This is a genomic window from Microbacterium sp. LWO13-1.2 (genome assembly GCF_038397725.1).
GTDB lineage: Bacteria > Actinomycetota > Actinomycetes > Actinomycetales > Microbacteriaceae > Microbacterium.
In genome coordinates this window covers 1,925,850-2,038,145 of the sequence record NZ_CP151634.1, presented here as the reverse complement: position 1 = coordinate 2,038,145, position 112,296 = coordinate 1,925,850, and the positions used below count along the sequence as shown (strand labels likewise).

Sequence of the window (112,296 nt, the reverse complement as noted above, 5' to 3'; positions counted from 1 at the left end):
CGCGGCACGCGGTGCAGGAGTGCGTCCCGCGCGCGGATCTGCTCGGCCGCCGCGACGGACGCATTCCACAGTTCGGTACCGATCTGCCCTGTCAGGTCTGCGCCGCAATGGGTGCAGTACCCGCCCGAGAGCGGCCCCTGCACGCACACCGGACACGCGTGGTCATCGAGCAGCCGCCGGGCGACGCTCTCCCCCCAGCCGGTCGCCGCCGGTACCGACATCGTCGTCGTCATCATCTCTCCTCGTCCGCGTCATCACCGGGAACCCAGCGCAGGATGTCCCCCGGCTGGCATTCGAGCACCCGGCAGATGGCCTCGAGCGTCGTGAAGCGCACCGCTTTCGCACGCCCGTTCTTGAGCACGGCGACGTTGGCCGGTGTGATGCCGATGGCATCCGCGAACTCCTGCACGCTCATCTTCTTGCGCGCGAGTTGCACGTCCAGGTCGATCACGATCGGCATCAGACGACCTCGGCCAGGTCCTGCTCGAGCTCGAGCGCCTTGCGCAACAGACCCCGCAGCACGACGACGAGCAGCGCGAGCGCGGCACTGACGACGACACCGAGGACGGCGAGAAGGGTGAGCTGAAGGGAGACGGCACGGTTCGCGAGGATCACGACATACGAGGCGCTGATGAGCACACCCGCCGCGATGAGCGCCCCGAGGATCACGTCGACGTAGCGGAACGCGTCGGGGCTGAAGATCCGCTCCGCCCGGACAAGCGAGAGCAGCCGCCAGACGCAGATGAGGGTGACCTGGATGAGCAGCAGGAACACGACCGACCCAACGATGCCGGGGAGCTCGAGGTGAGCGACGTCGGGGTTGCGGATCGCGGTGATGCGCGCCACCTCGGGGATCACGACGACCTGGCTCGTCAGCAGCAGAAGCAGCATGACGGCGATGAGAGCCTTGAGCAGGAAGGTGACGCGCGGTTGCATGATGCCCCTATCGAAGATCGACGTATATCTATCGAAAAACGATAGTGACTGGCATCCGGACACACCTAGCCGAAACCGTCACCTCACAGCCGATACACGGCTTACGGACTTCTTCGGCGAGTGGCGCTATGAGACGTCGGGGTCGAACGGCGAATCGAGCGACTCGGTGAGTTCGGCGAGCAGAGCTTCGATCTGGGGCTCGACGTGCTGCGAGATCGCGGCCTGGATATAGAGCCGATGCCGCAGCAGGATGCCGCAGATCTCGCGCCCCACCATGTTCGCGTACTCGTCGGCGAGGGCGACCTCCTGCCGGAGCGCGGCCTTGGCCTCGTCGGTCAACGGCGGCAGCGGCGGCAACTCGTCCGCAGCGTCGTCGGCCATCCCGGCAATCGTGAACAGGAATGGCGCTCCGGGCACCGGATCCGGATCCAGCGGAAGGCCGTCGAATTCGGGCGCAAGGTCTTCGGCCGGACGGTAGCTACGCGCCCGGTTGCGCTCCGCCTGCTGGTCGAGCTCGTGCTGCAGCATCGGGAGGTTGCGAGCCGTGTAGTCGGCGACCGCGTGGTCGACGATGGTCTTGATGCGCGTCGACAGTCCATGCTGCACACCGTGCGGAACGTTCCCGCCGATGCCGGCCGCAGAGAGGATGGGCGAGCCGAGACAGCGGCGACAGGGCGCGACGCGCCCTCGGTGGGTCGCCGGCTCCCAGCGCGGCACCCAGCGCAACCAGGCCTCGACGGCCTGATCCACCTGCGTCTCCAATGAGCGCTCCACGTCTCCAGGGTACGGCGCGTGGGGCTCCCCCATCCTGATTTCCCGCATCGCGCCGCGGCGCGGGTCTCAGGGCGCCAGTCACTCGTCCTCGTCGCGCTCCCACGGCCAACGCGGATGCTCGGCGCGCGTACGCCGCAGAGCGATACCGCCCCAGGCCGCGATCGCGGCCGCGAGAAGCAGCACCAGGCTCGGGCCGCCCTGCACCAGGCCGCCGGCGACGACGGTGGCGATCACGAGGTCGCCGCTCGAGACCAGCGTGGCGAACCACACCGCCATCAGGTGCACGAGCGCCGTCGTCAACGCCGTCACCGGTGCGGCGAGGAAGGTCGGATGCTGGCGCCGCAGCGCAGTGCGCAGAGTCATGGCGAACACGACGAGTGCGGCCAGCATCCCCACGATTCCCGGCGACTGGCCGAGTCCCGGTACCGCGATGATGTCGGTGTCGGTCGCAACGCTCATGGCTCCGAGGCCGAACACGGTCAGCGCGAAGAAGCTCACCGTCGAAAGCGTCAGCGCCAGGACAGCCGAAACCCCCGCGGAATCGGATCCGCGGGGGTTCGGCGTCGTGGTGTTCGTGACTACCTCGAAAGGGTGGGACCGGCTTCGAGGGTTCGCTCGTACTCGCGCTGCGCCTCGGCGTTGAGTTCGGTCTTGCGAGCGCCGCTGCGTGCAGCCCAGGCGCCGAACCAGATGGTGAGCTCCCGCGCGAACACGAAGGCAGCGATCGCGAGCGGGGCGAGCAACTGCTCCCCCACGAGCGCGTTGCCCTGTGCTGCCGTGAGGGTCCAGAAAGGGGCTTCGAACAGCTGACCGAGGATGTGCCCGGCGTATGCGAAGAGTCCGACGAGGATTCCCAGGACCACCCACAGGCCCCAGCGTCCGCGGTTGATGATCGCGCCGAGCAACCAGAAGCCGATGAAGAAGACGACGACGGGCACCCAGAAGCCCCATGTGGTCAGTGGAGCGAGCGCTGCTTCGCCGATGTTCGCACCGGTGACGTCACCCGCGATCGCGCCCAAGCCGAGCGCGGCACCGAGATACAGGACCGCGAAGCTGAGAGTCGCCAGCAGGCCGATTCCGGCCGCGGTGCCGCGGTTGCCGCGTTCGCGAGGCGCTTCCGGCGCCTGGACGAAGATCGGCTGCTGCAGAACCGGCGAGAGCACGGGTTCCGAGGGAACCACGCGCGTCTCGGCGTCGTTCGCCACAGGTGCCGTGTAGGCGGCACCGGCCATCGCCGATTCCTCGTGGACGTGCGGAGCGGCGTACACCTCGGTCTCGGTGACTCTGACGTCGTCGACGACCGATGTCTCTGCGTCGACCCGAGCCGCTTCGGCTGCCTGAGCAGCCGCGAACGTGCCGGGATAGTCGCGCTCGGCCTCTTCGAAGGCGGCGAGGTCGGGGTCGACGTGCGCGTCGGGAGTAGCGTCCGCGGTGGTGTAGGGGAGGTCGGCGCGAGCCGCCTCGGCCTCGGCGAGACCGGCGTTCGCGCTGTCGACGACGTCGTTCACGTCGTTCGGCTTATCGTCCTTGGGAACGTCGGGGTCACTCATGGGGTGCGCCTCTCGTGGGAAGTGTGCAGTGTGAGGGTACCGCCGCAGACAGACACGGGCCAGGAGGCGTGCCGACGTGTCGGCAATCGGCGTGATTCCGCGGCATCCGGCCCGCGCGCCTCGCTCAAGGAAAGGCGTCTCGGAGAAGTCCGCCGGCGAGCTCCACGAGCGAGGGCACGATCGGAACAGCGAACCAGAGCAGGCCGCCGATCACGCCGGCGCACAGGATGCCGGCCACCCAGCTCACTGCGAGATTTCGACCCCCCACCCGTGACATGCCCTCAGGCTACGGCGGTGCCGGCCGACCTCGGACTCAGCGCGCCGATGCCGGACGAACCGGTCTTCCCTGGGCGGCCACGCGTGCCACCTGCAGGACGTTGTCACACCTGTCGGACGATTTCACGGTTTTCGTCCGACAGGTGTGCATTCGTCCTGCAAGTGCAACAGGGCACGGCCGGTTCAGCGCGCGGCGCGGCCGCGGAGACGCCACAGCAGCCAGAGACCGGATGCTGGGAGAAGCAGAAACGCGAAGAGGAAGCCGCTGTGCCACAGGTCAAGTCCTGACGGCACCAACGGATTGTTAGCCACGGGCGTCTCGAAGGTGCCTGTGGAGTCGCTGCGGCTTCCGGACCCGAACCCCGACAGCAGGGAGATGATCAGCGCCGAGAGCCCGACGACCACGAATGGGGCGACGAACGCGATGATCTTCTCCCCTCGCCTCCACAGCGGACTCAGGCCCACGAGCACGGCGCCGATGACCCAACCCACGACAGGAATGAGGAATCCGCCGAAACCCAAACTGAGCGCGGCGATGATCGCGAACCCGCGGGTCTGCGTCATCGGCTCCCTTGACTCCGCCGCTACGACCACGGGCGCGGGGGCCGCAGCATCCGCACCGCCCATCCGAGCCTCCCTGGCGATCAGCACCGGATCGCCGAGGCGAGCGATGCGCTCCGCCGTCGCGTTCGCATCCAACCCTTCGAGCTCTTCCAGGATCCCCCGGCGAATGTCCGTGGCGACACCGTGCGGCACGTCGCGCATCGCGGCGTCGAGTCGGGCGAGGAATTCCTCGCGCTGCCGGGTGGCTTCATTCTCAGACATGTCTATCCCTCTCCGACGAGGCCGGTGACGACCCGGGCGAACGGCGTCCATTGCGCGCGGAAATGCGCGAGCTCAGCGGTGCCGGCATCCGTCAACCGGTGGTACTTGCGCACTGGACCACTTTCCGACGGGAGGTCGAACGTGCTGACCCATCCGTTGTCACGCAGCCGACCGAGCAGCGGATAGAGCGTGCCGATGCTGGCGATCAGGCGGGCCGCGGTGAGCGCTTCGGCGAGCTGCCAGCCGTACATCGGCTCGCGCGCGAGGAGTCCGAGCACGCAGTACTCGACCACCCCCTTGCGCATCTGCGCACCGACGTCCGCTGTCATGCATGACAAGGTAGCATGCAACGCAAGGTAGCCGGTCCGAGAGAAGGCGGTGCCTGAAGACACCGCCTTCTCGGACTCGCGTCAGCCGCCGACCATGACGGGCGACGTCGCATCTGGAGCGATCAGCTTCGGCTCACCGCTGCCGTCGGCCGGCACCGACCAGACGTCACCGTCGATCATGTATGCGACTGTGTCGTCATCGAGCCAGGCCGCCTGATCGTCGACGTTCCGATCCTCGGCCAGTGGCTTCTCCTGCATCGTCGCCAGATCGAGGACGTACAACCGCCAGGGATCCTCGACGCCCTCGTTGACGCGCTTCTTGAAGACCAGCCTGGTTTCGTCGGGTGAGAGAGAGGGGCACTCCACGTTCTCCCGCACGGTCGTCGCCGTCCAGTTCTCGTAGTCGCCCTTGACGAGATAGGTCTTCCCGTCGGTGGCCACGGTCGCGTAGAAGGTGTTGTCGTCCGCGGCGAAGGTGATACCCCAGTAGTTCACATCCGGCCGGCGCACGCGCTTGCCGTCGATGTACAACTGAATCTCCTCGATGGAGTCCACGAGATAGTTCGAGTCGACGTCGTACAGTCCCGTCCTCGTCGAGAAGTTCGTCCCGGCATAGCTGTCACCGGTGACGAACAGCGTCCACGCGATCATCTTCCCGGACGGCGACACCCGCGCGCGACTCGGCACCCCTTCGAACTTGAAGGTCTCCTTGACCGCGAGTTCGGTGTCCAGGATCTCCACCGTCGTCATCGGCTTCAGCCCGCCCTGCGGACGGACGCACACGGCGCTCTCCCCCGCCGCGTAGAAGCGGAGGCAATCCACACCGGTGCCAGTGCGCGGCGGCGTCTTCGAACCGTCGTCGACGCTGACCTTTCCACCACCGTCCTGGAGCACGACATAGCCGCCTTGATCGTGGAGGTAGAGGCCAGGATCGCTCACCGGCGCAGCATCCCCCGACGCGTACGCGCTGTCCGAAGGACGAGCACCGGCCCACACGGTGTACCCGATGCCGATGGCCGCGAGCGCGAGAGCTGCGACCCCGACGAGCAGCAGCCGTTTCTTCAGCGAGTGCCCGTCGGGCTCGGTCTCCGGTGCCGGCTCCGTGACGTCGGGCGCGAGAGCATCCGCCTCCGTGGTCATTCGGCGACCTCCTGCACACGCGGCTCCGGCCGGATCAGCACGGCTGCGGCGATCAGGACCAGCAGCAGGACGACTGCGGCGGCCGCGAGCGCCGTCGCCACACCCCAGAAGGTCCAGGCAGCACCGAACATGACCGCGGCGAAGAGCCGACCGGTGGCCTGCCCTGTCTGCAGCAGCGCGAGACCGCCGGCACGGCGCTCCCGCGGGATGTCGGGGCCGGCGAGGGCCATCAGCACGCCGTCGGTCGCTGCGTAGAAGATACCGAGCAGCGCGAGCAGCAGCACGAGCAGGATCGGGCCCTCGATCGGCAGCAGCAGCGTCGAGTACGCGCCGACCAGGGCGAGGTTGCCCAGCAGGAACGGGAGTCGACGACCGATGCGATCGGCGAGCTTGCCCATCGGCACCGCGAGCAGAAGGTAGACCAGGGCGCTGCCGAGAGGCAGCAGCGGGAAGAACGCGACGTCGAGCTGCAGACGCTCCTGCAGACCGAGGTACAGGAAACCGTCGCCGATGGTCGCGAGGCCGAGGATCGTCGCAGCGATCAGGAGCCGACGGAACTTCGGCTCCGCCAGAAGGCCGAGCGTCTCTCGCAGCGTCGGACGCGGCGCTCCGACCGGCATCGACTTGCGCCCCGGCACGAACGCGATGAGCACGATCACGCCGAGAGTGGCGACGCAGAAGCTCACCATGAAGACCGCGTCGAAGGCATCCGCCACGAACCACAGCAGGGCGAACGCGACGAGCGGACCCATCAGCGCACCGGCCGTGTCCATGGCGCGGTGAACGCCGAAGGCACGGCCCTGGTGCGCGTCGTCGACCGACAGCGAGATCAGTGCGTCGCGCGGGGCGGTGCGGATGCCCTTGCCGATCCGGTCGATCGCCAGCGTCGCGGAGAGCGCCGTCGTCGAGGATCCAGAGAGCAGGAGGAACGGCTTGCAGACGGCGGAAAGCCCGTAGCCGATGCCGGCGACGAGCTTGTGCTGCGACCAGCGGTCAGCGAGGTGCCCGCCGAGAAGCCGCACGAAGGCGGTGACGCCGTTGTAGAGGCCGTCGAGGAAGCCGAAGGCGAGCGGGGACATGCCCAGCCCGATGACGAGGTACAGCGGGAGGACCGCCGTGACCATTTCTGAGGAGAGATCGGTGAGCAGGCTCACCGCTCCGAGTGCGATCGCGGTGCTGCCGACTCCAGCCGCACGGCGGCCCACCTGAGGGTGGACCGCCGTGCTGCCTTCGTCTTGCCGCGCTTTGCTGCCGGCGAGATACATGTTCGTCAGTGGCAGGTGATCGTGGTGCTGTCGAGCACGTTGCCGCCGATGTCGACGAACTTCTGCGTCACGGTGGTGTCGGTGAAGTCGAGCTGCGACACCCCGTACGCGGTGTTGATGCGCTTCACGCTGTTCGGCTTGGTGTTGCCGAAGTCGCGCATCTCGTGACCGCCGAGGCCGCTGACGATCTGGACCGTCCCGGAGGAGGACGCAGCACCAGAGGCGTTCATCGGAGCGAAGCGCTCGTAGTCGTGATCGTGTCCGCTGAGCACGAGCTCAACGTTCGCGTTCGCGAGCATCTTCCAGAAGGGCTGGGCCACCGGCTCGTTGCCGTGGCTGCCCGAGCTGTATCCCGGGTGATGCATGTACGCGGCCACGCACTGCTTGGTGTTCGACGCGAGATCCGCTGCCAGCCAGTCGCGCTGCGCCTGGTCATCGACGTTGTTGGAGTCCAGCGCGATGAAGTGCCAGTTGCCGTAGTTGTAGCTGTAGTACATCTTGCCCTGAGGCGTGGCACGGCTTCCGAAGTAGTCGCGGTACGCCTTCGGGTCCAGGTTCTCGTAGTCGTCGTACGTCTCGTGGTTGCCCGGGACAGGCCAGGTGTTGTTCTTGACCGTGCCCCAGGTCTTGTTGTACGCGCCCATGAAGTCCTCCATGTGACCGTCGTCGTACTGCATGTCGCCGAGGGTGATGTAGAACGCCGGGTTGATCGCCTTCGCACGATCGAACGTCTCGAAGTGCTTGCAGTCGGACTGCATGTCTCCGTTGTCGGTCGGCACTCCACGCGTCGTGCAGTTCGGACCGGCGATGTCACCAGCGGCGACCACCGTGAACGACGTACCCGGGTTGGGGTTGCCCCCACCGGTGCCGGCCGTGCCATACGCCTCGAGCTCGAACAGCGAGTACCCGTAGGTCGTGCCGCGTGCGGTGCCCTTGATGCGCAGGTAGCGTCCCGTGCCGTTCAAGTTCACGTGCTCATCGGTGCCACCGTTACCGGCGGACTCGGTCTTCAGCGTGGTCCAGGTGGTGCCGTCGTTGGAGATGTCGATGGTGTAGTTCTTGCCATAGGCCGCCTCCCACTTCAGTACGACCTTGTTGACCTTCGCTCCGGTACCGAGGTCGACGCTGATCCACTGGGGGTCAACGCCTTCGATGCTCGCCCAACGGGTGGTGGCATCGCCGTCAACGGCTTTGGCACCCTCGTGACCTGCCGCCTCCACGGTTGACGTGGTGGTGGTCTTGTTCTTGGAGATCAGCACGTCGGCCGTCGGAGTCGGCGTCGGAGTCGGCGTCGGCGTCGAGGTCGGAGTCGGCGTCGGGGTCGGCGTCGGGGTCGGCGTCGTACCACCGGCTGTGCCGTAGGCCTCGACCTCGAACAGCGAGTAGCCGTAGGCCGTGCCACGTGCGGTGCCGAAGATGCGCAGGTACCGTCCGGTGCCGTTCAAGGCAGTGTGCTCGTCGGTGCCGCCGTTGCCGGCGGACTCGGTCTTGAGCACAGTCCAGGTGGTGCCGTCGTTGGAGGTTTCGATGCGGTACTTCGAGGCGTAGGCCGCCTCCCACTTCAGGACGACTTTGTCGACCTTCGCGCCGGCGCCGAGATCGACGCGTACCCACTGGTTCTCCACACCTTCGGTGCTTGCCCAGCGCGTGGTCACGTCGCCGTCAACGGCCTTCGCGGCCTCATGGCCGGCTGCCTCGACCGTGGATGCCGTCGCCGGCCGGTTCTTCGAGATCAGCGTGCCGGTGCCCGGGTTCGACGTGGGCGTCGGAGTCGGGGTCGGCGTACCGGGGTCCGTGTAGGGGATGTCGGCCGGCCAGTGCGGCGTCACGGTCGCGGGGAGCGAGAAGGACTCGCCGTACACGGCCCAGGTCAGGGGCGTGTTGAGGTTGAAGTTGCCGTTGTTGAGGAAGACACGCTGCGCGGTGTCGATGCGGCTGGTGTCTTCCCATGCCCCATCCACGTCTTCCGGCGCGTTCTTCATCGTCGTGCGGCGCTCGTCGAGGAAGGCCTTCAGATAAGCCGCCTCGGTACCACCAGAGGCCGGAGTCTTCGCCTTCGCACGCGTCCTGGTGCGCATCGCGTCGAACCCGGTGTTGCCGCCGTCGCCGTGCATGACGTAGGCGTCGAAGTAGATGAACTGGCCGAGCGGGCCCAGTCCGTCGGCGATGGCCTGGTCGACGGACACATCGAAGTACATCCGGTTGACCATGTCGCGCTGCGCCTGCTGCCAGCGAGGCTGCTGAGCCTCTGCCTCCCAGTCCGCTACGTATGCAGAGCCGAGTGGGCCGATGTTATCGGTGCCGTTCACATCCTCGAGCTCGTCGATCCACTTGGCCAGGTTGTTGTTCGGAACCTTGCTGGTGTAGTACTTCACCAGCTCGAGCATGTCGCCCGTGCCCGATGTGAAGCCGACGATTCCAGCGGTGTAGCCGCGGTGGTCGTTGATCGGCTCGATGTAGCCGTACTTGGTCCACCACGCGATGTCCGAGTTCTCGGCGGAGATCATGACCGCCATGGCGACCTCGCGCTTGATCGGGTCGCGAAGGGTGACGGGCGCCGCCTGCGCGGACGTCGCCACTACCCCGGCAAGGGGTATGACGAGGGCCGCAGCCAGTAAGGCGAGCAATGGTCGACGATGACGCATGAGTTCCTCCGAGGGGGGTCGGGTTGAACGTTAAGAAACGTCCTTTCCGAAGTTATACACCGAGCATCCGCCGTGCGCAATGGCGAACTCGATACTTCTCAGTGCGTTCACCGGGGCGTAGCTTCGGTAGCATTCGATTTCACCCGACCCAGAATCCTCGAGGACACCGTGCTCAATCCACCTACCGGCGCCAGCCCTCCCATCGGCACCGGCGTGGTCCGGGCCATCAACGCTCGTGCTGCACTCCGTCTGCTGCTTGATCATGGTCCGCTGACCCGACCGGAGATCGCCGCCAGCCTCGGCGTCTCCAAACCGACGGCTTCCCACCTCCTCTCCCAGCTGCGGGAGATGTCACTCGTGAAGAGCGACGGCAACCGCGACGGCGCGATCGGGCGCGCAGCCGAGTTGTTCAGCGCCGATGCGCGCATCGCCCACATGGCCGCGCTGGACGTGACCCCCGAGCGGATCGCGGCCACTGTGGTCGACTTCGCCGGCACGATCGTCGGCGAGTTCGAGCTGCCGACACTGTCGGACAAGACCCCCGATCCGGCGGCGGACGTGCATGCCGCCCTCGCCGGCGCCTGCGCAGCCGCCGGGATCGACCTCACCGATCTACGCCGGGTCGTCATCGGCATCCAGGGGGCGATCGATCCGACCACGGATCGCCTGCGATTCGCCGCACACATCCCCGGGTGGCAACGGGCAGGACTCTCCAGCACGATCGAGGCGCGTGTCGGCGTTCCGATCGATATCGAGAATGACGTCAACCTGGCCGCGATCGCAGAACGGGTGAGCGGTGCCGCCGAGGGCCTCGACAGCTTCGCGCTGCTCTGGGTCTCCGACGGGATCGGAATGGGGCTGATGCTGGGTGGCCGGCTCCATCGCGGGCTCACCGGTGGCGCGGGCGAGATCTCTGACATGCCCATTCCCGGTGCCCCCACCGTGCAGGAATCGCCGGAGTACGGCAGCAACGGGATGCAGGCTCTGGCCGGCGCACCGGCACTCGAAGAGGTTCTCCGTCAGCACGGCTTCACGGGCGACACGGTCACCGAGGCGCTGGCCGCGGCCGTCGACTCGGATGCCGAGGGCGCTGCAGCCGCGCTCGATGAGATCGCACGCCGCCTCGCCCTCGGCCTATCCGCCGTCGTCGCGATCATCGACCCGGAACTCCTTGTACTCGCCGGCTCCCTCTCCGCTGCCGGATCCGACCGCCTCCGCAGCCTGGTGCAGCACCATCTGTACGCGATCGTCACCGCGCGGCCGCCGGTGCTGCTGACGACAGTCGAAGGCAACCCGGTTCTCACGGGTGCGCTGTGGCTCGCCGTGACGGTCACTCAGGACGAGGTCCTGGCCTCGGTCAGCGGCGGCCAGAAGCAGCAGGTCGCGGCCGAAGACTGACCAGCGTTCCCCTCAGCGAACCGAGAAGGTCACGCCGGGAAGGTCACGCCGGGAAGGCTCCAGGCCGCGAACATCGGCCCCTCGGCGACGATGTCGACGGAGCCGTCGGATGCCACGGCGAGCGTCGCTTCGCCGAACAGTGCTTCGGCGGCCGCAGCGCCGAGGAGCGCACCCGCCGGAAGCCCGGCATCCACACCGCCCCTCGTCGCCAGCACCAGAACCGACTCGTCGGCCGACTCCCGAACGAAAACCACGGCCGCATCGTCGACGTGCAGCCACCGCAGCCCGCCCGTTCCCAGCACCGGATGCCCACGGCGGAGCGCGACCAGATCGCGGTACAGCGACAGCCGCTCGGCCACGTCGGGAGCGGTCTCGGTGCCCCACGGGATCGGCGTACGACTCGCCTCGCCGTCGACCCCCGTGAGACCGAACTCGTCGCCGGCGAACACGACAGGGACCCCCGGCATCGTCATCGACAGCCCGACCGCCACCGGCACCGTTCCCGGCGCGGCGTTGGTCGCGAATCGGCCGGTGTCGTGCGTGTCCAGGGGCTGCATGTTCCCCTGGCGCACCCGCCACGGGATGCCGGCAGTGAACCGCGTGACCGCGTCGACGAAGTCGCGCGCCGTGTACCGCGGGATGCCGCCGATCGGCATCCCGAAGAACCAGGGCACGGTTTCCTCGCCGCCCTGAGCATTCAGATACGGCTCGAGGTTCGGCTCGCTCAGCCATCCCCAGAGGGGACGGGTGAAGGACGGGTAGGTCATCGCCCCGTGCCATCCGTCGCCCTGCAGATCGCTCGCCGCGTCGTTCGTCGACTCCCCCAGCAGGATCGCATCCGGGTTGATGCCCAGGATCGTCTCGCGCAGCAGCCGGCGCACTTCGGCGTTGAGATCGATGTCGCCGAGGCGTCCGGTCATGTTGGCCACATCGACGCGCCAGCCGTCGGCGTTGTACGGCGGCTTCAACCACTTCGCGACGATCGAGTCGTCACCGGTGATGAAACGTTCGCGGAGTTCTTCGGACGCCCAGTTGAACTTCGGCAGGCTTCTGGCGCCCAGCCAGCACTCGTACTCGGTGTTGCCCTCGTCGGTGAAGTAGTAGAAGTCCTCTTCCGGAGCTCCCGGGTGACCGAAAGCCGCACGGAACCACTCGTGGCGGTCTCCGGAGTGGTTGCTGGTGAGGTCGCCGATGACGCGGATGCCGCGCGCATGCGCTGCCTCGACGAGGCGGATGTAAGCCTCGTCGCCGCCCAGCATCGGATCGACGGCGTCGAAGCGGGACGCGTCGTAGCGGTGATTCGAGGCGGCGGGGAACACCGGGGTGAGATAGAGCAGGTTGACCCCGAGACCGACGAGATGATCGAGCTTCTCGGTCAGGCCGTCGAGGTCGCCGCCGTAGAACTGGGTCGCCCGCGCCGGCATCACAGGGTCGACGGGGTCGTTCCAGGCAGCCGGCAGCGCCCAGTCCGGGGTCGGCCGATCGTCTGCCCTCGCTGACCGCGCGAAGCGGTCGGGGAACACCTGATACATCACGGACTCATGCAGCCAGGCGGGCGGCGCCGAGTTCGCGACGAGCGCGAAGTCCTCGGCATCCAGGGTCTCCAGGCGGTGGACGCCCGTCTGATTCAGCCATTCGAGCGTGCCGTCTACGTGCTCCATCGCGAAGCGATAACCGTGGCGCGGGTTGCGCACCGTGATCGGCGCCTCCCACCACTCCCAGCCGTCGGCGATTCCGATGCTGGTTGCGGCCGTCCACTCCGGCTCATGGTCGGGGTTGGATCGGGTGCGGATGTCGGCGATCGGCCCGTACCCCGCCGGAACCCGCAGGCGGACGGTGACGACGTCGCCGAGCCGCGGTGCGTCGTTCGAGACGTGGAGCGGCGACCCATCGTGATGGGGCAGCAGAACAGTCATGAGAAGCTCCTACTTCACGGACCCCGCTGTCAGCCCGCCGACGATGTACCGCTGCAGGAAGAGGAACAGGATCATCACCGGGATTGCGGCCATGACCGCGCCGGCCGAGAACGCCGACCAGTCGGCGTAACGCGGATTCGCGACGAGCTTAGTAAGACCGACGACCAGCGTCTGCTGTTCGACATCGCCGAGGATGACGCTGGCGATCACGTATTCGTTGACCGTGCCGATGAAAGACAGCAGTGCGACCACCGCGAGGATCGGCGCCACCAGCGGCAGGATCATGGTGAAGAAGATCCGCGCGTGCCCGGCGCCGTCGATGCGCGCCGCCTCGTCGAGCTCCATCGGCAGCGTGTTGAAGAAGCCGTACATGAGATAGGTGTTCACGCCGAGCGCGCCACCGAGGTAGACCAGGATGAGGCCGGTGTGCGTGTTCAGGCCGATCGCCGGAAACCAGTCCCCGAGGGTCGACATGAGCAGGAAGATCGCGACGACGGCGAGCAGCTGCGGGAACATCTGCACGACGACGATCGTGACGAGGCCGATACGACGGCCGGCGAAGCGCATGCGCGAGAAGGCATATGCGGCCAGCGCGCCGATGAAGACGGTCGCGCCGCCGGTGATGACGGCGATGATCAGCGTGTTCAGGAACCACAGCCCGTAGGGGTTCTGCGGATCACTGAGGATGCGCACGTAGCTGTCGATGCCGATGGCGGAGAACAGCCGGTTGGATCCGGTCAGCGTGCCCTTCGGGTTGAGCGAAGCCGACAGCACGTACAGCAGCGGGAAGAGCGCGAACGCGCTCACCACGATGGCGACCAGGTGGCGCCATCCGGTGTCGGCGAACCAGGCGCCGAAGCTGCGGCGACGCGGGGCGAGGCGTTGCTCGACGGTGGCGGGGCTGGAAGTGCTCATATCAGTTCAGCTCCTCGAGGGCCTTGGTCTTGCGGAAACTGATGACCGAGATCGTCGCCACCACGATGAAGATCAGGATGGTGAAGGCGGAGGCCAGACCGTAGTCGCGATTCTGGCCGGTGAAGGCCACCTTGTAGACCATCGAGATCAGGATGTCGGTGTGCCCGACGGGGATGCTCACGTCTTCGAAGCGCGGCCCGCCCTTGGTGAGCATGTAGATCAGGTTGAAGTTGTTGAAGTTGAACGCGAACGACGAGATCAGCAGCGGGGCGACCGTCACCAGCAGCAGCGGCAGCTTGATGCGACGGAAGACCTGCCACGGGTTGGCGCCGTCCATGACGGCCGCCTCGTTCACATCCTCGGGGATGCCCTGCAGCGCGCCCATGCAGACGAGGAACATGTAGGGGAAGCCGAGCCACAGGTTCACGAGCAGCACAGACACCTTGGCCAGGGCCGGGTCGGTGAGCCACGGGATCTGCGCTCCCCCGAAGATGACCTGATTGATGAAGCCGAAGCTCTCGTTCATCATGCCGGCCCAGACGAGGGCGGAGAGGAACGCCGGGAACGCATAGGGAAGGATCATGATGATCCGGTATCCGTTGCGGAATCGCATCCGCGTGTTGTTGAACACCAGCGCGAGCAGGAGGCCGAGGAAGAACGTGGTCGCCACGGAGAGCAGGGCGAAGACAAAGGTCCAGACCGTCACCGAGATGAGCGGTCCACGAATCGATTCGTCTGTCACGGCGCGGACGAAGTTGTCGAAACCGACGGTGGTCTGCCAGCCGGGAAGCATCTCGGTGCCGTCTTCGGCGGTGAATGCACCGGACCCGACGTCGGAGTACACGACGTCGTCACTGGTGTCGGTGATGGTGTCCGCATCCGCGTCGTACTCGAGCGTCGAGACGTAGAGGTTGCCCTTCTGCCCGTCTGCCGCTCGGAGGCTGCCGTCGTTGGGGTCGTCGCTGAACGGCACCGCGAGGTTCTCCAGCTCCTCGGAGAGGGTGAAGACGGTCGCGAGCGGCAGTGTGGTCCAGCCGTCGACGGAGACGGCCTGCCCGCCTTCGAATTCGGCGTCGACCTCCTGGAGGGGCTGCTCGTTGGTACCGAGCAGAGCGTCACCCGTTTCCGGGTCGGTGGCGAGAAGACCGTAGGTGCCGAACTGCTCGACGACCTTGACCGGGTAGGTCGGCGAGTCCTCGACGCGCTCCTGAGACTTGGCGAGGAGCGCGGAGATCGCCTGATCCTTGGTGCCGTTGTGCCCGGTGCCGTAGTTCGTGAAGCCGATGTAGCCCGTGTAGACGAGCGTGAACACCTGGAAGATCAGCAGGAAGATGATGCCGGGCGTGAGGTACTTCGCCGGCACGCGCTTGCGCGAGAAGTAGATGTAGTTGACCAGGACGGTGACGGCGACGACGAGGCCGAGGAGCACCCATTCCTGATGGCCGAAGAGGACGAAGACCGCGTAGAGAGCGATCGCGTCGACGACCGCCAGCAGCAGGATCTTCAGCAGCATCCAGCCGATCGGACCGGATGCGGCCTCGGCGATCTGTGCGGCCTGGCGCTGCCTCTTGGTGGGAGGCGCCGTGGTCTCAGTGGTGTCTGTCATCTCGTCCCCGTCGTGGTTCTGCCGGGGCGGGCGATGATCGCCCGCCCCGGCAGGGGTGGTGGAACCGTTACTTGATGGCGGCCGTCACGTCGTCGACGAGCTTCTGCCACGTCGTCGCCGGGTCGGAGCCGTTGATGATCGCTGCCTCTGCGACGCCCCAGAACTGCCAGACCGAACCCATCGCGGGGATGGCCGGCATCGGGACGGCGTCGGCGCCGACGGACTGGAAGCCGGCGATGATCGGGTCGGATGCCGCGGAGTCGGCCGCAGCCGTCAGCGCGGGCAGGACGTTGCCGGCCTTGAACAGCTCGAGCTGGACGTCCTCGGTGCCGATGTAGTTGACGAGGAAGTCGTTCGCGGCGACCTTGTTCTTGGACTCGGCGCTGACGAAGAAGCCCTTCACGCCGGCGAACGGCGAGGCCGCCTCGCTGGTCGGGCTCGGCACGGGGTCGATCGCCACGTTGATGCCGGCGTCGACTGCTGCGCCGACGTTCCACGGGCCGGTCAGCCAGAAAGCCGCCGTGCCGTCGAGGAACTGCTGCTTGGCGATCTCACCGTCGACATCGGTGTTCAGCGTGCCTGCCGCACCCTGAGCTGCGAGCCAGCTGGCGAAGGCCGTGCCACCCTCGCTGCCGAGCTGCAGGTCAGCGGAGTCGTAGCTGCCGGACTCGTCCGTGCCGAAGACCGGAGCACCGAAAGCCGTCTGGAAGGGGTAGAGGTGGTACGGGTTGCCCTCGGCGCCCTGCTCGACGACGAACTTGCCCTTCGAGATCATGTCATCGAAGCTGGTCGCTGCCGCGGGGACGAGGTCCGCGTTGCGGAGCACCGCGATGTTCTCGACGGCGTAGGGGAGCATGTAGACGGTTCCGTCGTACGTGGCTGCCTGCACAGCGACAGGCAGGTAGTCGGATGCGGAGTCGCCGAGCTCGAGCGGAGCGACAACGCCGTTCGTGGACAGTTCGCCCAGCCAGTCGTGCGCTCCCATGACCACGTCGGGGCCCTTGCCGGTCGGAACCTGCTGGATGAAGTCGTCCTTCATGTCATCGACGCTCTTGCCGACGAGTTCGACCTTGACACCGGTCTTCTCCTCGTACGCGTCCGCGGCGCCCTGCAGCGCGTCCACGCGCTCGGCGTCGACCCAGACGGTCAGCGCGCTGGCCTTGTCTCCGTCGGATGCGCCGTCGTCGCTGGATCCGGTCGAGCAACCGGCGAGCGTCAGAGTCGAAATCATGGCAATGGCGCCGAAGGCGACGATGCCCCTCTTGTTCACCTTCATTGGTGTATGCCTCTCTCAATGCTGGAAGCCTGCGTTTACTGCAAGCGCTTACAGTATGCAATGAAAGTCGACAGAGAAGCAACGCCCGATGGGCGTCGATATCGATCCGTGACCCAGCTGCTGGGCGCCCGGGCTGTGCAAGCGCTTCCAAAATTCCGTTGCGCCCGCTGATCGGTAGAATGGGGGCATGGCTGACAGCTCCTTTGACATCGTCTCGAAAGTGGACCACCAAGAGGCAGAGAACGCCCTGAATCAGGCCCGCAAGGAGATCGAGCAGCGCTACGACTTCAAGGGAACCGGCGCGTCCATCGCGTGGAGCGGCGAATCGATCCTGATCATCGCGAACACCGAGGAGCGCGCCAAGGCCGTCCTCGACGTGTTCCAGACGAAGCTCATCAAGCGCGGGATCTCGCTGAAGAGCCTCGAGTCCGGTGACCCCTTCGCCAGCGGCAAGGAGTTCCGCATCGTCTCGACGATGAAAGACGGCATCTCCTCCGAGAACGCGAAGAAGATCGGCAAGCTGATCCGCGACGAAGGCCCCAAGGGCGTGAAGAGCCAGATCCAGGGCGACGAGCTGCGCGTGCAGTCCAAGAGCCGCGACGATCTGCAGGCCGTGATCTCGCTGCTCAAGGGCGCGGATCTCGACGTCGACCTCCAGTTCATCAACTACCGCTGACCCCGAGTCAGCCGGTGACGACGCGCTAGGGCTTCGCCTTGCGCATCCGGCTGACGGCGAAGACGAGCGCCGCCACCACGATGATCACGACGAGGATCGCGACGCAGTAGATCGCGACGGTCCCATAGCCGGTGGCCGGGTCGAGGAACGGGTAGGGCACCCAGCCGTCGGTCGCTCCACGGATGAGGACCACGGCGATCCAGACCGCCGGGTAGATCAGCGCGACCCAGAGCTGCTTCCACGGCAGAGCTGCGCGATCGCCGAAGAAGACCCAGTCGACCGCGGCGTAGATCGGGAACGCGACGTGGAGCACCCAGTTCGCCCATTCCAGCGAGACACCGCCTTCCAGGCCGGTGAGCAGAGTGTTGTAGACGATGCCCACGACCACGATGTAGGTCGTCGCGCACGCGCGCGCGAGCACGAGCCCCGGCTTCTGCGTGCGTCCGGTGAGGGTTGCCACGGCCGCGAGCAGCAGCACGACAGCGGTGATGATGTTGCTCTGCATGGTGAAGAACCCGAAGAAGTTGAACGGGTTGATCGTGGCCCGGGTCGCCGTGTCGAAGAAGGTCGCGACGATCGCGGTCACCACGAGGGCGACGACGGCGAGTCTCAGAATCGCGAAAACGGTCGCGCGGGTTCTGATCGGTCGCGTCGAGGTGTCGGTCATCGTCATCGCATGCTCCTGCCGTCCGGTTCCGCCGAGGAACTCATGCGCATCGTATCGGGTCTCCTCAGCCGCGCAGGCTAGCGACGAGCGGCGACCCACCCCTTCGCCCAACGATCGAGCCGGACGTAGGCGTCTTGCCTCGCATCACGCCGGGAGAGGAACACGTCGTGCAGCGCGCCATCGATACGCTCCACCGTGACCGAAGACCCGAGCTTGAGCGCGGCTCGCGCGATGTCGTCGACGACGAGCACGGTGTCGGCCGAGGTGAGATCTTCTGACCACCGCGTCGGCGTCGCGCTGCGCGCCGAGAGCAGCGTGCAGACCGGAGCGTCGATCGCGAGACCGGCGTCGACCGCCTTGTGCCCGCTGAGGATCGCATGCAGCCATCCGGCGTGCACGGCCATCGTCTGCGCAGGGCGCCACAGCGGATTCACGTCCATCGGGTCATCCGGGTCGGCGACCTCCTGCTGCGCACGGGTGTAGAAGCCGAGATCGACCTGGGGTGCGACGTCGAGTGGACGCAGCCGCGCCTGCAGCTCGACCATCGGCGCGATGGCCGCCCTCGCCGGTGCGATCTGGAACTCCAGCCACGGACTGTTCAGGATCACGGCGTCGGCGACTCCGCGATGGCGAGATGCCCACAGGCTCAGGATCAACCCCCCGGTCGAGTGCCCGAACAGCACCAGTCGACGACCGGATGCCCCGGCATCCGTCCCGCGTCCCATGGCTTCCAGCGCCGCCGCGATGTCCTCGTCGTAGGTGGCGAGGTCGGCGATGTATCCCGGCGTCTGACCGTCGCGCAGGCTGCGGCCGTACTTGCGCAGGTCGAGGGCGAAGAAGCGGGCACCGCGTGATGTCCAGAACCGAGCGAGTGTCTTCTGGAAGAAGTAGTCGGACCAGCCGTGCACGTACAGCACGTCGACACCGTCGAGCAGACGTCGCTGCCCCTGCAGGCGCTGCCACCAGGTCGCCTCGACCGGCAGCGCACGCACGAGCGTCGCGACGACCGGCCCTTCGGTGTCGTCGTCGAGTTCGAGCGTCAACTGCTCGAACTCGTCCCCGAGCACATCCGGAATCCAATCGGCCATGCCGCCAGGCTAGCCGTCCTTCGTCCGGCTGACGCTCAGGCCGCGGCGCGCTACTCGCCGCGAGAGATGCGCACCATCTCGTCGCGCGGTACGACCTTGACGCGCGCCCGCTCCTCGGGTGCCCCCAGGGCGACCTCGTGCTCGTCGAGGCGATGCCAGCCCTGAAGGTCGGTCCACTGCACGCCACGCTCCGCCAGCAGTGCCGGGATCGCCGCCTCCGACGGCTCCTCCGGGTGCCACCAGGAGCCCTGGTCGTTGATGATGTGACGGACGGTCTCCATCGCGTCGGACTTGGTGTGGCCGATCAGTCCGACCGGTCCGCGCTTGATCCAGCCGGTCGCGTAGATGCCGGGCACACGCTGGTTGGAGTCCTTGGCGAGCACCTGTCCCTCGCGGTTCGGGATGACGCCGTGCTTCTTGTCGAAGGGCACACCGGGAAGCGGGGATCCGAAGTAGCCGATGGCCCGGTACAGGGCTTGGATCGGAACCTCACGCATCTCGCCGGTTCCGACGGCAGCGCCCTCATCATCGGGCTGCGTGCGCTCGTAGACGAGTGCGGCGACCCGGCCGTCTTCATCCGTGCGGATCTCGACTGGACGCGCCCAGAAGTGCAGGTGCAGGCGACGGGATGCCGTGCCACCGGCGTTGTTCACCGAATCGCGCTTGCGCCACGACTGCAGGACGCGGTCGATGACCATGACCTGCTTGTTGCTGGCGACAGCATCCTTCGAAGCCTCGTCGTAGTCGAAGTCCTCGTCGTAGACGACCATGTCGACGTCGCGCAGCTCGCCGAGCTCGCGCAGCTCCAGCGGGGTGAACTTCACCTGTGCGGGGCCACGACGTCCGAAGACGTGCACGTCGGTGACCCGACTCGCCTTGAGTCCCTCGTAGACGTTGGCCGGAACCTCGGTGACGAGCAGGTCTTCGGCGTGCTTGGCCAGCATCCGGGCGACGTCGAGGGCGACGTTGCCGTTGCCGATCACGGCGACCGACTCGGCATCCAGCGGCCACTCGCGCGGCACATCGGGGTGGCCGTCGAACCAGCTGACGTAGTCCGCGGCGCCGTAGGAGGCGACCGCGTCTACTCCGGGGATGTCCATCGACGTGTCCCGGATCGCGCCGGTCGCGAAGATGACGGCGTTGTAGTGCTTCTTGAGGTCTTCCAGGTCGATGTCCGTACCGAAGCGGACGTTGCCGAAGATCCGGATGTCGCCACGGTCGAGCACGTCGCGAAGGGCGTTGATGATGCCCTTGATCCGGGGGTGATCGGGGGCGACGCCGTAGCGCACCAGGCCGTACGGCGCCGGAAGCTGCTCGAAGAGATCGATGGAGACGTCGAACTTGCGCTCGGCCTTGAGCAGGATGTCGGCGGCATAGATGCCTGCCGGTCCCGCCCCGACGATGGCCAGCCTGAGCTTGGTCATGGGGATCCTTTCGTCAGCAGCCGCGTTCAGCTCGAGCGCTCTGCGAGAGTTTCGGCGAATCGGGTGAGCGCATCGCGCACCGGGCCCTGAGGCAGCGGTTCGAGGGCCGCGACCGCATCCCTGGTCCAGGTGTGGGCGAGCTCGAGCGTCTTCTGCGTCACCGCATGATCGCGCAGTTCCGCCAGCGGGCCGTCGAGAATCGCGGCATCCGCGCCGTCGGCGATCAGGGCGACGCCCTCGTCGATGCGCGTGGCGAGAGCACCGGCAGCGGCATCCGACTCGGCCTTCAACAGCAGATACGGCATGGTCGGCACACCTGCGCGCAGGTCGGTGCCTGGGACCTTGCCGGTGTCCTCGGGCTTCGCGGACAGGTCGATCACATCGTCGAGAAGCTGGAAGGCGACGCCGATCTTCTCGCCGTAGACGCGCATCGGCTCTTCGAACTCGGACGGCGCGTTCGAGAAGATCACGCCGGCCTGCGTCGCGGCGGCGATCAGCGAACCGGTCTTGTCCGCGAGCACCTGGATGTAGAAGGCGATCGGATCGTCATCGGGCTGCGCGCCGATGGTCTCGTGCATCTGACCGAGCACCAGACGTTCGAAGGTGTCGGCCTGCAGCCGGATCGCGCGATCGCCGTGCCTGGCCATGAGCTGGCTGGCGCGGGAGAAGAGGATGTCACCCGTGAGGATGGCGACGCTGTTGCCCCATACGGCGTGCGCCGCCGGTACGCCGCGACGACGATCCGCGCCGTCCATGACGTCGTCGTGATAGAGCGAGCCGAGGTGCGTCATCTCCAGCGCCTTGGCGATGTCGATCACGGCGTCGGTGTTGCCGTCGCCGAGCTGCGCGGCCAGCAGCGTGAGCACGGGGCGGATGCGCTTGCCACCCGCCTCGTAGAGATAGCGGCTGGCGGCATCCGCCAGGGAGTCCGCGACGCGGAGGTCTTCAGCGAGACCCGTCTCGACCAGTTCGAGGCCGGTCTCGATCGTGTGGGCCACGCGGCGGGCGGCACGACCGATGAACACGCGGTCGCTGAAGCCGAGTCGGCTCGCCAGGCGCGAACCCGGGGCGGCGGGGCTCGAAGTCACGTCTCTCAGCCTACCTTCGTCGCGTGCACCGTTTGCGCGCGGTTCCTACGCGGGCTTCGTGGCACGGTGCAGAGCCACGATTCCCATGGCGAGGTTGCGGTACGCGACGTTCGTCCAGCCCGCCTCGCGGATCCACCCGGAGAACTTCTTCTGGTCCGGCCACTCGCGGATCGACTCGTTGAGGTAGTCGTAGGCCTCGCCGTTGGTGCCGGCGACGCGGGCGACCCGCGGCAGCACCTGGTCGTTGTAGACGCGGTAGGCGAAGCGGAACAGCTTGCCGGGAGGCGTGGAGAACTCGTTGATGACCAGTCGGCCACCGGGCTTCGTCACCCGCAACAGCTCGGCGAGAGCCTTCTTCGGGTCGTTCACGTTCCGCAGTGCATACGACATCGTCACGGCGTCGAACTCGGCGTCACCGAACGGGAGGTTCGTCGCGTCGGCCTCGACGAAGGAGAGATTGCGCATGCTGCCGTGGCGGCGCTTCGCCTCGGCGAGCATCCCCGGCGAGAAATCAGCGGCGACGACATCGGCTCCGCTGCGAGCGAGAGACGCGGACGACGATGCGGTTCCGGCGCCGAGGTCGAGGATGCGCTCCCCCGGCTTCGGCGCGACAGCGCGGGTCGTCGCGGCACGCCAGAGCGCGTCATTGCCGAACGTCATCGCGATATTGGTGCGGTCGTAGCCCGCCGCGACCTGGTCGAACATCGCACTGACGCGGGCGGGGTCCTTGCCGAGGTCCGGGCGATTGGGCTCGTTCGGGGTCATAGGTCGAGTTTAGGCGTCGGTGCCAGTGCGAGAGCTTCGAGACGGTCGAGCCAGACGTCGGGGACCGCATCGCCGAAGGGCGGATGCTGCGCACGGACGCGCTCCTCGAGGTCGAGCGCGAGCGCCTCGAGGTGCGTCATGACCTCGGCCGGGTATCCGTAGCGGATGCTGTGCTCCGCCCATTCGTCACGGTCATCGACCCAGGTGCCCCGCTCTCCTTCGACGCGCACGACGTCGAGATCCATGTCGATCCCCGTGACGAGCAGCGGATCATCCGACCAGCGGATGTCCCAGCCGAGGTCGATGTAGATTCGCATCCGCTTGGGGTGATCGCGATTGACGGTGAGGGCGAAGTCTCCGGCTGCGGGCACCAGGGTGACATTCGGGGTGGCCGCGATGAAGGATGCCCCGGGGCGGGCACTGCGCCAGCCGGTCGGCTGCCCGAGCCAGTCCCCCCACTCGTCGGAGCCGAGGTACACGCACTCGTGCCGCCAGTGCGCCGAGCCGTCCCATTTGCGCCACTGCATGATCATCTCGGAACCGGGCTCGGGACGACGTGCACTCATGGTTTCACTCTAGGCATCTCGGCAAGTCGACTCACCGCGGCGGAATAGGCTGGACGCGTGAACACCACTCACCTGGTCGTGGAGACACGGGAGATCGATCCGGTCGAGGACCTCCTCGCCTTCGCGGACCCTGCCCGTCCGCTCGCCTGGCTTCGCCGCGGCGACGGGATCGTCGCCGCGGGCTCCGCATCCCCGCTCGTGATCCGCGTTCCGGCGGACTCCGGCGCTCCCCGTTCGCAACTGATCGCCGAAGCCTGGCGGGATGCCGCGGCATCCGCTCAGATCGACGACCCCGTCGGCCTGCCCGGGTCCGGACTCGTGGCCTTCGGCGCGTTCGCGTTCGACGAGGACTCCACCGCCGACAGCGTGCTGGTCGTGCCCTCGTTGCTCTTCGGCCGGCACCGCGGGCGCTTCTGGCGCACGCGGGTCCGCTCGTCCGCCGGCGAGTTCGTGGCGGACCAGGGCCTTCGCACCTACGGCCCGCACTGGGCGGGCACGGTCGGCCCCGGTCTGCAGACTCCGCAGGACTACCAGGAGTCGGTGCGTCAGGCTCTCGCACGCATCACGGCCGGCGAGCTGAGCAAGGTCGTGCTCGCGCGGGACCTCACCGGCTCGATCCCGAGGGGCTCGGACCTCCGCCGACTGGTGCGGGCGCTCGCGACCGAGTATCCCGACACCTGGACGTTCGCCGTCGACGGCCTCATCGGCGCAAGCCCCGAGACCCTCGTCACCGTGAAGAACGGCACGATCACCGCCCGGGTGCTCGCCGGCACGATCGGCCGCGGTGCCGACGCGGATGCCGACACGGCTGTCTCGGCATCCCTCGCCTCCAGCGACAAAGACCTCGACGAGCACCAGTACGCCGTGCAGAGTGTGCTCGCCTCACTCCGCCCGCACACCCGCGCTCTGGCCGCGAGCGAGCAGCCCTTCCTGCTGAAGCTGCCGAACCTGTTCCACCTCGCGACCGACGTGGAGGGCGAGCTGTCGGACGGCGAGTCGGCCCTCGACCTGGTCGGCGCACTGCATCCCACCGCTGCCGTCGCCGGCACGCCGACCGCAGCGGCGATCCAGGCGATCCGGGAGCTCGAGCCCTTCGACCGCGGGCGCTACGCCGGACCGGTCGGGTGGGTGGATGCCGCGGGCAACGGCGAATGGGCGATCGCGCTGCGCTGCGCCCAGTTCGACACCGGCGACGATGGCGACGCGATCGGCGTCACGGCGTACGCCGGGGCGGGAATCGTCGCGGGCTCGGACCCGGAGACGGAGCTGCTGGAGACCCGGGTGAAGTTCCGACCGCTCGTCGACGCCCTGGCCTGACCGGCAACTCTCGGTCGTTGAGCGAGGAGCGCAGCGACGAGACGAAACGCGCTTATCCAACGTCAGACGCCGGTTGGGCACGTTTCGACTCGCTCCGCTCGCTCAACGACCGGGGAGAGAGTGGAATCATGGACCGGCGCGGTCAGCTGGCGGCGAGGCGCTTCTTCTCTGCCTTGACGTCGTAGTCGGCGACGGGCCACTGCGGGTCGATGTCCTGCAACGCGCTGAGCAGCAGCTCCTGCACCGCGAGGCGTGCGTACCACTTGTGGTTCGCCGGCACGACGAACCACGGCGCAGCATCCGTCGCCGTCCGTTCGAAGACGGTCTGGTATGCCGCCATGTAGTCCGACCACCGCATCCGTTCGTCGACGTCGCCCGGGTTGTACTTCCAGTGCTTGTCCGGACGGTCGAGTCTCTCCATCAACCGTTCCTTCTGCTCATCCGGTGAGATGTGCAGCATGACTTTGATGATGCGCGTTCCGGATGCCGCCACGCGCGCCTCGAAGTCGTTGATGGCGTCGTACCGGCGTTCGATCTCCTCGTCGGGAGCAAGGGCGCGGACGCGGCCGATCAGCACATCCTCATAGTGCGAGCGGTCGAAGACGCCGATGAATCCGTGCGCCGGCAGGCGCTTCTCGATCCGCCAGAGGAAGTCGTGCGCCCGCTCTTCGTCGCTCGGCGCCTTGAACGCCGTGAGCAGCACACCCTGCGGGTCGACTCCCCCGACGACGTGCCGGACGATGCCGCCTTTGCCCGCGGAGTCCATCGCCTGCAGCACCAGCAGCACGGCATCCGTCGTCGCGCCGACGCGGCTCTCGGCGAACAACCGCTCCTGCAGAGCATCGAGCTCCGTGACCCGCGCCGCGAGTTCTTTCTTGCCTCGGACCTTGTCGCCGTCGAATCCCGGGGTGCTGTCCGGATCCACGTCGGCGAGCTGGAAGCCCTCACCCACGCGGAGGATGTCGGCGGGCTCTGTCGTCCAGCTGTGCACAGTCATGACCTCATCCTGCCGAATACCGCCACGATCCGGCAGTCCCGCAGGGGAATTGCTCAGCGGGCCAGGGGGACCTCGATGAGCTGGCGGCCCCCGTACGGGGTCGTCAGCACCTGATCCAGCGCCGTCCGAGTCGTCACGCGCTGGTACTCCCAGCCGTAGGCGAGCGCGAGATTCTCCAGGCGCACCGTATGCGGAGTGTAGAACGCACGGTCGAGGTCGGCGCGGGGCGCGGATGACGCCACCTCGAGTCCATCGAAGATCGTGCCGCCGCCGTCGTTCCCGACGATCACCTGCAGACGCGGCTCGGCCTCGTCCGGTGGCAGCAGCAGCGCGCCGACGTCATGCAGGAAAGCGAGATCGCCGAGCAGCACCCGCGTGACGCCGGGTGCTCCGTCGGCCTGACTGGCGAGGGCGATGCCCGTCGCCGTCGCGATCGTGCCATCGATGCCGGCGAGCCCGCGGTTGGCGTGCACCGGCACCTTCTTGCCGCCGAGCACGGCATCGGCGACGCGCACAAGTCGCGAGGATCCGAACACGAGCCGGTCGTGCGGCCAGGTCGCCCGCCACACCGCGTCGACGAGCAGTTCCCGGTCGAGCGGGCGGCGCACGGCATCCAGTTCGGCCTTCACCGCATCGCGGCGGGTGGCGAAGTCGGCCGACGCGAGGCCGTCCGGGTCGGGTGCCCGCTCGCTGAGGTCGACGGCTGCCGCGGCCGACGCTTCCAGCCACGCACCGAGCCAGGCGCGATCCGGCGCCCCGTCCTCGATCGAGACGGACGCGACCGCGCGCGTGCGGTGGTTGAGGTTCAGCGCCTCGCCGCCGCGACGGATGGCGATGACGTCGACATCGGATCGGGAGAGCAGCCGCGCGACCTCGCGGCTGAGCGTGGGATGCCCGAAGACGACGGCCCGCTCGATTCGTCCGCCCAGGTCGTCGTCGCTCAGCAGCGCTCGATAGCCGTGCACGACTTGACGGCCGTACCGCGCTCCGCTGACGACCTCTGCGATCAGCGGCCAGGACCCGGTGTGCGCGATCTCCTCGGCATCTGGCCCCGCGTCGGCACCGGCGATGACGACGGTACGCGGACCGCGATCGAGCAACAGCGGCTCTTCCGCTGGCGGTCGGGGAGCCTGCCCCGGCGAGACCTCGATCTCGGGCAGGACGCCGGACAGCGGCTCCCGCGAGGGGAGATTGAGGTGCACGGGGCCGGCGACACCGGGGAGCCCGTTCTCGACCGACGCCCCCATCGCGGCGGCGACCGCCAGCCCGGCCAATCCGGTCCACTCCCCGTCGCCGGGAACCGCGGCATCGATCGCCGTCCGCACCCACGGGTCGAAGATGCCGGGCTGAATCGTGGCCTGGTTCGCCCCGACCCGGCGCAGCTCGGGTGGCCGATCGGCGGTGAGCAGGAGCAGCGGAACGCCGGCGTGGAACGCCTCCATCACGGCCGGCAGCAGGTTCGCCACCGCCGTCCCCGATGTACAGAGCACGGCGACCGGAACTCCGGTCTCGCGCGCGATGCCCAGCGCGGTGAACCCGGCGACTCGTTCGTCGATGCGGACGTGCACCCGCAGGGTGCCCTCGCGGGCGAAGTGCATGGCGGCGAGGGCCAGCGACTGCGAGCGCGAGCCGGGTGAGAGCACGAGATCGCGGACGCCGTGCCCGATGAGGTCCGCGATCAAGGATGCCGCAGCATCCGTCGCGGGCGACGAAGTCACGGGCGCGGTTCCGGCGTCGGGCCCTCGTCGGTCTCGTCGTTCAGGCGCGCGAGGTCTTCCTCGAGCTGCTGGATGCGGGCATCCTGCTCGGTCTTGTTGATGCTGCGCAGGAACGCGGGGTCGTCATCCGGCGGGATGTAGACGACCGCGCCGTTGTCGTTCGCGCGGCGACGGCCGATCACGAACCAGAGGATGCCGCCGATGACCGGGATGAGGACGACGATCGCCAGCCATGCGGCCTTGGACACGCCACGGTGCCGCGTCGCCGGCTGCACTGCGCAGTCGACGACACTGAACACCCAGAACACGGCGGCGAGGACGCCGCCGATGATCAACAGTCTCACCACCCCTCCAGTCTAGGCGTGCCTGCGTCGCCGGGATCGGGCGTTGACAATGCAGCGGGGTGCGGATCGGCGGCAGCGCCCGCGACCTACGCTGGGAGGATGACCGTCGAACGGAGCACGATCGGCCCGGTCCGGCTCGCCTGGACCGACGTCGCCACGCGCTCCGGAGAGGCGGTCGCACAGTTCGGCGAGTCCCAGCAGCGTCGGCACAGGGCCATGGACCCGGTTCGCGCCACCCGATTCGCCACCGGCCGTGCGCTGCTGGCGGACGTTCTCTCCGCCCTCACCCCGCTGGACGGCATCCGCATCTCCAGCGTCTGCGAGCGCTGCGGAGGAGATCACGGTCGTCCCCGCGTGCTCGGCGATCGGTTCGGTGTGAGCGTCAGTTACGCCGGCGACATGGTCGTCGCGGCCGCCGCCCGGCTGGACGGGATATCGGCGATCGGCGTCGACATCGAACGGGTGATCTCATCCGAGCACACCGCCCTCGCCGACCTCACGCCCCTGTTCGCCCCGCACCCGCCCCCGACGCTGCGCGGGTGGACGCTGATCGAGGCGGCGCTGAAGGCAGACGGCCGGGGCCTGCAGGTGCCGCCATCCGACGTGCGCTTCGAAGACGTCGTCCCCGAGGTGCTCCCCGGCGGACTCGCGGTGCGGATGCCGGGGCGAGATGCTCCGGTCGAAGCAGCACCGGCGCCGGGACCTGCCGGCTTCGTCGTCAGCGTTGCGGTGATATCGGCTGCTGCGGCACCATCCCCGTGACCGGAGCAGGCTCCACCGACAGCGCCGTCGCCGGCAGCGCAGGGAGCGCTTCCGCCTCGAGCCATGCGTGGAGCAGCGCGGCGAGCGGTCGGCCCGTCACTTCTTCAGCCAGTACCCGGAAATCCGTCGTCGTCACTGTCTTCCCGTGGAACCGTGTCGTCCATCGGTGCAGGATCTCGAAGAAGAGCACGTCTCCGACCGTGAGCCGCAGCGCATGGAGCGTCAGCGCGCCGCGCTTGTAGATGCGATCGTCGAACATCAGATCCGGTCCCGGATCGCCGAGCACGAGATCCTGCGGAAGCGTCGCGAGCCGGGAGTGGTGGGCGAGCGCCTTGGCGTGCGCGCTCGGTCCGCCGGATCGCTCGGACCAGATCCACTCGGCGTAGCAGGCGAAACCCTCGTTGAGCCAGATGTCGCGCCACCGGGTCAACCCGACGCCGTTGCCGAACCACTGATGTGCGAGCTCATGCGCGATGAGACGTTCGGATCCGCCGGCACCGTCGACATGGTTGGCGCCGAAGATGCCCATCCCCTGCGCCTCGAGCGGAATCTCCAAGTCATCCGGAGTGACGACGACGGTGTAGTCCGGGAGCGGGTAGGCACCGAACGACTCCTCGAACACCGCCATCATCCGCGGCAGGTCGGCGAGGTCCGCGTGGACCCTGCTCGCGAGCGGGCGCGGGTAGTGCACCTCGCCCTTCGTCTTCCCCAGGTCGAGCACCTCGGTCGTGTATCTGCCGATCTGGAGGGTGACGAGGTACGTCGGTGTCGGAGCAGCCCGCTCGAACGTCCAGGTCGTCTTGCCGCCGCGCACCGCTCGCGAAGCGCTCCCCCCGGATGCGACCGTGTACGCCGAGTCAGTGGTGACCTTCAGCACGTAGGTCGCCCGGTCGGACGGCACGTCGTTGCAGGGGAACCAGGTCGGAGCTCCGGTGGGCTGGGAAGCGACGAGCACGCCGTCTTCGAGTTCTTCCCAACCGATCGTTCCCCAGCGCGATCGCCGGGGTCGAGGCGCACCGGCATACGTGACGCTTGCAGTGAACTCCGCACCCGCCGCCAGCGGACCAGCCAGCGAGATGCGCAGCTTGCGATCGCTCTGATGGACGGATGCGGGTCGTCGACCATCGACGAGCACCTTGCTCGCCCGGATGCCGACGAGGTCGAAGGACAGCGACGAGGTGGATGCGATGACCCGCCCGCGGATCACCGCGACGCCGGCCAGGCGGTTCGTGCTCACCTTGTAATCGAGCGTCAGGTCGTAGTGCTCGACGTCGAGGTTCGCATCACCGGACTGGGGTGTGTACGGGTCGCCGGTCATGAGTGGTCCGCCTGGTACGCGCGCACCTTCACCGCACGCCAGGGGCCGATGGGATTGCCGCTCCATCGGCTGCCGATCGGCACCGATTCCCCGCGCATGACGAGTGAGGCCGGGCCGACCGTGGCGTTGCCGCCGATGGTCGCCGCAGGCAGGATCACACTGTGCGGCCCGAGCGTGGCGCCAGCTTCGAGTGTCACGGTGTCGGTGCTCATCACTCGATCATGGAACAGATGCGTCTGAACCACACATCCGCGGTTCACCGTCGACCCGTCGCCGAGAGTCACCAGATCGGGTTCGGGCAGCCAGTAGCTGTCGGTCCAGACGCCGCGACCGATCTTCGCGCCGAGCGAGCGCAGCCACAGCGCTAGCGCCGGCGTACCGGCGGCCGCGTTGGCGAACCACGGCGCGGCGACCATCTCGGTGAACGTGTCGGCGACCTCGGTGCGCCACACGAAACTCGACCAGAGCGGATGCTCGCCGGGGCGGATCCGCCCGACGAACGCCCATTTCGCGATCGTCGAGACGGCAGCAGCGACAGCACCGGCGAGCAGCATCACGAAGCCGGAGAGCACTCCGGCGGCCACGAGCCCCCAGCTGTCGATGAGTGCCGCGAGTACGAAGAAGACGGCCAGGCCCAGCCCGCACGTGACGAACACCGCGATGAGGCGGCACGCCTCCCAGAGCGCCCGCGCCACGCGCAGAGACGTGCGGGGCTTGTAGGTGCGGCTCAGATCGGAGTCGTTCACGACCCGGCGCAGGCGCACAGCGGGAGATCCGAGCCAGGACGAACCCGGCTTCGACTTCTCCGGAGCCACCGACAGCACGGCGACGAGACCGTCTTTCGGAACCCGATGCCCGGGGCCGGCCATGCCGGAGTTGCCGAGGAATGCCCGCTTGCCGATCCTGGCGTGCGCGAGCCGCATCCACCCGCCCTTGAGTTCGTACGTGGCGACCATCGTGTCGTCGGCGAGGAACGCGCCGTCGTCGATCGTGGTCATCGACGGCAGGAGGAGGACGGTGGATGCCTCGACCTCGCGGCCCACGCGTGCCCCCAGCATCCGGAGCCAGATCGGGGTGAACAGGCTGGCGTAGATCGGGAACAGCAGCGTGCGCGCCGAATCCAGCAGGCGTTCCACCGTCCATGCCTGCCAGGCGACCCGCCCGCGAACGGGATGCACTCCCTCGGTCAGTCCGATCGAGAGCAGCCGGGTGAAGAGCAGCACCGCGCCGGCGAAGGTGACGCCGGTTGCGAGGACAGCCGGAATCAGCCAGAACAATGCGCCGGGAATCGCGGACGCCAGCGACGTCGCACCCCGGATTCCCTGCGCGATGACGAGCGCCCCAACGCCGAAGGCGCCGAAGTGCAGGAGGCCCAGCGCAGCGGAGGAGAGCCCGTACGCCCACAGCCAGCGGCGGCGCGCGGGCGGGCGCGCCGGGGCGAGCGGCTTCGAGGTGCCGCCGACGCGTGCCGCCGGCGACCCTGCCCAGCGCTGTCCGGCGCGCACCCGGCCGAAGACGGCGGAGCCAGGCGCGATCTCGGCACCGCGGCCGATCCTGGTACCCGGCGCGAGGGTGCTGCGCGAGCCGATGGTGGCGTTCGCGCCGACGCGGATGCCGCCGACGCGCACCGTGTCGCCATCGATCCAGTACCCGGTGAGGTCGACCTCGGGCTCGATGGCCGCCCCCTCGGCGACATCGAGCATGCCGGTCACCGGAGGAAGCGTGTGCAGATCGACGTTCGGGCCGATCTTGGCGCCCAGCGCCCTGGCGTAGTACGAAACCCACGGCGCCCCGGCCAGACCCACCGGATCGATCTGGTGGGCGACCTGCTCGGCCAGCCAGAGACGCAGATGCACGCCGCCGCCACGCGGATAGTCGCCCGGCTCCAGCCCGAAGAGGAGCAGGCGGGCGAGCCCGGCGGAGACCGCCATCCGGCCCCATGGTGTGACGAAGAGCAGGAGGCCCACTGCGATGATCCACGCCGGCGCCGTGGGCAGGAAGTCGAAGCCGGGAACGAGGCGCAGGAGCCAGCTCGCGGTGAGCAGCCAGGTGACCCAGCGAAGCCCCGCGAGGATGAAGAGGGGCACGCCGGCGATGGTCTGCACCCACTGCATGACCCGCGGAGTCGGGCGTGCCCTGCTGAACGAATCGGAAGGGTCCTCGTCGGACGACGCCGCGTCGACCGCATCCGCCATCTGCTTGAGGCGCGGCAGATCGTAGACGTCTGCCATCGTGAATTCCGGGGCGCGAGCACGGATGCGCGAGACCAGCTGCGCGGCGGCCAGCGACCCACCGCCCAGCTGGAAGAAGTCGGCCTTCTCGTCGGTGGGACGGATGCCGAGCACGGTGACCCATTGCTCGGCGAGCCACGCCTGCGTGCCGGAGAGAGTGGAGTCCGCGGCGTCCGTGTCGACGAGCGGCCACGGGAGCGCTGTCTTGTCGACCTTGCCGGAGGTGCGCACCGGGAGATCGTCCATCACGGCGAGGAGCGGGATCAGGGGTGCGGGGAGCGTCTCGGCGAGTTCGGCCCGAGCGACCTGCCGATCGAAGCCATCGGTCGGGACGACATAGCCGACGAGCAGCGACACTCCGCCCTCGGATCGCTGGACCACGACGGTCGCCGCGGAGACGGCCGTCAGCGCCTGCAGCGCGGACTCGACCTCACCGAGTTCGATGCGCCGCCCGCCGACCTTCACCTGGTCATCCGCCCGCCCCTGGAAGAGGAGCCCGGCCGCGTCGGCGCGCACGAGGTCACCGGAGCGGTACGCCCGGTCCCAGCCGAGAGAGGGCATCGGCGCGTACTTCTCGGCGTCCTTGGCCGGGTCGAGATAGCGGGCGAGACCCACTCCCCCGATGATGAGCTCGCCGACTTCGCCATCGGCGACCGGTCGATCATCGGCGTCGACCACGGCGAGAGACCAGCCGTCGAGCGGAAGACCGATGCGCACCGGGCCCGTGCCGTCGAGGAGAGCCGCACAGGCGACGACGGTGGCTTCGGTCGGGCCGTAGGTGTTCCAGACCTCGCGCCCCTCGGCGACGAGCCGGGAGACGAGCTCAGGCGGGCATGCCTCGCCGCCGAAGATCAGCAGTCTGACGTTCTCGATCGCGTCCTGCGGCCACAGCGCGGCAAGAGTCGGCACGGTCGAGACGACCGTGATCCCGTGCCCGAGCAGCCACGGACCGAGGTCTTCGCCCGAGCGCACCAGCGCACGCGGAGCGGGCACCAGGCACGCGCCGTGCCGCCAGGCGAGCCACATCTCCTCGCAGGAGGCATCGAAGGCCACCGACAGGCCGGCGAGAACGCGGTCGCCAGGACCGAGCGGTGAGTCCTGCAGGAAGAGGTGCGCCTCGGCGTCGACGAAGGCCGCGGCCGAACGGTGACTGACGGCGACGCCCTTCGGCACGCCTGTCGAACCCGAGGTGAAGATGATCCAGGCGTCATCCTCGAGGGTCGGCTGCGGCACCGTGGCGGTCATGCTCGAGTTCGGATGCGGGTCGGCGCCGTCGAACAGGCCGCCGGATGCTGCGGGCTCGGCTCGCGATTCGTCGTTGCGTGCTCGGTACTCGCCCTTTCCGGTGATGACGCCGCGAACACCGGCCTCACCGAAGACGAGATCCGCGCGCTCCTGCGGATCGTCGGCGTCGACCGGAACGTAGGCGGCGCCGACCGCCATGATCCCGAGGATCGCGAGGTAGAGCTCGCGATCCCCCGACGGCATTCGCACACCGACGCGGTCGCCACGACGCACACCCTGCACGCTCAGCCGGGTGGCGGTGCGCCACACGCTGGCGAGCAGCTCGGAGTAGCTGAGCGCACCGGCAGCATCCTCCAGCGCTGAGGCCTCGGGAAACCGCCGTGCGGTCTCCCGCAACACATCGATCAGCGTCCGTGGTGCCGGCGCCGCATCCGTCCGGTCGAGGTACTCCTGCGCTGTCATCGATCAGGCGGACAGCAGAGCGAGCAACTGCGCCTTGGTGAGCTTCGAGTAGCCGGTTCGCCCTGCGGCGCGAGCCCGTGCGCGCAGTTCGGCGACGGTGAGGTCGGCGAGATCTGTGGAGGCCTTGCGGGTTGCGGGCGCGGCGGCGGGCATTGCTGCCGGCTTGGCGGTCGGCTTAGCCGTGGGCTTCGCAGCAGGCTTGGCGGCCGGTGCCGTCTTGGTTGCTGACGCAGGCTTCGTTGCTGCCGCCGGCTTCGTCGCAGCAGCCGGCTTCGCCGCCGGCTTGGTCACGGCAGCCGACTTCGTCGCGGCAGCCGGCTTCGTCGCTGCTGCTGGCTTCGCCGCCGGCTTGGTCGCGACCACGGGCTTCGTCGCCTTCTCCGCCGTGAGTTCCGACGTCACCGGAGCCGGCGCTGACGCGGTCGACGGCTTCGCTGCCTTGGTTTCCTTGTCCGTCTTGACACTCTTCTCGGCGGACTTCGCCGCCTTGCCCGCTTTCGCGGCGGCCTTCTTCGCTGCATCCTTCTTCGCCGCTGCGGCGGCGGCAGCGAGCTTGCTCTCGATCTTGTCCGACGCCTTCTCGATGCGGCCGATGGCGGCGACAGCCTTCTTCTCGACCTTGCGGGGCTTGCGCTCCACCTTCTTCTTCGGCGCCTTGGCGACGTCCTTCGCCTCGTCGGCGAGGGTGCGCAGTTTCTTCGCATCCTTCTTGGGAAGGGTCTTGCTCAGGCGCTTGGCGTCCTTTGCGGCATCCGCAGCCGCTGCCAGGGCTGCGTTCGCCGATTTCACGGCCTTCGTCGTCTTCGCCATCGCGATACCTCTTCACTCATCGGGGGCGCCGCTGAACGGGTCGCGGCAGCGTGATACGGGCGATAAGGCTACAGGCCGAAAAAGAACGGCAGGGAAACGGCCTCGAGCAGACGTCACAGCGAGTCATGAGTGGTCGCCGCTGCGCTCTATCGGCAGGAGCCCACCGGGTGCACAATGTCGATATGAGCGAACGCTCACTCCCGGAGCAGCCGCCGACAGCCGGCGACCCCGGCCCGGAGACGGAGCCACAAGCCGCACCCGGGTCGAACGAGACGGATGCGGCCCTCGCTCGGCGCGCGCAGATACTCGCGACAGAGCACTGGGGCCTGCTCGCAGCGCGCAGCACCGCACAGAGCGAGGTGCTCACTCGCATCACGATCTTCCTCACGCTCGTCTCCGCCGGTCTTGTCACGATCGGACTCCTGGGCCAGGCATCGGAATTCCGTGGCTGGTTCGGGGGCGCGTCGATCGCGATTCTGGGGTTTCTCACGCTCATCGGTTTCATGACTCAGACCCGCGTCATGAACGTGTCCGAAGAGGACATGATGTACGTCGTCGCGATGAACAGACTCCGCGGTGCGTACGTCGACCTCGACCCGTCCGTCCGCGACGTCTTCCTCGCTTCGACGTACGACGACTTCGACGGCATGAAGGTGACGTATTCATTTCTGCGGCGCCGCGGCGCCAGTATCCTCATCGGCAGCTCGGCGATGCTGCTCATCGTCGTCAACGCCTGCGTCATCGGCCTCTTCGCCGGGTCGATGATAATCGCCGGCGGCGGTGCGTTCGAGTGGGCGGTGGCCGTCGGGATCGGTGTCGGGCTGCTCGACGGAGTGGGCTTCGCCACCTACGGGGGGATCGGCTTCCGCTCGGCGTGGAACCACTACACGCCGCGCCGAACGACGCCCGGCACGGAAGCGGCATCGCTACGCTGAACGCATGAGCGAGCCTCGCACCCGCACACCCAACAGCATCCTCCTCTTCCTGAAGCGAATTCCGGCCACGCTGACCATGGTCGCGCTGATTCTCGTCGTCGGGATCGTGTGGCAGGGTCTGTGGATTCCGTTCGAGCGCAACGACCTGTTCGGCGCGGTGGCCTACGGGCTTCCGAATCTCACCGACGGCCGGTGGTGGACTCCCCTCACTGGCACCTTCTTCGTGAACCAGCCGTGGGTCTATCTCTTCACGATCGCGGGCTTCTGGGGCATGGCCTACCTCGAGTTCCGGCGCGGCTCCCGCGTGGCCCTGGCGTACTACTGGATCGGGCAGCTCTTCGCGATCCTCGCCACGGCTCTGCTCCTGCTCCTCTTCTCACAGCTGCAGTGGGAGTGGGCGCAGGCGCAGGCGACCGCGCTCGATGTCGGTGCTTCCGGCGGCACGATGGCGTGCATCGCCGCCGCGATCGGGCTGTTCCGCCCGCCGTGGCGGGTGCGCGGCTGGCTCATCCTGCTGGGTTTCGTGTTCGTCGCGATGCTGTTCTGGGGAGCGATCGCCGACCTCGAGCACCTGCTCGCCGTGCTGCTCATCCTCGTCGTCGACAGGACGCTCCGCATCCGGCGGACCACCGTGCGCGAGCAGCGCCTCATCGCCGTGATGGCGGTGCTTGTTCTCGGCGTGACGCAGATCATCACGATCCTCGTCCCCACCGATGGCCCCTTCGGTCCGACCGAGCCGGCATCCGGCGGATTCATCGACGTGGCTATCGACACCGTCGTGATCCTCATGGTCGTAAACGGCCTGCGCCGCGGTCGTCGCTGGTCGTGGGTGCTGGCGATCATCCTCAGCGTCTTCAACGTACTCGTGGCGGCACTCATCCTGGCCGCGATCATCATCACGAGCGAGGCGCGGATCGAGGCCCAGATCGACGGCGAGACCGAACTCGCACTCGGGAGCGGGTTCCTGTGGCTGCTGGTGCTCGTCTACCTGATCTGGGTGCGTCGCGCGTTCCGCGCGCGCCGGTCCTCCACCCTCGGATTGCAGCCCTCTCCCGACATCGATGAGGTGAAGGCGGCGTTGCACGCGCACGGCGGCGGGACGCTGTCCTGGATGTCGACATGGGAGGGCAACAGCTACGCCCGCACCGAGCACGGCATCGTGACATACCAACGGCGTGGCGGAGTGGCGCTGGCGCTCGCCGACCCCATCGGCCCCGCCGAAACACGTGGTCAGGCGGTCGAGGAGTTCATCCGCATGGCGGAGCACGCCGGCCTTGTGCCGTGCTTCTTCAGCGCCGATGCCGACACCCGCGCTGCGGTGCCGCCGTCGTGGCGCAGCATCGTCGTCGCCGACGACACCATCGTCGACCTGCCCGGTCTCGCCTTCACCGGCAAGCAGTGGAACTCGGTGCGCTCATCCCTCAACCGCGCGGGGCGGGAGGAGATGACCTTCCGGATGACGCACCTCAAGGACGAGACGTGGGGCGTGCGGCAGCAACTGCGTGCGATCTCGGAGGCATGGGTCGGCGACAAGGACCTTCCGGAGATGCGATTCACTCTGGGCACCCTCGATGAGGCTGAAGACCCGGAGGTGCGGCTGGCACTGGCTGTCGCCCCGAACGGCGATGTCGACGGATTCCTGTCGTGGCTTCCGGTCTACGGGAGCGACGGATCGGTGCACGGCTGGACGCTCGACCTCATGCGACGCCGAGACGGCGGATTCGGCCCGGTGATGGAGTTCCTCATCGGCTCTTCGGCGAAGCTGTTCTCCGAGGAGGGCGCGCAGATCATGTCGCTCTCCGGGGCTCCGCTCGCCCACGACTACCCACCGGATGCCGGCATGATCGCGGCGCTCAGCGACAAACTCGCCGAGTCTCTCGAGCCGGTGTACGGGTTCGGGTCGTTGCACAAGTTCAAGCAGAAGTTCAATCCGCGGTACGAGACGATGTACCTGCTGTTCCGCGACGAGAGCGATCTGACGCGCATCGGCGGAGCGCTCACCCGGGCATTCCTCCCGGATGCCACGCTGCGTCAGTTCGCCGGCGCCGGGCTGGAACTCGTGCGGGGCGGGAAGGACTGAATCACGTATCGCGCGGCCTCCGGCGCAACTGCTTGACGTCGGTCCGCTGCTGCTTCGCCTTCAGCCGTCGCTCCTTCGAGCCTCGACTCGGCTTGGTCGGTCGGCGCGGCGGTGCCGGCGGGCGCAGCGCCTCGGCCACGATCGTGGCGAGCCGATCCCGTGCGGCATCACGGTTTCGCACCTGCGCCCGGTGCTCGGAAGCGACGATCGTCAACACGCCGCCGACGAGACGACCGCTGAGCCGCTCGAACAGCCGCTCGCGCTGAATCGGCGAGAGGGCCGTCGAACCGGCCGCATCCCAGACGAGTTCCACCCGCGAGTCCGCGGTGTTCACACTCTGTCCGCCGGGACCCGACGAGCGCGAGAATCGCCACGACAACTCGGATTCGGGGATCGTGAGCCCCGCCGAGATCCGCAGACCGGGGCGATGAGAAGCAGGCATGGAACCATCATCCCCTGCATGATCTGCGAAGTGGACGCGACGGCGGGAGTCGAACCCGCCACGCCATCAGGTATGAACTGAGGCCCGGGACCGCCCGGATCGCCGCGATGGGAATGACGTTACCTGGCCGTGACCTGCCTGGCCAGGATCGTTGCCTGGGATAACCCTATGAGTCGGTCGATGACATCGACGATCAGCCGCGGACGCTGGGTGTCGGAGCGTCGATCGCGCGCAGCATCCGTTCCAGTGCCTCGCGGAGTTCGGCGCGCTCCGGTTCGGGGAAATCGGTGACGTACTCCACTCCCGCCGGGATCCACAGCAGTGCGTACATCGCTTCGCGCCAGTCCGAGCCGCCGACCGGCCACCGGGTCCGCGTCTCCCCCTCGGCACTCGCACCCTGGGACCAGACGCCGAACCATTCCTGCATCTTCGCGAGCGGCAGGTCCATCACGGCATCCACTTCGACTTTCTGCGGCGACCACGACGAAGCGACGAGGATGCGTTCCTCGATCTCCTTCTCGCTGATGTCGCGCGGTACGAACAAGGCTCGCGTGTGCTCGACCGACTCGATCCGGTCGATACGGAAGGTGCGCCAGTCGTCGCGATCGAGATCCCAGCAGAGCAGATACCACTTGCGACCGGCGGGCGCGAGCACCTGCGGTTCCACCCTTCGGATGCTCTCGACGCCGGCTGCGTCGACATAGCGCAGCCGCAGCCTCTCGTTGTCACGGGCGGCAAGCGCGATCTCGCCGATGACCTCCGGGGAGACGACCGGGCTGTCGCCGATGCGCGTCGGCTGCACGGACGCGGCGAGCGCGTTCACCCGGCGCCGGAGTGCAGCCGGCAGCACCTGCTCGAGTTTCGCCAGCGCGGTGAGCGTGACCTCGGCACCGCCGACGAGCTGCTGCGTCGCCGCGACGCGGAGGCCGATCGCCATCGTCACCGCCTCGTCGTCAGTGAGCAGCAGCGGCGGCACGGCGCTGCCCGCCTCCAGGCGATATCCGCCGGCAGCGCCGGGTGTGGATTCGACGCGGTAACCGAGTTCGCGGAGCCGGTCGACGTCGCGGCGCACCGTGCGTTCGGTGACACCGAGGCGTCCGGCCAGCTCGGTCCCCGGCCAATGCCGGTGCGTCTGCAGCAGGTTGAGCAGTGCGAGTGCGCGAGAGGTGGTGTCGGACATGTTCACAGATTGCCAGACATTGCGGACAGGATCTGTCCTGGTTGCTTTCTACTCTCGAGGCATGACGAATCAACCGATCATCGAAACAGAGGGCCTGACGAAGGTCTTCACCGCCAAGAAGACCTCGGTGCAGGCTGTCACCGACCTCTCCTTCACCGCGGCGCGCGGCGAGCTCGTCGCGTTCCTCGGGCCCAACGGCGCCGGCAAATCCACAAGCCTGCGGATGCTCACCACCCTCGTCCCGCCCACCTCGGGGACGGCGCGGGTCGTCGGACGCGACATCCGCACGGATGCCGCGGGCGTACGAGCTCGGATCGGGTACGTCGGTCAGCTCACCAGCGGCAGCTTCGCCCAGCGCGTCCGTGACGAACTGCTCAGCCAGGGTGCGTTCTACGGGATGTCACGGCGCGACAGCATCCGCCGAGCCGACGAACTGATCGAATCGCTCGATCTCGGCAGCTTCGCGACACGTACCGTGCAGCAGCTCAGCGGTGGACAGAAGCGCCGGCTCGACATCGCCCTCGGTCTCATGCACGCGCCGCCGCTCATCTTCCTCGATGAGCCCTCCACGGGTCTCGACCCGCAGAGCAGGGCGAACCTCTGGGACCACATCCTCGACCTGCGCACCCAGCACGGCACCACGGTGTTCCTCACCACGCATTACCTGGAGGAGGCAGACCGCTACGCGGAGCGGGTGATGGTCATGGACAAGGGACGCATCATCGCCGACGACGACGCCACCGCGCTCAAGGCGACGCTCGCCGGCGACGTGCTCACCTTCGGATTCGCGGATGCCGCAGACGCGACCCGCGCACGGGCGATCGTCGCACGGCTCAGCAACGCCGACATCACCCTCGACGAGGCCTCCCTCTCGCTCGCGGTGCCCGACGGTGATCAGCTCCTCCCGATCGTGATCCGCGAGCTCCACGCCGCCGGCATCACCGTGCGGAGCGCGACCGGCGTTCCCCCGACCCTGGACGACGTGTTCCTCGCCCTCACTGGACGCACACTCCGCGAAGCCGGGGAAGGCGCAGCCGAATCATCCACCGCGGACGACCTCACGGCCGCATCATCCACGGGAGCATCCGCTCCCGAAACAGAGAAGACCGGAGTCCTGTCATGACCATGAACGAAACCCTCGTCCGGCCGAACCTCGTACGCGACACCCGCAACGTGCTCGCCCGCGAGCTCAAGCCGGTCGTCCGTGATCCCTTCACGCTGATCTTCAGCCTGCTGCAGCCGCTGGTGTTCCTCGGCCTCTTCGGGCCGCTGCTCGTCGGAAGCTCCGGGCAGCCCGCCGGCGAGACGCTGGCCTGGTTCGTGCCTGGCGTGCTCGTGATGATCGTGCTGTTCGGCACCGGCGCGACCGGGTCGAACCTGCAGTACGAGATGATGACCGGCTCGCACGAGCGCACGTTGGTCGCTCCCCTCGCGCGGTCCTCTCTCCTGATCGGGCGCGCCCTGAAGGAAATCGCTCCGATCGTCATCCAGGCGCTCGTGATCGTGCTCATCGCCTGGCCGTTCGGGTTCGCCATCCATGTCGGCGGACTCCTCATCGGGCTCGCACTTCTCGCGGTGTTCGGCGTCGGTCTCGGCTCGTTGTCGTACTCGCTGGCGCTGGCCACGAAAGATCGCGAATGGCTCTTCTGGGGTGTGCAGCAGTCGCTGATCTTCCCGCTGCTGATCCTCTCTGGCATGCTCATGCCGCTCGATGACGGCCCGGCATGGATGCGCGCGGTCGCATCGGTGAATCCGGTGAACTGGATCGTGCAGGCCGAAAGGGCGCTGTTCGCGGGTGATCTCGGCAGCAGCACCGTGCTGTGGGGCGCGGTGTCAGCGATCGCGGTGGCCGTGGTGGGGCTGATCGTCGGCGTGCGGTCCATCCGTCGCAGCAGCTGAGCGCCGGCATGCTTCCTCGTCGCAATGTGCAATCCGAATGCGGATCAGCGACGATGGGAGCATGCTCTGGCCCTTCGGATCGACCTGGCGTCCGATGCGGCAGAAGCTGCGCGGCACCGTCGATCTGCGGTGGCTGACCGCGCGCTCCTGGACGACGAAGTGGTATCCCCAGGGCATCGATCTCGGCATCTGGGAAGGGCGGCGCACGCTGTCCGTCAGCTGGTTCCGGCAGGATCGGATGCGCCAGCACCTCGCATCCCGAATCGCGTTCGTGGATCTGGAGCGCCCGCGTCACCTCGACGTCGCGCTCGCCATCGAAGACGACGATGGCGAGCTGCTTCCCGCGCAGATCCATGCCGGGGGACTCGCCTGGTTCGACGATCGACTGTTCGTCGCCGCCACCGGGCAGGGCATCTGGGAGTTCGATCTCTCCGACCTCCGCCGCGTGCGCGGTCCGCTCGCACGGCGACTGGCCGGCGCGCGGGGACGGGGCCGACGGGCGGGAGCACTCGTCGCGGTGCGTTCCCGCGTGCACCCAGTGGCACTGCGATGCTCCTACCTCGGGCGGGTGTTCGATGACGCGGGCGAGCCCCTGCGCCGCGTTCTCATCGGCGAGTACCGCGGCGATGGAAACGGGCGGATCGGCGAGTTCTCGATCCCGGAAGATCCGGACGGGCGGTTCGAGCGCCTGGATCAGTTCTCCCCCGGCATTCCGAGCATGCAGGGCGCCGTGCGCTGGGGCGACCGCTACCTCGTCTCGCAGTCCGACGGGATGCGAGCGGGCGTCCTGTGGAGCGGAGGGCGCGATTCGCTGAAACGCGACAGCGTTGCGCTGCCGGTCGGCTGCGAAGATCTCGCACTCGACCTGGATGCCCGGCTGCTCTGGTCGCTCGGCGAGCATCCGTGGCGTCGCGTGGTGCGCGGCATTCCCTTCGCACGGCTCGGATTCGACGCATAGAAACGCGAACGTACACTGGTCAGGTGAAGTTGCCACCCCTCCTCGTCTACACCGTGCTGCGGTTGCTCGCGTTCCTCGTGCCGCTCGCGATCCTGTGGTTCTTCTTCCCGATCTTCCGCGAATTCTGGTGGCTTGCAGCGATCTTCGCCGCCCTCATCGGCACCAGCATCTCGCTGCTCTTCCTTCGCGCACCCCTGTCCGGCGCCTCGGCGGAACTGCACGAGCGTCGAAGCGCACGCGCGGCCGACCGTCAGCGCGACGAGGATGCCGAAGACGAAGCGGCCGACCGCGCCTGATCAGGCTGCAGCATTGACGCACCTCCCCTGGGGAGGTGGCGCACATCGTCGCGTGGACCACTGGGAAGCGGCCATCTGCGACCTCTCCGCAGCGGCACCTCCGCCCGAGGGGACGTACATTGTCGCGTGGAAGGGGATGAGGCGACCATCTGCGTCCCCTGTCCTGGTCGACGCGCGAAGGGCGCCGAACGGATCAGCCCACGAACGCCCAGAAGAGCGCGCCCGCATAGAGGAGCGCCGCCAGCGACGTCAGTCCGAGAGCGATGACCAGCTCCTGCGCCTTGCGGTAGGACCAGACGATGGCGATCGCCGGAAGCGCGGCGAGGAGAGCCAGCAGAGCCAGCCAGGCGATCGGGAACAGCAGCGCGAGGAAGCTGGAGAGCCCGAACGGCACCAGCACGAACACCGTGTACAGCACCTGGGTCGCCCGGCGGCCGATGAGCACGCTCAGCGTGCGCTTGCCGACCGCGCGGTCCTGGTCGATGTCGCGGAGGTTGTTGGCGAGCAGCACGGCGCACGCGAAGAGGCCGGCGGCGATCGCTCCCACCCACGCCTGCTGCGGCAGGTCGAAGATCTGCACCCAGGTCGTGCCGAGGGTTGCGACAAGACCGAAGAACACGAAGACGAAGACCTCACCGAGGCCGTAGTAACCGTAGGGGCGCTTGCCACCGGTGTAGAACCACGCCGCGGCGATGCACACGGCGCCGACAGCCAGCATCCACCACTGCCCGGTGCGGATCACGATCGCGAGCCCCGCGATTGCGGCGAGGGCGAAGAAGACGAGGCCGACGGCGAGCACGCGCTTCGCCGGCACGCGTCCTGATGCGGTGAGCCGGGCAGGACCCACGCGCTGCGCGTCGGTGCCACGGATGCCGTCGCTGTAGTCGTTCGCGAAGTTGACGCCGATCTGCAGCAGCACCGCGACCGCGAGGCAGGCGAGCGCGATGACCCAGTGGAACTCCGGCCCGGTGCTGCGGGCAGCCCCCGTTCCGATCAGGACCGGGGCCACGGCGAGCGGCAGGGTGCGCAGACGGGCAGCCCCTATCCAGTCGCGGACGGTGACCGGTCCGGCCTCCACGACAGGGCGCCGCGCCGGGTTGCCGCTGGTGCGGTTCGGCGTGCGCTTCGGGCTCGTGCTCTTCTTACGCTGGGAGGATGCTGCCACGCAGGGAATCCTACTGGCAGCATCCTTTCCGGTCGTTGAGCGACCCCGGGCTGACGAAACGCGTCGACCCGGCGTGCGCCGCGGTCAGCGCCGGGTGAAGGTCACATGCGTGACGCCGCTCTCGGCGACCTCGCTGCTGATGTCGTAGTCGTTCTCGAGACCGCGCAGATCGTCCCAGATGCGCTGTCCACGCCCGAGCACGATCGGCACCACCGCGAGATGGATACGGTCGACGAGACGTGCCGCGATGAACGAGCGCGCGACCTCGACGCCGCCGCCGATCCGCACGTCCTTGCCACCCGCGGCCTCGGTCGCGCGGGCGAGCGCCTCCTCAGGAGTCGCGTCGAGGAAATGGAAAGTCGTACCGCCGAGCATTTCGATCGCGGGGCGGGGCGTGTGCGTGAGCACGAAGACCGGCGCATGGAACGGCGGCTCGTCGCCCCACCATCCGCGCCAATCCGGATCATCGGGGTTCGCCTGCAGCCCGAACATCCCTGCTCCCATGATCTCGGCGCCGACGCCCTCGAAGTATCCGCTCGCGTACTTCTCGTCGACGCCCGTCGTGCCGGCGCCCGACGCATCGCCGAGGACGCGCTCGCGCATCGTCCTGGTCGAGACATAGGCGGCGACCAGGCGCCCCCAGTCGTCGCCGAAAGGGTTCTCCGGCGTCTGGTCGGTCGTCGACGCGAATCCGTCGAGTGAGATGTTCAGGTCGATGCGTACTGCCATGTTTCGCGCTCCTCCGGTGTGCGGGATCAGGGGTTCGGGTTGCTGTCTTTGCCGTCGAGCCAGAGCGTGTCGGACTTGTCGCCGTGCGGGCCGCTTCTTCCGACGTGCTTGTCGCCGATATGCGGCCCCTTCGTGATCACGTGCACGAGTGCCATGGCGTGGCCCTGGCCGAGCTCGTACTCCTCTTTCAGCCACGCGATGATGGGCGTGGCCTTGGTGCTCGCGTCGAACCCCTTCTCGGTGGCGAGTTCGATGAACTGCCGCGGGGTGAGGCCGGTCTTGGTCTCGATGTTGTCGAGGTATGCCTGGAACGACATCTGGTTCTCCTGTTTCTCAGTCCTCGTCGAGGAACGTCTGGATGATGGTGGCTGATGCGTGGATGCCGATGATGCGCAGCAGCCCATCTCCGACATTGGTGAAGCAGTGGGGCACGTACGCCGGACCCGTTGCCGTGTCGCCGGCCTTGGCGTCGAATGTCTCCTCGCCGATGGTGACCCGGGCGGTGCCCTCAAGGACGACCCAGGTCTCAGAATAGGGATGCCAGTGCAGACCCGGCCCCTCGCCCGGCTGATTCTCCACGTAGAAGTACGAGACGTCGGCGCCGTGCTCATCGCCGACGAACTTGCGACTGCGTCCCGTGCCGATGCCGATGGCGGCTCCGGCGACGACCCCGTGAGGAAGTGGTGTGCTGTTCATGTGCCCAGTCTCGACAGCGTGAGAATGGCGGCCTAGAGTTTCGATGTGGATCGAAACAAGGGCCCGATCGAAGGGGTCGAGCATCCAGACCACCGCGTCGAGTTCCAGCTGAGCCCCGGCGACATCCAGGCCGTCCGATTCGGCATCTCCCCCGGGCACGAGCTGGCGCATGCCGTGCGCATCCTGTTGCGACCCGAGCAGCACCCCTTGCAATGGGGCTGGTTGCGGGCGGTACGCGAGCGCCTCCCCCGGGACAGCTTCGGTCTGCTCGTGGCCGTCATCGGCGACGACGGCTACCTGCCCGACTTCCTGACTGCGACTCCTCGCTGGGACATGACACCCGACGCCGAGCTCGCCGCGCTCCGCGAGACAGCGCTCGAGCCGATGAGGGTCGACCTCGGCAAGATGGTGCAACGTTCCTCGGGCTCCAGACAGCAGGCGCTGCGTGGCATGCAAGAGCATCCCGCGCGAGCGAGGAGCATGATCGCCGACGCCTGGTCGGAAGTCTGGGATGCCGCGCTGGCACCGGTGTGGCCGCAGCTCGAACGACTGCTGCGCGCAGACATCGACGTGCGGGCGCGCACCATCGCCACGAACGGCCTTTCGGGGATGGCGAACGACCTGCACCCCAAGGTCAGCTGGGGCGACGGTGCCGTACGCGTCTCGCTGCGCAGACACAGCGAGCAGGTCGACTGCCAGGGCAGCGGGCTCGTTCTCGTGCCGTCGGTGATGTCATCGTGGGGATGCATGGTGCTGACCGAGCCGCCGGCGCAACCGACGCTGTTCTATCCGGCACGCGGTGTCACCGCCGGGTGGGCGCGTGATCAGGTCGAGGTCGCGGCATCGCTCAGCGCCTTGCTCGGCCCCGCTCGCGCCGGCATCCTGATGAGCGCCGGAACCGTACGCACGACCTCTCAGGTCGCCGAGGACACGAGCATCGCGGTATCCACGGCATCCCATCACCTCACCGTGCTCCGCGAGGCCGGGCTCATCGGAAGCGAACGCGACGGCGCCAGGATGCTGCACCTGCGCACCCCTCTCGGGGAGGCCATGGTCGGCGCCGTGCTGTGACCCCTACGGCGTTTCGGCCGTGACGAGGGGCCGGTGCTCGTAATAGGTCTGCAGCACGACCGTCGTGCGAGTGCTGACGTTCGCGGAGAGGCGGATGTCGCGGACGAGTTCCTCCAGCGCCCGCGGCGAGGCGACCCGCACGAAGAGCATGTAGCTGGCGTCGCCGGCGATCGAATGGCACGCTTCGATCGCGGTGAGGTGCTCGAGAAGCTCCGGGGCATTGTCCGGCTGAGCGGGATCGAGGGGCGTGATCTCGATGAACGCCGACAGCGGTGTTCCGACCGCTTCCGGATCGAGGATCGCCCGGTAACCGGCGATGACACCGCGGGTCTCGAGGCGGCGCAGGCGCGACTGCACGGCCGACACCGAGAGCCCGACGGCATCCGACAGTTGCGACAGCGTGGCACGCCCGTCGAGGGAGATGGCAGCGAGGATGGCGTGGTCGACAGGATCATCCATGCATGGAATAATAACTGTAGTTACCGGCAATCGCCGGAATATTTCCTGCATTCAGCGATCGGAGGTCCCGATGTCCCTCACCACCACCCACAGCAACGCTTTCGTCGGCGAACCCGAGGTCGTCGAGGACGCTTCCCTCGTCGAAGCATCCGCCGCCTGGATCCAGCTCAAGGACGCGGCGATCGCGATCCGCGAGCTGCAGACCAAGGACGGCTCGATTCCGGATGCCACGCACCACGCCGCAGCACGCGAGCTCGTCGCCGCGATCACGGCCGGCATCCGCGCACTCGCGCCCGTTTTCCCGCACGACGCCGACTACCTGACCGCATCCATCGTCGACTTCGACCGCTGGGCTGCCGACGGCTTCGGCGTACCGGACTTCTACGACTCGCTCGTGGCCTTCCAGCCGCAGCTGCACCGCGTCGACGGGATCCGCCACCTGGTCGTGTTCCCGATGTACACGCAGAACGGCTCCAGCGACCGCCTCGTCGAGGCGCTCATCGTGGAGGCGATCTGGCCGGACTTCATCGCGGAGCTCGAAGCCGGCGACTACGGCAACAAGCTGTTCCTCTCGCTGCGCCTGGTCGACTTCACGCCCGGCTACGACACGAACTCGGCAGTGCTGTTCCCGGAGACCGTCGCGATGCGCGAGATCCCGACCTTCACGTGGGGCGCGATCTTCCAGGACCGCGAGGCCGCCCGGTACCGCCGCGTGACCCGCGCAGCGGCGGAGATCACGAAGCTGGAGATGCCGGCCGCCGCCGCAGCGATGCTCGACGATCAGGCGCTCACTGAGCGGGCCTTCGTGATGTGGGACATCATCCACGACCGCACGCACATGCGCGGAGATCTGCCGTTCGACCCTTTCATGATCAAGCAGCGCATGCCGTTCTTCCTCTACTCGCTCGAGGAGCTGCGGTGCGACCTGACCGCGTTCCGCGAGTCGGTGAAGATCCAGCGCTCGCTGTCGGCGCGCGTTTCGAACGGCGAGGAGCTCACGGCAGCCGAGCAGGAGATGCTCGAGCACGCTCCCCTCGCGCAGTACGCCGTCATCTTCGACCGGATCTTCCGGTTCTCGATCACCGGTTCGCGGGTGCGCAACTACGACGGCCTCGGCGGCCAGCTCCTGTTCGCCTGGCTGCACCAGCGCGGCGTGCTGCACTGGACCGACACGCAGCTCGCGTTCGACTGGGACGGCGTGCCGGATGCCGTCGTCGCCCTCGGTGACGCGATCGACGAACTCTACTGGCGCTCGATCGACCGCCCGAAGACGTCGCACTGGCTCGCCGCGTACGACCTGGTGCGCAGCGTGCTCACCCCCCACCCGGCATCCGCGTGGGCTCGTGGCCTGTCGGACGAGGTCCTGATGGGCGCACCGAAGGGCTTCACCGACGCCGTACTGGACGACGAGTTCCCGCTGTCGATGTTCTTCGAGGCCCTCGACAAGAAGATGAAGCCGGTCATCGAATCGACCGTCGGCATCCGCGGCACCGACGACTGAGAAGACTTCACGTCGACGCACCAGCCTGAACGACTTCGGCGGCCACATCCTCAGGGATCGGCCGCCGAAGTCGCATCGATCCACGAAAGTGAACTCATGAACGCATCGGATGCTGCAGGCGTCTCCGGACGCACCATCGTGCTGGCTGGCGCGACAAGCGACTCGGGTCTCGCCGTCGCCCGCGCCCTGATCGCTGCCGGGGCGCACGTGGTGGCCACCGGCCGTTCGGCCGCACGCCTGGAGCCGCTGCATGCGGCAGGCGCGCAGGTCGAGATCGCTGATGCGACTTCGCTGTCCGACATGACGGCGCTGGCAGAGCGCCTCGGCCCCGTCGATGCCCTCGTGCCGTTGGTCGGCGGCTGGCGCGGCGGCGGCGGACTCGCCGGACAGTCCGACGAAGACTTCCTGGCGCTGCTGCCCGCACTGGAGGCGGTTCGTGCGACCAGCCGCGCTTTCGACGCAGCGCTTCGCGCAGCGGAGGCCGGTCGCTTCGCGATCGTCTCGTCGACCGCCGTCGCTCGCCCGCTGGCCGGCGGCGCGAACTACGCCGCGGTGAAGGCCGCGAGCGAAGCGTGGACGCGCGCCGTCGCGCAGGGCTTCGCGAAGACGGCGCGGGATGCCGGAGAGCCGCAGCGCGCGGCATCCGTCGTGTTCCGCGCCAAGGCTCTCGATTCAGAGTCTCTGGCGCGCGCGATCGCAGGGCTGTGGGACGACGACGCCACCGAACTCAACGACCGGATCATCGACCTCGACGCCTGAACGACCTCCGCTTCAAGGACCCCGGTAGTCCGGCGCCTGACCGCGGACGGGCGGGGGCGCATCGAGCACGCCCTCGCGATCCGCCCGCTCTGCATCTGCATCTGCACTTGCGGTATCCGTCGCCTCGGCGGCGTCTGACTCGCCGGCGTCGATCTCCTGCTCGGGCGCGTGCGCGTACAGATCGGTCAGCTTGCGATACGAACGGGTGAAGAACGCGAGCGTCGCGGCAACGACCATGATGAGCCCGGCGAAAAGGCAGATGAGCGCGATCCCGCGGGCCTCGCCCTCGCCGAGCAGCCAGGCCCACTGCCGCTGACCGGCCGGTGTCTTCATGTAGGGGATGATCAGGAACTCGGCGATCGGAGCGATCAGGAAAGCCGTGATCGGGGCCGCCCCCGCCTCCATCGCGGCGGCAACTCCGAACACCCGACCCTGGCGCTGGAACGGCACGACCTTCTGGATCACCGTCTGTTCCGCGGCCTCGACGGGCGGGATCAGTGCCATGTAGACGAGCATTCCGAGCGCGAACAGCCACCACCACTCGCGGATCATGAACACCGCGCCGAGGAGCCCCATCGCGATGACGACGAGCAGCATCGTGCGCATCGGCCGCTTGCCGAGACCGAACTTCGCCACCATCGCGCCGCCGATGATGAAGCCCGTCGACGAGACGCCCAGGACGATGCCCCAGATCTGCGGGGAGAACAGCGTGAGTCCATACGGGTCCATCAGGGCCATGTAGACGCCACCGATGAGGTTGTTGAACGTGGAGAAGATGATGAGCGCGAACAGGCCGGGCGCGAGCCGGATCGCCTGGACGCTGCCGCGGAAGTCGAGTGCGCTCGATGCGTTCGGATCAGGTTCAGGAGCCCCCTCGGGGATGCGCACGAACAACAGGTGCGCGAAGGTCAGCGCCATCGCGCCGATCGCGATCGCGAGGGTCCACCCCATGCCGAGGAAGCCGATGGAGAGCCCGGAGAACACGCTCGTCACCATGAAGGCGATGCCCTGAACGGTGCCGACCAGGCCGTTGGCGTTCGCCCGCTTCTCTTCGGGGATCAGCAGGGTCACGGTCGTGGACAGCGCGATGTTGCGCAGCTGCTCGATCACGCCGCCGAAGAGGATGACCCCCGAGAACAACCAGAACCAGGGACCGGTGAGGTCGAGCAGAGCCGACTCGGGCTGCCAGAGGTAGAGCACGCCGGCGATGAGGAAGGCACCGGCGGAGATGACACTGGAGATCACCATGACGGTGTGCTTGCGGTGCCGATCGACGATCGTGCCGAACAGCATCGCGAAGAAGGCGACGAACAGCATGTACGCGCCGCCGATGATGCCGGTGGCCAGTACCGACTGGGTCTCGATGTACACCCAGAAGGTGAGGGCGAACCACAGGAAGCTCGTCGTCACATTGGCGATGAGGGTGTTCACGAGGACATTGGCGAACGCACGCGTGCGCGGGTCACCCGGTGCTGAGGGGCCTGCGGCTTCGCGGGTCGTGCCCGCGGAATCTGCGGTATCGGTCACAGGATCGAGCGTAGATCGGGGCTCCGACATCCGGTAGTGCCCTTCGTCTCTGTCATGGTCGCCCCCTCTCGCAGAACGTCACTGACTTCGCAGGAAATCGCAGCATCCCTGCGAAGCAGCTGCGGTTCTGCGAAGTTCGTGCTCTCCCTCGAGCTCTCTCGCCGTGAGCCGGGCGGTCCCGCCCGGGCAATAGGCTTGTGCAGTGAGCATCCAGCATGACCCCGCGATCCGGGGCTTCGCCAGTGACAACTACTCCGGCATCCACCCCGAGGTCCTCGCGGCCATCGCGGCGGCGAACGGCGGCCACCAGGTCGCCTACGGAGAGGATTTCTACACGGCCCGCCTGCAGGAGGTGTTCCAGCAGCACTTCGGCGAAGGCGTGGAGGCCTTCCCGGTGTTCAACGGCACCGGCGCGAACGTCACCGGGCTGCAGTCGATGCTCCCGCGCTGGGGCGCCGTGATCGCGGCATCCACCGCGCACATCAACGTCGACGAAGGCGGAGCGCCCGAGCGCATCGGCGGATTCAAGCTGCTCACCGTCCCCGCCGACGACGGCAAGCTCACCCCCGAGCTCATCGACCGCGAGGCTTGGGGCTGGGGCGATGAGCACCGTGCGCAGCCGCTCGTGGTCTCGATCACGCAGTCGACCGAACTGGGCACCCTGTACACCGCCGACGAGATCCGCGCCATCGCCGATCATGCGCACGAGCGCGGCATGAAGCTGCACCTCGACGGCGCCCGGCTCTCCAACGCCGCCGCCGCTCTCGACCTGCCGCTTCGTGCCTTCACGAGCGACGTCGGTGTCGATGTGCTCAGCTTCGGCGGCACCAAGAACGGCGCCATGCTCGGCGAGGCGATCGTGGTGCTGAACCCCGAAGCATCCGACGGTCTCATCTATTCGCGCAAGTTCAACATGCAGCTGTCCTCGAAGATGCGCTTCGTGTCGGCCCAGCTGATCGCCCTGCTCGAGGGCGACCTGTGGCTGCGCAACGCCCGCCACGCCAACGCGATGGCCCAGCGTCTGCGCGGCGCGATCGAGGCGGGGATCGCGGACGGGGCGATCAACGGCGTCGCCTTCACCCAGCCGACGCAGTCGAACGGCGTCTTCGCGACGCTGCCCGACGGCATCGCCGATGCGCTGCGCGAATCGATCCGGTTCTACGACTGGGATGCCGCGCGCAACGAAGTGCGCTGGATGTGCGGCTTCGACACGGAGGAGTCAGATGTCGACGCCTTCGTCGCCGAGCTCGCGCGCCTCACCCGCTGATGACCGACTGGGAGGGCGCGTTCAACCTGCGCGATCTCGGTGGCCTTCCGCTGGCGGACGGCGGCATCACTGCTGCGCGTCGCGTCTACCGCTCGGGGCGCCCGGAGACGCTGACCGACGCCGGCTGGACCGCGCTCCGCGGTGCCGGTGTCTCGACAGTGATCGATCTGCGCAACGAGCCGGAACGGAAACGGCGGGAGACGGATCCGCAGGTCTCAGACGACCATTCCGCCGGCGTCGACATCGTGCACGCGCCGACCGAGGACCCGGACGACGCGGAGTTCATGCGGGTCTGCGGCCCGTGGCTCGATCACCCTCGTTCGTACGCCGACAACCTGCAGATGTATCCGGAGAAGGCTGCCGCCGTCTTCACCGCGATCGCCGATGCACAGGGCGCTGTGCTCGTGCACTGCGCGGGCGGACGCGACCGCACCGGCATGATCTCGGCGATGCTGCTCGCGCTGACCGGCGCCGCACCGGACGCGATCACCGATGACTACGCCGCCGCCTTCCGCGAGGCGAGCCGGCGCCATGCGCGGGACCTTCCAGCGACGCCGATCCCCGGGCAGGGCGGATACGTCGAGCCGATGTTCAGCGACGACGAGATCGAGGAGCGGATCGCCGATCGTGTCGCGGTGCTTCGCGACTGGATCGCGGAACTGGATGTCCGGGCATACCTTCGCGCTGCCGGTGTCGACAGCGTCCGGCTCGATGCGCTGGCGGCGCGCCTGCGCGACTGAACACGCGGACGGCGCTCGCTAGCGGAGCAGCCCCAGGTTCGCGAGCGCCAGGCGGATCAGAGTGCCTCGGCCGCCCTCCATCTCGGCCGAAACCGCGTCGGACGCAGCGGCCTCCGGCGGGAACCAGGTGACCTCGAGCGCGTCCTGACGCGGCTCGCAGGTGCCGGTGACCGGCACGACGAACGCCAGAGACACCGCATGCTGCCGGTCGTCGTGGTACGCGCTGACTCCAGGGATCGGGAAGTACTCGGCCACCGTGAACGGCAGCGGCTGCGGCGGCAGCAACGGGAACGCCATCGGCCCGAGGTCATTCTCGACGTGCCGGAACAGCGCATCGCGGATGGTCTCGCCGAAGCGGACCCGGCCGGACACGATCGTCCTGGTCATCTCCCCCATCGGAGTGGACCGCAGCAGGATACCGATCTCGGTCACCTGCCCTGACCCGTCGGTGCGCACCGGGATGGCCTCGACGTAGAGCATGGGAAGCCGGCGACGCGCCTCCTCGAGCTCGACGTCGGTCAGCCAGCCCGGGTTCCCGCCGGTTGAGCCGTCGCCGAAACCGCCGAGACCGTCATTCGGTTCGGGGTCGGGGTCAGGGGTGCGCACGGACATGACTCATTTCTATCAGCCGCATCGGCATCCGCATACGGCAGCGCCCATCCGATGGGCCGTCCGACATCGCTGGCAGGATGGATGCATGAGTTCTTCCCTCGTCATCGACGCCGCGGCGACCCTGTGGGCGCCCGAGAAGCGGGAAGGGATGCCGCTGATCGTGCTCCTGCACGGCTACGGTGCCGATGAGAACGATCTCTTCGGTCTGGTTCCCTATCTCCCTGACGGGATCGCCGTGGCATCCGTCGCCGCTCCCCTGGCCCCGCCCTGGCCGATGCCCGGGCGATCCTGGTATCCGATCGAGGGTCTCAACGGGCGCGACTACACAGCCGTGTCGGCGGCGGCCGAATCGCTTCTCGCCTGGCTCGACGCCCATGCCCCGACATCCGATATCGCGCTCCTCGGGTTCTCTCAGGGCGCCGCCGTGTCTCTGCAGGCACTCCGCCTCGCGCCAGAGCGCTTCGGCGCGGTGGTCGCACTCAGCGGCTACGTCGCGCCAGGCGATCTCCCCCATGACGAAGCGCTGCGCGAGCGGCGTCCGCCGGTCTTCTGGGGGCGCGGCTCGCACGACGACGTCATCCCGGCGTTCCTCGTCGACCACACCGCCCAGTGGCTGCCCGAACACTCCGAACTTTCCGGACGTGTGTATCCCGGCCTCACCCACAGCATCTCGGAGCAGGAGCTCACGGATGTGGGCGTTTTCGTCACCAAGTGGCGGGATGCCGTCGCCGAGGCAGCCGGCAAGAGCTGAGTCGCTCCGCGCGTCAGCGCCCGGACTTCGCACCGGGAACGTCGGCATCCACCCACACGAGTCGGTGGTCGCTCGACGGGAACGGGTAGGTGCCCGTGAGACGGGAGAGCGGATCGGCCGCGGTCGGCCAGAACACGCCGGAATCGACGATCTTGATCTGTCGGCTCGGCAGCACGTAGTCGACGCGCAAGTTGCCCGGGGGCTCGGAGAAGTCGGCGGTGTCCTCCGCGGAACGACCGAGGTGTTCGAGATTGACCCCGCCCTGCAGCTCCGCCGCCTCCGCGCCGCCCTCGCTGGTCGGCACCGATCCGGTGTTCACCCTGGGGTGCGTCAGCAACTGATCGATCGCGCCCGCGGTCGAGTCGCCATCGTTCGGGTCGGCGTTCTGGTCGCCGGCGATGACGAACAGAGAGCCGCCCTTCAGAGCACCGGCACGGCCCGCATCGTCGACGATGTACCCACCGGTCTTGCCGCCCGAGATGTAATCGGCCCAGAACCGGATCTCGTCGTGGTTGCGCGTGCCGTTGCGGTCCTCGTCGCCATCGAAGGTGGGCGGCGTGGGGTGCGAGACGAGGAAGTGGACGGTCTTGTTCTTCGACACCTGGATCGGCACATCCCAGTGCGACTTGCTCGAGAGCGGGAACTCGGCGAGCTCCTCCGGCGAGTACCAGTCAGCCGGTTCCGGGGTGCTCGGATCGTCAGGCAGGAGCGCGCCGGGCATGTCGGCCCAGCGGAAGTTCTGGAAGGTGCGGATCGCGTCCTCATCGATCGGGAACTTCGAGTAGACGGCCATCCCGTACTGTCCGGGGAACAAGCCGAACCCCCAGGCGTCGTCGCCGCCGGACACGCTTCCGTTGTTGTTGAGATCGAACCCGCTCGGCACACCGGTGTTCACCGGCGCGGTGTAGCGATAGGGGTAGGACGCCGCCGGCGCGTCGCCATGCGGAACCGCAAGGTAGTTGTCGTGGAAGAGACGCAACGCCGCACCCTCGGCGTCGTAGTCGAACTCATTGATCAGCAGCACGTCGGGAGCGGCGCGCTGGATGATCTCCGCGACAGCATCCGCCTGCGCGTTCCCCGGTGCCGACAGATCGCGCACCAGCGCACCCTCGGTGCCGCGGTTGAGCGAGGCGTTGAACGTGGCGAATCGCATATCCGCCACGGTAGCGGCCGCGGGGCGGGAGTCCGCGGGGCGGTAGTCCGCGGACGCGGGGGCGGCGGTCACCGCAACGGACGACACCAGCAGGGCTGCGGCAAGGGCTGCGGCGCGCGCTCGACGATACGTGATCTTCATCGGGCCACCCTAACGCCGGTCGGTGACGTCCTGAAGGCCGGCCGGTGAACGTCGCAGAAAGGCATGATCTTCGCAGGGATCCGGCGAATCCCTGCGAGATTCCTGCGGTTCTGCGACGTTCGCGCTGCGGCGGTGGCCCGCGACACGCCCGGGAGTTGCGAGGCGCGACACCCCCGGAGTACAGTCGACGGGTCCTGTCCGCCGTGTCTGGAAGTCCTTTGATCTGATCCGTCGCCTCCGCGCTCTTCTTTCCGCGCGCTGACCCGACGATCGCCGACTCACACGGCCGCATCCGCCTTCCGGCGTCGATTCTTCGACGTCCCCGGATGCCCGGCGTCAGCGCACCCCGAACACCTCCGGGAGACGCTCAATGTCAACACCAACCCTGCACGCATCGGTCACCCTCGACCGCCTCACCCTCACCTGGCCGGACGGCTCGACCGCGCTCGACCAGGTCTCCGGCTCGTTCGGCACCGGCCGTACCGGGCTGGTCGGCCGCAACGGCTCCGGTAAGTCCACGCTGCTGCGGCTGATGGCCGGCGACCTGGAATCCACGTCCGGCGTGGTCCAGGTCACCGGCGAAGTCGCGTACCTGCCGCAGCAACTGTCCCTCGATGTCGATCGGCGCGTGGCCGATCTTCTCGGTGTCGCCGGCCCGCTCGATGCGGTCCGCGCGATCGCCGCGGGAGATGTCGATCCGGCGCATTTCGACGCGGTCGGCGATGACTGGGATATCGAGGCTCGTGCCGAGGCATCCCTCGCCGAAGCCGGACTCGATCCGTCGTTCCTCGACCGCCGGGTCGGTGAACTCTCCGGCGGCGAGGCCGTGCTCGTCGCGATCGCCGGCATCCGCCTTCGGCGAGCGCCGATCACGCTCCTGGACGAGCCGACCAACAACCTCGATCGAGACGCGCGGGCGAAGCTCGCCGCCATGATCACCTCATGGAAGGGAGCACTCATCGTCGTCAGTCACGACGTCGCACTGCTCGAACTGATGGATGACACCGCCGAACTGTACGCGCACACGCTGAGCGTGTTCGGCGGACCATACTCCGAATGGCGAGCATGGCTGGATGCCGAGCAGAATGCCGCGAAGCAGGCCGAGGTGGCCGCCGCCCAAGTGCTCCGCAAGGAGAAGCGCCAGCGGATCGAGGCCGAGACCAAGCTCGCGCACCGCGCCAGGACCGCTCGCAAGGCGGAACTCGAGAAACGGGTGCCGAAGATCGTCGCGCACGGCCGCAAGATGGCCGCCGAGGTTTCGGCGGGAAGGCTGCGCGTCGAGGTCGGCGAGAAGGAGGAGGCCGCGCGCGCAGCCCTCGATCAGACCGGTCATCGCCTCCGTGGTGACGCCTCGATGAAGATCGAGCTGCCGGATCCGCTGGTGTCACGCAGTCGCCGCATCGCGACGATCAGCGATGAGCAACGCGCGTGGGTCATCCGGGGTCCAGAGCGCACGGCGCTGATCGGACGGAACGGGGCGGGCAAGACCACTCTGCTGCAGCGGCTCGTCGAGAGTGCGGCGGATGCTGTCCACAACTCCGGAGAATCCGAGCACATCGGACCCGAACGAACCGATTCGGGCGAATCTGGGACAGATCTCCGGAGTTATGAACCGCGCGCCAGCGCGACGGCCCATACCGGCAGGGTCGGCTACCTGCCGCAGCGCATCGACGGCCTCGATGAGAACAGCTCGGTGATCGAGAACATCGCGGAAGCGGCACCGCAGATCCCGGAGAAGGAACTGCGCAACCGGCTGGCGCGCTTCCTGATCCGCGGCGGCACCGTGGACCGGCCGGTGGCGAGTCTGTCCGGCGGCGAGCGCTTCCGCGTCGCGCTGGCACGAGTACTGCTCGCCGACCCGGCACCGCATCTCGTCGTGCTGGACGAACCAACGAACAACCTCGACATCGACACGGTCGATCAGCTCGTCGAGGCGCTCCGTGCCTACCGCGGCGCCGTGCTCGTCGTCAGCCACGACGATGCGTTCCTGGCGCGACTCGATCTCGACCTCACACTCGAGATCGACGCGGAAGGGGTGCTTGCCGAGATGAACTAGATGAACAGCCGCTGCCACCAGGGCAGCGTGCCGACCTCGACCGTTCGGAGAGTTCCGTCCGGTTGCAGGACCACCATGGTGTTCGGCCGCCAGGCGTCGGGGGCGGCGGCGATCACGGCCGTCGTCCCTCCCGGGCCGGTCAGCGCGCGCAGGGCGTCGACCTTCATCTCGACCGTGTCGACGATCCGGCCGGTCTCGGCGTCGATGCTGCTCAGCGCCATCAGTTCGGCGTTGACCGATTCCTTGTGCTGCACGAGCAGGAACCCCTGCCCGAGACCCGCGGGCGGCGGCGGCACGTTCCCGTCGGGCCCCGTGCCCATCACCTTCTCGATGAGCGCCTGCATGTCATCCTCGTCGATGTCACCGAAGTCTCCGTCGAGGAACTGTCCGGTATCGAGCATCACACCACGTCGGGGGCTGATATCCGTGGCCGGAAGAATCGACATGTCGACGAGTTCGGTCCGGAAGACGGCTCGGCCTTCGGCGGAGGTCGCAATGAGGGCATCGCGCTCGACGGCTTCGGAGACGGACTCCACCTCGTAGGTGGTGCCTTCTCCGGACACGGCGAGTTCGACCTGGTCGACGAGGACGGTGTCGTCGTAGAAGGGCCCGGCGTTCAGCACGTCCTTCCAGCGCCCGGCGAGCGTCGCATCGGCGGACGTCGCCTGCTCCTGTCCGACGGGCAACTGCATGACCTGCCCGGTTCCAGCGAGGGCGACCACCGCGTTCGCCTCCGCGTCATACCCGTAAGCACTGGCGGCGAGCACCGCGTCGGCGCCGAGACCGGCGATCTCAAGCCCCTGGGAGCGCACGGCGCCGGTGGCGGCATCCAGGATGACGAGGCCGTCGTCGCTGCCGATGTACACGAGATCCGCATCGCCGGCGAGCACGACGGCATCGCCCATCAGATCGTCGTTGAGCTGCTGATCCCACAGCTGTTCGCCGTCGGAGGTGCGGATCGCCGAGATCCGTGTCTGGAAGCCCGATACGAAGAGCCCCGGTCGCGAGGAGTCCTGGTAGACGAGGACCGCGACGTCTTCGCCGTCGATGTCAACGATGCCCGAGGTCGACGCGATCTCGATGTCCCTGGCGGAGGGCGCGAGCACGCTCGCGGACAGCGCGATCGCGGCGCCGATGACGGCGATCAGCACCACCGCCACGATGATGACCCCACGGGCCTTGGCAGGCTCCTTGCGCGGTTTCTCAGGCGGCAGCCAACCGGGCGTTTGCACGGATGAGCCGTTCAGGATGTAGCCGGATTGCGTGGCCGGGGTCGTGAGCTTCATGTCGTGCCTCCTGGCCTCAGTATCACCCAACCTCGCCGCGAACGCTGTGTCCGGACGACACCCGAGAGAGGATGGAGGCATGAACTCACTCGTACGCCCTCGCGGCGACCGCGTCATCGCCGGCGTCTGCGCCGGCATCGCTCGGCGATTCGATATGAAGCCCTCGACCGTGAGAATCCTCTCCGTCATCCTCGTCCTGTTCGCCGGACTCTCGCTCTGGGCGTACATCCTCCTGTGGATCCTGATGCCGAACGAGTAGTCGCTCCTCACCGACCGCCAGGCACATCGGGTCCGATGTCGGACGCAGGCCGCATGATGGAGTGATGAGCGACGTGCTCGACCGCTTCACCCCGGCCACGCAGGACTGGTTCCGGGGTGCCTTTGCTGCCCCCACACCGGCCCAGGCGGGCGCGTGGGAAGCGATCTCGGCAGGAAAGCACGCATTGGTCGTCGCACCCACCGGTTCCGGAAAGACCCTGTCCGCTTTCCTGTGGGCGATCGACAGCGTGTTCCGAGAGCGGATGGCGGATGCCGCGCCGCCCGCCAAGGGCGAGCCGCGTACCCGCATCCTCTACATCTCGCCGCTGAAGGCGCTCGGCGTCGACGTCGAACGCAACCTTCGCTCGCCGCTCGTCGGCATCGGGCAATCCGCGCGGCGCCTCGGCATCCCGGCTCCGGCCGTCACCGTCGGCGTCCGCTCCGGCGACACCACCTCCAGCGACCGGCGGAAACTCGTCTCCGACCCGCCCGACATCCTGATCACGACGCCGGAGTCTCTCTATCTGATGCTCACGAGCCGCGCCGGCGAGACGCTGCGCGGCGTGCACACCGTGATCATCGACGAGGTGCACGCGGTCGCGGCGACGAAGCGCGGAGCGCACCTCGCCGTGAGCCTGGAGCGTCTGGATGCGCTGCGGCAGTCGTACGATCCCGATGCCGCGCCCGCGCAGCGCATCGGCCTGTCGGCCACCGTCCGGCCGATCGACGAGGTCGCACGGTTCCTCGGCGGCTCGTCCCCCGTCGAGATCGTCGCTCCACCGGCTTCCAAGACCTTCGAGATCGGCGTCGTCGTCCCGATGGACGACATGACCAATCCCCCGCCACCGCCCGGCGTCCCCGGCGAAGCCGCCGATGCCGAGTACACGGAGGTCACCGGCTCGGTGTGGCCGCACGTCGAGGAGGCGATCGTCGACCGCATCCTGCAGAATAACTCCACGATCGTGTTCTCCAACTCCCGGCGACTCGCCGAGCGTCTCACCGGTCGCCTGAACGAGATCTACTCCGAGCGGATGGGCATCGCTCTTCCCGAGGCCACCGTGCCCGCCGCGATGATGGCGCAGGCCGGCGCCACCGCCGGAGCAGATCCGGTGCTCGCCAAAGCGCACCACGGGTCGGTGTCGAAGGAGCAGCGCGCCCTCGTCGAGGAGGAGCTGAAGTCCGGTGTGCTCCGCTGCGTCGTCGCGACGAGCAGCCTCGAGCTCGGCATCGACATGGGTGCCGTCGACCTCGTCATCCAGGTCGAGGCGCCTCCGTCCGCGGCATCCGGTCTGCAGCGAGTCGGACGAGCGGGCCACCAGGTGGGTGAGATCAGTCGGGCAGCGATGTTCCCCAAGCACCGCGGCGACGTGCTGCACACCGCGATCGTCACGGAGCGGATGCTGGCAGGCAAGATCGAGGCGATCCAGGTCCCGCGCAACCCGCTCGACATCCTCGCCCAGCAGACCGTCGCCGCCAGTGCCCTCGGAGCGATCGGCGTCGAGGAGTGGTTCGAGACGGTGCGGCGCAGCGCGCCCTTCCAGTCGCTCCCCCGTTCGGCGTACGAGGCGACACTCGATCTGCTCGCCGGCCGCTATCCCTCGGACGAGTTCGCCGAGCTCCGCCCGCGCCTGGTCTGGGATCGGGACGCCGGCACGCTCACCGGACGACCGGGAGCCCAGCGGATCGCCGTGACGAGCGGTGGCACCATCCCCGATCGGGGCCTCTTCGGGGTCTTCGTCGCCGGCGAGACGACCGGCGCCCGCGTCGGTGAGCTCGACGAGGAGATGGTCTACGAGTCGCGCGTCGGCGACGTCTTCACCCTCGGCACGACGAGCTGGCGGATCGCCGAGATCACGCACGACCGGGTGAATGTCATCCCCGCATACGGCCAGCCGGGCAAAGTGCCGTTCTGGCACGGCGACGGCATCGGCCGGCCGTACGAGCTCGGCGAGGCGCTCGGGAAGTTCTCCCGCGAGGTGTCGGCGGCCACCCCTGAGAAGGCCGCGCAGCGGCTCATCGATGCCGGTCTCGACGAGCAGGCCCGCGCCAATCTGCTGGCGCACCTCAGCGAGCAGCGCGAGGCCACCGGCACGCTCCCCACCGACCGCACGCTCACGGTGGAGCGCGGGCGCGACGAGGTCGGCGACTGGCGCGTCATCCTCCATTCCCCGTACGGCATGAAAGTGCACGCCCCGTGGGCGCTGGCCATCAACGCGCGCGTTCGGGAACGTCTCGGGGTCGAAGGATCAGCTGTCGCCAGCGACGACGGCATCATCGTGCGCATTCCGGATGCCGAAGCAGAGCCGCCGGGAGCGGAGCTGTTCGTCTTCGACCCGGCCGAGCTGGAACAACTCGTGACGGAAGAGGTCGGCGGCTCCGCTCTCTTCGCCTCGCGCTTCCGGGAGTGCGCAGCGCGGTCGCTGCTGATGCCTCGGACGAATCCGAATCGGCGGTCGCCGCTGTGGCAGCAGCGCCAGCGCTCCGCACAGCTGCTCGAGGTCGCGCGACGGCATCCGACCTTCCCGGTGATCCTGGAGACCCTGCGCGAGGTGCTGCAGGACGTGTACGACCTGCCATCGTTGCGAAAGCTCGCCACCGCGATCGCCGACCGCCGTGTCCGGCTCGTCGAGACGCAGCCGGCGCAACCCTCGCCGTATGCGCGCGATCTGCTGTTCGGCTACGTCGGCGCATTCATGTACGAGGGCGACTCGCCGCTGGCCGAACGTCGCGCCGCCGCGCTCTCGGTCGACCCGGCGCTCCTCGGTGAGCTGCTCGGCACCGTCGAGTTGCGGGAACTCCTCGATCCCGCCGTCATCACACAGTTCGAACAGGAGGCGCAGCGCCTCGATCCCGATCGTCACGCACGGGGGCTCGAGGGCACGGCCGACCTGCTGCGCCTGCTCGGCCCGCTGGATGCCCTCGAGGTCGCCGCGCGGCTGGAGGAGCCGAACGCGGCATCCGCCCACCTCGACGCCCTCGTCGCCGCACGCCGCGCCATCCCGGTCATCATCGCCGGGGCCACCCGGGTCGCCGCGATCGAAGACGCCGGACGCCTGCGCGATGCACTCGGGGTGGCACTGCCCACCGGCATCCCCGTCGCCTTCCTCGACCCGGTCGCCGACCCGCTCGGCGACCTCGTCGCCCGGCACGCCCGCACCCACGGCCCCTTCCCGACCGAGGCCGTGGCCACTCGATTCGGCATCGGCACCGCCGTCGCGCGCCACACGCTGCAACGACTCGAGAACGCCGGACGCATCACCAGCGGCTACTTCCTGCCCGAGGCCGCCGGCAGCGCCTCCGACATCGAATGGTGCGACACCGAGGTGCTGCGCCGACTGCGGATGCGGTCGCTGGCCGCGATCCGCGGGAGCGTGGAGCCGGTGCCACCCGCCGCGTACGCGCGCTTCCTCCCCGAATGGCAGCACCTCACTCGACCGCAGGAGGGCCTCGACGGCGTGCTCGCCGTGATCGAGCAGCTGGCCGGAGTGCCGATCCCGGCGAGCGCGTGGGAATCGCTGATCCTGCCCTCACGCGTCAGCGACTACACGCCGGCCCTGCTCGACGAGCTCACCGCCAGCGGCGAAGTGATCTGGTCGGGACACGGCACGTTGCCAGGGCGCGACGGCTGGGTCTCGTTGCATCCCGCCGATCTCGCGCCGTTCACACTTCCCGAGCCGGACGACGACCTCGCGACCGACTCGCTGGACGCGCGTCTGATCGAATCTCTCAGCGCCGGTGGCGCCTACTTCGCCGCGCAGCTCAAAGAGATGACCGGCGCCGAGAACGAGCAGTCCGTGCTCGAAGCGCTGTGGAACCTGACCTGGGCCGGACGGGTGACGAACGACACCTTCGCGCCGATCCGCGGACTCCTCGGCGGCGGATCGCAGGCGCACCGGGTGACCCGCCGTGCTCCACGGGCCCGAACCTACCGGGGCATGTCCCTGGCACGCTCGACAGCGCGACCGACGACGGCCGGCGGACGGTGGTCGCTGCTCCCCACGGCCGAGAGAGATGCGGCACGCCGGGCGACCGTCACCGCCGGCCTTCTCCTCGATCGCTACGGCGTCGTCACCCGCGGCGCGGTGCAGGCCGAAGGCGTGCCCGGCGGTTTCGCCCAGGCGTATCGCGTGCTCGCCGGCTTCGAAGAGGCTGGGCACTGCCGCCGCGGATACGTGATCGAGAAGCTCGGAGCGGCGCAGTTCGCGGCATCGGCCACGGTCGACCGGCTGCGCACGTTCGCCGGACTCAGCGATCCCCCGCCTCGGAAGGCCATCACCCTCGCCGCCACCGATCCCGCGAATCCCTATGGTGCCGCACTCGGCTGGCCGCGCCGCGAGGGCGTTTCGCACCGTCCTGGGCGGAAGGCGGGTGGCCTGGTCGTGCTCGTCGACGGCGAGCTCGTGCTGTATCTCGAGCGCGGCGGCCGCACCGTGCTGTCGTTCAGCGATGACCCGGATGCGCTGCAGGCCGCGGCATCCGACCTGGCGACCACCGCCAGGGCCAGGCGGCTCGATACGCTGACCGTCGAGAAGGTGAACGGCGAAGGCGTCTACGGCACGGTTCTGGCGATCGCGCTTCAGGAGGCCGGCTTCGTCGTGACCCCCCGCGGGTACACCCTGCGCAAAGCCATCTGAGCGGCTGTGCACAACTTCGGACCGACCTCGAGACACGCCACGCAGGCGAACGATTCTGCGGGGTGTCGCCTGCGCATCCGAAGTTGTGCGCAGCTCTGCCGCCACCACGAGCGCCGCATAGGCTGAATCCATGATTCGCGAGTTCGGTGCCGGAGTCCGCCTGCTGCTGCGGGGATTCGGGATGTGGCGCACTCGGCCGGGGCTGATGGCGCTCGGCCTCATCCCGGCCGTGGTCGCTTTCCTGCTCCTGGCCGCCGCGCTGGTCCCGCTGCTGCTGTCACTCGGCGTCATCGCCGAGTGGATCACCCCGTTCGCCGCCGGCTGGACCGAGCCCTGGCGCGGCGTCGTGCGCGGAGCCGTCGGAATCGTCGTGTTCATCGCCGCGCTGGCGCTGGCCGCCTCCGTGTTCAGCGCCCTCGCGCTCACGATCGGCGATCCCTTCTACGAGCGGATCTGGCGGGCCGTCGAATCCGACCTCGGCGGCGAACAGCCCGTCGACGGAGGCGGCTTCTGGAACGCGCTCGGCGAAGGGGTGCGACTGGTGCTGCTCGGCCTGCTCATCGCGATTCTCGTCCTCGTGGTCGGTCTCATCCCGATCGTCGGCGGAGTCCTCGGCGCGGTGGGCGGCGTGATCTTCACCGGACGCCTGCTGGCGCGCGAGCTCACCGGGCGAGCCTTCGACGCCAGGAATCTGACGCCGCTGGACCGCGCTGCGCTCTTCGCCGGAAGCAGGGCCCGTGTTCTCGGGTTCGGCGTCGCGACGCAGCTGTGCTTCCTGATTCCGCTCGGTGCGGTCGTGGCCATGCCCGCCGCGGTCGCCGGCTCCACGATGCTCGCCAGGACCATGCTCGACCGTTCCGGACGGACTCAGAATCCGCCACCGCCCCCTGTGGGCGCCACCCCGACACCGCTGCTGCCACCTCCGCCGGGCGCCGGGGCGCCACCGGCCGGACCCGTCTGATGCCCGAGGGCGACACCGTTCACCGCACCGCCCGCCGCCTCGACGAGGCGCTGGCCGGAGCCGATGTCACCCGCTTCGATCTCCGTGTTCCTCGCGCGGCGACCATCGATCTGCGCGGCCAGCGCGTGCATGGAGCTGAAGCGCGCGGCAAGCACCTGCTGCTGCGCATCGGCGACAGCACGGTTCATTCGCACCTGCGCATGGACGGCGCATGGTTCGTCTACCGACCGGGCGAGAAGTGGCGGCATCCGGCGTACAAGGTGCGGGCCATCGTCGGCACTGAGCAGCGTGAGGCGGTGGGCGTCGATCTGGCTGAGATCGAGGTCGTGCCGACGCGCGAAGAAGACAGCCTGGTCGGCCATCTCGGACCGGATCCGCTCGCCGAGGACTGGGATGCGCAGGAGGCGGCGAGGCGACTCGGCGCGGATGCGCGCAGCATCCACGTCGCCATCCTCGATCAGCGCAACGTCGCGGGCTTCGGGAACGAATACGCCGCGGAGCTGCTGTTTCTGCGCGGTGTGCTGCCGACGACGCCGACACCCGACGTCGATGTCGCCGCCCTTCTCGACCTCGGCGTGCGGACGATTCGAGCCAATCGCGACCGGCCCGACCGCACCTTCACCGGTGTCAACCGTCCTGGGCAGACGACGTGGGTCTACGGCCGCGCCGGACGCCCGTGCCGACGCTGCGGAACCCTCATTCAGAGGGGAGAACTCGGGGCCGATCCGACCCGCGAGAGGAGCACGTTCTGGTGTCCGTTCTGCCAGAGGTGAACAGCATCCCTCGGCGGGAATGAATCCGTACCACCCGTGGTTGTTGATATATCCGGAGAACTCCGGGCACGGGAGGAATCGTGGGAAAGAACTACGTCGACATCGAGAACGACCAGGGAGCGACGCTGCGTTACCGCAAGCACGCGAATGGCCGGGGTCTCGTGGCGCACGGCGCGAAGGTGCATCCGAGGGCCATGGTGGAAGCGGGCGCGTATATCGAACCGGGCGCGCGGGTCGCTGCCGGGGCGAAGGTCGCTCGCGGCGCATGGGTGGAACCGGATGCCGTGATCGGCGAAGGAGCCTTCATCGATGCGCACGCGCACATCGGCCAGGGTGCCGCTGTCGGTGATGGCGCGCACATCGGCGTCCGCACCGAGGTCGGCGCCGGGGCGCGCATCGCACGCGGTGCCAAGATCGGCGATGACGAGACGGTGGCGGCAGGTATGAGGATCGCGACCAACCCGAAGGGTCTCTGGCTCGCCGCCTGAGGCGAGCGCGGCGCTACAGCAGCCGTCGCTCCGAAGCCCACGCGGTCAGTTCATGCCGCGAGGAGAGCTGCAGCTTGCGAAGCACAGCGGAGACGTGCGTCTCGACCGTCTTGATCGAGATGAACAGCTCGGCGGCGACCTCTTTGTACGCGTAGCCGCGGGCGATCAGCCGCATGACCTCCTGCTCACGAGCCGAGAGTCGGTCCAGTTCGGAGTCGGCGGTCGCCGTCTCTCCGGCGACCGCCCCGAAGGCGTCGAGCACGAACCCGGCCAGGCGCGGCGAGAACACCGCATCGCCGCCCGCGACGGCATGAACTGCGCTGCTCACCTCGACGCCGGATGACCCCTTGGTGATGTAGCCCCTGGCGCCGGCCCTGATCACGCGCACGACGTCTGCGGCAGCATCGGAGACGCTCAACGCGAGGAAACGGGATGCCGTCGGAGCGCTGCCTCTGATCACCGCTTCACCGCCGGTCGCATCCGCACCCTCACCGCCGGGAAGGTGCACGTCGAGCAGGACCACGTCCGGGGCGGTGGCCCGGATGACCGCGATCGCCGACGGCACATCCGCCGCCTCGCCGACGATCTCGACGCTCGCATCGAGGTCGGCCCGGAGCCCGGAGCGGAAGATCGAATGGTCGTCCACGATGACGACGCGGATGCCGTCAGCCACGGTCGTCCCCTGCCGTGTCGATGTGCAGATGCACTTCTGTTCCGTTCTCGTCGCTGCGCACGGTGCCCGTGCCGCCGGCGCGACGCATCCGTCCGATGATGGATTCCCGGACCCCGAGGCGGTCGCTCGGGACGGCGGCGAGGGCGAACCCTCGGCCGCGATCACGGATGAAGACGTCGACCCCGGTGTCGTTGCCCTCGATGTACACCGAGATCTCACCGCCGGTATGCCGCGCCGCATTGAGCATCGCCTCGCGCGCGGCTGCCGCCAGCTCGCCACTCGCGCGTTCCGCGGACAGACCGGCCGAGACGACGTCGATGCGCACGGGATAGTCGAGTTCCAGGCCGCCCGCATAGTCGCGCAGGTCGGTCGGCAGATCGCTGTCGGCCGGGGCATCGCCGTCGTACAGCCACGCCCGCAGTTCCCGCTCTTGGGCGCGAGCGAGACGAGCAGCCTCGCTCGAGGCACCGGCCCGGTTCTGGATCAGTGCGAGCGTCTGCAGCACCGAGTCGTGCAGGTGCGCAGCCATCTCACTGCGCTGCTCCTCACGGATGCGCCGGACGCGTTCGCCGGCGAGTTCCCGCCAGCGGTGGATGAATGTCGACGAGGCCACCGCCATGAGCCCGGCGAGAGGAAGCATCAGAGCGAAGGCCGTTCCACCGACCGGCCGCCCGAGAACGATCAGGAACACCAGCACGAGAAGCGCCACCGCCGCGATCCGGATCACCGCCGTGTGCCGCGGCCCTCTCGCCGTGTCGGTGCGATCGATGAGCGTCGCCCACAGACTCGCAGCCGTCGCGAACACCACAGCGCCTGCGAGCGCGAGACTCGACGAGCTGACAGGGGCGTCATTACCCCATGAGTCCCCGGCGGCCCACCGGATGCTCACGAGCAGGGTGCCGATGCTCGCCGGCACCAGGAGCAGCCATGCGACCGGCGCCCTCCGCGTCGGCGCTGATTCCCCCGGCTGCCAGGGCATGAATACCCAGCACCACGCATAGAGCAGGATTCCTGCCCCGCCGCAGAGGGTGAGAGCGACGAACAGCGCGCGCACGGCCCAGAGCGGCGCTCCGAGGTGCCGTGACAGTCCGGTGCTGACCCCGGCGACCAGGCATTCGCGATCGCGAGCGAGCGGCGGACGCGGCGGCGGAGCGACCGGCGCGGGTCGCACCGGCACGATCGGAGCCGAAGAAGACATGTCGCCATCCAATCACCCGGAAGGCGACCAGGGCAGACCAGCAGCCGAAGATCAGGGTCGACTCAGGGGAACACCCCATGGTCGGGGCCCACTGCCGGGCGCAAGGATCGAATCATGACGATTCCGACCGCGCCGCCACCTGCTGCCGATACGACCTCGCCCGCTGCGCCGGTGCCTCCCGCCGACAAGTTCTTCCTCTGGGTTGCCGACCTCGGTGTCATCCGCTCGGACGGGTGGCTCGGCGGCGTGTGCGCGGGAATCGCCGCACGACTGCGCATCGACCCGCTGATCGTACGCGGCGTGTTCGTCGTCGCGGCACTGTTCGGCCTGCCGGCGATCTTCCTCTACGCCGTCGCGTGGGCGCTGCTCCCCGACGCCGATGGCCGGGTGCACACCCGTGATCTGCTGGCACAGGACTTCCAGCCGACGCAGCTGGGCATCCTCGCCATGGCGGTGATCGGACTGATTCCGACGGCGCCCATCACCGGATCACTGTTCGGTTTCTGGTACGCGGACTGGACGGCCCTGTCGGTGATCGCCTGGATCGTCGGTCTTGTGCTCGTCGGCACGCTGATCGTCCTCATCGTGCGCGCTGCGCGCCACACCCCGGGTGCTTCTGCGCCTCGTCCGTCGATGGCTTCCACGAACGATGCGGCCCCGGATGCGTCTCCTGTGCTCGACGGCTCGGGTGCCGTCGAGCACGCGGACGCGCTGGAGTCGGATGCCGGGGCGCTCGCCGATTCGGCGGCTCCGGCATCCGCTCTCCTCACGAGCCCGCCGGCCGCGCCGGCCCCGCTCCCGGAACGGCCGGAGAATCCGGAGGATCTCGACGCGTGGCGCCGGCAGCACGCCGCCTGGAAAGAGCAGGATCAGGCCTGGCGGCGCCAGCAGCAGGATGCCGAGCGCGCAGCGCGCGAGCAGGCTCGGCGCGAGCGGCAGACGGTGGCGACGGCCTTCGCCGCCGAGGCTGCGGAACGCCGGCGGATCCGGCGCGCGTCGAACCCACGCGCGAGCTTCCCTCTCGTCGCATCGGTGATCGGCTTGGCGCTGGTGGCCGGCGCCGCCATGGGGCTCTGGTCCGGGGGCGACGAGCGACTCAGGCTGGCCGTGGGACTGCTCTCCGCGGCGCTCGTGCTCGCGGTGGGAATGATCGTCGCCGGTGCACTTCGCCGCCGTAGCGGCTTCCTCGCGTTCCTGACCGTGCTGGTGCTGGTCGGAGGTGCGGTCGCGACCGGCGTCGCCACACTGCGACAGTTCACATTCGGCGACGCCTGGGCGAGCAACGCCCATTCTCTGGTGATCCAGCAGCCGTTCGGAAACCTCGACATCACCCTCGACCCTTACGACGGCACGCCCCCGTCGATGAGCGTCGAGAAGGGCACCGGCAGCACGCTGATCTCCGTCTCGGAGGGAGTGGAACTCGATCTCGAGGCCACCGTCGACACCGCCTCGATCGTGTGGAAGCGCGTCGACCCGACGACCGGGACCGTGATCGATGTGGGGACCTGGCAGGCACGCACCAACGGTGAGGGCGAACGCGTCTTCGCTGAGACGATCAGCGCGGAGGGCCCGATCGTGACAAGACAGAAGATGACCATCGAACAGACCGCCGGGGAGATCTCCATCACGGTCTACGAACGCAAGGACGGCGAAGAATGAGCATCGACACCATGGCACCGATCCCTCCCGCATCCGCAGAGGGATCGACAGCTGACGCACTGCCACGCACGCGCTGGGCGGCCGTCGTGTGGGGTGCGGTCTTCGCCACGCTCGCCGGCCTCGGCCTCTGGCTGCTGATCGACCGCGATCGCAGCGATGCCGTCGCCGACTGGGCGCTCGGGATGACTCCTGGCACGATCACGGCCACCGTGCTCCTCTGCGTCGGCGCCCTGGTTCTGGTGAGCGGAGCAGTCGGTCTGATCCGTCACGCTCAGCGACGGCATTCGCACTGAACAGCCCGATACCCTGAGGGCATGGCGAAACAGGGCGGCGCGCGCGGCCGCAAGACGGTGCCAGCGCGCGGCACGAAGCGGCCTCTCGGTGCGGGATCCAAGAAGGCGCAGTCCCAGAAGCGCCCGCAGAAGCAGTCGACGGTCGTGTTCGACGCCACCGTTCCCGTGGAGGAGTCCCGCACCTTCCGCCTCGGCGTCGTCCCCGGCGCGACGCCCGGCAAGTGGATCGATGCCTGGAAGCAGCGGATGCCGCAGGTCCCGCTGGAGCTGATCCCGATCGAGGCCGCAGGACAGCGTGAAGCGCTGGACGATCTGGATGCGGCGCTGATCCGTCTGCCGCTGGAGGACGACACGCTCCACATCATCACGCTCTATGTGGAGATTCCCGTCGTCGTGGCCGCCGTCGACTCTCATCTGATGGCCGTCGACGAACTCTCCGCGGCGGATCTGGCCGGCGAAGTGCTGATCACGCCGGAGGATGACGTCCTCGCGTCGCTCGATCTGCCCGGCACCCTCGCCCCATCCTTTCCGCCGCTTTCGACGACCGAAGAGGCGATCGTCACCGTCGCGACCGGCGTCGGGATCGTCGTCGTGCCGATGTCGCTGGCGCGACTGCACCATCGCAAGGACGTGGGCCACCGGCCTCTTCTCGACGGACCGACGTCGACTGTCGCACTGGTCTGGCCGCGTGAGCGCACCACTGCCGACGTCGAGACGTTCGTCGGGATCGTCCGCGGGCGCACCCAGAACTCGTCGCGCTGACGGCGACGCCGTGTGACGGGCGTTCGGTGACGGCCATCCGCGCTCGTTAGAATCGCCGGATGGCCTCGCTTCTCTACGTCTGCGTGCGCCCGGAGATCGGGGCGGCGGATGCCGAGCACGCCTCGTTCCGGCGAGCGCTCGGCGTGGACGTCGTCGATCGCCTCGATCTGCTCACCGAGTCGCTCGATCCCGCGCGGCTCGCGCACTACCGAGGCATCGTCGTCGGCGGGTCGCCGTTCAACGTGAGCGACGCGACGAAGTCGCCCCTGCAGGCCCGCGTCGAAGCAGACCTCGAGTCCATCGCGGACCGCGCCATCCAGGGCGACGTGGCCGCGTTCTTCACCTGCTTCAGCATCGGCGTCGTGACCCGGATGCTGGGCGGCGAGGTGACGATCGACACGCCGGAGGCCGCGAGCGCCACGGTCATCCGAACGACTGCCGCCGGCGACGCCGACCCGCTGTTCGGCCCCAGCGCTCCCGCGTTGACCGTCTTCACTGCGCACAAAGAGAGCGCGGCATCCGTCCCGCCCGGTGCCGAGCTGCTCGCCACCAACGACGTGTGCCCGGTGCAGGCCTACCGCGTCGGCACGCATCTGTACGCGGCGCAGTTCCATCCCGAGCCCACCCCGCGCGACTTCGCGGATCGGATGACGTTCTACCGCACGACCGGATACTTCGATCCGTCCGAGTTCGACGCGGTGCAGGGACAGGTGCTCGCGGCATCCGTCACCGAGGGCGCCGCTCTCCTGCGCCGATTCGCGGAAACCTTCGTTCCCGGTCGTTGAGCGACACTTCGACTCGCTGGCGCTCGCTCAGTGCAGGTCTTCACGAGACGAAACGCGCCTCGCCGACCTAGAGCGCCCGATGAGATCGTTTCGTCTCGTCGCTGCGCTCCGCGCTCAACGGCCGGGGGTTTGCAGCAGCTCGACCCGTTCCCGTAGGTATGTCCCCAGCGGCATGTAGCCGCCGGCGCTGCTCCAGCGCACGGACACCACCGCGTCGACGACGGCGAGCGGACCGGATGACCCGCCGGCGTCCACGGCCGAAACATCGACGACGCTCCAGCCGACGTGCACGACCTCGCCCTCGGCGAAGCCCCCGCGCAGCGCCTCTTCGCGGCGAGCCGCACGCGCGCGAGCGGATTCCGCCGTGTAGCCGCGTCGGCCGGGGTCGGCCGCCCGCAGCACCTCGGCGGTGGCCAGCACGCGCGTGTCCGTGAGCAGCAGCACGCCGAGATGCCACGCGGAACCGACCCGAACGATACGCCGCCCGCGCCACCGCGAGCTGCGCTCCTCGCCCAGTCCCTCCTGCGGCGCACCGGCCAGCGCGGCCCGCGCCTCACTCAGCAGATCGGATGCCGTCCTCACAGTTCTCCCTGCGGCCGCTCGTCGGCGGGCCGGGGGCCGACGACGCGCTCACGGTCGCCGCGCAGCATCATCGCGATGAGCGGGTAGATCAACACGGACAGCATCCCGGCTCCGACCAGCGCGGCGGCCGTCCCGCTGTCGAGCATCCCTCGCTCGACGCCGATCGCGGTCACCGCGACGATGATCGGCAGCCCGGTGGCGGCGAGCATCCCGAGCGCCGCACGATCGCGCACATTCATCCCCCGCGGCGCCGACAACTGCGCCGCCGACCCGCGGATCACGAGAAGGGCGACCAGGAACAGCGGCACGAGTCCGAGCGCCGCCGGAGACGCGAGCAATGCTGCCAGGTCGAAGTTCACGCCGGTGTAGAGGAAGAAGATCGGCACGAGGAAGCCGAACGCGACGGCTTCGACCTTGCTCTCGACCGCCGCGGCGTCGTCCTTCGGTGCACGGGCCATGATGATGTGCCAGATGGCTCCGGCGACGAAGGCGCCGAGCAGCATGTCGAGATCGAACATCACACTGAGGCCGACGAGTGCGGCGATGAGCAGCAGCACGAAGCGCACTGCGAACTGGTCGGAGGTGTGCAGGGTCACCCGGATGAACGCGTGCAGTCCACCGTGCGGCAGCCGACGCGCCAGCAGCACGGCCAGTCCGGCGAGCACGACGAACGCCAGCAGGATTCCGGCCGCCACCGGCGTCGAGCGCGCACTGAGGAAGACGGAGATGGCGATGAGGGGCAGGAACTCGCCGACCGCACCGATCACGGTGACCACCTTGCCGAACGGCGTGTCGAGCTCGCGCGCATCGCGCAGGATCGGCATCAACGTGCCGAGCGCGGTCGAGCTCAGCGCGATACCGATCACGATCATGCCGTCGCCCGGCGCGAAGAAGAGACCGACGCCGATGCCGAGCGCGACGCTGATCACCCAGCCGATCGAGGCCCGCATGAGCGGCTTCCCCGACACGGCGCGGAAGTCGATCTCGGCTCCGGCGACGAAGAAGAGCATCGCCAACCCGAAATCGCTCAGCTTCTGCAGGATCTCGTGCGGCTCGACCCAGCCGAGCACGGCGGGTCCGGCCAGGATCCCGAGAACCAGCTCGAAGACGATGATCGGAACGCGGATGACCCGGCGCACGCCTCGGGCGAGCAGCGGTGCTGCGACCGCGAGCAGCGGGATCAGCACCAGTCCGACGTCGCCCGCGTTCACGCTCTCAGATTAGCGACCCGACCGCGCGATTCGCCCGGTCGCCGCATCCGCGACAGAATCGACTGACACCCTCTGAGGAGCCCTCATGTCCCAGCCCGATACCGCCCGTCTTCTGATCGCGTGCGACGACCAGCCCGGCATCGTCGCCGCCGTCGCCGGCGTGCTCGCCGAGCACGGTGCGAACATCATCTCGCTCGATCAGCATTCGACGGATGCCGAGGGCGGGCGCTTCTTCCAGCGGACCGTCATCCACCTGGAGGGGCTGTCCGCCGCGCGACCCGCACTCGAGGCGAGCATCGCGACCGTCGCCGAGCGCTTCGGCATGGAGTGGTCGCTGCACGATGTCGCACGCCGCAAGCGGGTCGCGATCTTCGTGTCGAAGTACGATCACTGCCTCATGGAACTGCTCTGGCGCACCCAGCGCGGACAGCTCGATATCGACGTGACGATGGTGGTGTCGAATCACGCTGACCTCGCCGAGTCCGTGCGCTCCTTCGGTGTGCCTTTCGTGCACATCCCCTCCGGCGACAAGTCCGCGATGGAGACGCGCCAGCTCGAGCTGCTGCAGGGCAACGTCGACCTCGTCGTGCTCGCCCGGTACATGCAGATCCTCACCGACGACTTCATCGAGCGCGTCGGTGCGCCGGTGATCAACATCCACCACTCCTTCCTGCCGGCGTTCATCGGGGCGAACCCCTACGCACGCGCGAAGGACCGCGGCGTGAAGCTCATCGGCGCCACCGCGCACTATGCGACGGCCGACCTCGACGAGGGCCCGATCATCGAGCAGGACGTCACCAGGGTGACCCATTCCGAATCCGCTGCCGAGCTGCAGAGCCGCGGCGCTGACGTCGAACGATTGGTGCTCGCCCGCGCCGTGCAGTGGCACGCGGAGGATCGCGTGATCGTGCACGGCCGCTCGACCGTCATCCTCTAGCGCTCCGGCGCACCGGCGACCAGCTCGGCGAACACGTCGGCCGCGGTGTCGAAGCGCACGAGCGGCGCGGACTGCCCCATCCACAGCGACTGCAGCTCCCCCAGGTTCTGCTGACCGGCGGCGGTGCGGAAGCGCCCGGTGAGCCAATTCTGCATCGGGAACGGCGCGATCGTGCCGCTGGCTTCGATCGCGCGCACCACCCGATTCCGCGCGCCGCGCGCGAGTCGCCCGCTCATCGCCCGGGTGAGCACCGTCTCATCAGCGGCTGTCGAACGGATCGCCGCGCGATGCGCATCGTTCGCCGCGGACTCGGCCGTGGCGAGGAACGCCGTGCCCACCTGCACGCCGGCAGCCCCGAGGGCGAACGCCGCGGCCACGCCGCGACGATCGGCGATGCCGCCGGCCGCGATCACCGGCACCGAGACGGCGTCGACGATCTGCGGTACGAGTGCGAAGGTCCCGATGAGAGATTCTTCGGCCGGGCGCAGGAACGAGACGCGGTGCCCACCGGCCTCGGCGCCGGTCGCCACGATCGCGTCGACGCCGCCGTCGGCGAGAGCCGTGGCTTCGGCAACCGTGGTGGCGGTGCCGATGACACGGATGCCACGGCGATGCGCCTCCTCGACGACGTCCGCTGCTGGCACTCCGAACACGACGCTGAGCGCCGCCGGCGCGGCATCCCAGATCGCCTCCAGCTGCTCGCCGAGCTCGGGGAGGTAGGCCGTCGGCCGCTGCGGCATGTCCACGCCGACCGCCTCGAAGAACGGCTGGAGCGCCTGCGCGAAGATCGCATGCTGCGCGTTCGGCGCGACCTCGTCGCCGGTGGGCAGCCAGATGTTCAGGGCGAACGGTCGAGATGTGGCCTGACGCAGGGCGGACGCGGTCGACCGGATGCGCTCGCCGTCGTAACCGTAGAGGCCGTACGAGCCCAGGCCGCCGGCGTCGCTCACCGCCGCCGCCAGCGCGACGGAGGAGAGTCCGCCGAACGGGCCGAGGACGATCGGATGCTCGATGCCGAGAAGGGTGCGCAGATCACTCATGATCCGAGGCTACGCCCGGCACGGAGAGGCGAGGCGCGTGCCGGTGCCCGGGTTCAGAGGCCGAGCCGGTCGAGCTGCTCCTCGAAGCGGATCTGCACGTCCTCCGGCTCGGCGTCATCGGTCTCGGCCCAGATCGTGTCGAGCTCCTTCTGCACCGCGTCGGGGAGCGCTGCGAACTTCTCGTCCCACGCTGCGATCGGCGTCCAGTAGCCGACGACCTTGAACCGCGTCGCCGGCAGGCCGAGTTCCTTGCGCAGGTACTTGCGCACGTCGCGCAGGGCGACGGTCTCACCGGCGACCCAGACGTACCCGTCTTCGAGCCGGAGCCGGTCGTCGACGATGCCGCGCAGGATCGGACCGAGCGCGCTCGGCCCGTGGCCGTTGCCGCCGATGACCCAGGTGACCTCGACGTCGCCACCCACCTCGAACGCGACCTGATCGGCTTCGCTCGGCACCTCGAGGACGACCCGCGTCCGCACGCCCTCCGGCGTCTCGGCGGCGATCCGCGCCACCGCGGGGAGCCCGGTCAGGTCCGCCACCAGCACCTGCCAGGTGATTCCCGGCGGCGGCGAATACAGGCCCGTCGGGGAGTTCAGCCCGAGTACGTGCCCCGGTTCGGCCCGCGCGGCCCAGGGGCCGGCGACTCCCGCTTCGTGAATCACGAAATCGATGTCGAGCTCGTCGGCATCCGGACGGACGCCGCTGATCGTGTAGGTGCGCATCGGGGCCTCCGGTGCGCCCTCGGGTGTCTCCCACCAGTCGCCGGCCGGCACGGGCAGCGAGACGTCGGTGGGGTCTTCGCCGTGCGGGAAGAACACCCGCACGTATTCGTCGCCGATGCCGGTGCTGAGGAAGTCGGCGATGCCGCTGCCTGCGAGCGTCACGCGCACGAGCGTCGGTGTGAGGGTGGTGGTGCTGCTGACGATGCCGCGGTGGATGTTCACGGAGTCTCCGTCTCTTCTGGGGTGGTCTGAGGGGCTGGCGTGCTCGGCGTCTGGACGAGCCAAGAGGAGCGATACGGTCCGTCCGCCGCGAGGAGTTCCGCGTGGGTGCCGCGCTGCGTCGCCCGGCCGTCGGCGAAGACGATGATCTGCTCGGCACTCGCTGCCTGCTGCAGCCGGTGCGCGATGAGCAGCGCGGTGCGGCCCTGGCGCAGCACCCCGATCGCCTCCTCCACCGCATCGCGATGATGCAGCCCGACATCGGCCGTCGCCTCGTCGAGGATCACCACCTCGGGGTCAGCGAGGAACGCGCGCGCGACAGCGAGTTGCTGGATACGGCCTTCGTCGAGGGGCGCGACGGGATTCGCGGAGGGGTCCTCGGCGAGCTCGGTCGCCATCGCATCGACCGCCCATCGAGCCCCGACCGCACGCAGAGCCGCGACCATTTCTTCGTGGCTCGCTTCGGGCGCGACGAGTCGAAGGTTGTCGGCGATCGTGCCGCGGAACTGGTGGAGCTCCTGCGAGAGGTAGTACGGGGCGCCTCCCCCCGGGGCGAGGTGCACGCTGCCCGATGTCGGCGGATGGTGGCCGGCGATGACGCGGGCGAGCGTGCTCTTGCCGGACCCGGAGGTCCCGACGAGGGCCGCGGTGGTGCCCTGCTCCACCCGCAGCGTCACCTCGCTGATCCCGCGACCGGTACTCGGGTAGCGGAAGGTGACATCGCGCACTTCGATTCCCGCTGCCTCGACGACCGCGGAGCGCTGCGGCGCGGCATCCGACGCCGACTCCCGCGCCGCGACCGCCGCAGGCGCGAGATCGATGACCCCCACGAGTCGCGCGAGCCCGATGGTCGCCCGCTGGATGTCGTCGAGTCCGAAGATCAGCTGCCCGACCGGGTCGAACAGCCGATGGAAGAGCAGCGCCGCCGTGGTGACCGTCCCCACGGTGATCGCAGCGGCGGAATGCAGCAGGAAGCCGGTGCTGAGGATCGCGGCGAGGCCGACGAGTTCTCCGGCGTTGATCCACCGGAACAGCCGATTCGTCACGCGAACGCCCTCGACCTGCATCCGGATCGAGGATTCGGCGCGCTCCCGCACCCGCTCCAGCGCGTGCTCCTGTTCGTTGAACGCCGTGAGCGTGTCGATGGCCTCGACCGCATCGAGCACCGCCTGACTGCGGGCTGCTTCGCGCACCCGGACCTCGCGGAACACCACGCGGGATCTCCGCAGGAACGCACGGGTGCCGAGCGCATAGAACGGAGCAGCGGCGACGCCGGCGAGAGCGAGCCAGGGGTCCAGAGCGGTCAGCGCGACGACCGAGACTGAGATCGCGAACCCCGCCGAGAGGAGCGTCGGGGCGACGTTCCCTCCAGCCTCCGCTACGGCGTCGACGTCGCCGGTGACCCGCGAGAGCAGATCGGCGCTCTCGCCGTCGTCGATCGCACTCACGGGAAGACGCATCGCCGAGGCGAACACGTCCTCGCGCAGGGTGGCGAGCATGTCCTGCACCAGCCCGGCGAGCATCCGTACCGCCCACAGCATCACGATGGCCGCGCCGATGGCGCCCGCACCGGCGCCGATCACCCAGCCGGCGATGGTGGCGAACCCCGCGTGTGACGAGACGGCGTCGACGATGCGGCCGAGGCACATCGGCGTCACGATCCCCAGAGCGGATGCCGCGAGGAAGAGCCCAGCGACGGCTGCGGTCCTCCCCCGGTGCTGTCGCAGCAGCGCTCCGAGGGCGGCACGCACGCGGGCGCTGGAGGCGATCGGCAGCAGCGCGGCGGTCGAGCTCGGATCACTACTCATCTCGAGCGTCCGATCCTTCGGCGAAGAGTTCGACGACCCGATCGCACATGCCGAGCAGCACAGGAGAGGTCGTGATCACGACGACGGTCGAGCTGTGCGCCGAGAGCGCGCGGGCGATGTGTGCCTCGGTGATGGCATCGACGGCCGAGGTCGGCTCGTCGAGCACGAGCACATCGGCGTCCGCGTGCAGGGCGCGAGCGATCCCGATGCGCTGCCGCTGTCCGCCGGACAATCGCCTTCCGGCCTCGCCGACCTGCGCGTCCCAGCCGCCGATCTCCGCGACGGTCTCGTGCAGAGCCGCCATCTGGATGACGGCGGGACGTGGGAGATCCGCCATCGAGCGTCCCCGCACCGCTTCGCGCAGCGTGCCGCTCATGATCGTCTGCACGTGCGGCGGGGCGACGACGCGGCGACGGTAGTCCACCGGATCCAGATCGGACACGTCCCTGAACTCCCCGTCGACGACGAGCGAGACACTGCCCGGATCCGCGCGCGTGCGCAGGCCGAGGAGACGGGAGAGGGCTCGGGACGCGTCGCTGTCCGCGGGGCGGATACCGAGAAGCTCACCCTCGCGCACCTCCACGAGCGGCGAATCCGCGGAACCCGTGCGGAAGGCCAGCACCGCGCCATTCGGCGGAGTCGTGGAGCGCTCCGGCTCCGATGGCACCTCGAGGAGATCCTCGGCGTCGATGACCTCGGCGAGCCTCTTCGCCGAGGCGAGCTTGTGGATCCAGTTCGAGGGGAACGACCCGGCATAGGCGAGGTAGCCGCTGATGAACTGAGCGAGTCCGAGCACGGTCACCAACTCGCCGATGCTGATCCTGCCCTCCGCGGCGAACCATGCCGAGATGCCGGCCAGAGCGGTCGTGGCCACGGCTGCGAGGGTCGCGCTCACCGCCTCGTATGCGGCGAGCGATCGGCCCGCGGCCGTTGCGGCGCGACGGGAGACGTCACTTGCCGCGACATAACGCCGCACGGCCTCTTCACGGGCACCGATGCCCACCAGCACCCGGAATCCGCTCATGAAGTCGGCGGCGACCGCCCCCGCCTCGGTTGCCGCCCGCTGCTCGACCAGACCGCGGTTCTCGAGGGGCCGCGAGACGACGCGCATGACGAGCATCATCGCGATGGTCGAGCCGAACACGACGATCGTCGCAGCCGGCGAGATCACCAGCATGGCCAGCCCCGCGCCGATGATCGCAGCGATCGCGGCGCACTGCTGCGCGACTGACCAGGCGACGCCGGCCACCCGGTAGGTATCGGAGGTGACGAAGGTCAATGCCTCACCCGCGGTCACGGTGCGACGGGAGAGCCGGGGCCGGAGCATCCGGGAGAGCGCGAGGTGGCGCAGCGCCTGCTCGCCGTGTCCGTAGATCGTCACCATGAGGCGGGATGCGGACTGGTAGCTCACGGTCAGCACGAGAAAGGTGCCGACCAGCACGCCGACCCAGATCCCGAGCGCGATCGGGTCAGCAGGGAGCACCGCGCGATCGATCGTCGCGCCGATGATGACGGGGATCGCGGCTTCGGCCAGCGTGTGCACGACGAGGAGCGCCGTCGCAGCGGCGAGAGCGACCCCGCGTCCTTCGGCGGACAGCGCGATGCCGAAGAGGCGCCGTGGTGTGCTCGTCACGACGTCCGCCGACCGAGCGGGAGCACGAGCGGTGTTCCCGAGACGGGGTCCGTGATCACCATGCACGGAAGGTCGTACACGGCCTCGACGAGCTCGGCGGTGATGATCTCACGAGGATCGCCTTGCGCCACGATGGCCCCGTCGCGCATCGCCACGAGGTGGGTCGCGTAGCGCGCGGCGTGGTTGAGATCGTGCAGCACGGCGACCAGAGTGGTGCCGTTGCGGTGCAGATCGGCGAACAGTTCCATCAGGTCGATCTGGTGCGCGATGTCGAGGAAGGTCGTCGGTTCGTCCAGCAGCAGGTGCTTCGTCTGCTGAGCGAGGGCCATCGCCACCCAGACGCGCTGCCGCTGCCCTCCGGAGAGCTCGTCCACGAGTCGGCGCGACAGGTCGGTGACCCCGGTCGCCGCCATCGCTTCGGACACCGCACGTTCGTCGGCGCTGCTCCATGTGCGCATCGCGCTCTGGTGGGGGAAACGCCCCCGGCCCACGAGGTCGGCGACCGTGATGCCGTCCGGTGCAATGGATGACTGGGGCAGAAGCCCGAGCTTGCGCGCGGCTTCCTTCGGCCGGAGGGAGCGCAGTTCGTCGCCCTCGAGGTACACCGCGCCGGTGGTCGGGCGCAGCAGGCGGGCGAACCCGCGCAGGAGCGTCGACTTGCCGCACGCATTGGGTCCGATGATGATCGTGAACGAGTCATCGGGAACCTGCAGCGACAGCGCGGAGACGATGGGGATGTCTCCGTACCCGAGTGTGATGTCGCGGGCCAGCAGCGAAGCGGTCAAGGGTGTTCCTTTCAGGTGCGGCGCGTGAACTGGGCGGCCAGCAGCCAGGCGAGATAGACGCCGCCGATCGAGACCGTCACGACGCCCACCGGCACGGCGATGAGTTGGGCGACGGCGTCCGACACCACCACGAGGGCGGCGCCGGTGAGCATCACCGGAAGTGTGCCCATCGGAGTGTTCGAACGGGTGAGACGCTGCGAGATCTGCGGAGCCGCGAGCGCGATGAACGAGATGGGTCCCGCTGCCGCGGTGACGAGGGCGACCAGAGCGACGCCGAACACCATCGCCGCGAGACGGGTGCGCCCAGGGCTGACGCCCAGCGCGGTCGCCGCGTCATCGCCCATCTCCAGCACCGGGAGCGTTCGATGGAGAGGGAGGGAGAGAACGGTCACGATCGCGAACACGATCGCCGCGGGGATGAGCTGGTCGAAGCCGAGCGAGGCGAGAGAGCCTGCGCCCCAGGTCGCCGCCATCATGGCCTTCTCCACACTGACCGAGATGAGGATCCAGGAGGTGAGGGATCCGAGCCCCGCCGAGACGCCGATGCCGACGATGATCAGACGAAACGACGACATCGTGTTCTTGCTCGCAAGGACGTAGACGACCAGTGCGGTGGCGAGACCCCCGACGAGCGCGCCCGCCGCCTTGAACATGTACGTGTTCAGCTCGAGGACGATCATCACGAGCGTCACGCCGAACTGGGCGCCGATCCCGAAGCCGATGATGTCCGGAGACCCGAGCGGGTTGCGGGTGAGGGACTGGAAGATACCGCCGGCGAGAGCGAGCGCCGCCCCGCACAGCACCGCGAACAGCACGCGCGGGAGTCGCCATTCGAACACCACCTGCCGGATGTCCGGATCGGATGCCGGGTCCGCGATCGCCCGGACGACCGAGCCGAAGTCCACCTCGTACGCACCGATGGTCATCGAGGCCAGGCCCGCCAGGACGATCACGACGACGAGTGCGGCACACACGATGACCGAACGCACCGGGATGAGTGCGGCGATACGCGGGGTCTCGATCCGGATCAGGCGACGTCCGCGGGCGACCGGCGCGGATGCGGTGTGCTGTGCTGCTGCGCCCCGCGGGGCGACGGACTTCTGATCGGTGCTCACAGTCCGCTCACCCTCTTGCGGCGCACGAGGATGATCAGGATCGGCGCCCCCAGGAGTGCGGTGACGATACCGACGCGGAGCTCACCACTGGGAAGCACGATGCGGCCGAGGATGTCGGCGAACAGCAGGAAGGCCGGACCGATGATCATCGAGTAGCTCAGCACCCAGCGCTGGTCCGGACCGGTGAACCAGCGGACGATGTGCGGGATCATCAGCCCCACGAACGCGATGGGTCCGGCGGCGGCGACGCTCGTTCCCGCCAGCAGGGTGACGGCGATGATCACCATCACCCGGGTCACGCGCACGCGCGCTCCGAGCGCCTGCGCCAGGTCATCGCCCAGTGCCAGAGCATTCAGCGAACGTGCGCACAGGAGCCCGATCAGCAGGCCGATCACGATCAGGGGAACCGCCCAGGTGAGCTGGTCGAGGGTGCGTCCACCGATCGAGCCGACCCCCCAGAAGCGCATGACCTGAAGGGTGCTGTGGTCGCGCAGCACGATCGCGGTCGTGAAGCCCGTGCAGGCTGCGCCCAGAGCGACTCCGGCGAGCGTCAGCTTCATGGGCGTGGCGCCCGACGCCCCGAACGAGCCCAGAACGTAGACGAGCAGAGTGAGGACGAGTGCTCCGAGAAGCGCGAAGGGCACATATGCGCCCGGGGCGGTCAGACCGAGCACGCCGATCGCGAACGTGACGGCGAACGATGCTCCGGCGTTCACACCGAGGATGCCGGGGTCGGCCAGCGGGTTGCGCGTGAAGGCCTGGATCAGCCCGCCGCAGACGGCCAGCGCGGCCCCCACCGCGATACCGAGGAGCGTGCGGGGCACCCGAAGCTCCGTGACCATCAGGTGCAGGGGGTTGTCGTCGTCGTAGGCGAATAGAGACTGCAGTACGGTCACCGGATCGATCGCGCGGTTGCCGACCGCGAGCGAGGCGACGGCGGCGACCACCAGCACCACCGCCGAGATCACGAGACCTGTGATGAGGGTCCCATTGCGGTGCGGGGAGCCGTCTGCACGACTCCCCGCACCCGTGTTCGAGACATCGGTGCCGTCTTCTGCCGCCAGCGGGGTCCGGGGAGAAGCCGGCCGGAGCATCGCCGAGGTCACTTCCCCGCGATGGTCGGCTTGCCCTGCAGCGCGGCGGCGAGGTCGTCGACGTACTTCGGCAGGATGTACTGCAGCGAGAGCACAGTCGGTGCGCTGATCGCCGAGGCCTCGGCGTCGTCCGCGTAGATGACGTACGAACCGTTGGCGATCGGGTCCCAGCGCGACACGACCTTGTTCTCCACCGTGTACGTGCCCTCAGCGGCGCTGCCGCCCCAGGCGGCGAACAGATCGGCCGGGACGTCGTAGAGCTTCTCGAGGCTCACGCCCGTGTACCAGTTGTCGCCCTCGGCGCTGGCGAGAAAGCTGTCCATCGCCGAAGTCGAGGTGAACCCGAGCGCTTCGGTGATGCGCACGCGCGGGTCGTACTCGAGGTAGACGCCGAGATCGGTGCCGCCCTCGTTCAGGGTCAGACCCCAGACGAACGTCTTGTCGTCGAACTCGGGGTGCTCGTCGGCGAGCGAGGTGATGAGGTCCTCGGTCTCGCCGATCAGCTCCTCGGCCTTGGCGTCCTCGGACATCGCCGCGCCGATGGTGCGCGTCATGCCTTCCCAGGTGCCCGGGTTCCAGGGTCCCTCGATGTAAGGGATGGTCGGGGCGATCTCGCTCAGCCGGTCGTACTCGATGTCGGTGACTCCCGAGTAGAGGCTCAGGATGAGGTCGGGCTTGAGCTCCTTGATCGCCTCGTAGTTCGGGCCGTCCTCGACGAAGGGGATGATCTCTGGAGTGTCGCCGTACTCCTCGGTGACGAAGTCCTCGAACCACGGCTGATAGCCGCTCTCGTCAGCACCCCACACCTCTTCGATGCCGACCGGGTTGGTTCCGAGAGCGGCGACGATATCCGGAGTCATCCAGCCGAGGGCGACGATACGCGTGGGCTTCTCGGGGATCACCGTCTCACCGTGGGCGTGCTCGATGACCACACCGTCCGTGGCGGCAGCTGCGGATCCGGAGTTCTCCTCCGGTGCCGAGCACCCCGCGAGGGTGAGGGCTGCGGCGACGGCTGCGGCGACGAGCGCGGCACCTCGCCGGATCTTCGGGCGCGCAAGAGTGTGCGTCATGATTCTCCTTCGGGATGGGGAGGGGGTGTGCCGCGTCAACGCAGCGAGAAGTTAGGTAAGCATGTCCTAACTATTCGATGGTAGAACGCGGATGCGGTGCTCAGTGTCGAAGGATCGACGACTTGTGTCGAAGAACCGACAACTGTCGTGAACCGGACCGGCTCGACGTCACCGCCAGTACGTCTGGTGAGCGGCATCGGCCTGCACACGCGCGACGTACTGCCGCGGCGTGAGACCGAACCGTTGCTTGAATGCCGCGGAGAAGGCGCTCGTCGTCGCGTAGCCGCAGCGGTGCGCCGCCGCCCCGATCGGCGTACCGGCGACGATCAGTCGCGCTCCGAGGGTCATCCGTACGCCGGTGCGCCACCGCCCGAAGCTCATGCCCACGTCGTTCTGGAAGATGCGCAGAACGGTTCGTTCGTGCAGCCCGTGCGCCAAGAAGAGGTCCTGGGTGCTGAGCGGATCGCCGGGGTCCGCGAGCACCGCCTGCACGAGCGGAGCGACCCGTTCGTCGGCGGGCATCGGCACCTCACCCCATTCGGTCGCGGCCTCCGGCAGGGGTTGCTGCAGCATCTCGATGAGCACCGATTGGATGCGCACACGCAGGTCGGTCGGCATGTCGTTGATGCCCAGGTGGAGGAGCATCTCCTGCACCGCGCGCGGCACGAGGACCCGCGTGACGTCGTCGATCGGGGCGATCAGCGACGAGTCGGGGATGTAGGTGTAGCAGCCGGTCGAGTCGGATTCGTGGTGGGCCGTGTGCGGGGTGTGCGCGGGGATCCACACTCCCTGCCCCGGCGCGAGGCGCCACATCGCATCCTGCAGGTGCACCCACACCGTGCCGCGGTAGCACCAGGCGAGCATCGCATCCTCGTGCGAATGCGGAGGCGAGAGCGGTCGGGTGCCGGTGTCTTCACCTGTGACGACCCCGGTACCCATCAGGTACGGTCCGGTCACGGTCGACGGATGCGAAGGGCTCGCGGCCCAGTCATCCTGCCGGTAAGTGATCATTGCGTGCTCCAGGAAGTCGGCTTGCCCCGCCGTCGCGACGCAGAGTCGCCGAGAGTGCCGTCCCCGCGATGCTAGCTGGCTTCCGCGACCGGGTTCTCGGCCGACGACTCGACCACGAGTGCTACCCTCGCAGCGAAGGGAGCGCACACATGGGCGAATGGTTCGGGCAGATGCTGAGCATCGTCCTCACTGCGCTCGGCCTCGTCTCCACGCCGGATGCAACCGCCCTCGGGCTCGCCATCGCCGTCGTCGCGGTCGCCGTTCTCGCCCTCGCCATCACGCTCAGCGCACTTCCCACCGGAGGCGGCGGTTCGCCCCATCCGCGTCGCGCGATCGATATCGGAACCCTCCTCACCCAGAGCGATCCGGATGCCGCTGGTCATCCGCGTCCTCGTGCGCCGGGAGTCGTGCCCGCCGCGTAACCCGTCCTTCCTGGCTCGGGAAACGCGGCCTCGGCCGACCCTTCCCGATGCCACGAACGGACCCTCATGGACCCCTTTGCCTTTCCACCCCTCGCCGCGCTCCTGAACGCCGCCTACGGCGCCCTCGCCGGCCTCTCCACAGCTCTCACGCCTGCCCTCGGCGGCATCGCCGCCGCCGGCGCCGTCGTTCTCGTCACCCTGCTGGTGCGCGCACTCCTCATCCCTGTCGGGGTCTCGCAGGCGAAGGCCGAGCAGACCCGCTCGCGCCTCGCCCCCCGACTGCGCGAACTGCAGCGGCGGCACAAGAAGAACCCCGAACGGCTGCAGCGCGAGACCATGGCGCTGTATCGCAGCGAGAACACCTCGCCTTTCGCCGGGATGCTGCCCGTGCTCGCCCAAGCGCCGGTGATCGGCATCCTGTACACCCTGTTCCTGCGACCCGAGATCGCCGGGCATCCGAACGCGCTGCTCTCCCACGATCTGCTCGGCGCTCCGCTGGGCGCGAGTTTCGTCTCGGTCGTGTTCGGCGGCTCCGCCGACGCAGCGACCATGCTCGTGTGGGGCACCCTCCTCGCGCTCATGATCGCCGTGGCCGAAGTCACCCGTCGAGTGTTCCGGCCGACGCAGGTCGACGACTCACCGCTGAACTCCCCGGGAATGCTGCGGGTGGTGGCGGCCATGCACTATCTGACCGCCGTCTTCGCCGTGCTGGTCCCGCTCGCCGCGGCCCTCTATCTCGCCGTCACGGTCGTCTGGACGCTCGTCCAGCGGATGCTGCTGCGCAGGCGGTTCCCGCTGCCCGACGCGGCATCGCCTCCACGCGCCGGTCGTTGAGCGAGGGAGCTTGCGACCGAGACGAAACGCGTCGATCCGCGGTCGGCATCGGATCAACGCGTTTCGCCTCGCTGGCGCTCGCTCAACGACCGGGTGGGGACGAGCGGTCAGTCCGGGAGCGGGATCGTCCCGGTGAACACGGTGGGCGGGTCGTCGACGTCCTTCGCCTCGGCATCCGCTCGCCGCCGTGCGTGTCGCACACCGAGAGTCGTTCCGACGCTCGCCACCACGACCAGACCGACGGCGGCCAGCCGCAACGGTGTCGCGTCCTGACCGAGCACGAGCCAGCCTGCGAGGATCGCGAACGCGGGCTCGAGGCTGAGCAGCACCCCGAACACCCGCTGCGGGAGACGGCGAAGCGCGGCGAGCTCGAAGCTGTACGGGATCACCGACGACAGCACCGCGGTGAGAACTGCCAGCAGAATCAGCTGGCCATCTGCCGCGATCGTGATCGAGGCCGGCACACCGAGCGGCAGCAGCAGCACCGCGGCGACGACCAGTCCGACCGCCAGCCCCGCGCTACCGGGGATGAGCGCGCCCACGCGCGCGCTCATCCGGATGTACATCACCCAGAAGCCCGCCGCGATCAGGATGAAGAGCACACCGAGCGGATCGAGCGGATCGGCACCGATCATCCCGTCGATGCCCAGCAGCGCCATGCCCAGCAGCGCGACGCCGACCCAAGCGGCGTCAGCGAGGCGGCGGGTGAGCACGGCGGCGAGGATGAGGGGGCCGAGGAATTCGATCGCGACAGCGGGACCGAGCGGAATGCGGTCGATCGCGGCATAGAAGAAGCCGTTCATCCCCGCCAGCGAGAGCCCGAAGAGCGCCGCGGCGATCCACTGCGTGCGGGTCCAACGGCGTGGTCTCGGGCGCACGATCACGACGAGGAGCAGTGCGGCGATCGCGATGCGCAGCGAGGTCACGCCCCAGGCGCCGAGCACCGGGAAGAGCTGGGTCGCGATGGCGGCACCGAAGGGCAGTGACAGGCACGATCCGACGACGAGCGCGACACCGAGGAGAGGACGAGGCGACGCGTTCGATGGCACGTACTCCACCCTGGGGCATCACCCTGCGCCGCGTCCATTCGGCGCGGGGTGCTGCGGCGCTTGTTCTAGAGGTGCTTCCCGCCCGTCACCGGGAGTACGGCACCGGACACGTACGACGATTCGTTCGAGGCGAGGTAGACATAGGCTCCGGCGAGCTCGGCGGGCTGTCCGGCCCGCCCGAGCGGCGTGTCCTGCCCGAACGACGCCAGCCTCTCGGCATCCCACCCTGTGGCGGGGATCAGCGGCGTCCAGATCGGACCGGGCGCGACGGCATTCACGCGAATACCCTTGGGCCCCGCCTCTTCGGCGAGCGCCTTCACGAACGCCACCTGAGCCGCCTTGGTCATCGCGTAGTCGATGAGTCCAGGCGAGGGGTTGTATGCCTGGATCGATGCGGTGACGATGATGCTGGCACCCGCTTCGAGCGCCGAGAACGCCGCGCGCGCGGAATACAGGAGCCCGAACAGGTTCGTCTCGAAGACCCGGCGCATGTCCTCGGTGCGGAGACTCTCGAAGCCGTCGATGTCGTGCTGGTACGCCGCGTTCAGGACCAGGATGTCCAGGCCGCCGAGTTCACGGCGCGTCCGGGACACGGCATCCGATGCGAACGACTCTTCTCGCACATCGCCCGCGAGACTCACACCCTTCCGCCCCGCCGCTCGTACCTGTTCGAGTGTCGCGTCGGCATCCTCCTGCTCCTCGGTCATGTGCACGATCGCGACATCCGCACCCTCTCGGGCGAAGGCGATCGCGACCGCGCGGCCGATGCCGGAGTCTCCGCCGGTGATCAGCGCCCGCCGCCCCTCGAGGCGGCCATGGCCGACGTAGCTCGATTCGCCGTGGTCCGGCGTCGGACGCGTCTCGTCGGTCAGCCCCGGCTGATCCTGCTGCTGCGGAGGGAAAGGGCCGCCCGTGTGCAGCGTGCGGGGATCGGAGGTGTTCTCTGCCATCGTGATGTCTCCTCGAGTCATGGGTCCGGTCAGACGAGCATCCGATACCCCGACCGGTGAGCCCCAGGGGGTTGACACACCTTCGGCTATTCCGGCATCACGCGGGAGTTGGCAACGCGAGCGCTGACGAAGCGCTAGAGCGGCGGCGTGACCGGCAGGTCCGGGCTGCTGGGCGCTTCGCCGGTCTCAGCCGGCTCTGGCACGAGGTAGAGACCGCTCGGTGCATTGGCCGTGAAGGCCAGTGCTTCGATCCAGGCCCGGTTGATCGACGGCTGCCTGCTCCCGAAGTACTTGAAGACCAGAGAACTGCTCGGCTGGATCCACACGGTGGTGCGTCCACCGCCGACGCTCGCATCTTCCCGCCAGCTGAACGGGAACGGCTCACCCCGGCGCAGCTTGGCCGTGATCACGAGTTGCAGATGCGTGAGAGCACGGTCCTCGATCTCGGTCTTCACGCCGCCCTCGTAGATGAACTTGCCCATGCAGATTCGCCCTTCCGTCTCTAGGGGATTGTCGGATTCAACCCTCATGCGTAGCGTAAGCCTTATGGGCATGCTCTTCTACGGCGGCACGGCCGACCCCATCCTGATCGAGGACCGAACCCTCGCGCATCTGAAGGTCGTCATCGCCACCAAGCTTCGTCGTAACGAGAGCTTCACCCTGTCCTGGAAGCACTCCGATGATCATCCGCCCGGACGATCGACGATATGGCTGCATCCGTCCATCCCCCTGCGGTTCGTCTTCGACGAGCCGGAGCCGCCGAAGCTGCACGTCGAATGGATCACGGCCTTGGCGAATTCCGCGAACACCAGTGGCGGTATCACGTTGGTCCCCGAGCACATGGCGCCCCCCGACAGAGTTGACGCCGCGTCGTCGTGAAGTCAACCCCCTCGGCGAGGTGGGCGGTCGCGTCTAGCGTCGTCAAGCAGACCCGCTGAGGAGGCGCCCCATGGACGAGAACCGCACCGATGAGAGCGAAACGCTCGACGGAAACACCCCCACCACGACCCACGCCGAATGGGGTGCGGGCAACCCGCACCTGCTGATCACCAGGGATGACGAGCGGACGGAGCATCCGCTCGATGTCGATGTCGTCCGGATCGGCTCTGCCGGCGGCAATGAACTGCAGCTCAGCGACACCGATCCGGTGCATGCGACGATCCAGCACGACGACCGCGACGAGTACGTTCTGACGCTGCACGGCGAAGGCGAGATGAATGCCCAACCGGATGCAGCCGCGACCCACGCGGGCGAGCGCACTCAGACCCTCCGCACCGGCGCGCGCTTCACCGCGGGGCCGTGGACCTTCGTCTTCGCGCGTGAGGAGTACGCCGATCACGGACGACCCTACGGCGGGCGTCTGGGCGGCGAGTACTCGGATCAGCGGCTGCAGCCACCGCGTCCCGACTACCGGGACGACGCGCACCCCGACCACTGAACTGCGTTGGCGGGGTTGACGCACGCACGCCGCCTTGTCAATGCCCCTCGCGAGTCGCGCCATTGCCCTTAGCGTCGATCGCAGAAGGAAAGAACATCGAATGGCACGAGAGGGAGAGCGCAATGACCACCGCACGCGACATCATGACTCCGAGCCCCCGCTGCATCGGCGAGAACGACTCGCTGCGCATCGCCGCGAACATCATGTCCGACCTCGACGTGGGGTCCCTACCGATCTGCGGAGAGGACAGCAAGCTGAAGGGAATGCTGACCGACCGCGACATCATCGTGCGCGCCGTCGCCGTCGGTCTCGACACCGAGACCACTCCGGCCAGTGCGCTCGCTCAGGGAAAGCCGGTGACGGTCGACGTCGACGACAACATCGACGTCGCACTCGAACTGATGCAGAAGCACCAGATCCGCCGGGTACCCGTGATCGAAGACCATCTGCTCGTCGGAATCGTGAGCCAGGCCGACATCGCCCGGTCGCTCTCGGCCGAGCAGACCGGCGAGACGGTCGAGAGCATCTCGCAGTGACCGAGGCTTCGAGCGTGGATCGCATCGATCGCCTGAGCGAACTCGCGGCCAGCCGCCGGCTGCGCGTCTGCGTGGCGGAGTCTCTCACCTCAGGGCAGCCGGCGACGCACGTCAGCGCCCGGGAATGAGGCCGATCCGCAGCGGAGCATCCGGAGCGGATGCCGCGCGCAACGCGTCGTCGATGGCGGTCAACGGCCGGACGTCGCCGACGACGTCGGCGAACGGGTAGGCGCGACCTCGGCCGGCGAGGAACGCGACGGCTTCCGCGAGCTCGGCGCCGGTGTAGTTGTGCACTCCGGTCACGGTGATCAACCGACGCACGATGCTCTCGGCATCCAGCGCGACGGGTTCTGTCGGGAAGACGCTGCCGACGAGCACCACCGTGCCACCGGTATCGACGCCGGCGAGCGCCTCGGCGACGGCATGACCGGATGCTTCGATCACCACGTCGGGATCGCGGCCGAGCGACCGCGCGCCGAATCGGGTGGCCAGCTGGCTGCGCGACGCGTTCGGGTCGCGCACCTCGACGGATGCTCCCTGCTCGGTCGCTATCGCCGCAGCGGACAGCCCGACGAGGCCGGCCCCGTGGATCCGTACTGCGGCGCCCTCGAGATCGCGATCGCGGCCGGCGCGGGCCACGGCCGCCCACGCCGTCGCCGTCGCGCACGACGCCGGCGCCAGCACGGCTGCCGGCAGCGACTCCGGAACGCGCACGATCGCCGTGCCCTCTCGCAGCTGCACGTGACTGCCGAATGCGCCGGTGAGGTCGCCGTGCGCGCCGATGCGCTCGTGCCCGTACTTGCCGAGCGTGCGGCACTTCTGCGGCATCCCGCGCAGGCAGCGATCGCAACTCGCGCAGGACACGGTGACCGACCACACCACGCGATCGCCGATGCGCAGCGGCGTGCCGTCGACGGCGGCCGCTCCGGCATGACCGGTGGCGATCACCCGGCCGACGCTCTCGTGGCCGAGCACCAGCGGCGTGGGCGCCGTCCGCCGTCCGAGTACTGTGTGCACATCGGAGCCGCAGATCGTCGACATCTCCACCGCGACGAGCACGTCGCCGTCGGCGAGCGCCACGCCGGGAACCGCGATCGTCTCGTGCGGATGCCCCTCCCCGACCCACACCATCGCCGTTGCGGACGGGCGCAGCGCGACGTCGGTACGCGGGATGGAAGGCCGAATCAGAGCCGAGCCCATGTCAGACGCTCGACTCTCAGTGCGTTGCGCTCAGGCGAAGCAGTCCGCGCTCGGCGAGCGCGCCACGGAGTCCGGTGACATCGGGGAGCACGATGTCGGCACCCGCCGAGGTGAGCGTTGCGTGATCGTGCGCACCGCTGAGAACACCGGCGACGAATCCCGCACCGGCCCGGCGGCCGGATTCGACGTCGCTGATCGTGTCACCGGCGACGGCGACCGCGGCGACGTGCGACGTCTGCGTGCGGATGATCGCCGTCAGAACCATGTCTGGCGCGGGACGGCCGCGACCGGCATCCGCCGGCGAGAGTGCGAAGTCCACGAGGTCGCGCCAGCCGAGACCGTCGATCAACGTGTCGCGCGTCACCGGCGCGAAGCCGGTGGTGAGCACGACGGTGAGACCCGAGTCGCGCAGACCCTGGATGGCATCGGCCGCGCCGGGGATCTCGGAGACGCCCTGCTCGGAGACGATGTCCGCGTAGGCCCCCTCGAATGCGGCGGTGGCGCGCTCGGCCGCGGCGACATCACCTGCGGCGAGGTGCGTGAACACGTCGATCTTCGACTGGCCCATGGTCGCTCTGACGTACTCGAGGGCGTCGTGCCACGGCATCCGGTCAGCGACGCCGGTCTGCTCTGCAGCGCGCTGGAACGCCTGCTCGACCACCCCATCGTCGAGCACCGTCGTGCCGGCCATGTCGAGCACGACGAGTTCGATGGGGGCGAATTCGAGCGGAGTGGTCATGATGTTCCTTCCATTGCGGGTGTCCACCCGAAGGTGGCGGTGAGATTCTCTTCAGCGAGCCCCAGACCCGTCGTCATACCGATACCGCTCGTTGCGGCGAGGACCAGCACGCCGGGTATGTCGGATTCGATGACGAATTCCCCCGGTCCCTTCGCGTAGACGCCCTGCCAGCGCTCCAGCACACGAGGCGCGGGCATCTCGAACAGTTCCTCCGCCTCGGTGAGGAACGCCGCGAAGGCCGCCTCCGGCTGGAACGGTGAGGGCGCAACCGCGGTCACGTGCGAGTCGCCGACGATGAGGGTGCCGTCCAGCAGCTGGGTGTACATCTGGTTGAGGTCGAGCGCCGCGAGGTCCGGTCTCTCAGAGTGCAGTCGCTCGCGCAGGGCGGTCGCCTCGGGTCCGCCGGTGAAGCGTCCGTAACGCAGCAGCGACCACCCGGTGAGCAACGGCGCCCCGAGCGGACGCGGCAAGGACACGGCGACGCGCATCATGTCGAGCGAGCAGCGGACGACGCCACGTCGTTCGGCGATCTCAGGAAGCAGCTGGTCGACGTCGTGGTTCACGGCCACGACGATGCTGCCGGCCGTGATCGAGCCGCGACTGGTCTCGACGATCCCCGTGGTCACCGCGGTGACCGCCGTGCGGAATCGGAACTCCACGCCCAGACTCATCAGGTGACGGACGATGGCCCCTGCGGCGGATCGTGGATCGGTCTGCAGGTCGGTCTCGATGTGCGCGCCGCCGACGAGCCCTTCGGCCCGAAGCGGGGCGAGGCGGAGCAGCTCGTCTGCCGCCAGCATCCGCATCCCGCCGTCACGCGTCGCCGCCTCGAGTACGGCGATCTCGTCGTCGTGCCTGGCGGCGACCAGGGTGCCGGACTCGCGCAGCCAGAAGCCGGCGTCGTGGGAGAGACGCAGCCACAGCTCGCGCGAGGTGTCCGCATAGCGGCGTGCTTCGCCGGACTGCGCTCCGATGCAGAGGTGACCGAAGTTGCGGATCGTCGCACCGACCGGGGCGTCGGTGCGGTCGACGACGATGACACGGAGTCCCCGACGCACAGCGGCGTAGGCCGCGCCGAGTCCGACGATGCCGGATCCGACGACCACGACATCGGCGTGGTTCTGGGTTGTATTCATCGGCGCGTTCATCGGAACACCTTCCGCATCCACATCGCGAGGCCTTCGACGACGAGAACGGTGACGAGGATCATCAGGACGATGGCCGTCACGGTCTCGTAGCGCGACCCCTGGCTGGCATTGAGCAGGTAGTAGCCGACTCCGCCGCCGCCGACGATGCCGAGGATCGTCGCCGCGCGGATGTTGGTGTCGAGCATGTAGAAGCTGTGTCCGATCAGTGCCTGCATCCCCTGCGGGACGGTGGCCGAGGCGTAGGTCTGCAGACGACTGGCACCCACGGCGCGCAGCGCACGCTCCGGGCCGCGGTCGACCTCTTCGAAGGAGTCGGCGATGAGTTTGCCCAGCAGTCCGATGCCGCCGATCGCCAAGGCGATGACACCGGCCTGGGCCCCGAGTCCGGTGATCACCACGAGGACGATGGCGAGGATCAGTTCCGGGATGCCGCGGATACCCACCAGGAGGAATCTGGCCGTTGCACGCACACCCGAACCGGGGGCGACGTTCGTGGCAGCGAGCGAGCCGAGAACGATCGAGGGAATGAGGGTCAGCACGGTCGCAGCCAGCGCGATCGACACCGTCTCGCGCATCGCCTCGAACATCGCCGAAGCTTCGTAGCTGCCGAACGACGGCGGCCAGAACTTGGCGGCGACCTCGGGGAGTTTGCCCCAGAAGGTGAAGAAGTCGAGCCAGTTGATCTGGCTGACGACGACACTCCCGATCACGACGAGCACGGCGACGATGCCGCCGATCGTGTTGCGCAGGCGCTCCGCCGTCCACGGGCGGCGAACCGCGGTTGTCGGGCTCGTCGCCCACGCCGCACGCGAGGACGACGACGTCCCCGCCTCCACGTCCTGCAGGCGCGGGTGGATGATCCGGTCGATCCAGGAGCGCGTATGCCTCTGCTGCCCGAGCATCGCGCCGCGGACCAGGCTGGAGACGATCTCCATCGCGATGCAGAGGAGGAAGATGACCAGGGCGATGCCGAGGCCCTTGCCGTAGTTCAGCGACTTGAAGGCGTACGACATCTCCAGGCCCAGGCCGGCGACGCCGACGTAACCGAGCACGACACTGCCGCGGAGGTTGATGTCGTTGCGGTGCAACACGGTCGCGACCCAGCTGGGCAGCACCTGAGGCAGGATGCCGGAGGCGAACTCCTGCATCTTCGTGCCGCCGGCGGCACGGATCGCCAGACGAGGCCCTTCGTCGATCTGCTCGATCGCATCGGCGAACATCTTCGAGATCATGCCGATCGAGTGGATCCCGATGGCGAGGATGCCGGGAAGCGTCCCCAGCGAGAACATCAGCACGAAAGCCATCGCCAGGACGACATCGGGCAGTGCGCGCGTGAACACGCCGACGAAACGGGCCGCCGCACGCCAGCCGTTCCCCGGCGTCGTGTTCGACGCGGCGAGGTAGGCGATCGGCACGGACAGCACTGCGGACAGCAGAGTGCCGACCAGCACGAGGCCGACGGTGAGCGCGATCAACCAGACGAGGTCGCCGGGCTCCGGGAACGAGAGACCGCCGACGCGGCCCATGAAGTTCTCCGCGTTGCCCCAGCTTTTGACCATCGCCGGAATGGAGATGCCGACCTCGTTCACGGCGAGCACACCGACGACGACGAGCGTCAGGAGCGTGAGGGAGGCGGCGATCCGCTCCGGAGAGATCGGGCGCTTCGGGGCGCGATCCGCGACGCCGGATGACGCCGCGCCCGGCCGCTCGGCGAGGAGGGTCACGAGACGCGCTCCTGCACCTTGACTCTGGAAGCCTCGGCCTCCTCCGAAGCCGCCGAGGCGTCGCCGGCATTCGCCAATTCGATCGAGACCGCCCTGAGCTCAGCGGTCGTCGTCGCGACCCGGCCGTAGATCTCCATGACCTCGGACTTGGTGAGGTCGGTCGTGGGTGTGTCCAGAACGACCTCGCCATGGCGGAGGCCGACGATCCGGTCGGCCCAGGTGATCGCGAGATCGACCTGATGCAGGCTGCAGACGACGGTGAGGCCCTCGTCGGCGGCGATCTCGCGGATCAGGGCCATCACCTGGTCGCTGGACTCGGGATCGAGCGATGCGACCGGCTCGTCGGCGAGAAGGATCTCCGGTTGCTGCATCAGGGCGCGTGCGATGGCGACGCGCTGCTGCTGCCCGCCGGACAGGGTGTCGCTGCGCTGATACGCGCGGTCGAGCAGACCGACGCGGTCGAGGTGCTCGAGAGCACGGATCTTCGCCGCCTTCGAGTAGCCCCAGAGACCGAGACGCGGTCCGCGCACGCCGGAGAGCGAGCCGGTGAGCACGTTCTCCAGCACAGTCAGGGAGGGAACCAGCTCGAACTGCTGGAAGATGAAGCCGACGCGGCTGCGCAGGCGCCGCAGGTTCTTGCCCCGGAGAGCGGGAACCTGCGAGCCCAGCACCTCGACGGAGCCGGAGGTGGGAACCTCCAGCCCGTCGAGGTGGCGCAGCAGCGTCGACTTGCCGGAACCGGAGAGACCCAGCAGCACCACGATCTCGCCGCGGGCGACCTCGAGCGAAGCATCCTTCAACGCCGTGGTCGACCCGAAGGTCTTCGTCACGCCGGTCAGACGGATGAGGGCATCGGATGCCGCGGTCATGGTGTTCGCGCTCATGGTCAGGTCTCCAGGGGTCTCAGCTGTTCAGGGGCGATCCAGGTGGATCAGCCCTGGCACTGCTCCGCTTCGGTCTCCTTGCAGATGTCGCGGATGAGGTCGTAGTACTTGTCATCGACCGGCTTGGTGGCGTAGAAGACGCTGCGGAACGCGTCGCTGTCTGCGCTGTCGATGCCGGCGGCGATGATGTCGTCGATCGTGACCTCGGCGAGACCGTCGACGAGCTTCGAGGAGACGTCGTCCGGAAGCGTGGAGGAGTACACCAGCGGCGCACCGGGGACCATGGTCTCGTCGATGACCTTCACGGCATCCGACTTCTCGACCTCGGAGTCCTCAGCGAAGCCGACCTCGCATTCGACGCCCTCGCCCGTCTTCTGCACGCTCACGTCGTGCTTTCCGGCGAACACCGGGGTGATGTCGGTCTTCGGGTCAATGCCGGCCTTGAGGAGGTTGTACGACGGGAAGAGGTATCCCGACGTCGAGGACGGGTCGACGAAGCAGACCTTCTTGCCCTTGAAGTCCGCGATGCTGGAGATGTTGCTGCCCTTGGGGACGATCGCCTGCGAGAAGTAGCCGGGCTCCTGGCCCTCTTCGGTGACGATCGAGGAGATCGGGGTGAGCTTCGCGCCGTTGTTGGTCGCGGTGACGTAGGTGAAGCCGGAGAAGGAAGCGACGTCGACCTTGCCGGCGACGGCCGCCTCGATGAGAGCGGCGTAGTCGGTGGACTCGTGGTACTCGACGGTCTTGCCCGTGAGCTCGGCGATGTAGTCCATCAGCGGCTGGTAGTTGGTCTCGGTGTCGACGGAGTCGGGCACGACTCCGAAGACGAGGGTGTTCTCGTCGACGGCGAAGCCGCTGGCGGCGGAGGACTCATCGGCGCCCGGTGTACCGGTGGCCTCGGCCGAACCGGAACAGGCGGCGAGGCCGAGTGCGAGGATCGCGACGCCGGCGAGGGCGGGGAGAGCGCGGAGCTTCATGAGGACCTTTCAGGGTGGGTGGGGTGATCCACGAGCAACTCTGACAGGAGGGCGATCGAGAAATATACCTAACTTGGAACTGTTCAACGGCTGTTTACCCGGATTTTGCCCGGGTGAACATCGACAGAACAGGGCAGTCATTCCCAAGAAGCCAAGTAGTATGCCTATGTGGCAGAAGCTGTGTACACCCAGATCGCCGACGACCTCCGAGCGCAGATCGCGGCGGGCACTCTGCGCCCCGGCGACGACGTTCCGACCGAGGCGGAGCTTGCAGAACGCTGGCGCACGTCTCGCGGCCCGATCCGGAACGCGTTGGCCGCGTTGCGGACGGACGGACTCATCGAGACGAGCCGCGGACGGCCCGCGCGCGTGGTCGCCCGGAAGGCTAATCAAGCAGTGGATGTCTCGGTGCCGTTCACGCGCTGGGCGCGACAGCTGGGTGTGAAACCGGGCGCCCAGACCCAGGAACTGAGCCTTCGCCGGGCCGGTACACGCGCCGCGGCTCTGGGGGTCTCCCCTGACGACACCATCGTGAGCGTCACGCGGCTGCGGCTGCTCGACGGTCGCCCGACGATGCTCGAGCGACTCTTCTACACCGAGGCCGTGGGGCGTCGACTGTTCGACGTGGATCTCGACACGGTGTCCATCACCGAGTACCTCACCGCGCAGGGGCATCCGATCGTCGGACTGCAGCACGAGATCGACGCCGTGGCCGCGGACGAACAGGATGCCGCACTGCTGCGTGTGCCTCTGGGTACCCCGATCCTGCGGCTCAGCCGCATCTCCCGCGACGCGGACGGCCTCATCTTCGAGGCGTCGGAGGACCGCTACCTCAGCGACTTCGTGCGGTTCACGGTCGCAGCATCCGGAATCTCCACCGACGGCCACTACATGCGGGCAGTGGGCGGCTGAGACCGGGAACCGGCCAGAGAGTGCGACCGCGAGCGCGATAGGAAGTCAGAAGCCGAAGATCGCGCTCGCGATCGCAGAAGCGCTGGGGACGCTTCTCGCCAAGGCGCTGGGGGCGCCTCAATTGGGGCATTCCCTACGGTAGTAATAGGAGACGTCGCCCAGAAGCGCCAAAGGTCGAAAGTCATATAGACGTTCGTCCAGGATCCATCGGCGCGGAGACGCCGTCGACCGGCCGCTCAGGCGATCAGCAGCCGGGCAGACACGCGCCACTGACCGTCGACCGCGCCCGCGCTGAACGTGCCACTCGCCCCGAGCACGCGCTCCGCCATCCGGTTCAGGCCGGTGCCGCTGGAGGGAAGGTCTCGCCGGGGCGTTGCCGGAAGCGGGCTGCTGATGGTCAGCGTCGCCGACTCATCGTCGACCTGCAACCCGATCCCGACTTCACCGGGTCCCGCATGCTTCAGGATGTTCGTGGCCGATTCGCGCATGATCCGTGCGAACACGATCTCTGCGGCGCGAGGAATCCGCTCGTCTCGGGGGTCTCCCTGGCTGACCACCGGGTGTCCCGCGGATTCGAACTCGCTTCTGGCTTCGTCGACGGCGGCAGCGAGGTCCCCGGTCTGCAGTGCGGACGCGCGTGGTCCGTCATCGGCGAGCTCGATCACGAATCGCAGATCGGCCATCGCCTTCCTCGCGGCGACGCGGATCGCCTCTTGGGATTGCCGAGTCACCTGCGCGTCGTCCAGCATCTGGACGTGCATGGCAACGACGGTGAGGTGGTGCGCGATGCTGTCGTGCAGTTCGCCGGCGATCCATCGGCGCTCAGCGAGCACGGCCTCGCGCTCCTGCAGTTCCTGTTCCACGAGCTGCTGCTCGAGGCGGCGGCCGCGGGCGAAGGCCATCCGAAGGGCGAAGCCGATCGCTCCGGCCACGGTGGCGACGATGAGATAGATCCCGACGTTCACCGGGCCGCTCAGATCGCCGTAGGCGATGATCGCCGCTGCGACGAGGAAACCACCGATGTAGGAGAGGATCAGCGAATTCCACCCGAGCCGCATGACCAGCGCTGCCGCGACGGCGACAGCCAAGAGTGTCTGGATCTCGTTGCCCGTGACGAATGAGAGAGCCAGCATGAGCCCCAACGCGCAGGTAGCGAGGAGGGGCGACCAAAGATAGAGGATCAGCACGGACGTGGTCGCGATGCTGAGCACGGACGCGATGACGTTCACGCCGGGCGAGAAGAACACGCCGAGCAGATCGACAGCGACGACGACGATGATGACCACCAGGACGAAGATGCGCTCGAGAACGCTCAACGCCTCTCCGCGGCTCAGCCGGAGAATGCCCGAGTCTTCTCGGGTTGAGGGGGCGAACGCCATGGTTCACTATCTCCTACTCGCCAGGTAATCTAGCGAATGATGCCCAGAATGTAGCAAAGCTGCTGCCAAAAAGTCATGGTCTTTCACCTCCCTGATTGGTCTTTTGTCGAGAACTGACTTCATCTTCTCGGTGATCTGCAGCGACCACATCGGACTACCCGGCAGTCTTTTCTGGCCAAAGGTCTATATCGACAAATTGACGGACTTATTGCCGCCGTTAGGCTTCCTCCATGCCGGTTATCCGCGTTCTCATCGTCGATGACGATCCCCTCGTCCGTTCAGCGCTCTCGCACTTCGTATCCCGCGACCCGGAGATCGAGGTCATCGGTGAGGCCGAAAGCGGCGTCGAAGCGATCGCCGCCGTGGAGCGCGACCGCCCGGACGTCGTCATGATGGACGTCCAGATGCCCGAGATGAACGGAATCGAGGCGACGGCGGTGATCGCCGAGCGCTGGCCCGATGTCCGCATCCTCGCGGTGACGACGCTCGACGGCAGCGACACGGTTCTTCCGATGCTGAACGCCGGCGCCTCCGGGTATCTGCTCAAGGACTCGAGCGCCGACGACATCGTGCTCGGAGTGCGCGAGGTCTACAAGGGCGCCAGCTCGCTCTCGCCGAGGATCGCGTCGATGCTGATCAAGCACGTCCGCGACACCGAGCCCACCGGCCGCGGAGCGCGCGACCTCGAGTCCCTCACCGAGCGCGAGTCCGAAGTGCTCGAACGTCTGGCTCAGGGCATGTCGAACGCAGAGATCGCGCGGACGCTCATCGTGTCCGAAGGCACGGTCAAGGCCCACCTCGGCCGCATCATGTCGAAGTGGCAGGTGCGCGACCGGGTGCAGATCCTCGTCACGGCCGCACACGCGGGGCTCGTCGACTTCCGCTGACGACGACCCCGAACTTCGGGGTCAGCCCCAGCGCTCCTGGAGCCAGGTCATTCCGGCGAGCGCTTCACTGCGCTGGAACTCACGCAGCGTCGGCATGCTCGGCACCGCGGGACGTCGCGCCTTGGCGAAGAAGCCGCCGGTGAGGGCAGCGAGAAGTGCGTCGATGTGCGCGGCAGAGACGCCGGTGAACAGCGGATGAGTCCGCAGAAGTTCTTCGGCGTCCACCTCTTCGCCTCGCAGGCGTACATCGAAGAGATAGCAGAGCCCGTCGATCCAGTGCGCACCGACGGCGGCCCACGGCCAGTCGATGATCCAGGCCGTTCCCACGCGATCGATGAGCACGTTGTCCGCGCGGCAGTCGAGGTGCTGGAGGCGGTCGCCCTCAGCGGCGATGACGATCTGATCGGCCACGTCGCGGAGGCGATCGAAGTTCTCGACGATCCACTCGGGCAAGTCGCCGACGGCGTCCGCATCCTGGATCTCGGCCCAACCGGACGCATCGACGGCCAACTCGTCCGTCGCGCGCGGTAGTCCGGCGGCATCCGCTCCCCGCAACTCGGGCAGTGTTCCCAGAGCATCGAGGACGGCGACGACGTCGGTGCCGTCGAGCGCGGCTCCCGGATGCCTGCCGTCGATGTCCTCGAGAATCAGCACCGCCCAGTCGTCCGAGACGAAGGACCCGAGCAGGGCAGGCACGCGGATGCCGCGGGGCATCGCCTGCATCACGCCCAGTTCGCGGCGATGCAGATCGTAGGTGCCTGGGTGGTGCGGCGTGCGATGCGCGGTCTTGACGAAGGCCCGCTCGCCGGCGTCGTTGCGCACCCGGTCGGCGCTTCCCGGCGAGAACCCGTTGCTCTGACTCACCGCAAGGGTGATCGGCCCGTCCAGACGCTCGGCGACGAGCTCATGCACGTGATCGGGCAGTTCATCCCACGCGGTCCTGGTTATCGAGGCGGTCTCCATCGCACAACGGTAACGGACGAATCGTCACCCGAATCAGGGGTCGATCTCACAAGCTTGTCGGATTCTCACGAAGATGGTGGAGCGTCTCACGGAACCTGTCGGGCTCGCGGGAAATTTGTTGGAGCGCTGATTGACGACCCAGCCATCGGCTCACCGGTAACGGTCGGTTTCGGCTAACGGTGGGGAGTCGGTGTTACGCGCCGGGCGGAGTTGCGACGGGTTGCCGTCTGAATCAGATGAAGGGATCGCCCTCCGAATCCGCAGGCTCGAGAGTTTTGGCTCGTATCGCAGCCGACTGACGCCGCTAGCGATCAGGCGGCAAATCCGTCAGGCCCACGTCTGTTCGCGCGAGTCGATGAGGTGAATCGTGTCCGACGGCGACGAGATCCAAAAGCCGTCGAACCCGGGGCCGAGGTCTTCGATCTCATCTCGTCTGGCAAGTCCGACGGATGCCATGACGCTCGCCGCCTCTCCCACATCCGAAGTGACGACCTCCAGCCAGATCTCCGCCTGGGAGAGCCCAGGGCAGTTGTCGACCCATAGGTTGCACGGACCAAAGACGAATCCGGTCGCGCCGCCCGACGGTCCCGCGACTGCGGGCAGATGCAGCACATCTCGATAGAACGCCAATGTCTCTTCGTAGCGATGCGGCGGAACCTTGAGCGCGATGTTACGGCCGCCGGAGAACGCGGAGTTGGTCTCGGACATGATGAGCACCTCAATCTAAGTCAACTCGAAGCAACCTTTTGGTTGCACTTAAACGTATCGGGGCTTCAACAGTCTTGCAACCCTGCGATTGCAGGACCTTGACGTCGATTTCTCACGTGCGAGACGCGCGGTGGCCTGAGGTCGCAGGGCTGGCGTGCGACAGGACCTCGCTGAACGCGAGCGGACCGCCCGCTAGCGGCCATTTGGAACGCTGGGACGATGAGAGGGATCGACAAGCTCGTGCACGCCGTCGAGGCTTCGGCATCGAGGACTGAGCACGTGATGAAACCGCTGCAGCTGCCCAACGGAAGGTCAGGGTATTTCTCCCCATTCCCTTCCTCGTCGCGTATCGGCCATGCTGTGTTCGGGGAGCGCGCCGGCGCTCCGGATCACGGGAGGGAAACCATGAAGTCGATCAAGAAGCGACTGGTCGCCGGTCTTGGTGCCGCTGTGCTCGTGGCGGGCCTGGCGGTCGCCGTGCCTGCGACCGCCAACGCAGCATCGTACTCATCGTCCTGTAAGGGAACGTACGTTACGACGAAGAGAGTCACGAACGCCTCGGGAACCGTTCTCGGTCGGGTCGGTGTCTACAGAGACGGCAACTACATGTGCGCTGTGCTGGTGAAGGCAGGACCGGTCTACGGCGTGCCCACCTTCACCGAGCTGGAACTGGATTCAGCCCACGACCACGGCGCCGACTCCGGCCGCTTCTCGTATCAGACCGACGCCATCCGCGTGTACGCCCCGTACCACCAGATCCACCTGGGCGCGACCGTAGCCGGCAAGAACGGCGCCCTGAACTGGGTTGGCACCGACGTCCGGGGATGACCTGCCCGCTGGCGCGGGCGGCGCTCCCAAGCCGGCTAGCGTCACGCACGGGGTGGACCCGCGCAGCGATCGCCGCAAGGGCGCTAGGACTCATCCGTGCTCTCGGGCTCGGCGGGCTTCTCGCACGGCAGCGGAGGGCGCCCCGCGTCCTCCCAGCGGCAGACGGCCGCCCAGTCGTGAGAATCTCCCTCGGGGCGCGTGTGCGCTGCTCCGGCGCCCATCACTCGCCCCCTCGCGGATGATACGACCGGCTAGAGAGATCGGTGCGCTCGGCGTTGTAGACCGCCACCGTGACGCCCGTGATCGGCGTCTTGTCGACATCCAGGTTCGCCAACCGATACATCCCGAAAGCCCCTGCCGACCGCTCCACCGAAACGATCGTTTGCGGCAGCTTGACACTCTCGGTTCGAGGCACGCTCGACACGCCGGTCACGCGGTTTCCGACAGGGGAGCCGAGGCACACGGGCGAAACGCAACCAACGACAAGTTTCGTGAGACAAGAAGGCTGCCCGCCGCCGCATCAGTCGCGCGGCATCACGGGATGTATCGTCTCACCGACTGTCGAACTTTCGTGAGATCGGACATCAGAGACCCGACTCGCCGGAAGCGCCTTTCGACGGAGTCTTGCGTCGCCTGTGCTCGATGATGCCCCGGACGAAGTACACCAGGGATCCCGCCAGGGCGACGACGATCGTGACGATCGACCACCAGTCGGTCTGCCCCGTCAGCAGGATGTAGATCCCGACGCCCAGGAACAGCACAGCAGCGAGGAAGGTCCAGCCCGACGATTGCATGCCTGCGATGCTACACAAGGGCTCGGCGGAGGACCTCGGCGGATGCCGGAATCGACCGACGGCTCGCACCCTATGGAGCCCCGGCCTGTTGCAGCGATCGGAGGTGCTGCGGGTAGCGCCAGTGCCGATCGGGGTCCCACCAGGCGGGGCCGCGGATCTCGGGAAGTCCGTTGTTCATGCGGATCTCCCACCCGCTGGCGTCGAGGGTGCGATGATGCCACCAGCACAGAGCGACACCATTGTCGGTGTGGGTCGGACCGCCGTACGCGTGGTCGCGGACATGATGGTATTCGCACCAGGTCGCGCGGACGTGGCAGCCAGGGATGAGGCATTCCCTGTCGCGGAGGGCAACGGCCCGGCGCTGGTGGACGTTGAAGATGCGGTCGGTTGTGCTGATGCTCCGGATACGCCCGTTCTCGTCGAACAGCACCCGCTGCACGTGCCCGGCACACGCGGTGTGGGCGGCGACGGATACCGGCACCGGGGTGTCGATGCCGTCGACGTGCGCCCACCCGCGCCCGGACGCGAAATCCTCCGCCGTGACGGACACGACCAAGGTCGGGGCGGCACCACCGAGGGTCGGGACGTCGTCGTGGCGGGCGGCGATGGTCAGGATCGCCGCGAGCGCATCGTGGCGTTTCTGCCCGGGCGTTCGGGAGTCGTACGGTGCCGGGCACAGGTCGCCCTCAGGCGTGTCCTCGCTGTCGCGGAGATCGTCGGTGGAGTCTTCATCGCTCGGTCGGAACATCACCCCGCTCGCGTGGGGCGCGGCTGGGCCGTCGACCTTCGGGTTGTTGTAGGCGTCGAGAAGACGCTGGAACTGTCCGGCAGCATCGGGAAGCAGGTTCCCGTGGACCGGGATGCCGCCGTCCTTCTCCCGCCCGAAGCTCAGGAACCGTGCCCGCATCGCACGGTCATCCGCGGGCTCTGCCCCGTCCGGGTCGAGATACGTGGCGATGACCTGGGAGAACAACCGCAGATCATCCGGTGTGGCCGGCGGCCCAGACTCCCCGATCGACTCAGCGGTCGTCGCGTCCGCGTCGGCGATCGCACACCCTCGCGCGAACGCCGCAAGCTGCGCATCCGCCCGCACCCGGTCCTCGCATCCCACTCGACGACCGGCCTGTTCGATCGGTCCGGTCGCAGCGAGCAACCCCGAGACACCGACCACGCCGTCCAGCAGCGCGCCCCGCAACTCCGGCCACCGTGCCGGCAACGGGGCACCCGTGGTGAGCTCCGTCTCGCGATACACAACCTTCGCTGCCTTCACCACCCGGCCAGCTCCTGCCGCATCGACCCGGAGGACCCGCTGGAGGAGTTCGTTCATGTTCCGGCATCCGAACCGGCCCGCGAACGACGGATCCCCCGGTCCTTCCGGGCGCCCATCCACGGAGGCGACTGTCTCGACGACCAGAGCATCCAGCAGACGTTGCACCTCCCCCGCAGCACGAAGAATGTCCATCTTCTCGGCATCTGAACGGCCCACTGGAGCATCCATCCGCAGCACCGGACCAAGGTCGGCGACGACCTGATCCAGGAGCGCTGCGGTGCTGTTCATACCTCCATTCAACCCGGGGCCACCGACATTCCGACCCCTAAATCATCCTGATCAAAAGCCTTTTCCGCGGATGTTCCTGCGTGGCGCATGCGCGGTTCCCGCGCAACGATCAACAGGCTGCTTGCAGCGCGCTCTCACACCGCCAGCAACACGATCCCGACCACGACGATGGCCGCAGCGGCCACTCGCCATCCCGGTCGCGATTCGCGCAGCACGAAGGCGCCGAAAAGGCTGACCAGTACGACGCTCACCTCGCGCAGCGGCGCCACGAGCGCGACCGGCGCGATCTGGATCGCGGTGAGCACGAGGATGTACGACAACGGCGACAGCACCCCGAAGGCGACGATGCGGCGCCATTCGGTCCGCCCCAGCGCCCAGACCGCCTTCCACCGCCCGCGCACGGCGATCGAATAGAAGGGAACCTGAAGCACCGTGGTGCCCACCATGAACGCGACCGGCGACAGATTCCAGGTGCGAACGGCGTTCGCATCCCAGATCGTGTAGATCGCGATCGCCACCCCGGTGAGCAGACCGAAGACGAGCCCGCGGTCAAGGCCGCCCCTGACGCTCCGCCCCCGATCCACGAGACCGACGGCGACCACGCCGATGATGACGGCCGCGACCCCGATCAAGGCGATCGGCGATGGCCGTTCACCCAGGACCAGAACGGCGATGATCACCGAGAGGAACGGCCCGGTACCGCGCGCTGTGGCATAGACGGTGGAGAGGTTTCCTGCCTGGTAGCCGCGCTGCAGCACGGCCATGTAGCAGACGTGCAGCACTGCTGAAACGCCGACACCGAGGGCGAAGCCGGCGAGATCGTCTGTGCCGAGACCACCGGTGAACGGCACGACCCCGGCCCAGATCACGGTGCTCCCGACCGCTCCCCACCAGAGGAACGGGACGCCGGCACGACTGACACCGTGAGCGATGATGTTCCAGGACGCGTGAGCCAGGGCGGCGGCGAGTACCAGGGCGAATGCAAGGGGAGACATCGCGCACACCCTATCCGGCGCAGGTGACCGCGAGGAGCCGGTGACCGCCCGGCGGCCTCCCCGTCCCTGCCCGATTACGATCGAAGTACCCCCTTTCAGGAAGGCCCTTCATGCCCGTCACCCCGGTTGCCCTCGCTCACGCCGACGATCTCGCCGATTTCATCGCCGCATCCCCGTCGAGCTACCACGCGGCGTCCGAGGTCGCCCGGCGCCTGGAGGATGCCGGATTCACCCGCCTCGACGAGAGCCAGCCGTGGCCGGCGCAGTCCGGCGGACGCTTCGTGGTCGTCCGCGACGGTGCGGCGATCGCCTGGGTCGTGCCGACGGATGCTGCCGCGACGACACCCACGCAGGTGTTCGGTGCACACACCGACTCCCCCGGCTTCAAGCTCAAGCCGCAGCCGACAACCGGCTCGAAGGGCTGGTTGCAGGCGGCGGTCGAGATCTACGGCGGCCCGCTGCTGAACTCGTGGCTCGACCGCGAGCTTCGCCTTGCCGGACGCCTCGCCCTCGCCGACGGACGCGTCGTGCTGGCGGACACCGGCGCACTCCTGCGCCTGCCGCAACTGGCGATCCACCTCGACCGCGGTGCCAACAGCGGACTCGAACTCGACAAGCAGTTCCAGACCCAGCCGGTCTGGGGACTCGGCGACCCGACGTCGGCCGATCTCCTCGCCGAGCTCGCCGCCTCCGCGGACGTCGATGCCGCCGATATCCGCGGCTACGACGTGGTCGTGGCGGATTCGGCGCGCGGCGCCGTGTTCGGCAAGGACGACGCATTCTTCGCCGCGGGCCGCCTCGACGACCTCGCCTCGGTGCACGCCGGACTCGTGGCGCTCTCATCGTTCGAGGCCACCGCCGACGGACCGATCGCCGTGCTCGCCGCCTTCGACCACGAGGAGCTCGGTTCCGCCTCGCGCTCCGGCGCGGCCGGTCCCTTCCTCGAGGACGTCCTGGAGCGCGTGTACGCACACCTCGGCGCCGACTCCTCCCAGCGCCGTCAGGCCTACGCCTCGTCCTGGTGCCTGTCCAGCGACGTCGGACACTCGGTGCACCCGAACTACATCGCCAAGCACGACCCCGTCGTGCAGCCGGTCCTGGGCTCTGGGCCGATCCTGAAGATCAACGCCAACCAGCGCTACGCGACGGATGCCGTCGGCGCTGCCGCCTGGTCGGCGTGGTGCGAGCGCGCCGGCATCGCCTCGCAGGAATTCGTCTCGAACAACACCGTTCCGTGCGGCTCGACGATCGGCCCGATCACGGCGACCCGTCTGGGATTGCGCACAGTGGACGTCGGCATCCCGATCCTGTCGATGCACTCCGCCCGTGAACTCGCCGGCGTCGCCGACCTGCACGATCTCACCCGGGTGGCGGAGGCGTTCTTCCGCGGGTGATGTTCTCACCCCGCCGTGCGGCACCGCTATATTGATCCGGAGCCAACCGGAGGGCCGACATGACGTATTTCGCGACGCCGCACACCCGTAATCGAGCGCAGGGACAAGGCTCCCGACCGCGCCGTCGACCCGTCCGCGCGCTGCTCGCCGTCGTGGGAATCGCCGCGCTGGGCGTCTCCGGCGCGATGACGGCATCGGCGGCGACGACGACGGCATGGGCGGAATGGGCGCCGCTCTCCGGCTCCGGCGGCGCGTACACGACCGCCGTGTCGTTCGCCGGTCAGCCCTCCCTCACCGCCACCGTGACCAGCGACTCCCGCGCCGGACAGGTCGGCGTCATCTCCGGCGCCTCGACCTGGCTCTCCGAAGGCACCCCCATCGGAGCGAAGTACGGCTCCAGTCGCGACCTTCCCTACCTCAACCTCCGCCCGAAAGCCGACTCGGCGAGCGCCCCCTCGACGACGACGTACACCTTCGCGTCGCCCACCCCGTCCTCGGGCTGGGCCTTCGCGCTCGGCGACATCGACGCGGATGCCGTGCGGATTCACGGCACCACGGCGGCCGGCGCACCGATCACCGCCGCCGATCTCGGGTTCCAGGGCGGCTTCAACTACTGCGCTCCTGGCATCGCGGGAAAGCCGTCCTGCACCGGCGCTGCGGATGACGTGCCCGCCTGGGATCCGGTCGCACTCACCCTCACCGGCAACGCCGGCGCGGTCGACACCTTCGGATCAGCCGCGTGGTTCGAACCGACCACACCGCTCTCGACCCTCACGTTCGAGTTCACGCGACGCTCCGGCTTCCCCATCTACCAGACGTGGTTCGCGGTCCTCGCGCGTGACATCACCGGCACCGTCGTCGATGTGGACTCCGGCCCGCTCGACGGCATCGCCGTCACCCTCACCGACGCGAACGGCGATGTGATCGCGACGACGACGACAGCTGCTGGCGGCACCTACGCGTTCCCGGGCAACATCGCCACGGACGGATACACGGTCACGGCGACCCCACCCGCAGGCAAAGAGGCCGTCATCGGCTCCGGCACGGCAGATCTCCGCACCGAAGACGCCGTGGTCGACCTGAGCATGCGCGACGTCGCGCCGGTGACGGAGACCCTTTCCGGCCGGGTCACCGCGGCAGGAACCGGAGTCGCAGGCGTCGCGGTGACGGCGGTAGGGCCGACCGGGACGCTGACCACCGTCACGGATGACTCCGGAAACTACTCGTTCCCCGAGCTGACCTCCGGCGAGTACACCATCAGCATCGAGGTGCCCGAGGGCACGGTTCCGGTCGGAGCGACCACGAGAACCGAGACGGTGGCGTCCGAAGACGTGACCGGCGTGGACTTCGCGCTGGCCCGTCTCGGTTCCGTCTCCGGCGTCGTCGAAGACTCGAAGGGAACACCCCTGGGCGGCGTGTCCCTGACGATCGACGGGCCGGATGGCGACCGCACGGTCACGAGCGAAGACGACGGCACCTACGTCGCCGATGAGCTGGTGCCGGGCGCGTACACGATCACGGCGACCGCACCAGATGGATACACCGTCGCTGAGCCCGCGGAGCTCGCCGTGACCATCACCGGTTCCGGCGAGGTGATCGTCGATCAGGACTTCACCCTCATCCCGGTGACGACGACGCCGACTCCGACTCCGAGTGCTCCGGGAGCGGTCGGCCCTGGCGGCCAGCCCGGAGATTCCGGGCTGGCGACCACAGGTGGAGCGAACCCTGCTCCGTTCGTCGCCGCCGCCGGCGTCCTGCTCGCAATCGGCGCCTTCCTGCTGACGCGGACCCGGCGTCGAGCTCGCGACTGAGCCGCATCACCTGACCTCGATCGCGGAGAGGCGCGTTTCGTCTCGGTCGCTGGCGCTCCCTCGCTCAACAACCACCTCGTTCTGTTGAGCGAGCGAAGCGAGACGAAACGCACCTTTCCCCCGGAACACCCGCCGCGGTGCCAGGATGAGGGCATGAGCGAGAACAGCGCCTCTCCCGTCACACGCCCCGAGCTGATCGAGCGCGCCGGGATCGAGATCATCCCCGAATCCGAACGGACTGCGAAGCCGCGAGACCTGTTCTGGCCGTGGTTCGCGGCGAACGTCTCGGTGTTCGGCATGTCGTACGGATCGTTCGTGCTCGGGTTCGGCATCTCCTTCTGGCAGGCGACCCTGGTCTCCGTGATCGGCATCGTGGTGTCTTTCCTGCTCTGCGGGCTCATCGCGATCGCCGGCAAGCGCGGCTCCGCACCGACGATGGTGCTCTCCCGTGCTGCCTTCGGCGTGCACGGCCAGAAGGTGCCTGGCATCGTGTCCTGGCTGACATCGATCGGCTGGGAGACGTTCCTGGCGATCATGGCGGTGCTCGCCACGGCGACCGTGATCACGCAGCTCGGCGGCGATGGAGACAGCATCGCGCTGAAGATCACCGCCACGGTGATCGTCGCGGCGCTCATCGTCACGGCATCCGTGCTCGGCTATCACACGATCATGAAGCTGCAGTCGGTGCTCACCTGGGTCACCGGCGTCGTGACGATCCTCTACGTCATCCTCGCGATCCCCGCCATCGACCTTGCCGTCGTCCTCGCCAAGCCCGACGGCGGTATCGGCCAGGTCATCGGCGCGCTCGTCATGGTGATGACCGGATTCGGCCTCGGCTGGATCAACATCGCCGCAGACTGGTCCCGCTATCAGAAGCGCACGGCATCAGACGGCGCGATCGTCGCCTGGAACACGATCGGCGGATCCATCGCCCCGGTGATCCTGGTCGTCTTCGGCCTGCTGCTGGCCGGCTCCGATGACGACCTGAGCGCCGCGATCGCCGGCGATCCGATCGGCGCCCTGGCGAGCATCCTCCCGATCTGGGTGCTGGTGCCGTTCCTGCTCACCGCCGTCCTCGCCCTCGTCTCCGGTGCGGTGCTCGGCATCTACTCCTCCGGTCTCACCCTGCTGAGCCTCGGCATCCGCATCCCGCGCCCCTCGGCCGCGGCGATCGACGGCGTGATCCTCACGATCGGCACCATCTACGTGGTGTTCTTCGCGACCGACTTCCTCGGCCCGTTCCAGAGCTTCCTGATCACGCTCGGAGTTCCGCTGGCATCGTGGGCCGGCATCCTCATCGCCGACATCCTGCGGCGCAAGAAGGACTACGACGACGACGCGCTGTTCGACGCGAACGGCCGCTATGGCGCCTGGGACGCCGTCTCGATCGTCACGATGATCGTCGCCTCCGTCATCGGCTGGGGGCTCGTGGTGAATCTCTTCGCGGATGCTGCGCCGTGGAACAACTGGCAGGGTTACCTGCTGGGCCTCGTCGGCGGCAGGGAGGGCGAGTGGGCCTACGCGAACCTCGGCGTCTTCATCGCCCTGGTGCTGTCCTTCCTGGTGACCTGGTTCGCGAGGGCGGGGAAGATCCGACGCCAGGAGCAGGCGTGACGGATGCCGCGGGCGCGCCGACGGGCCCCTGGCTGGTCGTCATCGACCCGCAGGTGATCTTCGCCTCGGCGGATTCGGCGTGGGGCTCGCCTTTCTTCGCCGACGCGATGCCGCGTATCCGCGCCCTGGCGGCCGCCTTCGGCGACCGCGTCATCGTCACGCGGTGGATGCCGACCGCCGACCGCTCCACCTCGTGGGGCGCGTACTTCGCGGCCTGGCCGTTCGCCGATCAGCCACCGAGCGATCCGCTGTACGAACTCGTCGCCGAGGCGCGGGATCTCAGCATCCGGCCGACCCTCGACCTGCCGACCTTCGGCAAGTGGGGCTCCGAACTCGAGGCGATCGTCGGGCGCGGGGCCCACGTGGTGCTCGCCGGCGTCTCCACCGATTGCTGCGTGGTCTCGACCGCGCTGGCGGCCGCGGATGCCGGGGCGCACATCAGTATCGCCGCCGACGCCTGCGCCGGCTCGACAGCCGAGAATCACGCCGCCGCGATCCAGGTGATGGGGCTGTATCCGCCCCAGATCACCGTCAGCGACACGGCGACGATCCTGGCCGGCACTGGCCGATGACGACGATCCGTGATGTCGCCAGGCACGCCTCTGTCGCGGCGATGACCGTGTCGCGAGTTCTCAACGATCCGGAATCCGTGGCCCCGGATACCAGGGCGCGGGTGCAGCAAGCGATCGACGAGCTCCACTACATCCCGAATCGCCTCGGTATCGGCCTGCGCAGCCGACACACCCGTGTGCTCGCCCTCGTCGTCAGCGATATCCGCAACCCGTTCGCGATCAAACAGATTCTGGGCGTGAGCACCGCGGCCCGCCAGCACGACTACACGGTGATCTTCGTGCACACCGATGCCTCCCCGGACGAGGAGATGGCTCAGCTGCGCAGCCTTGTCGAGCGCAGGGTCGACGGCGTCATCCTCTCCCCCGTACTCAACACGCCCGATGCCGTGCAGTTCCTCCTCGAGCAACGGATACCCGTGGTCGTGCTCGACTATCCGATGCCGGAGGTCGACGTCGACACGGTCCGCTGCGACAGCGTCATTGCCGCGCACGGGCTCACCGAGCACCTCATCTCGCTGGGACACGAACGCATCGCGATGCTGTCGGGTTCCGCGAAGATCGTCACTGCCCGGGAGCGCGCCGCCGGCTACGCATCGGCGATGGCCGCTGCGGGGCTGGGCGAACAGGTGCTGTTCGGGGAGTACTCCGCCGAGAGCGGCGGAGTGATGGCCGAGACTGTCCTGCGCACGGACCGACAGCCGACGGCCTTCGTCACGGCGAACAATTTCATCGCGCTCGGAGCGGCGCGCGCAGCGATCCGCGAAGGGCTGCGGATCCCGGAGGACCTGTCGATCGTCACGTTCGACGACCCCGGAGAGGACTTCGTGCTCGATCCTTTCTTCACCGGGGTGGTGCAGCCCGTGAAGAAGATGGCGTCGATCGCCACGGGCCTCCTTCTCGAGCGCATCAACGGCGACGGGCAAGCCCCCGGCCGAGAGATCCTGCTGCCCATGGCTTTCGAGCAGCGGGCGTCCACCGCTCCGGCTTGATGGTCCGATTCCGGCCCTCGGGAGCAGTCGGAACGGCGAAACGAGACGACGGATCGGCGGCTGCGAAACGGTGCCTTCGGGGCAGCGCACACAACCGCCGATCCTGGGCGCTCAGCGCGGGGAGCGACCTGTCACGCGACGGCGGACGAGCAGTACTCCCCCGGCCGCGGCGAGCACCAGCGCGGCGAGCACCGCGATGATCGGCGCATCGGCCCCGGTGGCGGCGAGGCCGCTACCGGGTGTGGCCGGGGTTCCGGGGTCGGCACCACCGGGGTCGGTTCCGCCGTTCCCCCCGCCATCCGCGGCGGCCGTCACCTCGAGTGCGACCCCCACCTCACCTGCGGGCTGCGTGCGGAGCGCGTACAGCATGTGGGCTCCGACGGGCGCCGTCGCGGGGACGCGAACAGCGACGTTGATCTTCCCGTCTGCATCCGCCACCGCACTCCCGAGCGAAATCGGGGTCGACCGGAGCTCGAGTGCGACGGTCTCACCCGGGGTGAACCCCGTGCCGGTGACGACGACCTCGGCGCCGGCCTGCACCGACGGCTTCGAGACGGCGATCGTCGCCTCCGCCGGAAGCGGCTCGTTCCGGATGCTGAGCGCATCGATCTGCAGGTAGGACCCGCCGGTCCGCACGACTCGGAGTGTATGTTCGCCTGCCAGGAGCCCGGTGACCGACGAGAGCAGCACCTGAGAGGTGTATCCGCCGTCCGTCCGGTCGATGGAATCAACCAGTTCGCCGTCGATGTACACGTCCGCCTTGATGGTCTCCCCGGTCGGGCCGAAGACGTCGATGCCGGTGCCGTCGAAGGCGTAATCGAAGAACGCGCCATCGGTCTGGGTGTAGCTCACATCACGGCAGTGGTCATCGGCATTGCGGTTGCCCGAGTACCCCCATTGTCCTTCGCTGTAAACGATCCCGGGGTCGTCGTTGTTGATCTTCGAACCGGGCTCGCCGAGCGAGGCGGCGAGGTCCTCGAGCACCTGCATCGATGAGTCCGCCGGCGTGCCGGGGAAGTGCATCATCAGGTTCAGGCTCACCGGCGCGTTGCGGTCGACGCGTGCGGCGACCGCGCACTCCAGGGATGCGACGCTGTGCTGGGGTGTGATCGTGGTATCGGCGCTGTGCACGCCCCAGTCCTGCTCCATGCGCTCCATGCAGTGCTCCAGGGAGCCGGCATGCTTGCCCGAGGTCATGACACCGTCTCCGCCGGGCGCGGCTGCACCGGTCGGAGTGGCCTGCACGCA

110 protein-coding genes and 1 tRNA gene (2 of these 111 running past the window's edge) are annotated in these 112,296 nt (G+C 68.3%); 41 read left to right on the top strand and 70 right to left on the bottom strand.

Going from position 1 to position 112,296, the window contains the following annotated elements:
- The 12 genes from MRBLWO13_RS09510 to MRBLWO13_RS09455 all read right to left on the bottom strand — a co-directional run.
- A protein-coding gene (locus MRBLWO13_RS09510) for a hypothetical protein (RefSeq protein ID WP_341973752.1) crosses the window boundary here: on the bottom strand, positions 1-233 show its 5' end (the start). Its footprint begins 3,619 nt before the window's first position; the window shows 233 of its 3,852 coding nt (coding positions 1-233); the start codon lies at positions 231-233; its stop codon lies beyond the left edge, outside the window.
- Positions 233-460 (bottom strand): helix-turn-helix transcriptional regulator, encoded by a 228-nt coding sequence (locus MRBLWO13_RS09505; protein ID WP_341973751.1) that lies wholly within the window; start codon positions 458-460, stop codon positions 233-235. The genes MRBLWO13_RS09510 and MRBLWO13_RS09505 overlap by 1 nt, the downstream gene beginning before the upstream one ends.
- A complete protein-coding gene (locus tag MRBLWO13_RS09500) occupies positions 460-936 on the bottom strand; it encodes a DUF2975 domain-containing protein (protein WP_341973750.1) in 477 nt (158 codons plus the stop codon). The genes MRBLWO13_RS09505 and MRBLWO13_RS09500 overlap by 1 nt, the downstream gene beginning before the upstream one ends.
- A 126-nt stretch (positions 937-1,062) precedes the next feature.
- Positions 1,063-1,710 carry a spermidine/putrescine ABC transporter substrate-binding protein gene (locus tag MRBLWO13_RS09495; RefSeq protein WP_341973749.1) on the bottom strand — a complete coding sequence of 216 codons (648 nt, stop codon included), beginning with the start codon at positions 1,708-1,710 and terminating at the stop codon, positions 1,063-1,065.
- A 78-nt stretch (positions 1,711-1,788) separates the two neighbouring features.
- Positions 1,789-2,208 carry a hypothetical protein gene (locus MRBLWO13_RS09490; protein WP_341973748.1) on the bottom strand — a complete coding sequence of 140 codons (420 nt, stop codon included), beginning with the start codon at positions 2,206-2,208 and terminating at the stop codon, positions 1,789-1,791.
- An 80-nt stretch (positions 2,209-2,288) separates the two neighbouring features.
- Complete coding sequence (locus tag MRBLWO13_RS09485; protein ID WP_341973747.1) at positions 2,289-3,260, bottom strand: ABC transporter; 972 nt, start codon at positions 3,258-3,260, stop codon at positions 2,289-2,291.
- Positions 3,261-3,384: 124 nt separating this feature from the next.
- Positions 3,385-3,537 carry a hypothetical protein gene (locus tag MRBLWO13_RS09480; RefSeq protein ID WP_341973746.1) on the bottom strand — a complete coding sequence of 51 codons (153 nt, stop codon included), beginning with the start codon at positions 3,535-3,537 and terminating at the stop codon, positions 3,385-3,387.
- A gap of 182 nt (positions 3,538-3,719) precedes the next feature.
- Entirely contained in the window at positions 3,720-4,361 is a 642-nt protein-coding gene (locus MRBLWO13_RS09475; protein WP_341973745.1) for a hypothetical protein, read from the bottom strand.
- Positions 4,362-4,363: 2 nt separating this feature from the next.
- Positions 4,364-4,690: a PadR family transcriptional regulator gene (locus MRBLWO13_RS09470; protein WP_341973744.1), complete on the bottom strand. Its 327-nt coding sequence runs from the start codon at positions 4,688-4,690 to the stop codon at positions 4,364-4,366.
- A gap of 81 nt (positions 4,691-4,771) precedes the next feature.
- Entirely contained in the window at positions 4,772-5,830 is a 1,059-nt protein-coding gene (locus tag MRBLWO13_RS09465) for a hypothetical protein (protein ID WP_341973743.1), read from the bottom strand.
- Positions 5,827-7,095, bottom strand: a complete 1,269-nt coding sequence (locus MRBLWO13_RS09460; RefSeq protein ID WP_341973742.1) for an MFS transporter — start codon at positions 7,093-7,095, stop codon at positions 5,827-5,829. Before MRBLWO13_RS09460 ends, MRBLWO13_RS09465 begins: the two co-directional genes overlap by 4 nt.
- 5 nt (positions 7,096-7,100) lie before the next feature.
- Entirely contained in the window at positions 7,101-9,674 is a 2,574-nt protein-coding gene (locus MRBLWO13_RS09455) for a chitosanase (RefSeq protein ID WP_341973741.1), read from the bottom strand.
- Between the two features lie 234 nt (positions 9,675-9,908).
- Between MRBLWO13_RS09455 and MRBLWO13_RS09450 the strand changes: the two genes are divergently transcribed.
- On the top strand, positions 9,909-11,138 hold the full coding sequence (locus MRBLWO13_RS09450; RefSeq protein ID WP_341973740.1) for an ROK family transcriptional regulator: 1,230 nt from the start codon (positions 9,909-9,911) through the stop codon (positions 11,136-11,138).
- Positions 11,139-11,167: 29 nt separating this feature from the next.
- Here MRBLWO13_RS09450 and MRBLWO13_RS09445 read toward each other — a convergent pair whose 3' ends face one another.
- The 4 genes from MRBLWO13_RS09445 to MRBLWO13_RS09430 form a co-directional block, all read right to left on the bottom strand.
- Positions 11,168-13,054: a glycoside hydrolase family 13 protein gene (locus tag MRBLWO13_RS09445; RefSeq protein ID WP_341973739.1), complete on the bottom strand. Its 1,887-nt coding sequence runs from the start codon at positions 13,052-13,054 to the stop codon at positions 11,168-11,170.
- A 9-nt stretch (positions 13,055-13,063) separates the two neighbouring features.
- On the bottom strand, positions 13,064-13,969 hold the full coding sequence (locus MRBLWO13_RS09440; RefSeq protein ID WP_341973738.1) for a sugar ABC transporter permease: 906 nt from the start codon (positions 13,967-13,969) through the stop codon (positions 13,064-13,066).
- A 1-nt stretch (position 13,970) separates the two neighbouring features.
- Complete coding sequence (locus tag MRBLWO13_RS09435; RefSeq protein WP_341973737.1) at positions 13,971-15,575, bottom strand: ABC transporter permease subunit; 1,605 nt, start codon at positions 15,573-15,575, stop codon at positions 13,971-13,973.
- A gap of 67 nt (positions 15,576-15,642) precedes the next feature.
- The gene (locus MRBLWO13_RS09430) at positions 15,643-16,851 is read right to left on the bottom strand and encodes a maltose ABC transporter substrate-binding protein (protein WP_341973736.1); all 1,209 of its coding nucleotides are present in this window, start codon (positions 16,849-16,851) and stop codon (positions 15,643-15,645) included.
- Between the two features lie 187 nt (positions 16,852-17,038).
- Here MRBLWO13_RS09430 and MRBLWO13_RS09425 point away from each other — a divergent pair, with 187 nt between their 5' ends.
- Complete coding sequence (locus MRBLWO13_RS09425) at positions 17,039-17,527, top strand: YajQ family cyclic di-GMP-binding protein (protein WP_341973735.1); 489 nt, start codon at positions 17,039-17,041, stop codon at positions 17,525-17,527.
- 25 nt (positions 17,528-17,552) lie between these two features.
- Here MRBLWO13_RS09425 and MRBLWO13_RS09420 read toward each other — a convergent pair whose 3' ends face one another.
- The 6 genes from MRBLWO13_RS09420 to MRBLWO13_RS09395 form a co-directional block, all read right to left on the bottom strand.
- Complete coding sequence (locus MRBLWO13_RS09420) at positions 17,553-18,200, bottom strand: Pr6Pr family membrane protein (protein ID WP_341973734.1); 648 nt, start codon at positions 18,198-18,200, stop codon at positions 17,553-17,555.
- A gap of 71 nt (positions 18,201-18,271) precedes the next feature.
- Positions 18,272-19,282 carry an alpha/beta hydrolase gene (locus MRBLWO13_RS09415; RefSeq protein WP_341973733.1) on the bottom strand — a complete coding sequence of 337 codons (1,011 nt, stop codon included), beginning with the start codon at positions 19,280-19,282 and terminating at the stop codon, positions 18,272-18,274.
- A gap of 50 nt (positions 19,283-19,332) precedes the next feature.
- Complete coding sequence (locus MRBLWO13_RS09410; RefSeq protein ID WP_341973732.1) at positions 19,333-20,706, bottom strand: FAD-dependent oxidoreductase; 1,374 nt, start codon at positions 20,704-20,706, stop codon at positions 19,333-19,335.
- A gap of 26 nt (positions 20,707-20,732) precedes the next feature.
- The gene (locus tag MRBLWO13_RS09405; RefSeq protein WP_341973731.1) at positions 20,733-21,794 is read right to left on the bottom strand and encodes a polyprenyl synthetase family protein; all 1,062 of its coding nucleotides are present in this window, start codon (positions 21,792-21,794) and stop codon (positions 20,733-20,735) included.
- Between the two features lie 45 nt (positions 21,795-21,839).
- Positions 21,840-22,559 (bottom strand): ubiquinone/menaquinone biosynthesis methyltransferase, encoded by a 720-nt coding sequence (locus tag MRBLWO13_RS09400; RefSeq protein ID WP_341973730.1) that lies wholly within the window; start codon positions 22,557-22,559, stop codon positions 21,840-21,842.
- Positions 22,556-23,125, bottom strand: a complete 570-nt coding sequence (locus MRBLWO13_RS09395; protein WP_341973729.1) for a hypothetical protein — start codon at positions 23,123-23,125, stop codon at positions 22,556-22,558. The genes MRBLWO13_RS09400 and MRBLWO13_RS09395 overlap by 4 nt, the downstream gene beginning before the upstream one ends.
- Positions 23,126-23,182: 57 nt before the next feature.
- On the opposite strand from MRBLWO13_RS09395, the gene MRBLWO13_RS09390 reads away from it, so the two are divergent.
- The gene (locus MRBLWO13_RS09390) at positions 23,183-24,442 is read left to right on the top strand and encodes an isochorismate synthase (RefSeq protein WP_341973728.1); all 1,260 of its coding nucleotides are present in this window, start codon (positions 23,183-23,185) and stop codon (positions 24,440-24,442) included.
- A 142-nt stretch (positions 24,443-24,584) separates the two neighbouring features.
- Here the strand turns inward: MRBLWO13_RS09390 and MRBLWO13_RS09385 are convergent, their stop codons facing one another.
- Genes MRBLWO13_RS09385 through MRBLWO13_RS09375 form a run of 3 tightly spaced genes read right to left on the bottom strand, consistent with a single transcriptional unit; the run spans position 24,585 to position 27,504 of the window.
- On the bottom strand, positions 24,585-25,439 hold the full coding sequence (locus MRBLWO13_RS09385; RefSeq protein WP_341973727.1) for a polyphosphate kinase 2 family protein: 855 nt from the start codon (positions 25,437-25,439) through the stop codon (positions 24,585-24,587).
- 53 nt (positions 25,440-25,492) lie between these two features.
- Positions 25,493-27,157 (bottom strand): 2-succinyl-5-enolpyruvyl-6-hydroxy-3-cyclohexene-1-carboxylic-acid synthase, encoded by a 1,665-nt coding sequence (gene menD, locus MRBLWO13_RS09380; protein ID WP_341973726.1) that lies wholly within the window; start codon positions 27,155-27,157, stop codon positions 25,493-25,495.
- The gene (locus tag MRBLWO13_RS09375) at positions 27,154-27,504 is read right to left on the bottom strand and encodes a PLD nuclease N-terminal domain-containing protein (RefSeq protein WP_341973725.1); all 351 of its coding nucleotides are present in this window, start codon (positions 27,502-27,504) and stop codon (positions 27,154-27,156) included. Before MRBLWO13_RS09375 ends, menD begins: the two co-directional genes overlap by 4 nt.
- A 96-nt stretch (positions 27,505-27,600) precedes the next feature.
- Between MRBLWO13_RS09375 and MRBLWO13_RS09370 the strand changes: the two genes are divergently transcribed.
- The gene (locus tag MRBLWO13_RS09370) at positions 27,601-28,263 is read left to right on the top strand and encodes a hypothetical protein (protein WP_341973724.1); all 663 of its coding nucleotides are present in this window, start codon (positions 27,601-27,603) and stop codon (positions 28,261-28,263) included.
- Here MRBLWO13_RS09370 and MRBLWO13_RS09365 read toward each other — a convergent pair.
- From MRBLWO13_RS09365 to MRBLWO13_RS09355, 3 genes are read right to left on the bottom strand one after another with little or no spacing between them, the layout of a single operon-like run.
- Positions 28,220-29,581 carry a M1 family metallopeptidase gene (locus tag MRBLWO13_RS09365; RefSeq protein WP_341973723.1) on the bottom strand — a complete coding sequence of 454 codons (1,362 nt, stop codon included), beginning with the start codon at positions 29,579-29,581 and terminating at the stop codon, positions 28,220-28,222. The genes MRBLWO13_RS09370 and MRBLWO13_RS09365 overlap by 44 nt on opposite strands.
- Positions 29,578-33,519, bottom strand: a complete 3,942-nt coding sequence (locus MRBLWO13_RS09360; RefSeq protein WP_341973722.1) for a Pls/PosA family non-ribosomal peptide synthetase — start codon at positions 33,517-33,519, stop codon at positions 29,578-29,580. The genes MRBLWO13_RS09365 and MRBLWO13_RS09360 overlap by 4 nt, the downstream gene beginning before the upstream one ends.
- 3 nt (positions 33,520-33,522) lie before the next feature.
- The gene (locus MRBLWO13_RS09355) at positions 33,523-34,329 is read right to left on the bottom strand and encodes a hypothetical protein (protein ID WP_341978253.1); all 807 of its coding nucleotides are present in this window, start codon (positions 34,327-34,329) and stop codon (positions 33,523-33,525) included.
- Positions 34,330-34,511: 182 nt separating this feature from the next.
- Here MRBLWO13_RS09355 and MRBLWO13_RS09350 point away from each other — a divergent pair, with 182 nt between their 5' ends.
- Together MRBLWO13_RS09350 and MRBLWO13_RS09345 are read left to right on the top strand one after the other, a co-directional pair.
- Positions 34,512-35,264 (top strand): hypothetical protein, encoded by a 753-nt coding sequence (locus MRBLWO13_RS09350; protein ID WP_341978251.1) that lies wholly within the window; start codon positions 34,512-34,514, stop codon positions 35,262-35,264.
- 4 nt (positions 35,265-35,268) lie between these two features.
- Positions 35,269-37,344: a DUF2156 domain-containing protein gene (locus tag MRBLWO13_RS09345; RefSeq protein WP_341978249.1), complete on the top strand. Its 2,076-nt coding sequence runs from the start codon at positions 35,269-35,271 to the stop codon at positions 37,342-37,344.
- A 1-nt stretch (position 37,345) separates the two neighbouring features.
- On the opposite strand, the gene arfB is transcribed toward MRBLWO13_RS09345, so the two are convergent.
- The 3 genes from arfB to MRBLWO13_RS09330 all read right to left on the bottom strand — a co-directional run bounded on the left by arfB (position 37,346) and on the right by MRBLWO13_RS09330 (position 38,966).
- The gene (gene arfB / locus MRBLWO13_RS09340) at positions 37,346-37,756 is read right to left on the bottom strand and encodes an alternative ribosome rescue aminoacyl-tRNA hydrolase ArfB (protein ID WP_341978337.1); all 411 of its coding nucleotides are present in this window, start codon (positions 37,754-37,756) and stop codon (positions 37,346-37,348) included.
- 61 nt (positions 37,757-37,817) lie between these two features.
- Positions 37,818-37,893 (bottom strand) — tRNA-Met (locus MRBLWO13_RS09335).
- Between the two features lie 86 nt (positions 37,894-37,979).
- On the bottom strand, positions 37,980-38,966 hold the full coding sequence (locus MRBLWO13_RS09330; RefSeq protein WP_341978246.1) for a WYL domain-containing protein: 987 nt from the start codon (positions 38,964-38,966) through the stop codon (positions 37,980-37,982).
- Positions 38,967-39,027: 61 nt separating this feature from the next.
- Here MRBLWO13_RS09330 and MRBLWO13_RS09325 point away from each other — a divergent pair, with 61 nt between their 5' ends.
- From MRBLWO13_RS09325 to MRBLWO13_RS09310, 4 genes are all read left to right on the top strand, one after another.
- Complete coding sequence (locus MRBLWO13_RS09325) at positions 39,028-40,089, top strand: ATP-binding cassette domain-containing protein (protein WP_341978244.1); 1,062 nt, start codon at positions 39,028-39,030, stop codon at positions 40,087-40,089.
- On the top strand, positions 40,086-40,865 hold the full coding sequence (locus MRBLWO13_RS09320; RefSeq protein ID WP_341978243.1) for an ABC transporter permease: 780 nt from the start codon (positions 40,086-40,088) through the stop codon (positions 40,863-40,865). The genes MRBLWO13_RS09325 and MRBLWO13_RS09320 overlap by 4 nt, the downstream gene beginning before the upstream one ends.
- A 61-nt stretch (positions 40,866-40,926) precedes the next feature.
- Positions 40,927-41,823 carry a hypothetical protein gene (locus MRBLWO13_RS09315; RefSeq protein WP_341978241.1) on the top strand — a complete coding sequence of 299 codons (897 nt, stop codon included), beginning with the start codon at positions 40,927-40,929 and terminating at the stop codon, positions 41,821-41,823.
- Between the two features lie 23 nt (positions 41,824-41,846).
- Positions 41,847-42,119, top strand: coding sequence for a DUF4229 domain-containing protein (locus MRBLWO13_RS09310; protein WP_341978239.1), 273 nt, complete (start codon positions 41,847-41,849; stop codon positions 42,117-42,119).
- Between the two features lie 193 nt (positions 42,120-42,312).
- Here the strand turns inward: MRBLWO13_RS09310 and MRBLWO13_RS09305 are convergent, their stop codons facing one another.
- The 4 genes from MRBLWO13_RS09305 to MRBLWO13_RS09290 all read right to left on the bottom strand — a co-directional run bounded on the left by MRBLWO13_RS09305 (position 42,313) and on the right by MRBLWO13_RS09290 (position 44,709).
- Complete coding sequence (locus MRBLWO13_RS09305) at positions 42,313-43,284, bottom strand: 1,4-dihydroxy-2-naphthoate polyprenyltransferase (protein WP_341978238.1); 972 nt, start codon at positions 43,282-43,284, stop codon at positions 42,313-42,315.
- Between the two features lie 84 nt (positions 43,285-43,368).
- Complete coding sequence (locus MRBLWO13_RS09300) at positions 43,369-44,013, bottom strand: dihydrofolate reductase family protein (RefSeq protein ID WP_341978236.1); 645 nt, start codon at positions 44,011-44,013, stop codon at positions 43,369-43,371.
- Between the two features lie 26 nt (positions 44,014-44,039).
- Entirely contained in the window at positions 44,040-44,330 is a 291-nt protein-coding gene (locus tag MRBLWO13_RS09295; protein ID WP_341978233.1) for a DUF4287 domain-containing protein, read from the bottom strand.
- A 16-nt stretch (positions 44,331-44,346) separates the two neighbouring features.
- The gene (locus MRBLWO13_RS09290; protein WP_341978231.1) at positions 44,347-44,709 is read right to left on the bottom strand and encodes a cupin domain-containing protein; all 363 of its coding nucleotides are present in this window, start codon (positions 44,707-44,709) and stop codon (positions 44,347-44,349) included.
- Between the two features lie 45 nt (positions 44,710-44,754).
- Here MRBLWO13_RS09290 and MRBLWO13_RS09285 point away from each other — a divergent pair, with 45 nt between their 5' ends.
- Entirely contained in the window at positions 44,755-45,780 is a 1,026-nt protein-coding gene (locus MRBLWO13_RS09285; RefSeq protein WP_341978229.1) for a DUF5937 family protein, read from the top strand.
- A 3-nt stretch (positions 45,781-45,783) separates the two neighbouring features.
- Here the strand turns inward: MRBLWO13_RS09285 and MRBLWO13_RS09280 are convergent, their stop codons facing one another.
- Positions 45,784-46,239, bottom strand: coding sequence for an Lrp/AsnC family transcriptional regulator (locus MRBLWO13_RS09280; protein WP_341978227.1), 456 nt, complete (start codon positions 46,237-46,239; stop codon positions 45,784-45,786).
- Positions 46,240-46,309: 70 nt separating this feature from the next.
- Here MRBLWO13_RS09280 and MRBLWO13_RS09275 point away from each other — a divergent pair, with 70 nt between their 5' ends.
- Together MRBLWO13_RS09275 and MRBLWO13_RS09270 are read left to right on the top strand one after the other, a co-directional pair.
- Positions 46,310-47,740, top strand: a complete 1,431-nt coding sequence (locus MRBLWO13_RS09275) for a DUF6421 family protein (RefSeq protein WP_341978225.1) — start codon at positions 46,310-46,312, stop codon at positions 47,738-47,740.
- Positions 47,741-47,836: 96 nt separating this feature from the next.
- Positions 47,837-48,499: an SDR family NAD(P)-dependent oxidoreductase gene (locus MRBLWO13_RS09270; protein ID WP_341978223.1), complete on the top strand. Its 663-nt coding sequence runs from the start codon at positions 47,837-47,839 to the stop codon at positions 48,497-48,499.
- Between the two features lie 12 nt (positions 48,500-48,511).
- On the opposite strand, the gene MRBLWO13_RS09265 is transcribed toward MRBLWO13_RS09270, so the two are convergent.
- Entirely contained in the window at positions 48,512-49,930 is a 1,419-nt protein-coding gene (locus tag MRBLWO13_RS09265; protein WP_341978335.1) for an MFS transporter, read from the bottom strand.
- A 298-nt stretch (positions 49,931-50,228) separates the two neighbouring features.
- On the opposite strand from MRBLWO13_RS09265, the gene MRBLWO13_RS09260 reads away from it, so the two are divergent.
- Complete coding sequence (locus tag MRBLWO13_RS09260) at positions 50,229-51,293, top strand: low specificity L-threonine aldolase (protein ID WP_341978221.1); 1,065 nt, start codon at positions 50,229-50,231, stop codon at positions 51,291-51,293.
- Complete coding sequence (locus MRBLWO13_RS09255) at positions 51,293-52,033, top strand: tyrosine-protein phosphatase (RefSeq protein WP_341978219.1); 741 nt, start codon at positions 51,293-51,295, stop codon at positions 52,031-52,033. Before MRBLWO13_RS09260 ends, MRBLWO13_RS09255 begins: the two co-directional genes overlap by 1 nt.
- A gap of 18 nt (positions 52,034-52,051) precedes the next feature.
- On the opposite strand, the gene MRBLWO13_RS09250 is transcribed toward MRBLWO13_RS09255, so the two are convergent.
- Entirely contained in the window at positions 52,052-52,645 is a 594-nt protein-coding gene (locus MRBLWO13_RS09250) for a DUF4916 domain-containing protein (RefSeq protein ID WP_341978217.1), read from the bottom strand.
- An 85-nt stretch (positions 52,646-52,730) separates the two neighbouring features.
- On the opposite strand from MRBLWO13_RS09250, the gene MRBLWO13_RS09245 reads away from it, so the two are divergent.
- On the top strand, positions 52,731-53,396 hold the full coding sequence (locus MRBLWO13_RS09245; RefSeq protein WP_341978216.1) for an alpha/beta fold hydrolase: 666 nt from the start codon (positions 52,731-52,733) through the stop codon (positions 53,394-53,396).
- 13 nt (positions 53,397-53,409) lie between these two features.
- Here MRBLWO13_RS09245 and MRBLWO13_RS09240 read toward each other — a convergent pair whose 3' ends face one another.
- Entirely contained in the window at positions 53,410-54,690 is a 1,281-nt protein-coding gene (locus tag MRBLWO13_RS09240; protein WP_341978215.1) for an endonuclease/exonuclease/phosphatase family protein, read from the bottom strand.
- A 370-nt stretch (positions 54,691-55,060) separates the two neighbouring features.
- Between MRBLWO13_RS09240 and MRBLWO13_RS09235 the strand changes: the two genes are divergently transcribed.
- Entirely contained in the window at positions 55,061-56,746 is a 1,686-nt protein-coding gene (locus MRBLWO13_RS09235) for an ATP-binding cassette domain-containing protein (protein WP_341978212.1), read from the top strand.
- On the opposite strand, the gene MRBLWO13_RS09230 is transcribed toward MRBLWO13_RS09235, so the two are convergent.
- Positions 56,743-58,032 (bottom strand): PA2928 family protein, encoded by a 1,290-nt coding sequence (locus tag MRBLWO13_RS09230; RefSeq protein WP_341978210.1) that lies wholly within the window; start codon positions 58,030-58,032, stop codon positions 56,743-56,745. The genes MRBLWO13_RS09235 and MRBLWO13_RS09230 overlap by 4 nt on opposite strands.
- A 79-nt stretch (positions 58,033-58,111) precedes the next feature.
- On the opposite strand from MRBLWO13_RS09230, the gene MRBLWO13_RS09225 reads away from it, so the two are divergent.
- The 5 genes from MRBLWO13_RS09225 to MRBLWO13_RS09205 all read left to right on the top strand — a co-directional run bounded on the left by MRBLWO13_RS09225 (position 58,112) and on the right by MRBLWO13_RS09205 (position 65,146).
- The gene (locus MRBLWO13_RS09225; RefSeq protein ID WP_341978208.1) at positions 58,112-58,291 is read left to right on the top strand and encodes a PspC domain-containing protein; all 180 of its coding nucleotides are present in this window, start codon (positions 58,112-58,114) and stop codon (positions 58,289-58,291) included.
- A 64-nt stretch (positions 58,292-58,355) separates the two neighbouring features.
- A complete protein-coding gene (locus MRBLWO13_RS09220) occupies positions 58,356-62,924 on the top strand; it encodes an ATP-dependent helicase (RefSeq protein ID WP_341978206.1) in 4,569 nt (1,522 codons plus the stop codon).
- Between the two features lie 130 nt (positions 62,925-63,054).
- On the top strand, positions 63,055-63,885 hold the full coding sequence (locus MRBLWO13_RS09215) for an EI24 domain-containing protein (protein ID WP_341978204.1): 831 nt from the start codon (positions 63,055-63,057) through the stop codon (positions 63,883-63,885).
- Positions 63,885-64,658: a DNA-formamidopyrimidine glycosylase family protein gene (locus tag MRBLWO13_RS09210; RefSeq protein ID WP_341978202.1), complete on the top strand. Its 774-nt coding sequence runs from the start codon at positions 63,885-63,887 to the stop codon at positions 64,656-64,658. The genes MRBLWO13_RS09215 and MRBLWO13_RS09210 overlap by 1 nt, the downstream gene beginning before the upstream one ends.
- An 80-nt stretch (positions 64,659-64,738) precedes the next feature.
- Positions 64,739-65,146 carry a transferase gene (locus tag MRBLWO13_RS09205; protein WP_102191599.1) on the top strand — a complete coding sequence of 136 codons (408 nt, stop codon included), beginning with the start codon at positions 64,739-64,741 and terminating at the stop codon, positions 65,144-65,146.
- A 13-nt stretch (positions 65,147-65,159) separates the two neighbouring features.
- Here the strand turns inward: MRBLWO13_RS09205 and MRBLWO13_RS09200 are convergent, their stop codons facing one another.
- Both MRBLWO13_RS09200 and MRBLWO13_RS09195 read right to left on the bottom strand, forming a co-directional pair.
- Positions 65,160-65,819: a response regulator transcription factor gene (locus MRBLWO13_RS09200; RefSeq protein ID WP_341978199.1), complete on the bottom strand. Its 660-nt coding sequence runs from the start codon at positions 65,817-65,819 to the stop codon at positions 65,160-65,162.
- Positions 65,812-67,017 (bottom strand): PspC domain-containing protein, encoded by a 1,206-nt coding sequence (locus MRBLWO13_RS09195; protein ID WP_341978197.1) that lies wholly within the window; start codon positions 67,015-67,017, stop codon positions 65,812-65,814. The genes MRBLWO13_RS09200 and MRBLWO13_RS09195 overlap by 8 nt, the downstream gene beginning before the upstream one ends.
- Positions 67,018-67,131: 114 nt before the next feature.
- Between MRBLWO13_RS09195 and MRBLWO13_RS09190 the strand changes: the two genes are divergently transcribed.
- Genes MRBLWO13_RS09190 through MRBLWO13_RS09175 form a run of 4 tightly spaced genes read left to right on the top strand, consistent with a single transcriptional unit; the run spans position 67,132 to position 70,516 of the window.
- Complete coding sequence (locus MRBLWO13_RS09190) at positions 67,132-68,676, top strand: PspC domain-containing protein (RefSeq protein WP_341978195.1); 1,545 nt, start codon at positions 67,132-67,134, stop codon at positions 68,674-68,676.
- On the top strand, positions 68,673-68,969 hold the full coding sequence (locus MRBLWO13_RS09185; RefSeq protein ID WP_341978193.1) for a hypothetical protein: 297 nt from the start codon (positions 68,673-68,675) through the stop codon (positions 68,967-68,969). The genes MRBLWO13_RS09190 and MRBLWO13_RS09185 overlap by 4 nt, the downstream gene beginning before the upstream one ends.
- Before the next feature lie 21 nt (positions 68,970-68,990).
- Complete coding sequence (locus tag MRBLWO13_RS09180; RefSeq protein WP_341978191.1) at positions 68,991-69,731, top strand: LysR substrate-binding domain-containing protein; 741 nt, start codon at positions 68,991-68,993, stop codon at positions 69,729-69,731.
- A 59-nt stretch (positions 69,732-69,790) separates the two neighbouring features.
- Positions 69,791-70,516 (top strand): GMP synthase, encoded by a 726-nt coding sequence (locus tag MRBLWO13_RS09175; RefSeq protein WP_341978188.1) that lies wholly within the window; start codon positions 69,791-69,793, stop codon positions 70,514-70,516.
- Between the two features lie 114 nt (positions 70,517-70,630).
- On the opposite strand, the gene MRBLWO13_RS09170 is transcribed toward MRBLWO13_RS09175, so the two are convergent.
- Together MRBLWO13_RS09170 and MRBLWO13_RS09165 are read right to left on the bottom strand one after the other, a co-directional pair.
- Complete coding sequence (locus tag MRBLWO13_RS09170; protein WP_341978186.1) at positions 70,631-71,098, bottom strand: glutaminase; 468 nt, start codon at positions 71,096-71,098, stop codon at positions 70,631-70,633.
- A complete protein-coding gene (locus MRBLWO13_RS09165; RefSeq protein WP_341978185.1) occupies positions 71,095-72,309 on the bottom strand; it encodes a cation:proton antiporter in 1,215 nt (404 codons plus the stop codon). Before MRBLWO13_RS09165 ends, MRBLWO13_RS09170 begins: the two co-directional genes overlap by 4 nt.
- An 85-nt stretch (positions 72,310-72,394) precedes the next feature.
- Between MRBLWO13_RS09165 and purU the strand changes: the two genes are divergently transcribed.
- The gene (gene purU, locus MRBLWO13_RS09160; protein WP_341978183.1) at positions 72,395-73,246 is read left to right on the top strand and encodes a formyltetrahydrofolate deformylase; all 852 of its coding nucleotides are present in this window, start codon (positions 72,395-72,397) and stop codon (positions 73,244-73,246) included.
- Here the strand turns inward: purU and MRBLWO13_RS09155 are convergent.
- The 9 genes from MRBLWO13_RS09155 to MRBLWO13_RS09115 all read right to left on the bottom strand — a co-directional run bounded on the left by MRBLWO13_RS09155 (position 73,243) and on the right by MRBLWO13_RS09115 (position 83,743).
- Positions 73,243-74,286, bottom strand: coding sequence for a DUF561 domain-containing protein (locus tag MRBLWO13_RS09155; protein WP_341978181.1), 1,044 nt, complete (start codon positions 74,284-74,286; stop codon positions 73,243-73,245). The genes purU and MRBLWO13_RS09155 overlap by 4 nt on opposite strands.
- A 53-nt stretch (positions 74,287-74,339) precedes the next feature.
- Positions 74,340-75,230, bottom strand: coding sequence for a siderophore-interacting protein (locus tag MRBLWO13_RS09150; RefSeq protein WP_341978179.1), 891 nt, complete (start codon positions 75,228-75,230; stop codon positions 74,340-74,342).
- Positions 75,227-77,035: an ABC transporter ATP-binding protein gene (locus MRBLWO13_RS09145; protein ID WP_341978177.1), complete on the bottom strand. Its 1,809-nt coding sequence runs from the start codon at positions 77,033-77,035 to the stop codon at positions 75,227-75,229. The genes MRBLWO13_RS09150 and MRBLWO13_RS09145 overlap by 4 nt, the downstream gene beginning before the upstream one ends.
- A complete protein-coding gene (locus MRBLWO13_RS09140) occupies positions 77,028-78,668 on the bottom strand; it encodes an ABC transporter ATP-binding protein (RefSeq protein WP_341978175.1) in 1,641 nt (546 codons plus the stop codon). The genes MRBLWO13_RS09145 and MRBLWO13_RS09140 overlap by 8 nt, the downstream gene beginning before the upstream one ends.
- Positions 78,665-79,453, bottom strand: a complete 789-nt coding sequence (locus MRBLWO13_RS09135; RefSeq protein ID WP_341978173.1) for an ABC transporter ATP-binding protein — start codon at positions 79,451-79,453, stop codon at positions 78,665-78,667. The genes MRBLWO13_RS09140 and MRBLWO13_RS09135 overlap by 4 nt, the downstream gene beginning before the upstream one ends.
- Before the next feature lie 11 nt (positions 79,454-79,464).
- Complete coding sequence (locus tag MRBLWO13_RS09130) at positions 79,465-80,568, bottom strand: iron chelate uptake ABC transporter family permease subunit (protein ID WP_341978171.1); 1,104 nt, start codon at positions 80,566-80,568, stop codon at positions 79,465-79,467.
- Positions 80,565-81,674, bottom strand: coding sequence for an iron chelate uptake ABC transporter family permease subunit (locus MRBLWO13_RS09125; RefSeq protein WP_341978168.1), 1,110 nt, complete (start codon positions 81,672-81,674; stop codon positions 80,565-80,567). Before MRBLWO13_RS09125 ends, MRBLWO13_RS09130 begins: the two co-directional genes overlap by 4 nt.
- Complete coding sequence (locus MRBLWO13_RS09120) at positions 81,671-82,732, bottom strand: ABC transporter substrate-binding protein (protein ID WP_341978166.1); 1,062 nt, start codon at positions 82,730-82,732, stop codon at positions 81,671-81,673. Before MRBLWO13_RS09120 ends, MRBLWO13_RS09125 begins: the two co-directional genes overlap by 4 nt.
- 168 nt (positions 82,733-82,900) lie before the next feature.
- Positions 82,901-83,743, bottom strand: coding sequence for an AraC family transcriptional regulator (locus tag MRBLWO13_RS09115; RefSeq protein ID WP_341978164.1), 843 nt, complete (start codon positions 83,741-83,743; stop codon positions 82,901-82,903).
- Between the two features lie 149 nt (positions 83,744-83,892).
- Between MRBLWO13_RS09115 and MRBLWO13_RS09110 the strand changes: the two genes are divergently transcribed.
- Together MRBLWO13_RS09110 and yidC are read left to right on the top strand one after the other, a co-directional pair.
- Positions 83,893-84,165, top strand: a complete 273-nt coding sequence (locus MRBLWO13_RS09110; protein ID WP_341978162.1) for a DUF6412 domain-containing protein — start codon at positions 83,893-83,895, stop codon at positions 84,163-84,165.
- A gap of 66 nt (positions 84,166-84,231) precedes the next feature.
- On the top strand, positions 84,232-84,999 hold the full coding sequence (gene yidC / locus MRBLWO13_RS09105; protein WP_341978160.1) for a membrane protein insertase YidC: 768 nt from the start codon (positions 84,232-84,234) through the stop codon (positions 84,997-84,999).
- A 107-nt stretch (positions 85,000-85,106) separates the two neighbouring features.
- On the opposite strand, the gene MRBLWO13_RS09100 is transcribed toward yidC, so the two are convergent.
- From MRBLWO13_RS09100 to MRBLWO13_RS09090, 3 genes are all read right to left on the bottom strand, one after another.
- Entirely contained in the window at positions 85,107-86,048 is a 942-nt protein-coding gene (locus tag MRBLWO13_RS09100) for an EamA family transporter (RefSeq protein WP_341978158.1), read from the bottom strand.
- Between the two features lie 65 nt (positions 86,049-86,113).
- Positions 86,114-86,998: an SDR family oxidoreductase gene (locus tag MRBLWO13_RS09095; RefSeq protein WP_341978156.1), complete on the bottom strand. Its 885-nt coding sequence runs from the start codon at positions 86,996-86,998 to the stop codon at positions 86,114-86,116.
- Positions 86,999-87,132: 134 nt separating this feature from the next.
- Positions 87,133-87,480, bottom strand: a complete 348-nt coding sequence (locus MRBLWO13_RS09090; RefSeq protein WP_341978154.1) for an ATP-dependent DNA ligase — start codon at positions 87,478-87,480, stop codon at positions 87,133-87,135.
- A gap of 64 nt (positions 87,481-87,544) precedes the next feature.
- Between MRBLWO13_RS09090 and MRBLWO13_RS09085 the strand changes: the two genes are divergently transcribed.
- The 4 genes from MRBLWO13_RS09085 (at position 87,545) to MRBLWO13_RS09070 (ending at position 89,100) form a co-directional block, all read left to right on the top strand.
- Positions 87,545-87,877 (top strand): hypothetical protein, encoded by a 333-nt coding sequence (locus tag MRBLWO13_RS09085; RefSeq protein ID WP_341978152.1) that lies wholly within the window; start codon positions 87,545-87,547, stop codon positions 87,875-87,877.
- 70 nt (positions 87,878-87,947) lie between these two features.
- Entirely contained in the window at positions 87,948-88,436 is a 489-nt protein-coding gene (locus MRBLWO13_RS09080) for an FHA domain-containing protein (RefSeq protein ID WP_341978150.1), read from the top strand.
- 122 nt (positions 88,437-88,558) lie between these two features.
- Positions 88,559-88,972, top strand: coding sequence for a CBS domain-containing protein (locus MRBLWO13_RS09075; RefSeq protein ID WP_341978148.1), 414 nt, complete (start codon positions 88,559-88,561; stop codon positions 88,970-88,972).
- Positions 88,969-89,100 (top strand): hypothetical protein, encoded by a 132-nt coding sequence (locus MRBLWO13_RS09070; RefSeq protein WP_341978146.1) that lies wholly within the window; start codon positions 88,969-88,971, stop codon positions 89,098-89,100. Before MRBLWO13_RS09075 ends, MRBLWO13_RS09070 begins: the two co-directional genes overlap by 4 nt.
- Here the strand turns inward: MRBLWO13_RS09070 and MRBLWO13_RS09065 are convergent.
- From MRBLWO13_RS09065 to phnD, 6 genes are all read right to left on the bottom strand, one after another.
- Complete coding sequence (locus MRBLWO13_RS09065) at positions 89,084-90,172, bottom strand: alcohol dehydrogenase catalytic domain-containing protein (protein ID WP_341978144.1); 1,089 nt, start codon at positions 90,170-90,172, stop codon at positions 89,084-89,086. The two genes, MRBLWO13_RS09070 and MRBLWO13_RS09065, sit on opposite strands and share 17 nt — an antisense overlap.
- Before the next feature lie 16 nt (positions 90,173-90,188).
- Positions 90,189-90,911 (bottom strand): HAD family hydrolase, encoded by a 723-nt coding sequence (locus tag MRBLWO13_RS09060; protein ID WP_341978142.1) that lies wholly within the window; start codon positions 90,909-90,911, stop codon positions 90,189-90,191.
- Positions 90,908-92,059 carry a TIGR03364 family FAD-dependent oxidoreductase gene (locus MRBLWO13_RS09055; protein WP_341978141.1) on the bottom strand — a complete coding sequence of 384 codons (1,152 nt, stop codon included), beginning with the start codon at positions 92,057-92,059 and terminating at the stop codon, positions 90,908-90,910. The genes MRBLWO13_RS09060 and MRBLWO13_RS09055 overlap by 4 nt, the downstream gene beginning before the upstream one ends.
- On the bottom strand, positions 92,056-93,783 hold the full coding sequence (gene phnE, locus MRBLWO13_RS09050) for a phosphonate ABC transporter, permease protein PhnE (protein WP_341978139.1): 1,728 nt from the start codon (positions 93,781-93,783) through the stop codon (positions 92,056-92,058). Before phnE ends, MRBLWO13_RS09055 begins: the two co-directional genes overlap by 4 nt.
- Positions 93,780-94,652, bottom strand: a complete 873-nt coding sequence (gene phnC / locus MRBLWO13_RS09045; RefSeq protein WP_341978333.1) for a phosphonate ABC transporter ATP-binding protein — start codon at positions 94,650-94,652, stop codon at positions 93,780-93,782. Before phnC ends, phnE begins: the two co-directional genes overlap by 4 nt.
- A 62-nt stretch (positions 94,653-94,714) precedes the next feature.
- Positions 94,715-95,644, bottom strand: coding sequence for a phosphate/phosphite/phosphonate ABC transporter substrate-binding protein (gene phnD, locus MRBLWO13_RS09040; protein WP_341978136.1), 930 nt, complete (start codon positions 95,642-95,644; stop codon positions 94,715-94,717).
- 168 nt (positions 95,645-95,812) lie between these two features.
- Here phnD and MRBLWO13_RS09035 point away from each other — a divergent pair, with 168 nt between their 5' ends.
- A complete protein-coding gene (locus MRBLWO13_RS09035; protein WP_341978134.1) occupies positions 95,813-96,556 on the top strand; it encodes a GntR family transcriptional regulator in 744 nt (247 codons plus the stop codon).
- A gap of 236 nt (positions 96,557-96,792) precedes the next feature.
- On the opposite strand, the gene MRBLWO13_RS09030 is transcribed toward MRBLWO13_RS09035, so the two are convergent.
- Positions 96,793-97,935: a histidine kinase gene (locus MRBLWO13_RS09030; protein ID WP_341978132.1), complete on the bottom strand. Its 1,143-nt coding sequence runs from the start codon at positions 97,933-97,935 to the stop codon at positions 96,793-96,795.
- Between the two features lie 230 nt (positions 97,936-98,165).
- On the opposite strand from MRBLWO13_RS09030, the gene MRBLWO13_RS09025 reads away from it, so the two are divergent.
- Positions 98,166-98,822, top strand: a complete 657-nt coding sequence (locus MRBLWO13_RS09025) for a response regulator transcription factor (protein ID WP_341978130.1) — start codon at positions 98,166-98,168, stop codon at positions 98,820-98,822.
- A 21-nt stretch (positions 98,823-98,843) separates the two neighbouring features.
- Here the strand turns inward: MRBLWO13_RS09025 and MRBLWO13_RS09020 are convergent, their stop codons facing one another.
- Both MRBLWO13_RS09020 and MRBLWO13_RS09015 read right to left on the bottom strand, forming a co-directional pair.
- Entirely contained in the window at positions 98,844-99,785 is a 942-nt protein-coding gene (locus MRBLWO13_RS09020; protein WP_341978128.1) for a hypothetical protein, read from the bottom strand.
- 327 nt (positions 99,786-100,112) lie between these two features.
- Positions 100,113-100,493 (bottom strand): hypothetical protein, encoded by a 381-nt coding sequence (locus MRBLWO13_RS09015; protein ID WP_341978126.1) that lies wholly within the window; start codon positions 100,491-100,493, stop codon positions 100,113-100,115.
- 219 nt (positions 100,494-100,712) lie between these two features.
- Here MRBLWO13_RS09015 and MRBLWO13_RS09010 point away from each other — a divergent pair, with 219 nt between their 5' ends.
- Positions 100,713-101,321 (top strand): hypothetical protein, encoded by a 609-nt coding sequence (locus tag MRBLWO13_RS09010; RefSeq protein WP_341978124.1) that lies wholly within the window; start codon positions 100,713-100,715, stop codon positions 101,319-101,321.
- Between the two features lie 220 nt (positions 101,322-101,541).
- Here the strand turns inward: MRBLWO13_RS09010 and MRBLWO13_RS09005 are convergent, their stop codons facing one another.
- From MRBLWO13_RS09005 to MRBLWO13_RS08990, 4 genes are all read right to left on the bottom strand, one after another.
- A complete protein-coding gene (locus MRBLWO13_RS09005) occupies positions 101,542-101,754 on the bottom strand; it encodes a hypothetical protein (RefSeq protein WP_341978122.1) in 213 nt (70 codons plus the stop codon).
- Positions 101,755-101,905: 151 nt separating this feature from the next.
- A complete protein-coding gene (locus MRBLWO13_RS09000) occupies positions 101,906-102,115 on the bottom strand; it encodes a hypothetical protein (protein ID WP_341978121.1) in 210 nt (69 codons plus the stop codon).
- A 70-nt stretch (positions 102,116-102,185) separates the two neighbouring features.
- Positions 102,186-103,673 carry a DUF222 domain-containing protein gene (locus MRBLWO13_RS08995; RefSeq protein ID WP_341978119.1) on the bottom strand — a complete coding sequence of 496 codons (1,488 nt, stop codon included), beginning with the start codon at positions 103,671-103,673 and terminating at the stop codon, positions 102,186-102,188.
- Positions 103,674-103,807: 134 nt separating this feature from the next.
- Entirely contained in the window at positions 103,808-104,668 is an 861-nt protein-coding gene (locus MRBLWO13_RS08990; RefSeq protein WP_341978117.1) for an EamA family transporter, read from the bottom strand.
- A gap of 110 nt (positions 104,669-104,778) precedes the next feature.
- On the opposite strand from MRBLWO13_RS08990, the gene MRBLWO13_RS08985 reads away from it, so the two are divergent.
- From MRBLWO13_RS08985 to MRBLWO13_RS08965, 5 genes are all read left to right on the top strand, one after another.
- Complete coding sequence (locus MRBLWO13_RS08985) at positions 104,779-106,062, top strand: M18 family aminopeptidase (RefSeq protein WP_341978115.1); 1,284 nt, start codon at positions 104,779-104,781, stop codon at positions 106,060-106,062.
- Positions 106,063-106,121: 59 nt separating this feature from the next.
- Positions 106,122-107,873 carry a carboxypeptidase-like regulatory domain-containing protein gene (locus MRBLWO13_RS08980; RefSeq protein ID WP_341978113.1) on the top strand — a complete coding sequence of 584 codons (1,752 nt, stop codon included), beginning with the start codon at positions 106,122-106,124 and terminating at the stop codon, positions 107,871-107,873.
- Between the two features lie 153 nt (positions 107,874-108,026).
- Positions 108,027-109,487, top strand: coding sequence for a cytosine permease (locus MRBLWO13_RS08975; protein WP_341978111.1), 1,461 nt, complete (start codon positions 108,027-108,029; stop codon positions 109,485-109,487).
- Positions 109,484-110,059, top strand: a complete 576-nt coding sequence (locus MRBLWO13_RS08970; protein WP_341978109.1) for an isochorismatase family protein — start codon at positions 109,484-109,486, stop codon at positions 110,057-110,059. Before MRBLWO13_RS08975 ends, MRBLWO13_RS08970 begins: the two co-directional genes overlap by 4 nt.
- The gene (locus MRBLWO13_RS08965; protein WP_341978107.1) at positions 110,056-111,048 is read left to right on the top strand and encodes a LacI family DNA-binding transcriptional regulator; all 993 of its coding nucleotides are present in this window, start codon (positions 110,056-110,058) and stop codon (positions 111,046-111,048) included. The genes MRBLWO13_RS08970 and MRBLWO13_RS08965 overlap by 4 nt, the downstream gene beginning before the upstream one ends.
- Positions 111,049-111,159: 111 nt before the next feature.
- Here the strand turns inward: MRBLWO13_RS08965 and MRBLWO13_RS08960 are convergent, their stop codons facing one another.
- Positions 111,160-112,296: the final stretch of an LPXTG cell wall anchor domain-containing protein gene (locus MRBLWO13_RS08960; protein WP_341978105.1), read on the bottom strand. It continues 1,224 nt past the right edge of the window; 1,137 of the gene's 2,361 nt are visible here — the last part of the coding sequence; its start codon lies off the right edge, out of view; it ends in the stop codon at positions 111,160-111,162.

Excerpts from the sequence above, each read along its gene's own strand:
- MRBLWO13_RS09440 (WP_341973738.1), bottom strand. The coding sequence starts at position 13,969 with ATGAGCACTTCCAGCCCCGCCACCGTCGAGCAACGCCTCGCCCCGCGT.
- MRBLWO13_RS09475 (WP_341973745.1), bottom strand. The coding sequence starts at position 4,361 with ATGTCTGAGAATGAAGCCACCCGGCAGCGCGAGGAATTCCTCGCCCGA.
- MRBLWO13_RS09505 (WP_341973751.1), bottom strand. The coding sequence starts at position 460 with ATGCCGATCGTGATCGACCTGGACGTGCAACTCGCGCGCAAGAAGATG.
- MRBLWO13_RS09385 (WP_341973727.1), bottom strand. The coding sequence starts at position 25,439 with ATGACTGTGCACAGCTGGACGACAGAGCCCGCCGACATCCTCCGCGTG.
- MRBLWO13_RS09090 (WP_341978154.1), bottom strand. The coding sequence starts at position 87,480 with ATGGGCAAGTTCATCTACGAGGGCGGCGTGAAGACCGAGATCGAGGAC.
- MRBLWO13_RS09415 (WP_341973733.1), bottom strand. The coding sequence starts at position 19,282 with ATGGCCGATTGGATTCCGGATGTGCTCGGGGACGAGTTCGAGCAGTTG.
- MRBLWO13_RS09220 (WP_341978206.1), top strand. The coding sequence starts at position 58,356 with ATGAGCGACGTGCTCGACCGCTTCACCCCGGCCACGCAGGACTGGTTC.
- MRBLWO13_RS09245 (WP_341978216.1), top strand. The coding sequence starts at position 52,731 with ATGAGTTCTTCCCTCGTCATCGACGCCGCGGCGACCCTGTGGGCGCCC.
- MRBLWO13_RS09000 (WP_341978121.1), bottom strand. The coding sequence starts at position 102,115 with ATGCAATCGTCGGGCTGGACCTTCCTCGCTGCTGTGCTGTTCCTGGGC.
- MRBLWO13_RS09085 (WP_341978152.1), top strand. The coding sequence starts at position 87,545 with ATGGGCATGCTCTTCTACGGCGGCACGGCCGACCCCATCCTGATCGAG.
- MRBLWO13_RS09435 (WP_341973737.1), bottom strand. The coding sequence starts at position 15,575 with ATGACAGACACCACTGAGACCACGGCGCCTCCCACCAAGAGGCAGCGC.
- MRBLWO13_RS09250 (WP_341978217.1), bottom strand. The coding sequence starts at position 52,645 with ATGTCCGTGCGCACCCCTGACCCCGACCCCGAACCGAATGACGGTCTC.
- MRBLWO13_RS09230 (WP_341978210.1), bottom strand. The coding sequence starts at position 58,032 with ATGAAGCTCACGACCCCGGCCACGCAATCCGGCTACATCCTGAACGGC.
- MRBLWO13_RS09060 (WP_341978142.1), bottom strand. The coding sequence starts at position 90,911 with ATGACCACTCCGCTCGAATTCGCCCCCATCGAACTCGTCGTGCTCGAC.
- MRBLWO13_RS09075 (WP_341978148.1), top strand. The coding sequence starts at position 88,559 with ATGACCACCGCACGCGACATCATGACTCCGAGCCCCCGCTGCATCGGC.
- MRBLWO13_RS09445 (WP_341973739.1), bottom strand. The coding sequence starts at position 13,054 with ATGACTGTTCTGCTGCCCCATCACGATGGGTCGCCGCTCCACGTCTCG.
- MRBLWO13_RS09080 (WP_341978150.1), top strand. The coding sequence starts at position 87,948 with ATGGACGAGAACCGCACCGATGAGAGCGAAACGCTCGACGGAAACACC.
- MRBLWO13_RS09025 (WP_341978130.1), top strand. The coding sequence starts at position 98,166 with ATGCCGGTTATCCGCGTTCTCATCGTCGATGACGATCCCCTCGTCCGT.
- MRBLWO13_RS09355 (WP_341978253.1), bottom strand. The coding sequence starts at position 34,329 with ATGGCGAAGACGACGAAGGCCGTGAAATCGGCGAACGCAGCCCTGGCA.
- MRBLWO13_RS09330 (WP_341978246.1), bottom strand. The coding sequence starts at position 38,966 with ATGTCCGACACCACCTCTCGCGCACTCGCACTGCTCAACCTGCTGCAG.
- MRBLWO13_RS09145 (WP_341978177.1), bottom strand. The coding sequence starts at position 77,035 with ATGAGTAGTGATCCGAGCTCGACCGCCGCGCTGCTGCCGATCGCCTCC.
- MRBLWO13_RS09235 (WP_341978212.1), top strand. The coding sequence starts at position 55,061 with ATGTCAACACCAACCCTGCACGCATCGGTCACCCTCGACCGCCTCACC.
- MRBLWO13_RS09155 (WP_341978181.1), bottom strand. The coding sequence starts at position 74,286 with ATGAGTGATCTGCGCACCCTTCTCGGCATCGAGCATCCGATCGTCCTC.
- MRBLWO13_RS09110 (WP_341978162.1), top strand. The coding sequence starts at position 83,893 with ATGGGCGAATGGTTCGGGCAGATGCTGAGCATCGTCCTCACTGCGCTC.
- MRBLWO13_RS08980 (WP_341978113.1), top strand. The coding sequence starts at position 106,122 with ATGACGTATTTCGCGACGCCGCACACCCGTAATCGAGCGCAGGGACAA.
- MRBLWO13_RS09115 (WP_341978164.1), bottom strand. The coding sequence starts at position 83,743 with ATGATCACTTACCGGCAGGATGACTGGGCCGCGAGCCCTTCGCATCCG.
- MRBLWO13_RS09055 (WP_341978141.1), bottom strand. The coding sequence starts at position 92,059 with ATGAACGCGCCGATGAATACAACCCAGAACCACGCCGATGTCGTGGTC.
- MRBLWO13_RS09420 (WP_341973734.1), bottom strand. The coding sequence starts at position 18,200 with ATGACGATGACCGACACCTCGACGCGACCGATCAGAACCCGCGCGACC.
- MRBLWO13_RS09180 (WP_341978191.1), top strand. The coding sequence starts at position 68,991 with ATGGCGAAACAGGGCGGCGCGCGCGGCCGCAAGACGGTGCCAGCGCGC.
- MRBLWO13_RS09350 (WP_341978251.1), top strand. The coding sequence starts at position 34,512 with ATGAGCGAACGCTCACTCCCGGAGCAGCCGCCGACAGCCGGCGACCCC.
- MRBLWO13_RS09275 (WP_341978225.1), top strand. The coding sequence starts at position 46,310 with ATGTCCCTCACCACCACCCACAGCAACGCTTTCGTCGGCGAACCCGAG.
- MRBLWO13_RS09395 (WP_341973729.1), bottom strand. The coding sequence starts at position 23,125 with ATGAGTGCACGTCGTCCCGAGCCCGGTTCCGAGATGATCATGCAGTGG.
- MRBLWO13_RS09290 (WP_341978231.1), bottom strand. The coding sequence starts at position 44,709 with ATGAACAGCACACCACTTCCTCACGGGGTCGTCGCCGGAGCCGCCATC.
- MRBLWO13_RS09400 (WP_341973730.1), bottom strand. The coding sequence starts at position 22,559 with ATGACCCCGAACGAGCCCAATCGCCCGGACCTCGGCAAGGACCCCGCC.
- MRBLWO13_RS09185 (WP_341978193.1), top strand. The coding sequence starts at position 68,673 with ATGAGCATCGACACCATGGCACCGATCCCTCCCGCATCCGCAGAGGGA.
- MRBLWO13_RS09010 (WP_341978124.1), top strand. The coding sequence starts at position 100,713 with ATGAGAGGGATCGACAAGCTCGTGCACGCCGTCGAGGCTTCGGCATCG.
- MRBLWO13_RS09325 (WP_341978244.1), top strand. The coding sequence starts at position 39,028 with ATGACGAATCAACCGATCATCGAAACAGAGGGCCTGACGAAGGTCTTC.
- MRBLWO13_RS09480 (WP_341973746.1), bottom strand. The coding sequence starts at position 3,537 with ATGTCACGGGTGGGGGGTCGAAATCTCGCAGTGAGCTGGGTGGCCGGC.
- MRBLWO13_RS09280 (WP_341978227.1), bottom strand. The coding sequence starts at position 46,239 with ATGGATGATCCTGTCGACCACGCCATCCTCGCTGCCATCTCCCTCGAC.
- MRBLWO13_RS09320 (WP_341978243.1), top strand. The coding sequence starts at position 40,086 with ATGACCATGAACGAAACCCTCGTCCGGCCGAACCTCGTACGCGACACC.
- MRBLWO13_RS09295 (WP_341978233.1), bottom strand. The coding sequence starts at position 44,330 with ATGTCGTTCCAGGCATACCTCGACAACATCGAGACCAAGACCGGCCTC.
- MRBLWO13_RS09065 (WP_341978144.1), bottom strand. The coding sequence starts at position 90,172 with ATGGGCTCGGCTCTGATTCGGCCTTCCATCCCGCGTACCGACGTCGCG.
- MRBLWO13_RS09460 (WP_341973742.1), bottom strand. The coding sequence starts at position 7,095 with ATGTATCTCGCCGGCAGCAAAGCGCGGCAAGACGAAGGCAGCACGGCG.
- MRBLWO13_RS08975 (WP_341978111.1), top strand. The coding sequence starts at position 108,027 with ATGAGCGAGAACAGCGCCTCTCCCGTCACACGCCCCGAGCTGATCGAG.
- MRBLWO13_RS09015 (WP_341978126.1), bottom strand. The coding sequence starts at position 100,493 with ATGTCCGAGACCAACTCCGCGTTCTCCGGCGGCCGTAACATCGCGCTC.
- MRBLWO13_RS09215 (WP_341978204.1), top strand. The coding sequence starts at position 63,055 with ATGATTCGCGAGTTCGGTGCCGGAGTCCGCCTGCTGCTGCGGGGATTC.
- MRBLWO13_RS09315 (WP_341978241.1), top strand. The coding sequence starts at position 40,927 with ATGCTCTGGCCCTTCGGATCGACCTGGCGTCCGATGCGGCAGAAGCTG.
- MRBLWO13_RS09345 (WP_341978249.1), top strand. The coding sequence starts at position 35,269 with ATGAGCGAGCCTCGCACCCGCACACCCAACAGCATCCTCCTCTTCCTG.
- MRBLWO13_RS09225 (WP_341978208.1), top strand. The coding sequence starts at position 58,112 with ATGAACTCACTCGTACGCCCTCGCGGCGACCGCGTCATCGCCGGCGTC.
- phnD (WP_341978136.1), bottom strand. The coding sequence starts at position 95,644 with ATGAAGCTCCGCGCTCTCCCCGCCCTCGCCGGCGTCGCGATCCTCGCA.
- MRBLWO13_RS09255 (WP_341978219.1), top strand. The coding sequence starts at position 51,293 with ATGACCGACTGGGAGGGCGCGTTCAACCTGCGCGATCTCGGTGGCCTT.
- MRBLWO13_RS09120 (WP_341978166.1), bottom strand. The coding sequence starts at position 82,732 with ATGACGCACACTCTTGCGCGCCCGAAGATCCGGCGAGGTGCCGCGCTC.
- MRBLWO13_RS09485 (WP_341973747.1), bottom strand. The coding sequence starts at position 3,260 with ATGAGTGACCCCGACGTTCCCAAGGACGATAAGCCGAACGACGTGAAC.
- MRBLWO13_RS09430 (WP_341973736.1), bottom strand. The coding sequence starts at position 16,851 with ATGAAGGTGAACAAGAGGGGCATCGTCGCCTTCGGCGCCATTGCCATG.
- MRBLWO13_RS08990 (WP_341978117.1), bottom strand. The coding sequence starts at position 104,668 with ATGTCTCCCCTTGCATTCGCCCTGGTACTCGCCGCCGCCCTGGCTCAC.
- MRBLWO13_RS08985 (WP_341978115.1), top strand. The coding sequence starts at position 104,779 with ATGCCCGTCACCCCGGTTGCCCTCGCTCACGCCGACGATCTCGCCGAT.
- MRBLWO13_RS09095 (WP_341978156.1), bottom strand. The coding sequence starts at position 86,998 with ATGGCAGAGAACACCTCCGATCCCCGCACGCTGCACACGGGCGGCCCT.
- MRBLWO13_RS09175 (WP_341978188.1), top strand. The coding sequence starts at position 69,791 with ATGGCCTCGCTTCTCTACGTCTGCGTGCGCCCGGAGATCGGGGCGGCG.
- yidC (WP_341978160.1), top strand. The coding sequence starts at position 84,232 with ATGGACCCCTTTGCCTTTCCACCCCTCGCCGCGCTCCTGAACGCCGCC.
- MRBLWO13_RS09190 (WP_341978195.1), top strand. The coding sequence starts at position 67,132 with ATGACGATTCCGACCGCGCCGCCACCTGCTGCCGATACGACCTCGCCC.
- MRBLWO13_RS09425 (WP_341973735.1), top strand. The coding sequence starts at position 17,039 with ATGGCTGACAGCTCCTTTGACATCGTCTCGAAAGTGGACCACCAAGAG.
- MRBLWO13_RS09410 (WP_341973732.1), bottom strand. The coding sequence starts at position 20,706 with ATGACCAAGCTCAGGCTGGCCATCGTCGGGGCGGGACCGGCAGGCATC.
- phnC (WP_341978333.1), bottom strand. The coding sequence starts at position 94,652 with ATGACCGCGGCATCCGATGCCCTCATCCGTCTGACCGGCGTGACGAAG.
- MRBLWO13_RS09470 (WP_341973744.1), bottom strand. The coding sequence starts at position 4,690 with ATGACAGCGGACGTCGGTGCGCAGATGCGCAAGGGGGTGGTCGAGTAC.
- MRBLWO13_RS09030 (WP_341978132.1), bottom strand. The coding sequence starts at position 97,935 with ATGGCGTTCGCCCCCTCAACCCGAGAAGACTCGGGCATTCTCCGGCTG.
- MRBLWO13_RS09365 (WP_341973723.1), bottom strand. The coding sequence starts at position 29,581 with ATGACCGGCGACCCGTACACACCCCAGTCCGGTGATGCGAACCTCGAC.
- MRBLWO13_RS09240 (WP_341978215.1), bottom strand. The coding sequence starts at position 54,690 with ATGAAGATCACGTATCGTCGAGCGCGCGCCGCAGCCCTTGCCGCAGCC.
- MRBLWO13_RS09465 (WP_341973743.1), bottom strand. The coding sequence starts at position 5,830 with ATGACCACGGAGGCGGATGCTCTCGCGCCCGACGTCACGGAGCCGGCA.
- MRBLWO13_RS09210 (WP_341978202.1), top strand. The coding sequence starts at position 63,885 with ATGCCCGAGGGCGACACCGTTCACCGCACCGCCCGCCGCCTCGACGAG.
- MRBLWO13_RS09020 (WP_341978128.1), bottom strand. The coding sequence starts at position 99,785 with ATGGAGACCGCCTCGATAACCAGGACCGCGTGGGATGAACTGCCCGAT.
- purU (WP_341978183.1), top strand. The coding sequence starts at position 72,395 with ATGTCCCAGCCCGATACCGCCCGTCTTCTGATCGCGTGCGACGACCAG.
- MRBLWO13_RS09195 (WP_341978197.1), bottom strand. The coding sequence starts at position 67,017 with ATGTCTTCTTCGGCTCCGATCGTGCCGGTGCGACCCGCGCCGGTCGCT.
- MRBLWO13_RS08965 (WP_341978107.1), top strand. The coding sequence starts at position 110,056 with ATGACGACGATCCGTGATGTCGCCAGGCACGCCTCTGTCGCGGCGATG.
- MRBLWO13_RS09500 (WP_341973750.1), bottom strand. The coding sequence starts at position 936 with ATGCAACCGCGCGTCACCTTCCTGCTCAAGGCTCTCATCGCCGTCATG.
- MRBLWO13_RS09300 (WP_341978236.1), bottom strand. The coding sequence starts at position 44,013 with ATGGCAGTACGCATCGACCTGAACATCTCACTCGACGGATTCGCGTCG.
- MRBLWO13_RS09270 (WP_341978223.1), top strand. The coding sequence starts at position 47,837 with ATGAACGCATCGGATGCTGCAGGCGTCTCCGGACGCACCATCGTGCTG.
- MRBLWO13_RS09370 (WP_341973724.1), top strand. The coding sequence starts at position 27,601 with ATGACCGTCGAACGGAGCACGATCGGCCCGGTCCGGCTCGCCTGGACC.
- MRBLWO13_RS09360 (WP_341973722.1), bottom strand. The coding sequence starts at position 33,519 with ATGACAGCGCAGGAGTACCTCGACCGGACGGATGCGGCGCCGGCACCA.
- MRBLWO13_RS08995 (WP_341978119.1), bottom strand. The coding sequence starts at position 103,673 with ATGAACAGCACCGCAGCGCTCCTGGATCAGGTCGTCGCCGACCTTGGT.